This window comes from Synechococcus sp. W60.3 (assembly GCF_047502615.1).
Lineage (GTDB): Bacteria > Cyanobacteriota > Cyanobacteriia > Thermostichales > Thermostichaceae > Thermostichus.
In genome coordinates, this window is record NZ_JANSHJ010000002.1 from 6,781 (window position 1) to 119,450 (window position 112,670).

Here is a 112,670-nt window from a genome sequence, read left to right on the forward strand (position 1 = left end):
GAAAAGTATACGGTTATTGGAGCTATTTCCTTGAGAGGTGTAGTTGGCTGTCGTGTCATCAAGGGTGGGATGAAGAAAGAGGACTTTTTGGAGTTTTTGAGAAGCGAGTTATGTCCGAAGCTAGATGCGAGGAAGGTTGTGATTATGGACAATTTGAATATCCACAAGAGTCGGGAAGTTGAGGAATTGATTAGGGGGACAGGAGCACGAATCCTATACCTGCCTGTGTATGCGCCGGAGTTGAATCCCATTGAGATGATGTGGTCAGTGTTGAAGCATTTTACTCGGCAGCTTTGCAGAATTGGGAAATATAGCATGGAGCAGATAGTGAAGACTTCTTTACTACTGATCAATCCATCCTCCTTCCGAAGTTGGTTTGCTAAGTGCTGCTATTGTACCCCTTGAGCCCTTAACAGGCTGTACCACCCATCAACCTTGCGGGTAACGGTAGCAGTCTTGATCGTAAAACCGTCGGGCAAAGGACGGTGCTGGATCAGCTTAACCGGCCCAATTTTGGGCAGATGGATAAACTTCCCTCGAATGCAGTCCTGCTTCATTTGGGGGAAGGTAAAGGAGCGGTACCGCCCAACACCCTTAAATCTCGGCCTTCCTGCCCGCTTGCCGTTGGAGTCACCTTTGATCCATCTATCAAAGGCCCTTTGTACCCGCCGTATGCAGTCTTGGAGCACCTGGGAATAAATCTCTCGGTATTCAGGAAACAAAGCCTTGGTATTGGGCAAGTCCCGCTGCTGCGAGTACAAGTCGGGCTGCTCCTTCAACTCAGGCAGATGACAGACCGTTAAGGAGCAAGCATGGATACCGCAGCGATTTTGCTCCCACCAGCGGAAGCGCTCCGCCAAGCGATAGTTGTACTGTTTACGCAACAACTCCAGCCACTCACCCATTAGGGCGACTTGGCTAGAAGTAGGGCGCAAGCGGTACTGGTAGGCAATTCGCACATGAGATTACGATATCTGTTCATGAGTGTCTTCGCCATTCATCCCGACCCTGACCGGCCCCCCAGTCCCCCCGTGTACGGGGGGATATAGGGGGGTACAGGGCACGCCTTCCTGGCGAATTAGGTAAACCTTGAACGCTATGACCTCCGCTTCTGCCCCGCCAGACCTGAAAGCCCACGGCCTTTCCCCAGAGGAATACCGCCAGATCCAGCAGCAACTGGGCCGGGATCCCAACCCCACCGAGCTGGCCATGTTTGGGGTGATGTGGTCGGAGCACTGCTGCTACAAGAACTCCCGCCCTCTGCTAAAGCACTTTCCCACCACGGGCGAGCGGGTGGTGGTGGGGCCGGGGGAAAATGCCGGCGTGGTGGATCTGGGGGATGGGGACTGGCTGGCCTTTAAGATCGAGTCCCACAACCATCCTTCCGCCGTGGAACCCTTCCAGGGGGCGGCCACCGGGGTGGGGGGCATCCTGCGGGATATCTTTACCCTGGGCGCCCGCCCCATTGCGCTGTTGAACTCTTTGCGCTTTGGGCCGCTCACGGATCCCCGCAACCGCCGCCTCATGGCCAGGGTGGTGGAGGGGATCGCCCACTACGGCAACTGCGTGGGGGTGCCCACGGTGGGGGGGGAAGTGGCGGTGGATCCCTGCTACAGCGGCAACCCCCTGGTCAACGTCATGGCCCTGGGCCTGCTGGAGACGCCGGCGGTGGTAAAGTCGGCAGCGCGGGGAGTGGGCAACCCGATCTTGTACGTCGGCGCCACCACCGGCCGGGACGGGATCCGCGGGGCCAGCTTTGCCAGCGCCGAGCTCAAGGAGGACGCGCAGCAGGATCGGCCGGCGGTGCAGGTGGGGGATCCCTTTCTGGGCAAATGTCTCATCGAGGCCTGCCTGGAGGCCTTTGCCACGGGAGCGGTGGTGGCGGCCCAGGACATGGGGGCAGCCGGGATCACCTGCTCCACCGCAGAGATGGCCGCCAAAGGAGGGGTGGGGATCCGCTTTGACCTCGACCGCGTGCCGGCGCGGGAAAGCGGCATGGCGGCTTGGGAATACTTGCTCTCGGAGTCCCAGGAGCGGATGCTGCTGGTGGTGCAAAAAGGCCGCGAGGCGGAGGTAATGGAGATCTTCCATCGCTGGGGCCTGCAGGCCAGCGTGGCCGGAGAAGTCATTGCCGAGCCGCTGGTGGAGATCTGGCACCAGGGATCCTGCGTGGTGAGGGTGCCGGCGCGGGCCTTGGCGGAGGATACTCCTGTTTACGTCCGCCCCCTGTTGCCAGAGCCGCCGGAGTATGTGCAAGCGGCATGGCAATGGGATCCCGCCACTCTACCCCCCTGCGATCGCGAAGGGATTCACCTAGGTCAGGCAACGCTGGCCTGGCAAGAGGTGCTGCTGCAGCTTTTGGCCCGCCCCACCCTGGCCAGCAAAGCCTGGATCTACCGCCAGTATGACCACCAGGTGCAAAACAACACCGTCCTTTGGCCGGGACAGGGAGATGCGGCGGTTATCCGCATCCGCTCCCAAAAATTTGGCGTGGGCGAGGTGCCCCCTCTGCAGGCTGCCCGCAAAGCCATTGCCGCCACCCTAGATGGCAATGGCCGCTGGGTGTATTTGGATCCCTACGAGGGGGCCAAGGCCGCCGTGGCCGAAGCCGCCCGCAACCTCTCCTGCGTGGGGGCGGATCCCCTAGCCATAACCGACAACCTCAACTTCGGCAGCCCGGAAAACCCAGTGGTGTACTGGCAGTTGGCCCTGGCCTGTCGGGGGATTGCCGAGGCCTGCCGCGCCCTGGGCACGCCGGTTACGGGGGGGAACGTCTCCCTCTACAACGAGAAGGGATCCCAGGCCATCTACCCCACCCCCGTCATCGGCATGGTGGGCCTCATTCCGGACTTGAAATTCATCTGTGGCCAGGGGTGGCAGCAAGAAGGGGATCTCGTCTACCTCTTGGGATCCCAGGCCGTCACCAGCCTGGGCGGCAGCGAGTATTTGGCGGCAATCTACAACAAGGTCACGGGTCGTCCTGCCCCCGTGGATCTGGAGCTGGAAAAGCGCGTGCAAGGGGCCTGCCGCCACGGCATCCGCCAGGGGTGGGTGCGCTCCGCCCACGACTGCAGCGAGGGAGGGCTGGCGGTGGCCTTGGCAGAAGCCTGCCTGAGTGGGGGCCGCGGCGCCAGCGTCTCCCTAGCTCCTGGATCCCTGCGCTGGGATCAGGCCCTCTTTGGCGAGGGATCCAGCCGCATCCTCGTTTCTGTGGACCCGGCCCAGCGCTCTCCTTGGGAAGCCTACTTAGAGTCGCAGCTCCCCGGCCAGTGGCAGCTTCTAGGACAGGTGGGCGGGCCTGCGGATCCGTTGGTGTTGACAACGGCAGAAGGGGATCCCCTGTTGTCAGTCTCTTTGGCCGCCCTGCAGGGTGCCTACTACAGCGCCTTTGCCGACTAGCCGCCTAGCTCCCCTCTCCCTCAGGGAGAGGGGCTGGGAGAGGGGCCGGGGGTGAGGGGGACTACCTCAAGCTGATTTTGCCTCAGACAAATTGGCCTGGATCACCTCCCGGTAGTGGGACTTGGGCTTGACACCCACCACCTGAGCCACCAGCTCCTTGTTTTTGAAAAACTGCACCGTCGGCGTGCAGGTGACCCCCCCTGCCTCGGCGATCTCCGGGTCTTTCTCGATGTCGATCTCCACCACATGCAGCTTGTCGGCAAACTCTTCGATGACCTTGTTCAAGATCAGCTTGAGGGCATGACAAGGGGCACAGGTGGGGGCGGTGTACTTGACCATCAGCAGGCGATCGCTTTCGTGGTAGAGCCGCCGCAGGGCATAGCTCCCCTCGTGGCAGGTCTGGCTGAAGTCGAGGTCATCTTGCACCTCCTGCTCAAAACTGGCCTCCTCAACAGCCGAGTCTCCCTCCGGCTCTACCTCGACAGCAGAGGCAGAAGCGGGCTCAAGATGGCTTTGAGGGACGACGTGATACTCCTGTGCCAGGCCGTGTTCGGAGAGCCAGCGCTCCGCCAGCATGGCCGCCATACAGCCGGTGCCGGCAGCGGTGATGGCCTGGCGAAACTCGTGATCCTGCACATCCCCGGCGGCAAACACGCCCTCTACACTGGTGGCTACAGATCCTGGGCGGGTGACAATGTAGCCCACTTCATCCAGTTCCAGTTGCCCTTTGAACAAGTCGGTGTTGGGCTTGTGGCCGATGGCGTAGAACAGGCCGCCCACTGCCATCTCCCGGATCTCGCCCGTCTGGTTGTTGCGCACCCTCACGCCCGTCAGGCGCAGGCCGTCGCCCAGAACCTCCACCGCCTCCGTGTGCCAGTGGACGGTAATCTTGGGGTGGTTGAGCACCCGGTCTTGCATGGCCTTGCTGGCCCGCATCTTGCCACTGCGCACCAGCATGTGGATATGGGATCCAAACTTGGTCAGGTAGGTGGCCTCCTCACAGGCGGTATCGCCGCCGCCAATGACCACCAGCTCCACCCCCCTAAACATGGGCATGGCCCCATCGCAGACGGCGCAGGCCGACATGCCCCGGTTCCAGTAGATCTCCTCTCCGGGCAAGTGCAGGCGCTTGGCCGTGGCCCCGGTGGCAATAATCAGGCTGTGGGTGCGCACTTCCCGTTCGTCAGAGCGAACCACAAAAGGCCGCTGGCTCAGATCCACAAAGGTGACGTCCTCGGGGTAAAGCTCTGCCCCCCACCGCTGCGCCTGGGCACGCATGTTTTTCATCAGTTGGGGGCCACTGATGCCCTCGGGAAAACCCGGAAAGTTCTCCACCTCGGTGGTGGTCATCAACTGCCCGCCCGGGATCCCGCCCACCTGAAACCCCTCAAACACAACCGGCTTCAGGTTGGCACGCCCGGCATAAATGGCCGCCGTAAACCCAGCAGGGCCAGAACCAATAATCACCACGTTCTCAACCCGACTTTGCTCTGTCATCCGATGTCGCTCCTTGCTGTTGCTGAAAACTAAACCAAACTCATAACGACTACGTTTTAGCCTAACACGAGCTGGTACCCTCGGCGAGGCTGGAGCTTGTTAGTCCCATTTTCGCTTTCCTCTAGCTAGGGGGACAGGGTTTTGTCTCTGTCTGGGGGACAACAGGGCAGAAACGCCTGGCTGAGAGGCGCGATGGCCAACCTCTGGAGCAGAAGGCCAAAGCCAGGGCAATTTCGTATCAGAAACTACAAAATGCTGAGATCGGCTTTTCTAGGATGGGTGAGCGCTTTTGGCCCATTCAAGTCGAAGCGTGGGGATCCCGTCTACCTTTGATTACCCCAGTCTCAACCGCAACCCAATCAGGAGAGAGTAATGGCATCCACGCCCCAAGATGTGCTTCAGATGATCCAGGACAACGATGTCCAGATGGTGGATCTCAAGTTTGTGGACATCTTCGGCACCTGGCAGCATGTCTCCTTCCACCCCTCGATGATCACTGAAGAAACCTTCCGCGAGGGAATCCCTTTCGACGGATCCAGCATTCGGGGTTGGAAAGCGATCAACGAGTCGGACATGTACATGGTGCCGGATCCCAAGACGGCCTGGATCGACCCATTTTTTCAAGTGCCCACCCTCAGCCTCATCTGCAACATCATCGAGCCGCGCACTGGCCAGCCCTACAGCCGTTGTCCGCGGAGCCTGGCGGCGCGGGCGGTTGCCTATCTGCAGTCTACCGGCATTGCCGACACGGCTTACTTTGGCCCAGAGGCAGAGTTTTTCATTTTTGAAGATGTGCGGTTTGACCAAACCCAAAATGCCGGCTACTACTTCGTAGATTCGATTGAGGGCCGCTGGAACTCAGGCCGGGAGGAAAAAGGCGGCAACCTCGGTTACAAGCCGCGCTACAAAGAAGGCTATTTCCCCGTCCCGCCTACCGATGCTCATCAAGACCTCCGCACCGAGATGCTGCTGACGATGGCCAAGTTGGGGGTGCCTATCGAGAAGCACCACCACGAGGTGGCTACCGGCGGGCAAGGGGAGCTGGGCTACCGCTTTGCCGATCTGATCACGGCTGCCGACTACATGATGATTTACAAGTACGTGATCCGGAACGTGGCCCGCAAGCACGGCAAGACGGTGACGTTCATGCCCAAGCCCCTCTTCAATGACAACGGCAGCGGCATGCACACGCACCAGTCCCTCTGGAAAGACGGTCAGCCCCTGTTCTACCAAGAGGGCAACTATGCCGATCTCAGCGAAACGGCTCTCTACTACATCGGCGGCCTGCTCAAGCACGCCCCGGCCATCCTGGCCTTCACCAATCCCACCACCAACTCCTACAAGCGCTTGGTGCCCGGGTTTGAGGCGCCGGTAAACCTGGCCTACTCGCAGGGCAACCGCTCGGCTTCCATTCGCATTCCGGTCACGGGCAAAAATCCCAAGGCCAAGCGGCTGGAGTTTCGCTGCCCCGATGCCACCTGCAACCCCTACATCGCCTTCTCGGCCATGTTGATGGCCGGCTTGGACGGGATCAAGAACAAGATCCACCCCGGCGAGCCCCTGGACAAAGACATCTACGATCTAGAGCCAGACGAGCTGGCCAAGATCCCCTCCACGCCCGGATCCCTGCTGGATGCTCTGGAAAACCTGCAGAAGGATCACGCTTTCTTGTTGGAGGGAGGTGTCTTTACCGAAGATCTCATCGAGGCCTACATCGAGTACAAAATTGACAACGAGATCAACCCCATCAACCTGCGGCCTCACCCCTACGAGTTCGCGCTCTATTTCGACGCCTGATTCTCATCTAAACCATTAGTTCTCGGCCAAGGCTTTTGAACGGGATCCCTTCTTGCTGGAGGGATCCCTTTTTTTGGTATTCTGGGCGTGAGCGCCGAAGTCTAGAGGTTGGAGGGAGGGTTTGCAATGGAATGGCTTTATTTTTGTTCTGTTCTCGTTCTTATCGGCCTTCTGGCGCTTGTTGTCTATCTAGCTGACTATCTAGAGAAGAAGCGTCGGGAAGCTTTGGAGCGGGTGGCCAGGAGCCTGGGCATGTCGTTTTCAGCAGAGCTACCCCAAGGGATCCGCTCCCGCTTGCTTCAGGCAGGCTTTAAACTATTTGAACAAGGCTACGATCGACGTTTCTACAACTCAATGTCCAAGCGGCTAATCGATGGAACTGAGATCGGTGCCTTTGACTATCAGTATAGGTACCCCAGCGGCAGGGGCAAGAGTCGCAGGATTGTCTGGGGCAAGAGTCGCGGCACTCATTGCCAGTCTGTTTTCTGGGCCTATTGCGAAGATCTACGGCTACCTCATTTTCGGCTACATCCGAATATTCCCCTGTTTCATGACATTGCCAAAGCCTTTGGCATGCAGGATATCAATTTCGAGAACCATCCCAAGTTTTCTCGCCGCTACCTTTTGCGCGGAGAAGATGAGGCCAAGATTCGCCTGCGCTTCCATCCCAGTTTTCTCAACTTCTTGGAGCAGCATCCTCCTTGCTGTGCGGAGGGATTCGGGCCGCAGCTCGTCATTTGGCAGGATGACCAAATGGTGCTTCCAGAAAAAATGGCAGAATGGCTGCGCTTTGGGGAAGAATGGGTGCAGCGACTGCGGTTGCGTCGCGTTTAACTCTCTGGATCGTCCCTCAAGGCCACTCCCTGGGTATGATGAGAGGAAGAGTTTAAAAAACGTAACGTGTCTTCCTCATTGTCCCAGGCGGTTGTTCTCATTACAGGGGCCACAGGGGGCATTGGCAGCGCCCTTGTGCCTCTCCTGGCCCAGGCCGGAGCCCATCTGGTGCTGGCGGCGCGGCGAGAGGATCCCTTGCGCACGCTGGCGGAGAAAGCGATGTCCCTGGGGGCTGCCTCCGGGCTGGGGATCCCTGCCGATGTGACAGATTACGCTCAGGCGGAGGCCCTGGTCAACCAGACCCTCCAAAGGCACGGGCGGATCGACGTGGTGATCAACTTGGCCGGAGCCGGGATCCTCAAGCCTGCCCAGCACATTACCCCTGTTGAGCTGGAGCGGATGCTGGCGGTCAACCTCAAGGGCAGCTTCTACACCAGCCAACTGGCGGCCAACGCCATGCGGGAGCAAAAATCCGGCCACATCCTCAACTTCCCCGGCATTCTGGGCCGCCACCCCATGGCCATGGCCTCTGCCTACTGTGCTGCCAAGTTTGGCGTGGTCGGTTTTACCAAGTGCATGGCTGACGAGCTGAAGCGCTTTGGGGTACGCTTTACTCTGTTTTACTTTGGCGGCATCGACTCCCCCTTCTGGGATCCCATCAGCCTCAAGGTGCAGCGGGACAAAATGCTCAGCCCTGCCACGGCTGCCGAGGCGATTCGCTTTGTCCTGACGATGCCTGCCAATGCCGTGCCCAACGAGGTGGTGTTGCAGCCGGAAAGCCACCAGTTTCTCTAAGGCTTGCCGAGTTCTGGAAGAAATCCCTGCTGCAGGATCCAGAGCTGGCACAAGTCGGTATTGCCAGCGGGAACTTCCCCAGGCAAGAGAGGGTGGGTTGGGGCTGGCCAGATCTCCTTGCGGCCCTTTGGGCAGATTGCCTCCATAATCAGGAAGACGTCCAGCCGGGGGCCTAGCCGATGGAGGCCATACGCTCACTTGTGCAAGAGGAGCCCATCCTCTCCTTTGCTCTGTTGCTGGGGGTGATCCTGGTGGTGCCGCCGCTATTTGAGCGGCTGCGCCTGCCGGGGTTGGTGGGCCTTTTGGTGGCGGGGATCGCCCTGGGTCCTCAGGGACTGAACCTGTTGACTTCAGAGCTGCCGACGGTGCAGTTGCTCTCGGAGATCGGCGTGGTCTATTTGCTGTTTGTGGCCGGGCTGGAGATCGACCTGGAGCAATTTCGGCAGACCCGCAACCGCTCTGCCACCTTTGGCTTGTTGACCTTTGCCATTCCCCTAACCGTGGGCACCGCCATTGGGCGGCTGTTTGGCTTTGGCTGGAACGCGGCCATCCTGCTGGGATCCCTGTTTGCCTCCCACACCCCCCTGGGCTACCCCATCGTCAGCCGCTACGGTCTGGTGAAAAACGAGGCGGTGCTGGTCACCATCGGCGGCACCATCTTCACCGACATTGCCGCGCTGCTGGTCTTGGCGGTCTGTGTCGGCATCCACGGCGGCGAGTTTTCCCTCTGGAGCTTGGTGCGGCTGCTGGGATCCCTGCTGCTGTATGCGGCTGCTGTGCTGTTTGGGGTGGACTGGCTGGGGCAGCGGTTTTTTCGGGTCACCGGCAGCGAAGAGGGCAACCAATTTTTGTTTGTGCTGCTGGCTCTGTTTGTGGCAGCTCTGGGGGCGCAGTGGATTGGGGTAGAGAAGATCATCGGCGCCTTTCTGGCGGGGCTGGCCGTGAACGATGTGCTGCGGGAGGGCTCTGTCAAAGAAAAGATCGTCTTTGTCGGCAGCATCTTGTTCATCCCCGTCTTCTTTGTGGATATAGGGCTGTTGCTTGATCTACGCGCTTTTTTGCAGACCCTTAGCTCCCTTTGGCTGCTGTTGAGTATCCTGCTGGGGCTGGGCCTCAGCAAGTACGCTGCTGCCCAACTCTGTCAGTGGCTCTACCGCTACACCCCGACCCAAAAGCTGATGATGTGGTCGCTCTCCTTGCCCCAGGTGGCGGCTACCTTGGCGGCAACCCTGGTGGGGTACCGCGTGGGGTTGCTCAATGCAGACGTGCTCAACAGCGTGGTGGTGTTGATGTTGGTAACGGCCACCCTGGGCCCAATTTTGACCAGTCGGGCGGCCACGCAAATGGCTATGGAGGAGGAACAGAGTCGGTTCCCATCTCCACCAGGAGTCGCTCCCGCCTCCGCAGCGCCGCCTCCCCAGCCCTACGTGGTCGTGGTGCCGCTGGCCAATCCCGAAACCGAGGAAAACCTGCTGGAGATGGCCTGCCTCCTGGCCAAGCAGGAGGGCGGGCGGGTGGTTCCCCTCTCGGTGGCGACCGGCCACCTGCACATGGACTCTCCCTTGCTGCAAACTTCCCTGGAGCACGGAGACCACCTCCTCAAGCGGGCGACGGAGTTTTGTCGGCCCTTTGGGGTGGAGGTCACCCCTCTCTGCCGCATCGACAGCCACGTGGCCCAGGGGATCAGCCACGCCAGCCGTGAGCAGAACGCCAGCCTCATCGTCATGGGCTGGAGCGATCCCACCCGCTTACAGGCCCGCCTCTTTGGCAGCGTCATCAACAGCGTCCTCTGGGCTGCCCATTGCCCAGTTGCCGTAGCACGCCTGCTCCATCCCCCCCACAAGCTGCGGCGGATCCTGGTGGTGCTGGAAAACTTTCGCTCGCAGACGGCTCGGGCGGTGCGCCTAGCCCAGATCTTGGCCGCCGCCAGCCAGGGAGAAGTTACCTTGCTTCACATCTGCTTCGCCAGCACCCCCGAAAGCGATCGCCAGTGGCTGGAGGCGCAGCTTTTATCCCTAGCCCAACAGCCAGACTTGGGCTACCCCGTCCAGGTCAAGGTCTTGGCCAGTGACGAGGTCGTCAAAACCCTCTTGCAGGAGGCCCAAGGATTTGACCTGGTGGTGCTGCCCTCTTTTCGTCGGCGCAACCCCAGCGGGAGCCTATCCTTCAGCGACACGACCACTCGCCTCCTAGAACGCCTCACCTGCTCTCTGATCATGCTCGGAGAGCCACTGTAAACTGCTCTTCCAAGGGTAGGCCCTGAGGTGGGACTCGATGTATTTGCCTAGTTTCGGCAACAGGGATGTGGTAGCGATAGCTGCTAGCGGGCTTAGAAATGCTGATGGGTGTGGGGGTGCTGCTTGATGTTGTCGGCATCCCTCACTTCCATTGCCGCATTGAGAATCCGCCGCGGCTCAGCGCTGAAATGGAGCTTGAACACCCCCCTCTCTGGCGTGCAGACCTGGTGCAGAGGGATGTGACGAAATTGGGGCTTGCTGCGGTACGTACGGGCCGCCGCTTGTAGCCGCTCCACAAAATCTTCTCCCAGCACCACCCCTGGCGGGAAAACATCGGCGGGCAAAGTCGGGATCCCGTTGTCGACAACTTCTGCGTAAGTAGTGGCGTAGAGAAGGCAGTAGGAAGTGCTGCGGCGCTCTTGGGCCAGGCAATCCAGGGCGGCGGCGGGAACCGGCTCGGCCACCAACACCTCCCTGAGGCGACCGTCCTCATCCCGTTGGAAGCAAGAGGCCACTCCCAGAACTACATAGTCCAGCCCCTGGACGGTGCCTGAGCTGAGGTGAGTTTGTGCCGTATCCGCCATCGCTGCCCTCTCCGCGTTGCTGGTTGAACTTTCTTGACCTCAGGTAAGTGCCGGGATCCCATGACAAGACCCGTGGTCCTCACCTTAGCAACAACTTCAGGGTTGGACACCTTGCTCTGGGCAAGCCCAGCCCGCAGTTACCTGGGCCTAAAACTCCTGCCGCGCTTCTAGGGCACGGGCCAGGGTAACCTCGTCGGCATACTCCAACTCGGATCCCATGGGCAGGCCAAAGGCCAGACGGGTCATGCGCAGGCCGGGGGCAACCGGCTTCAGGTAATCTTTAACCACGTGCATAGTGACCTCCCCCTCCACGCTAGGGCTGAGGGCGAAGATCAGCTCTTGGGGCTTCTCCCGCGCCACCCGGGCCACCAGCTCGCGGATGCGCAACTGCTCGGCCCCGATCCCGTTCATGGGCGAGATCAGACCCCCCAAAACGTGGTAAAGGCCCTTGAACTCGCGGGTGCGCTCCATGGCGATGAGATCCTTGACATCGGCCACTACGCACCAGGTCGACGGATCCCTCTGCGGCGAGCGACAGATCTCGCAGGGATCCTCCGCCGACCAGTTAAAACAGATGGAGCAATGCTTAACGGTTTGCTTAGCCTCCAGCAGGGCTTTGGCCAGGGCCTCGACCTCGCCAGCAGGCCGGTTGAGCAAGTGCAAGGCCAGGCGTTGAGCTGTTTTGGAGCCAATGCCGGGCAGGCGCTGCAGCTCCTCGATCAGGCGAGCCAAAGGGCGAGTGTACATAGGAAGCCAGGCTGGCCGGGATCAGCCCAACCCCAACCCCGGCAGGCTGATGTTTCCGGTCAGCTCCTCCATGCGCTTGCGCATCGTCTCGGCGGACTGAGTGTAGGCGTTCACCATCGCCGTCAGGAGCAAGTCCTCCACCACATCCACCGGCTCCTGGAGCACTTGGGGATCCAGAGAGACCTTGAGGGGCTCCTGGTTGCCGTTCACTGTCACCTTCACTAGCCCATTGCCGGCCTCGCCGACGATCTCCATTTCTTCTAGCTCTTTTTGCAGCCTTTGAGCGCCGTCGCGCACCTCTTGGGCCTTCTTGAGGGCTTCTTGGATTTTGCCGAAGGGACCAAAGCCTCGGGTCATGGGATCCTCTTCTAGACACTGCTGTTCTACTCTACCCCTTTCCTCTTGTCGGTAAAAGTACCCGCCAAGCTGGAAACCCAGGTCAGATCGGCCTTTTTAGCCTGGGGTTAACCCTGACGAATTATCCTCAACAGAGAGGGCAAAAGCGTCCCCTGCCTGGAGGTGTCATGGCTCAACTGTTGCAGGATCCGCAGTCGCTAGCCGCCCAGCCCAGCCCCGTGCGCCAAAAGGCTTCTCCCTTGTCCTGGCGGCGCTGGATCCCGGAGCGCTGGTATGTTCACCTAGGCCTGTGGCTGGCCTGTTTGGCGCTGGGGTTTCCGGTGCTGTATGCGCTGATCGTGAGCACCCAAAACAATGCCGAGGTATTTCGCTATCAATTGACCTTTGGCTCCTCGTTGGCCTTTAACTGGCAGCAGGTGATGGTGGCGCGTCACCTAGGCCATTACATGGTCAACAGCGCCATCGTGGCCACGGCCATCACGGTGGGCAAAACGGTTTTGTCACTATTGGCGGGGCTGGCCTTTGTCTACTTTCGCTTTCCGGGCAAGGGGCTGGCCTTCGGCTTTGTGCTCATTACCCTGATGATGCCCACAGAAATTCTGATCATCGCTCTGCTGCGGCTGGTCACCAACCTGGGCTGGGGATCCACCTACTACGCCCTGATCGTGCCCTTTCTGGCCAGCGCCACCTCGACGTTTTTGTTTCGCCAACATTTTTCCAACATCCCCCGCGAGCTGGCGGAGGCGGCTCAACTGGACGGGGCCAACCCGCTGCAGTTTCTCACCCAGGTGCTGATCCCCCTGAGCTGGAACGCCATTGGAGCCCAGGCGGTGATTCACTTCGTCTACGCTTGGAATATGTACCTGTGGCCCCGCTTGATCGTGCAAGGCCGGGAGCGGCAGGTGGTGCAGGTGGGGCTGCAATCCCTGCTCAACCTGGATAGTTCCGCCTCCTATGGCCCCATGATGCTGGGGGCGATCATCGCCAGTATTCCGCCGCTGGTGGTGTTCATTGCCCTGCAAAAGCCTTTCATGAGCGGCCTGGCCCTCAGCCGCGACAAGTAAGTTAGCGAGATCCTCATCCCCGCGAGTGCTCCCTTCATGCCCAGAGATCTGCGCCGTTTCATCGCCCTGCTGGAGTCCCGTGGCCAGCTTCGCCGCATTTCAGCAGAAGTAGATCCCGACCTGGAAATTGCCGAGATCGCCGATCGCCTCTTGGCCTGCGGGGGGCCGGCGCTGCTGTTTGAGCGGGTGAAGGGATCCTCGATGCCCCTGCTGATCAACGTTTTGGGCACGGTGGAGCGCATCTGCTGGGCGCTGGGGATGGAGCAGCCGCGGGAGCTGGAGGAGCTGGGGAAAAAACTGGCCTTGCTCTACCAGCCGCGCCCGCCCAAAAATTTTGCCCAGGCCCTGGAGCTGGGGCAGGCGCTGTTCCGAGTCTTCCAAGCTCGACCCAGCCGGGATCTCTTCCCCCCCTGTCAGCAGGTGGTGCTGCTGGGTGAGGCGGTGGATCTCACCCAACTGCCCCTGCTGCGGGTCTATCCCGGCGATGCCGGGCGGGTGCTGACCTTGGGGCTGATGGTTACCAAAGACCCGGAAAATGGCATTCCCAATGTGGGGGTGTACCGCCTGCAGCTCCAGAGCCGCAACACGATGACGGTGCAGTGGCTGTCGGTGCGGGGGGCCACCCGGCATTTGCGCAAGGCGGCGGCCCTGGGCCGGAAGCTGGAAGTGGCAGTGGCCATCGGGGTGGATCCCGCCGTGATCCTGGCGGCGGCTACGCCCCTGCCGGTGGATCTGTCGGAGTGGCTGTTTGCCGGCCTCTACGCCGGCGAAGGGTTACACCTGGCCCGCTGCAAGACGGTGGATCTGGAGGTGCCGGCCCACGCCGAGATTGTTCTGGAGGGCACCATCACGCCAGGGGAGGTGGCCCCCGACGGCCCTGCCGGGGATCACATCGGCTACTACGGCCCTCGCAACGAGCAAGCTCCGCTCATCCGCTTCCACTGCCTCACCCACCGCCGCGATCCCATCTACCTCACCACCTTCAGCGGCAAGCCTCCCAAAGAAAACGACATGATGGCGCTGGCCCTGAACCGCATTTACACCCCCATTCTGCGGCAGCAGGTGCCGGAGATCGTGGATTTCTTTTTGCCCATGGAGGGCTTGGGCTACAAGGTGGCGATTCTGTCCATCGACAAGGCCTATCCCGGCCAGGCGCGGCGGGCGGCCCTGGCTTTTTGGAGCGCCTTGCCCCAGTTTAGCTACACCAAGTTCGTCATCGTGGTGGACAAGGACATCAATGTGCGGGATCCGCGGCAGGTGCTCTGGTGCCTGTGTTCGCGGGTGGATCCGCAGCGGGATGTGTTTATTCTGCCGGACAACCCCTTTGACGCCCTGGACTTTGCCACCGAAAAACGGGGTCTGGGGGGCAAGATGGGGATCGATGCCACCACCAAGATCCCCCCGGAAACCGACACCCCCTGGCGGCAACCGCTTGCCCCGGATCCGCAAGTGGCCCGTCTGGTGGATCGCCGCTGGGCGGAATACGGCCTGGCGGATCTGGACTTGCAGCCGGCGGATCCGCGCCTATTTGGCTACGAGTTCTAGGGGTGGCTAAGAGGCTGGCAGGTGCAACAAGCGCTGTCTTGGCTGGTGCTGCTCCTGAGCTATGTCGGGCTGGGGCTGGGATCCCTGCCCAGGCTGCGCATGAACCGGGCCACGATTGCCCTGGCGGGATCCGCTTTGCTGATTGCCCTAGGAACAGTGCCGCTGCTGGAGGCTTGGGCAGCCATCGACGCGACCACGATTGTCTTTCTCCTCAGCATGATGGTGGTGAACGCCAGCTTGTCCCAGGGCGGCGCCTTCCAGCTAGCTTTGCTGGGCCTGATTCGGGTTAGCCGCAGTCCCTTTGGCCTTTTGCTCATGCTGGTGTTCGGCAGCGGGCTGCTCTCGGCCTTTCTCCTCAACGATACCCTGGCACTGGTGTTTACCCCCCTCACGTTGCAGGTGACAGCCGTGCTGGGGCTGAACCCTATTCCTTACCTCTTGGGCTTGGCGGCGGCCACCAACCTAGGGTCTGTAGCCACCCTGAGCGGCAACCCGCAGAACATCCTCATCGGCTCCTTCTCCGGGATCGGCTACCTGGAGTTTGCCGCCCAGATGACCCCGATTGCCGTGGTGGGGCTGCTGTTGGAGGTGGGGCTGCTGTGGCTCTACTACCCCGAGGTGCGCTCGCTGCAGCCCTTCGCCCAGGTGCCTTGGACGCCGCTGCGCCTCTATCCCCCCCTGTTGCGCAAGAGCGTGGCCATTACAGCGGGCCTGTTTGGGGCCTTTGTGGCCGGCCTGCCCCTAGCGGAGTCGGCCCTGGTGGCGGCGGCCTTGCTGCTGATTACCCGCCGGCTGAAGCCGGAGCGGTTTTTGGGGCAGGTGGACTGGAACTTGCTGGTGATGTTCTCCGGGCTGTTTATCCTGACACGGGCAACCCGAGAGCTGCTGGCCGGCTGGGGAACGAGTCTGGGGCCCTGGGCGGAGCAGGTGGCGGGATCCCCGTTGGCGCTGCTGGCCGCTGTCGCCCTCTTGTCCAACCTCATCTCCAACGTGCCGGCGGTGCTGCTGCTGCAGTCGCTGCTCCCGCTGCAGGGAAAGACGGCCTGGCTGTTGCTGTCTGCCGGCTCTACGCTGGCCGGTAACTTGACTCTGTTTGGGGCAGTGGCCAATTTAATTACCGTCGAAGCGGCAGCTAGAAAGGGGTATGTGTTAACGTTCGGGGAACATCTCCGCTTTGGCCTGCCCCTGACGCTGCTTACCCTTGGGTTTAGCGGTCTGTGGCTGGGTCAGCCCTGAGCCTTGCCGGGAGCCCTCACTGGGCACTAAGGGCGGCCAAAAGCTCATCTGCCAACAACACTGCCGTGTAGACCAAAGCCTGTCGCTGCTCAGGCGAGAGATTGCCAATGGCAGTTTGGGGATTGCTGAGCATGCCCTGCAACACCCTGCTGGCCACGTATTCCCGTTTGGAAACGCCGGGGCTAGAGATGGTGGGGTTATCCAGGGAAAACTTCTGGTGGTGCTCGAAGGGAAAGGCATATTCAGAAACTACCGGCATGGCTCCACTCCAAACCTGGACTCTACGCTGCGCTTGGCCTATTTTCGCATTGTCCCTTGCGGGGAAGCTCCAAAAACAGATGCGCCGTACGCCTATTTGCTTCACCTGAACCGCGTGCGGCATCCCGGCTCCAAAGAGCTTGCCCGTCGCCTGGAGCAGGCGGCCAGGGAGCCCTCCAGTTGTTACCCTGGGGCTCCGGCAGGGGCAGCAGCGTTAGCGACAGGATTGGGCATTCCCAAAAAGATGCAGGAAAATCAGGAGAAGTTGAGCCGGGATCCCAGACCCACCGGCTCTCCATCTCGTTTGCTGAGGAAACCCGATGCACGACCTGGACAGTTTGCCAGAACCGGTAGCCGATGCCCTAATCAAAAGCCTGCTTACAGATGTGGAGCGGCTGATCAACCAGCACGGTTTGTCGGAGGTTTTGGTGGGGTTGGCCATGTATTGCAATGTGCAGTTCAAGGCCAAGTTCAATAAACCCAACCGCACCGAAAAGGATGAGGAGCTGGGATTTTACTTCCGCGACGCCGCCAAAGCTCTGGAGGTAGCGGCCAGCCTCACCTATCGCACCATCGATCGCTCTCGGCCCACCTCGCCTGGCACCTAGACTTTAGGGATCCCTTTTCAACCCTCACCCCCGGCCCCTCTCCCAGCCCTCACCCCCGACCCCTCTCCCAAAGGGAGAGGGGAGTTGGCGAGCGCTCCGGGGTGGCAAGGGATCCCCCTGAGTTTTTATGCTGGTGGGCGAAAGTTGCAGTGAGGCCGCGCGTGAGAGTTGTCTGGGAACGCAGCATTTACGGGGGCAATGTCCGGGTGCCCTGCATCGTCTGCGGTGGATGGGCCGCCCCTATCCCAAAAAAGGGGCAGCAGGTGTTGCTGGCGGTGGTCTATAACGACCGCGGCCAAATCTACGGCGAGATCTGCCGCAGTTGCCTCAGCCTGGGGCCCAAGGGCATCAAAGAGTATCTACGAGAGCGGATTGCCCGCCTGCGCAGGCAACTGCAAGACCTAGAGGAGCTGGAACGAGGAGAGGTGCAGTTGCCCACCCTGGAGCAGGAGCTGAGCGCCTACTTGGATTAACCGCTATACCTTCTTCTCGACCGAAACCTGCAGCCAGCAGCCCAGCTCGGCGGCCAGCCATTGCAACTCCGGATCGTGCAAGTTCTTCAGCTTGTACTTGCAAACGCCCGCCCAGATGTTCAACTGTGGGCCCACCTCTACCCGATCCCCATCGCAATCGCGTCGGGTATGGCGCGGCATCAGCTCCAGCCGGTGAGGAGATCCCGCGCCAGGCGGGTGGGTCTGCCGCTGCACCTGCTCAGCCGCCGCTCCGGTCGATGCCGCTGCTGCCAGGGTGGGCGCTCTGAGACCATATCCCCTCGCTTCTGGGGCTTCTAAACAGGGATCCCTTGAGAAAGTTGTTCTGGATCCCAGAATCATCCCTGGAAAGCCTGTCCGCAAGCCCCCACGCATGGGCCAGCAGCTTTCCCGAAACGGGGAGGATATGCTGGGCGACAGAGAGGGATCCCCACTTGCCGAGGCGATGGTTTTCTAGCTGAGTCTTCCATGTCTACTCCGTCTGTTTTCCCCACCTACTACCAACAGTTGGGGCTTTCTCCCCAAGCCAGCCTGGAGGAGATCAAAGCCGTCTACCGCCGGCGGGTGCGCGAGATTCATCCGGATCGTCTGCCTGCCGATCTCCCCGAGGGGTTGCGGCAATTGGCCCAGCGAGAGTTTCTTCAGCTCCAACAGGCCTACCGCGTCCTCAGCGACAGCCGGCAGCGCCGGGCCTACGATCTCAGCCTCCAGCCTTCTCCTTTGCCGGTGCCGCAGCCGACCGTGGCCCCTGCCGGTTGGCTGGCCCTCTTGAGCGCTGTCTTGAGCGGAGCTGCTCTCTGTTTGGCAAGCTTGGCCCTTTGGAATGCTCGCATCCCGGCCCAAGGTTTGGATGTGGCCGGCAAAACGGCTGTTGTTGGCGCCCCTCAGTTGTCCGGCAACGCGGATCCCTCCCTGGCCACCGTCCCCCAGACATCCGAGACGGGCAACGCCTCGGAAAGGAGGATCTCGGCCCCAGCCGCCCCTTCTGAAGACTTCTTGAAGCCTTCCCCAGAGCAGGTCGACCGCTTCGCCCGCGCTCTGCTGGCGGTGCAGCCCCTTCTGGCGGCCACCCAAACTCGCCTGCAGCAGGCCAAGGGCAGCGAGGAACGTCGGCAAATTGAACAACAGTTTGAAACCGCAGCCGCCAAGATCATCGCTGCCCATCAACTGACCCCAGAGGACTATCACCGCATCTCTGCCAGCGCCCAGTCGGATCCGGGTGTGGCAGCCGCAGTCACCGCAGCCGTGCGCCGCTGGATGTCGCCCTAGCCCGACAAGACCCTGGCCTGTAGGCGGGAAGAAAAAACTTCGTAAATAACAGTCAAAGGCTGGCCTCGGTGCAGCAAAAGATAATGCCTAGCCCAAAAAGGGCCGCGACAGTTGAGCAGCCGGGCAACTGGCTCGGCTTCGCCATAGTAGAGGCGACGCACTTCGCGAAAGGTCTCCAGTTTTTCTTGGATCAGATTTTGGCCAATGGGCAAATCGGGATGGGGCAAGTATTGGGCCAGATGGTCGGAGTTCCACCAAGAGGTGGCATAGAGCAAGGGCTGCTGAGAGGTTGCTCCACACAGCCAAACCCGCCGCCGCAGCAAGGGGGATCCCAGCCGCGCCAGATCCTTGGTCAGCCGTTGCATGGACTGGGGGGCGGCGCTCTGCTCTGCCAGCAGCTCGACCCGGCCCGTGTCGAGCAGATGGGCCTGAATCGGCTCTTGGGTCAAGGCAGCCAGAGTGCGGGTGGTCAAGCCATCCCCCAAAAGCAGCAAGCGCAACACAGGATCCACCTGCACCAACTCAGGCTGTAGCGGATCTGCCTCCCCCTGCCAATACAGTTGCAGGGGCCACCAATCGCCTTGGCTAGAGGAGACGTTAGAACAGAGGGCAGCGCTCCAAGGGGATCCCGCAGCGTCGCCATGGCAGGTGAGTGAAGAAGGGAAAAGTTCCAAGGCGGAGGTTGAGTTGTTAAGTTCTGTATCGCTCCTTAGTCTAGCCCACCCCATGTCTCTGCTCTAGGGATGTTCCTAGCTGGTGCCCGGCTGGATCAGCAGCCGTACCAGCCAGGGGACGACCACGATGACGCTGATCAGGCGGGCCAGGTGCATGACCACCACCGTGCTGGCTTGCGCCCCCATGTCCAGGGCTATCAGGCTCATGTCCGAAATGCCTCCCGGAGCGGTGCCCAAGATGGCGGTCAGGCGCTCGATCCCCAGCCAACGGGAGATCAAGTACCCCGACAAAACTCCCGTGCCCACCGCAATCACCGTACAGAGCAGGGCCGGTCGCCACAGATCTTTCAAGGCCAACAGCGTATCGGCGGTGAGCTTGCTGCCCAAAAGAATGCCCAGCACCACCTGCATGACAAAGCGGATCCCGGCTGGGGGAGTGGGGATCGGGATCGCTCCCCAAACATTGACCAAACCCACTGCTACCATCGAACCCACCAAAGCTCCTGCCGGCAGCCTCAGCTTGACTGCAATCAGGGCGCCCGCCAATCCGATTAACAGCGTCCAGAGATAGTTCATCATTGCGGTTTGGCCTCAAGGCAAGAGGATCGCTGTGAGCCAGGGTTGGAGCTGCTCTCCCCACGGCATTCGGCGCAGATCCCGTAGAAGTCAAGCACATGGTACTCGATGACAAATTGGTAGCGGCTGGCAAGCTGCTCCTCCAGGTCTCCCACTGGGCAATCCGGCAGAGGCACCACCCGCCGACATTCGGTGCAAATGAGGTGATGGCGGTTGTGGCCGTTGCTGGGCAAAACCTGATAGTAGGTCTGCTGATCTCCCAAGTTGACCGCTTGCAGCTTGCCCTCGTTGCGCAGAGCCTCCAAAGCCCGGTAGACCGTGGCCAAGCCAACGCTATGGTTGGCATTGCGCAACTCCAGGAAGATCTCTTGGGCCGAGAGGGGCCGCAAGCTCTGCTTCAAGACTTCCAGGATCAGTTTTTGGCTGCGGGTCTGGCGGGAGGAGGACATGATCCCTTTTCGTTCTGAGGGGTCACCAGCAAGGTTAGCGCTCGGCGTCGGCCTCGGCTTTCATGCGCTCTAGGGTTTGGTGCATTTGGTCGAACATTTGGCTGAGGGTGAGCCCAAACCCCCCAAGCTGGGTTTGCAGTTGTTTGATGGTCATCTGAGCCATAAAGTCGTCGGAGAGCTCCAGCCGCTTCATGAAAATGCGCTGCCGCTCCAGCAATTCTTCCATTCGCTCGATGAAGATTTTTTTGCCTTCCCGGTCGAATTGGCCGTAGCGCTCGCCAAGTCGCATCAGGTTTTGGAAGTCCTGAAACAGCTGCTTGGCTTCTTCTTGAACGATCTCCGAGTCGAAGAAGCTCATGGCCTTTCGTCTGCCCTAAATAAACTGCATTGGGTATACCCATCCTATCCGATCGGGTTGGGGGGTCGCAGTCCCTGCCGTTTTCCGGCCAGTACGGGATCCCGTCCTTCGCTTGGGTGGAGAATGGAGTTTTGACCTGTCTGCCCCGCTTATGTTCCCCTTTCCTGGTGTGAAGGCTTATACGCAGCCGTCTTTGGCCCAGCAGTGGTGCCAACGGGTGCAGGGATCCCGACCGCTGTTTTTGGCCTGCCTGGGGTTTACGGAAACGGCCCTTATTCCCGGCATCTCGGCTGCCGGCGCCACGCCCTCCTTGCGGCGCTACACGGCCCTTGCCGATGGAGAGGTGTTGCTGGGGGACTATTCTCACCGCCTGCCCACCTCTCCCGATGGCTATCCTTCACCGGTGGTGATCAGCCGCGCCGTCCTGAGGGAGTTGGGGATCCCCTGTCGCGTGTTCGACTGTGGTTTGCCGGAGCCTCTGCCGGGGGCAGAAACGGTCAGCGCCAGGGGAATAGCCCGCTGCTTGAGCACAGGGCAGGCTCTGTCTTTGGAGCAGGTGGGATCCCTGTGGCAGGAGGGGTATGAGCGGGGATCCCGGCTGGAGTCGAGCTACTGCGTCATCGGAGAATGTGTGGCGGGAGGCACCACCACGGCGCTGGCAGTGTTGTTGGGGCTGGGCTGGCAAGCAGAGGGCATGGTCAACAGCAGCCACCCGGTCTGTAACCACGCCCAAAAGCTGGCCTTGGCCCGGCAGGGATTGGCCAGACTTCCCGCCAGGGCTACCGCCCCAGAGGTGGTGGCCGCTGTGGGGGATCCGATGCAGCCTTTTGTAGCCGGGCTGGCGATGGCGGCAGCCCAGCGGGGGCCGGTGCTGCTGGCGGGCGGCACCCAAATGCTGGCGGTGCTGGCCCTGATGCGGCGCTGGGGGGAAGAGCAAGGGATCCCCTGGCCCCCGGAGAATGTAGCCATAGGTACCACCCGCTGGGTGGCCGAGGATCCCTCGGGCAATACGGTGGGTTTGGCGGAGCTGCTGGGCGAGGTTCCCCTTTTGGCCACCCAACTCAGCTTTGCCCAAAGCCGCTATGCCCCCCTCCGGGCCTACGAGCGGGGCTATGTCAAGGAAGGGGTGGGGGCGGGTGGGCTGGCCATTGTCAGCAGCCTCTATGCCGGCTGGGGCCAGGCAGAGCTACTGGCCGCCGTTGAGCGCAGCTACGAGCAGCTCGTGCTTCAGGCCGGCTCCAGGGGGGCCATCGTCAGGCCCTCCCGCAGCAACTGTTGATGGTAGAGCTCTGCTTGCTCTTGCGGGCCGACCCAAACCACCGCCTGCCCTTCGGCATCCACCTGCACGGTCAGTTGCCGTGCCAGGGGCAGGGTCATGCCGGGGATGTACTTGAGCAAGCATTCGGTAACATGCTGAAAGGTGTTGAAATCGTCATCCAAGACGATCACCTTGAAGTGGGGGTAGGGCTGGCGAACCCGGGTTCTCGACGGAGACGACTGCTGAGCAGGTCGAGTGGGAGCTTCCGTGGTCATAGCAGCAGAACTCAGGACAACATCTGGATACCTAGGTCACATTCAACTTTCTCAACAGCCAAAAATCGGTCGCTGTTGATTCTGAGTCCATTCTAGTTCCTAGTCTCCAGTGGACGCATGGGGTCTGCCGGCAGCCCGTATTTGCCTTTGGATCCCTTGCCGGTGCAAGAGATGGGAAAGAGGTGCGGATCCCCGATCCGCTCTCACAACATCAGCTCTTGCCGCAGGGAGCGACGGGGCTTTTTGCCACCGAAGTGGCGCTCAAAATAGAGGGCGGTGGCTTGCGACAGGATCCCGGCTTCGACAAGCGCCTGGCAGAGGGATCCCCCAGGGGGTAGGTGCTCTTGGATCTGCTGGATTTGCGCGGCGCTGACCAGCCCCGAAGCCTTAAGGTAGTCGGCCACGTGCCGTCCGCCTGCCAGGTAGACAGAGTAGCCGTCTTCGCTGAAAAACTTGACTGTCTCCGGCTTGAGGCCGCTGTGGTGGGTCAGCACGTCTGTGAAAGTGCCGCCCTCTGTTTCCCAGGCGTGGAGGACTGTTTCGATGCCGGCGTTGTCGAGGAGACCGGCTGCGCGCAACTGGGTCAAGATCCGCCGCACCCAAGGGTTGGCCCGCTGCAGCGCTTCCAGATCTTCTTCTCCCAAATACTCCTGAGGCGGCAGCTCGGCATCTGCGGTCGATTCGGCCACGCTCGCAGTTTGGGTAGCCGGGGCAGGCGACGGCGTCCGGTTGGCCTGCACTTGGGCCTGGAGCTGGCGCACCTGCTCTCGGGCCTGTTGGAGCTGGGCTTCGGTGGACTGCAGATGGCTTTGGGTGGCTTGCAGTTGGGCTTGGACTTCCTGCAGGCGTTCTTGAGTTACCTGGAGTTGGGTCTGGGCTTCCTGAAGTTCCCCCCGCAGCCGGTGGATGGTCTGGCTGGCTTCTTGGCGGGCGTGGGCCAGGTCGGCAATGAGGCGGGCCTTCGTCGATTGGGCCACTTGAAGCTGGTGCTGCTGCTCCTGCAGCGATTGGCTGAGAGCGGCCAATTCGGCTTCCTTGTGCTCAAGAGCCTGGCGCAGTTGAGCCTCAGCTTGCTGATGCTGCTGCAGCCGGGATCCCAACTCTTGCAGCTTGAGCTTGGCCTGAGATTGCCATTCCGTCAGCTCGTGGCAGTGGCGCCGCAGGGTCTCCAGCTCGGCCTGGGCAGCTTGCAACTGCTCGGCCAGTGCCTGGACTTGCGCGGATCCCCGATCTTGCTGCGCTCGGAGCTGCTCCTCCAACTCCTGAATGCGCTGCTGGGCAGCCCTGTGTTGCTCGGATCCCTGCTGGATTTGAGCCGCCAGTTGGGCTTCCAACTCGGCAATGCGCTGTTGCTGCTGGCGGGATTGAGACTCAACGAGCTGCTGTCGCTCCCGCTCCAGTTGCGCTTCTAGGGCGGCAACCTGCTCTTGGTAGCGCTCCAGTTGGGCTTGGTATTGCGCGGTAGCTTTGTGAACTTGCTGCGCCACCTGCAGCGGCGAAGCGTAGAGGGGGGGCTGATCCGGAATGGTGGACCACTGCTCCAGCATCACTTCCCAACTGTTGGCAGCTCCTCGCCGTCGCCGGAGCTGCTGCTGCTTGTCGAGGGCCCACTCCAACCAGTGGGGCTGCACCCAGCCCTGCTGCACCAGGATCTGCCCCAACTTGCGCTCAGGGTGGTGCTTTTGCTGAAGCAAAGCTTGATACACGTGCTCCAGTTCCAGATACCCATGCAGCACCAGGATCTCGCCGATGCGCACCAACTCGACCGGGATAAAGGGATAGAGATCTTGCGGGGCAACCCAGCCGTGCTGCATGCACAGCTCCCCCAACATCAAGGGGTTATCCGCCTTTTCCCACATGGCCTGAGCCAACTGGGCGGGGGTGAGCAACCCCGCTTTGTTGAGGGCTTCCCCCAAACGGATCTCAAACTTTTCCTGGTCGGCTGCAGCTAGGGGAGGGTTCATCGGGCTCCTTCGCTGTGACTAGTAAATCTAGTACATCTCTCGTAGCAGAAAACCCTTGAGGAAGGGAGATTTAAACCTACAAGTTAGCTCGATAAACCGCGGATCCACGGATTTTATTGCAGCGCCCGCTTTGGTTAATTCCTGCTCAGGAGGGCTGTTGTTCTTGGCGTCGGGCAAACTGTTGCAACTGCCTCAGGAGCAGCAACTGCCCCAGTCCAAGGGGCAGGAGGGAGACGGCCTCAACCCGGAGCTGTACCCAGCCGTTGCCCCACATCCAGTCGCAGTAGCCATCGGCTCCGCCCCACATTAGTAGGCGTAGCCGTTTCGGCAGCAGGGTTTCCACCTGGTGCGTGATCGAGACGGGGCCCCACTGGACGGCAAAGGTGCTGCCCAGCTCCAGCCTAGCGGGCAGGGATCCCTGCAACTGCTGCGGCCAGAGCCACTGCTGCAACAGCCCCACCTCGGTCAAGCAGCGCTGCAAGGTCGAGGAACTGGCCTCGACCTCGATGCGGATGGTGGAAGATTGGAATGTCCCGAGCATACTTATCCGGCTGAGGCGACCCCAGAACCGAAGCGGCAGCCGGGGCGACAACTTCTAACTCCATTCTGGCCAATTGTTCGAGAGTTGCCTTTGAAAACAGCTCGTCCTCACGTGGTTGCCATCCTGGCCCAGAGTCTGGACGGCAGGATCGCCACCCACCGCGGGCAAAGGCCCCACTTCGCCAGCGCCGAAGACCACCAGCACCTGGAAACCCAAGCTGCCCGGCAACAGGCTTTGATCATGGGGGCGGCCACGCTGCGGGCCTACGGCACCAGCCTGCGCATCCGGGATCCCGAGCTCATCCAACGCCGACTCCAGCAGGGCCTCTCCCCTCAGCCCCTGACGATCATCTGCTCCGGCAGCGGGGAGATTCCTGAGGATTTGCCGTTTTTTCGCCAGCCCCTCACCCGCTGGCTGTGGACAACTCCCCAGGGATCCCGGCTTTGGCAGAACCGAACCGGCTTTGAAGAGATCTGGGTGGCTGCCGATTGGGATCTGCCGGCACGGCTGGCGCGCCTGCGCAGTTTGGGCATCGAACGGGTGGGGTTGCTGGGCGGGGGCCGGCTTTTGGGGGCGTTTTTGCAGGCAGGGGCCTTGGATGAGCTGTGGGTGACCCTGGCGCCGGTGCTGCTGAGTGGGTATGCCGATGCGCCCGCCAGCATCGAGGGCTGGCAGCTGCAGGGATCCCCGCCCCAACTGGAGCTGCTGGAGTGCCACCGTGGCTCTAAGGAGCTGTTTTTGCGCTACCGGGTCGAGTGGCCCTGAGGGGGCTCGCGAGAAAAATTTTTGGACAAATTTAGATTTCTCAGAAATCCACAGGTTTTCCCCAGACTTTCCACAGAGAGGAGGCCTGTTTTCCACAGGCCTGTGACCTCAGGAAACGGCAGCGAGGGTTTTTGTGGAAAAGTCCAAACTGGAAAGTTCAGACGGATACACCTTGAGAAACGCAACGGGATCGCGCCGTTTTTGCCGATGGCATCAAAGCCGGCGGCGGGCTTGAACAAACTTGGAGCCGCTGCCCAGGATTGACACCCCCCATGGGGCAGAGGGCAGAATAGCCGCACCTGAGGTGAGGGGGAGATTTTCCTGGCAGCTCTCCTCAGAGGCAAAGAACCCTTTGCCCAAAAACTCTATCCCTTCTCCTGCCTGAGACAAGGCCAAGGGGCAGTTTGGTATCCTCTGGCCGCTGCCGGACGGGCTAGGGGCAAACTTCTACACACTGTCTTGCTTTTGGCGGGGCCGATGCGGCCCCCGGCGTACCCAAGTTAGAGAGCTGGGTTGGCTTGTTTTTTCCCTTCTGGGCAGGCCCGGTTTTGGCCGGCTCCTTAGGTTTTCTTGGTTTCCCTGTTAACCCCGAGTAGGTGGTTGGGCTATGGATTCTCCCACCGTCAGCATTTTGAGCGAAATTCCCGAGGAGCTACACGACACCCTCAAAAACTACCTCTCTCGTCACCCCGATTGGGATCAAGATCGGGTCGTAACGGCAGCGCTCTCGTTATTCCTGCTCCAGAGCGGAGACACGGATCGGCGCGCTGCCCGTATTTACTTAGACAGCCTGTTTCGCCGCAACTGAGCCCTCGCAAGGCAAGCGCCGAGGATGGCCCGATTCAGGAGCGGGGGGGTAGGAACGCTCTGTCAAGAACGTCCTATTCACCTGAACTGTTAACCTGAGTAGGGAGATGTCCCGCTGTTGCTGAATACCGGCGGGAAGGGCAAAAAAGGGATCCACCAAGGGAAAAACCGTGCCACAGGGCTTTGGGCGAGGAAAGGGCGACCGGCAGACGGCTGGGCCAAAAGGCCTAGGAAGAGGCTCCGGTCTATCCCCCTTCCCTTCCCCAGAGGCGACCCTGGCGCTGGCCGAGCGCCACCGACAAGCAGGGGATCTGGAGACAGCACTGCACCTCTGCCGGCAGCTTACCCGGGCCCATCCCCACCTGTTCGCCGCCCAGGCGTTGCTGGGATCCCTCTATCTGCAGATGGGGGATCCCCGCCAAGCTTTGACCCCTTTGCAACTGGCGCTGCACCTACGGAGAGATTGGGTGCCGGCCTGGCAGGAGCTGGGCGATGCCTGGATGCTGCTGGGCAACCCGGAGGAGGCGGCGCGCGCCTACAAGCAGGGGCTGGCCTTTGCCCCTAACGACGGGCAACTGCTCTTCCGGTTGGGCAGTTGTTGGCTGGCTTTGGGGAAACGGGAGCAGGCGATTGCAGTGCTGCGACAGGCGGCAGCGGCCCAACCTCCTCAGGCTTATGCGCTGGCAGCTCTGGGCAATGCCCTCCTATTCGACAACCAGCTTGCAGAAGCCGAAGCCTGGTTTCGCCGCGCTCTTGTCCTGGCGCCGCAGGAGGGGCGGATCCTCGTCAACCTCGGCCACTGCCTACACCTGCAAGATCGCCTGGAGGAGGCCGCCGACTGTCTGCTACGGGCCATCCCGCTGCTGCCAGGGGAGGCGCAGCCCCACAACAACCTGGGCACCGTCCTGCAAGAGCAAAACCGACTCGAGGCCGCTATCGAGGCCTATCGGCGCGGCCTGCAGTTGGCCCCCGACTGGCCGGAGATCCACTACAACCTGGGCACGGCCCTGCTCACCCTGGGCCGCTACGAGGAGGGGTGGCAGGAGTACGAGTGGCGGCTGCAGCGCCAGGGAGCGGCCTACCCCTGCTTCCCTTTGCCCCTGTGGACGGGATCCCCCTTGGGCCGGCAGACGCTGCTTGTCTACGCCGAACAAGGGCTGGGAGACACAATTCAGTTCGCGCGCTACCTGCCCCTTTTGGCCGCCGCCCATCCGCAGGCCTCCCTCTATTTCCGCTGCCCTCACTCCCTAGTCGAGTTGCTGCGAGCCTCCTTTCCTCAAGTCCAGGTCATTTCCGATACGGATCCCCTGCCCCCCTTCGACTGGCACCTGCCCTTGCTTAGCCTGCCCCATCGCCTGGGCACCACGCTGGAGACAATTCCCGACCGCATCCCCTATCTGGTTTGTCCCGATGGGAGCTCCGCCTGGCCGGAAGATTGGCCAGAGCTTCCCCAGAGGGGGATAAAGGTGGGGCTGGTGTGGGCCAGTGGCCGCCGCGACGACCTCGCCCTCAGCCGGGTGCAGAGGTTAAAAAGCTGTTCTCTTAACCTCTTCCTCGAGTACCTTAATCTGCCCCAGGTGCAGTGGGTTAGCCTGCAGGTGGGTGAAGATCTAAGCCAGGTAGAACCCCTTCTCAAGCAGCACCAGGTGGTGGAGCTGGGATCCCGTTTCCGGAATTTTGTTGATACTGCTAGGGCAGTTGCCCAGTTGGATCTGGTAATTAGCGTCGATACTGCCGTTGCCCACCTGGCTGGGGCGCTGGGCAAGCCGGTGTGGGTGCTGCTGCCCTTTGCCGCTGATTGGCGCTGGCTACTGCAGCGGCAAGACAGCCCCTGGTACCCCAGGGTGATGCGCCTATTCCGCCAAGAAGCCCGCGGCAACTGGGTTGGTGTGCTGCAACAGGTGCGGGCAGCCCTGGAAGAGCTACTAAGGGGGATCCCGTCCTACTCCTCGCCTTTTGGAACGATGCGCTGAAACAGATAGCCGGTACCGCGGGCTGTCAGGATAAGCTCAGGGTTGCTCGGGTCATCCTCCAACTTGGCCCGCAGCCGCGAGATGTGGACATCCACCACCCGCGTATCCACGTGGCGCTCCGGCGTGTAGCCCCACACCTCTTGCAAAATCTCGGCGCGGGAAAACGGCTCCCCCGACCGGCTGACCAGCAGCTCCAGCAAACTAAACTCCATCCCCGTCAGGCGGATGCGCTCGTCCCGCTTGTAAACCTGCCGCTTGTTGGTATCGATGCGAAGATCCCCCACCTGAATTACCCCTGAGCTGGGGATCCCTTCATGGGACGACCGCGCCACCCGCCTCAGCACCGAACGAATGCGGGCCTCCAGTTCTTTGGGCGAAAACGGCTTAACCACGTAGTCGTCTGCCCCCAGTTCCAAGCCAGTAATGCGGTCGGCCACGTCCCCCAACGCCGTGAGCATGATGATCGGGATGTCGGATTCTTTGCGCAACTCCTGGCAGACCCCGTAGCCATCCAGCTTCGGCATCATCACATCCAGCACCACCAGGTCAGGATCCTGCTTGCGAAAAACCTCCAGCGCCTCCTCTCCGTCGGCAGCAGTAACCACGTCGTACCCGATCATCGAGAGGCGGGTCTCCAAAATGCGGCGGATGCTGGCCTCATCATCGACCACGAGAATCCGTTCTTTGCGCTGGGCTTCCACGGTGCTGCAACTCCTAAACTTCTAAATGAAAAGGATTGGAAAAAATTGAGGTGAGCGCGAACTCGAGGTGGTCAGATGCAGCCTCCTCAGGGGCTCCTCCTGGAGGGGTGGACTCACCCCGGGAGCTGCAACGCTGCCAAACCCTTGTTTGTCGGCAACGGAAACCGCAACCCAAGGATGGAGCTTCAGAAAACAAACACCGAAGGCTCGCCCGGCAGTCGATTCAATCTTGTTAAAAGCGCCAACTTCAACTTCACTTGCTCCTGCTCGGTAGCACAGGTGTGGCACTCCTCCCCAAACGCTACCCCGGTCGACCGCCGCCAAACCTGAGAGGCCTTCGTAAGAAGTTACTAAGAGGTTACTTTCTACCACCCAATTTATCATCCAGAAGCGGCTGCTAACCCGCCTTAACCCTTTATTGTGCAGCTATTTTGCTCGACTTGATACATACCTTCACAACTTCTTCAGGTTGCTGCCAAGCGTTTCGGAATCCTCCTCAGAAAAAGCTGCTGCCGCCACTGGGGATCCCTGGCCACTGGGGGTAGGAGGGAGGGTTTCGGCAACAGGGACAGAGTAGCAACTGGCCAGCAGGCCAGCGGAACGGATTGCGCGGTCGGCATGCAGCTCCAAAACCCGCCGCAACAGACGTTCTGCCGCCAGCCAACTTGCCAGAGGCAGCGCACGCTCGGCCAGCGAGGGCAAGGTCGGGTTGGGCAGGGATCCTAAGGCCTGCAGGACAGAACTGGAGACCCAGGCAACTGGGCTGAGCCGCTGCGCCAGCCGACAAGGATCGCAGACCAGGCCACCCGCGTGGGGAGAGAAGAAAGCCTCACCTGCTAACTCCTCCCCACAGGAGTAGCAGGCTTGTACTGAGGGGGCAACCCCCCCCACCACTAAAAGGTGGTAGAGCCCATGGACAAGGAGCGGCAAAACGGCCTCTGTCGCAGGGGCCTGCTCGATGCGCTCCAGATGCTCCACCAGCAGCACAAACAGCTCTTCCTGGGGCTGGTTGGGCAGGGCCAAAAGCAGGGCCACCTCTGCCAAGTACTGCGCCGCCGTCAGATGGGCCAGGCTGCGGCCAAGACGGGGAAAACTCTGCAGGGTTTCTGCCTGGGCGATGCGCTGGAGACACTGCGAGGGATCCGTTTGGGCCGACCAACGCCCCCGCGCCACCAGCAGATCGTTGACAACAAAGGGCTCCATCCGCCCTCCCCACTTGGAAAGCTGCTTACGGGATCCCTTGGCCACCGCCCGAATCAAGCCCTGCTCGCGGGTCAAAATAGTAATGATCCGATCCGCCTCCCCCAGCGGCATCGCTTTGAGGTTAATACCCGTCACCCGGTAGGTGACCCCGCTCATGGGCCGCCGGCTCCTCTAGCCTCCAGCTCTCGCATCAGCTCCAGCCCCCAGGAGGTGCCGATGCGGCTCGCCCCCGCGGCGATCATCGCCTCCGCCTGCGCCACGGTGCGGATGCCGCCGGAAGCTTTGACTCCCACCCTGCCGCGGCTAAGCTGCCACAGCAGTTGCACATCGGCCGGTGTCGCCCCTCCCATCCAGCCGGTGGAGGTCATCAAGAAGGCAACTCCCGCGTCCATGCAGATCTCGGCGGCCAGCTTTTTTTCCTCGTCAGTGAGCTGGGCAGTTTCCAAAATGGCCTTGACGCAAACCCCCGTTTCTTCCACCAGTTGGGCAATCTCGGCATGGAGGCGATCCAGCTCCCCCGCCTTGAGCCAGGCCAAGTTGATGCGGACATCCAGCTCCCGGCACCCCTGCTCCACCGCCAGTTGAGCTTCGTAGAGCTTGACCTCCGCCGTGTTGGTGCCCAGGGGAAACCCCACCACTGTGCTCACCCGTACTGGCGACCCGTGCAGCCGCTCAACCACCCGCGGCACGTAGCAGGGAGGCACACAAAAGGTGGGGAAGCCATAGCGCAGAGCAATTTCACACCCCTGGTCGATCTCCTCTGGGGTCACCATCGGCAGCAGCAGGGTATGGTCGATGTACTCCGCCAAGTTGATCGGGACGTCTGCCAGGCCCTTGGGCTCCAGAGAGAGCATCAGTTGCCAGATCCCACAGCACTACCTCTACTTTAGCCCCAAGGATCCCGGAGAGCAGCCGCAGCAGCCAATCCCCCCTACCCCTGAGATTTCAGCCAATTCGACGCCTCCACGGCAAAGCACAGCATCATTTGATAGTCTGGTTTGGGGGCCACCTGTATCCCCCCTCAACCCTGGCAAGGCATGGCGGAAAACCGGACTGGCGCGTTTGTCGGCGGGCTGCTGTTGGGAACGGCGGTGGGCACGGTCATCGGTCTGCTTTTGGCTCCCCGCAGCGGACGGGAGACGCGGCGACTGCTGAAAAAATCGGCAGAGGCCCTGCCGGAAGTGGCAGAAGACGTGACCACCAGCCTGCAATACCAATCGGAAAAGCTGCTCGACTCCGCCCAAAAAAGTCTGGATGAGGCCCTGCTGCGGCTCCAGCAGGCAGTGGCGGTGGGCAGGGAAGCCATGTTGCAGAAACGGCAAGAGCTGATGCAAGCCCAAAACCTGCGTCCCCTCGCCCGGGAGGAAGCCGACTCAGAAGCCCAAGGTCGGGAGGAGGCAGCGCGATGACCGAGCCGGTATTTTGGTTGGGCCTCTCGGTAGGTCTGGTGGCAGTGGCCATTTTGGCGGTGATCCTGACCCTGTTGCCCGCCGTCATTCAATTGGGTCGAGCCGCCCAGAGCGTGGAACGCTTTTTCGACACGCTGCTGCGGGAGTTACCGCCCACGCTGGAGGCTCTGCGTCTGACCAGCTTGGAAGTGAGCGAGATCGCGGACAGCCTCGACGAAGGGGTCAAGGGGGCCGGACAGGTGGTGAAGCAGGTGAACCGCTCCCTGGAAGGGGCCCGCAAGCAAGCCCGCGGCGCTCAGGTCAATGTCCGCAGCTTTTGGGCAGGGGTACGGGCGGCCTGGCAGGCGCTGTCCAGCGAGACTCCCCCCACCGCCATGGGTAACTCTCAGCTGCGCTCGGGCCAGGCTGGCCGTTCTTTCTCTGCTGCTGTGCCAAGCATTTCCTTGGGAGATATGGGTCTTTCCGCCGGCAAGGCAACACCAGAGGGATCCCAGCCTTCCCAACCCGATGCCGCCAATTCTTAGGAGCTACTTGAGTATTCTCTGGAAGACGGGCACAGGAGGTTGGGGCTCTTGCCCAGGCGGAAGCCGGCCCCAACGGGCATCGGGATCCCAGCGCAGTTGTGCGACATCCTGCAAAGGAAACCCCATCTGCTGCAGGATCTTGAGGCTGAGGTTGGGAATGATGGGCGAAAGGGCCACGGCCACCCAGCGCACGCTTTCCAAAACGGCGTAGAGGATCTGGGCCACCTGCTCGCTTTGCCCTTGTTTGTGCAACGTCCAGGGGGCCTGCTCGTCGAGGTATTTGTTGCTGGCCTGGGCCAAGCTGAGAGCTTTGCGGGCGGCAGAGCTGGGATCCAGCCGCTCGTAGGCGTCGACCACTGTCGGGGCCAGGCGCTCGGCCAGGGTTTTGAGGGGGTGATCCGCAGGGATCTCGACGGCGGGGATGCGGTAGTCGGGCTGGTATTTTTTGAGCATATTGAGGGTGCGGTTGAGCAGGTTCCCCAGGTCGTTGGCTAGGTCAGCGTTGAGAACCTCGATGAAGCGGCCCTCACTAAAGTCTCCATCCTTGCCCAGCTCAATTTCAGTCAAGAAATAGTAGCGCACGGCATCGGCACCGTAGCGCTGCACCAGCTCAAAGGGATCCAGCGTGTTGCCCAGGCTTTTGCCCATCTTGAGGCCATCTTTGGTGAGAAAGCCGTGGCCAAAGATCTGTCTGGGCAGCGGCAGCCCTGCCGACATGAGCATGGCCGGCCAGTAGATGGCGTGGAAGCGGACAATGTCTTTGCCCACTAGGTGCACATCGGCGGGCCAGTAGCGGCGCAAGGCGTTTTCCAGCGTCGGCTCGTCCTCGGGATCCACGGCGGCGCTGAGGTAGTTGATGAGGGCATCAAACCAGACGTAAAGGGTTTGGCTGGGATCCGCCGGGAAGGGGATCCCCCAGGAGACGCTGGGGCGAGAGATGGAGAAGTCCCGCAGGCCCTGCTTGACAAAGTTGATCACCTCATTGCGGCGGCTTTCTGGTTGAATGAACTCCGGGTGCTCCGCATAGAGGGCTTCCAGTTTTTCCTGGTAGCGAGAGAGGCGAAAAAAGTAGTTTTCTTCGTCTTTCCACTCCACTTTTTTGTTGGGGTGAAGCGGGCAAAATCCGCCTTCTAAGAGCTCTGACTCGTCCTTGAACTCCTCGCAGGCAACACAGTACCAGCCCTGCTGCCGGCCAACGAAAATATCCCCCCGATCCCACACTCGCTGGAAAAACTCCCGCACAATGGCTTTGTGGCGAGGGTCGGTGGTGCGGATAAAGCGGTCGTAGCGGATGTCCAGCAACTGCCAAAGCTGGGCAAACTGGGCCGCGATCTCGTCGCAGTGCTGCTGCGGGGGAAGGCCGCGCTCTTCGGCGGTGCGCTGGATCTTCTGGCCGTGCTCGTCGGTTCCCGTTACCATCAGCACATCCTTGCCCCGCAGGCGATGGTAACGGGCGATGGCATCCGCCGCCAGGGTGGTGTAGGCGCTGCCGATGTGGGGGGCAGCGTTGACGTAGTAGATCGGCGTGGTGATGACGAAGGTGGAATTCGGCATGAGCACTCGCAGCGCTTTCCCCCATGATAAAAGTTGCCGGAAAGTCCGACAGGCCCAGTTACGGGGCGGAGGTGGGATGAAACTTCTGTTCAACCTCAAGGGATGGGGCGGCGGCCTTGTGGGGGCCGGGATCCTGGGCGCCGGGGCGGCTCTGGCCCAGCCCTTGTCGGAAACCCGCATCCCCTGTGAGATCTTCATCGCCGGGGGCGGGCTGGGGGGGGTGGCAGCGGCCTACGAGGCTCTGCAACTGGGCCGACAGGTGTGCATGACCGAGATCACCGACTGGATTGGCGGCCAGGTGAGCGCCCAGGGGGTCTCGGCTTTGGATGAGCGGCCCTTGCAGCGGGAAAACGAGATCTTTCCCCAGGGCTATAGAGAGTTTCGCCGCCGGGTGCGGGAAAAGTACGGCGGTGATCCCAATCCCGGCAAGTGCTGGGTGAGTGTGCTCTGCTTCTCGCCCCAGGTGGGCCACCAGGTCCTGCGGGAGATGGTGGATCCCTATCTGCAGTCGGGGCAGTTGCGGCTGTTTACCGAGACGGTGGTCAAGGACTTGCAGATCGAGGATTACCAAATCCGCAGCGTGCAGGCCATCCGCAACATCCCCAAACACGCCGGCGTCCAGCCGGAGAATCGGGGGGATCTCTCCAGCTACTTTCTGGATTTTTACCGCCTAGAGCCCACCGAGGATTGGGACAAAGAGATCCTGCGCTTTGAGCCGCCGCCAGAACGCCAAGGCAAAACCCTGCCCTGGGTGGTTATCGATGCTACCGAAACCGGCGAGCTGCTGCCCCTGGCGCGAGTGCCCTACCGTCTCGGCACGGATGGGGAAAGCCGCTGGGAGCCCAGCTCCAAGCCCTACAGGGATCCCTATTGCACCCAGGGGTTTACCTACACCTTTGTCATAGAGCGCTCCGCTGTGCCGCAGGTGCCCATCAAGCCAGAGTTCTACGACGATCCCCTGCACGGCCCCTACTACAGCTTTGAACACCCGCGCTTTAACTTCGGGAGGGTCTTTACCTATCGCCGCATTCGCGGACAGGTGTTTGGCTTTGGGGAAGAGGCCATCCGCGTGGGGGATCAATCCATGCAGAACTGGACCTGGGGCAACGACTGGCGCATCACCGGGCCAGAGATGAACCTCATCCTCACTCACGAGCAACTGCAAGCCTCAGGCCAACTGGATCCCGGCGGCTGGATGGGGGGCTTGCGGGTGGAGGCGCTGCGGCGGGCCGAGCAGCATGCCAAGGGCTTTTTCTACTGGCTGGTGGCGGGGCGGACGGATTTTCTGTTGCAGCAGGCGGATCCCGACTTTCAAAAAGACTTTTACCTGCGCTATGCCTACCTGCGGGGGCCCGATAGCCCCATGGGAACTGCCAGCGGCCTTTCCAAGTACCCCTACATTCGCGAGTCGCGGCGCATCATCGGTCGGCCCAGCCCTGCCTACCCGCAGGGATTTACCATCTACGAGTCGGATATCACCACGCGAGAATCGGAGCTCAATCGCGGGCGGCCCTTTATTTTCTACGACTCGGTGGGGGTGGGCCAGTACCCCATCGACTTTCACGATTGTCTATTGCCGGATTTTTCCCTGCCCCCCAGCCACAACCAGGATGCCCAGGCCCCCAGCTACCCCTACCAGATCCCACTGCGGGCTTTGATCCCCCAGCGCATCGACAACCTCTTGGCCGGCAACAAGAACATTGCCACCAGCCGCATTGCCAGCGCCTCCTATCGGGTGCACCCGGTGGAATGGGCCATCGGCACAGCCGCCGGCCACACGGCCCACTTTGCCCTGGAGCGGGATCTGATCCCGGCGGAGATCCTGCGCGAGCCGCTGCTGGACTTGCGGCTGTTGCCGGCTCTCCAGGCCCAGATCCAGAGCCTGGACAATCCCATCCAATTTCCCGGCACCACCATCACCGCCACTGAGTGGGCCCAATCTCGCTAGCCTAGAAAGGCAAGGTTGGGAGCTGGCCGATGGATGCTATGGGGGTTGAACTGGGGGGACTGGAGGCGATCCGCCCTTCGTTGTGGGCGGCCACAGCCCTGTGGAGTCTGGGGCTGATGTGGGGCTTGTCGCCGCTGCACCGCCGCCTGCAGGAGGGTTGGGAAAAACAGTTGGCCTGGGATCCCAGCGGAGCTCTGGCCTCTTTGCTCAGCGTCCTTCCTTTCTTGCTGGCAGCAGCGGTGGTGGTGGCCCTCACCGAACTCTCTTTGGGCAACAGCTGGGCCGTCTCCTGGGGTCTGATTGCCTGCGTTGGCGGTGGCCTCTACGAGCTGGGCCGGCGGGACAATGCCCGCTAAGCGCTCTGCGCCGGCCCTCACCCCCAGCCCCTTTGACAACGCCAAGTTAGAGCGACTTGAAGCGATGACCCCCCTCGAAGAAGCGGCGGAAGCGGCGGCTAAGCTGCTGGTGTTTCGGGAAATCTGCGCCCACCCCTTGGCCCTGACCTGGCAGGAGCTCACCCAGGAGTTGATGAGCGGGGATCCCTTGCCCTGCTGGAGAGCCTACGGACGCTGGTTTGAGCTTTTGGCCCAGGAGGGCTTGAGCTGGCGGGAGTGGCTAATCCGAGAGATCCGCTGGGCCGATAACCCTTTCTCGCGGGCGGCGCTTCGACCCCAAGGGATCCCAGACCCCCTTGTGCAAGCGGCCCGCCACGATCTCCGCTGCCTGCAGATCCTGTCCGATAGCCAGGAGACCATTGCCGAGCAGATGCGGGCGCTGGGCCTGGGGATCCCTTGGCCGGATGGGGAAGGGGAGAGCCCTGGCTGGGATCCGCGCTCTTTTGCCGACTGGGGCCTGAGCCTGGAGGCGCTGATCGCCCACTACCGCCGAGCGGGGGTGGGGCTCTGTGGCCGCTATTGGGCCTTTCGCTGGGGGCCGGCAGGGCTAGAGGGGATCCCCACTCCCGACTTGCCCGACTGGGAAGAGATCTACGGCTATGAACGGCAGAAACGGCAGTTGGCTGCCAACACCGAAGCCCTGCTGCGGGGGGATCCGGCGTTGCATGTGCTGCTCTATGGGGCGCGGGGCACCGGCAAGTCTTCGCTGGTGAAGGCGTTGCTGCGCCGCTACGGTTCCCAGGGGCTGCGCCTTTTGGAGCTGAGACGGGGAGATTTGGGTCAATTGCCTCAGATCTTGGCAGATCTGGGAGGGTGGGGGCTGCCCTTTGTCCTGTTTGTGGACGATCTCTCCTTTGAGGCCGACGAAACTGAGTTTAAGCAGCTCAAGGTGCTCCTGGAAGGAGATCTTGTTCCACCACCGCCCAACGTCCGTCTCTACGCCACCAGCAACCGCCGCCACCTTATCCGCGAGTTTTTTGGCGATCGTCCCAGTCCCCAAGATCAAGAGGTCCACGCCTGGGATACGGTGCAGGAAAAGCTGTCGCTGCGGGATCGCTTCGGCCTTACCCTTACCTTCACCCCTTTTAGCCAAGCTGACTACCTGGCCACGGTAGAACACCTGGCGCAACGGCTGGGCCTCCCGCACCCTTTAGATACCTTGCGCCGCCAAGCCCTCCTCTGGGCGCAACAGCAGAACGGCTTTTCCGGTCGCACCGCCCGCCAGTTCCTGCATGCCTTGCAGGCCGGCCTGGTGGAAGTTGGATAGCCGCAGGCCGGCTGAGGTCTGGAGTTTTCGTCATAGGGACGAACCTGTCGGTTGCTGCAATTGCAAACTCCCCTTCAGGGAAGAGCCGGGGGCGAGGAAGACTACAGCAGCCACTCGGAGGCGCGCTCTCCCACCCCTTGCAAATTCAAAGGAATGGCCACCGCCTTGCCTATGCGGGGTTTCTGACGGGTAGCCTCAATTTCTCGCTGCACCGCTTCCCACACGCCCCACGCCTGCAAATGGGCCATGACAGACTCCAGGCGAGCCAGATACTCGGCCTCGCTCAAGGGGAAAGAGGGCTGCTCCAGGTAGCGCCACATCACCAACAGAACCACCCTGCCCCCCATGCGGCGCAGTTGCACGTCGTAGGAATAGCCCCACTTCTCCCGCAGCAAAGCTTGAAAGTCGGATCCCGTCATGGTCTGGCTCGGATTGGGTTGGGACTGAGCTGGGCCGCAGCAGAAAAACCGCCGCCTCTTCCCTTGCACTTCCTTTAGCTTTGCATTTCTTAATGATATTAGCCAAGGAGCTCGGTTAGGATGATGTCGTTTGTCAACGAACATTAAAACTTCTCAGGTTTGTACTGGCCATTATGACGGAAGCGGTTAGCAACTTCGAGGCACCCCCCATGAGCCGGCGGGTTTTTCTGAATGCCCTCCTCAGCAGCTCGGTGGGGGTGGTGGTGGTGGGCACCCTCTACCCGGTGGTGAAGTATTTTATTCCGCCCTCTTCCGGTGGGGCAGGAGAAGGTGTGATAGCTCAAGATGCTCTCGGCAAGCCCATCAGCGTCAGTGAGCTGTTGGCCACTCACGCCGCCACGGATCGCGTGCTGGCCCAAGGCTTGAAGGGGGATCCCACCTACATTGTGATCGACAACGGGGCGGTGGCCAACTACGGCCTCAACGCGGTTTGCACCCACCTCGGCTGTGTGGTGCCCTGGAACGCGGGGGAAAACCTGTTCAAGTGCCCCTGCCACGGATCCCAGTACGCGGCCAACGGCAAGGTCATCCGGGGGCCGGCTCCCCGCTCCCTGGAGCTGGTGAGCGCCACGGTGGACGGCGACAACGTTCGCTTCAGCCCCTGGCAAGGCCCCGATTTCCGCGAGGCCTGAGGCGTTACGATAGGCTCCAGAGAGACCCCTGTAAGGGGCCACAGCCGGGTCAGAAGTGGGGGAAAAGGCCAGAGAGGTTGCTGCGCTAGTCCTGGCTAGAGCATGAGTTGTGAGCTTTGAGGAGATTGCCCCAAAGGGCTTGCGAGAATTTTGATTGAGATTCTGAGCTAACTTATGAAGCGAATTTACTTGGCCTTGTGTGCGCTGCTGCTGTTGCTGGGGACGGGATCCCGTCCGGCAGCAGCCTATCCGTACTACGCCCAGATGGCCTACGACAACCCGCGCGAGGCCACCGGGAAAATCGTCTGTGCCAACTGCCACCTGAACGCCATGCCTGCCCGTGCCGAAGTGCCGCAGGCAGTTACCCCGGGCCAGGTGTTCACCATCAAGGTCGGGATCCCCTATGACTTGAGCAAGCAACAGGTGTTGGCGGATGGCAGCAAGGGCGGCTTGAACGTTGGCGCTGTGGTGGTGTTGCCAGAAGGCTTCCGCCTGGCCACCGAGGAGGAGATGACGGAGGAGCAGCGCCAGGAAACCGCTGAGACCTACATCACTCCCTACAGCGACGAGAAGCCCAACATTCTCCTGGTGGGTCCCCTGCCCGGCGAGCAGCACCAGGAAATCGTCTTCCCGGTGGTCGCCCCTGACCCGAAGGAGGATCCCTCCGTGGCCTTCATGAAATATCGGGTTTACATTGGCGCCAACCGCGGTCGTGGCCAGATCAACCCCGATGGCAGCCTCAGCAACAACAACGTCTTCCGCGCTCCTGCCACGGGTCGTCTGACAAGCATCGCCACCATCGAATCTGACCTCAGCGATCTGCCGCCTGAGCTGGCCGCCCTGGTGCCGCCCGAATACGAGTTGCCGGGCACGCGGGTGCTCAGCTTCGAGACTGAAGGCGGACTGAAGCACTTGGTGGTGCCGCCGGGGCCGGAGTTGGTGGTTAACATTGGCGACAGCGTCCAAGAAGGGGATCCGGTTACCAACAACCCCAACGTGGGCGGCTTTGGCCAAGTGGAGCGGGATCTGGTGCTGCAGAACCCGGAACGGGTGAAGTGGTTGGTGGCCTTCCTGGCAGCGGTGGCCATCACCCAGCTTCTGCTAGTGCTCAAGAAAAAGCAAGTGGAGCTCATCCAGGCGGCAGAACTTTTGGGCTAGCTTGCGCACTTATTCTTCGCGAGAGTCTTCCCAGCACCTCGGAGCCAGCCGGGGTGTTTTTTTAGGGAATCCTCAGCTCTCCCGCTATCACCAGCACCGCCTGCCCGGCAATCTCCACCCGAGTGCCGAGATCGCGACACCACAGCTCGCCTCCCCGCGCCGAGAGCTGGCGGGCTTTGAGCTCAGTCCGGCCCAGGCGCTGCGACCAATAGGGTGTCAACAGGCACTGGGCAGACCCGGTCACCGGATCCTCCGGGATCCCCAACTGGGGGGCAAAAACACGACAGACAAAATCTGGCTGGTCTTCTAGATCCCCTCCCGAGGCAGTGACGATCAACCCAGAAACAGGCAGTGCCTGAACCCGCTCCCAATCCGGCTGCAGCTGCTGCACCTGCTGGGCCGAAGTCAGCACCGCTACCCCCATGCTGCCGCGGTACAACTCCAGAGGAGGGATCCCCAATGCCGCAGCCACCTGCTCTTGGCCTTCCGGCCAGGGTTGCGGGAACTGGGCGGGAAAATCCATCGCCAGCCGCTCCCCCTGCCGCCGCACCTGCAGCCGGCCACTGCGGGTGGAAAAGGCCACCCCCTGAGCTTCCGGGTGAATCTCGGTCAAGAGCACATAGGCGCTGCCCAACGTGGCATGGCCACAGAGTTCTACCTCCGTGGTGGGAGTAAACCAGCGCAGCCCATAGTGGGGAACCTCGCCTTCGGATCCCTGGGGCAGCAAAAAAGCCGTTTCCGACAGATTGTTCTCCGCCGCAATTGCTCGCATCAAAGCTGCCGGCAGCTCCTGAGGCAGCAAACACACCGCTGCCGGATTGCCCTTAAAAGGCACTGCCGTAAACGCATCCACTTGAAACAACGGGATCCGCACCTGCTTGCCCAACCTACCTCAGGCCATGATCCCACAACAGGCCCAGAAGTAGGGGGATCCGCACCCAACCGTACCCGACAAAAAGGGAGATCCCGCCAAAAGGGGCTATTGTCAGGCTGGAAAGCCGGCTGATAGACTAGCACTCGTAAGCTGAGAGTGCTAAAACCTCGACTACGCAAGCTTAGGTTTGCGCTCGATACAACCCTTCAGCCTCGCGTTTTAGGCATCACGGAGGATATTTGTCATGGCTGCAGTAACTCTCAACGTCTCTACGCTGAAGCCGCTAGGCGACCGCGTGCTGGTCAAGATTGCCCAGCAGGACGAGAAGACGGCGGGTGGCATCTTTTTGCCCGATACCGCCAAAGAAAAACCCCAAGTGGGGGAGGTGGTCGCAGTTGGGCCTGGCAAGCGCAATGACGAGGGCAAGCTGATCCCGATGGAACTGAAAGCCGGCGACAGAGTGCTCTACTCCAAGTACGCCGGCACGGAAGTGAAGCTGGGCAGCGATGAGTACGTGCTGCTGGCCGAGCGGGATATTCTCGCTATCGTTCAGTAATTTTCAGTCCTTCAGCGATCGATCCTCTACATCGCCCTTAGTTCATTCACGTCTGAGAGGTTGAGTATGGCCAAGTCGATCATTTTTAGCGAAGAAGCCCGTCGTGCCCTTGAACACGGCATGGACATTTTGGCGGAAGCTGTAGCCGTTACTCTCGGCCCCAAAGGGCGCAACGTCGTCCTGGAGAAGAAGTTTGGCGCACCCCAAATTGTTAACGATGGGGTAACCATCGCCAAAGAGATCGAGCTGGAAGACCACATTGAAAACACTGGCGTCTCCTTGATCCGTCAGGCGGCTTCCAAGACCAATGACACGGCTGGGGACGGCACCACCACCGCCACCGTCCTGGCCCACGCCATGGTTAAAGAAGGGCTGAAAAACGTGGCCGCCGGCGCCAACCCGATTGCCCTCAAGCGCGGCATCGACAAAGCCGTGAAGTTCCTGGTGGACAAGATCGCCGAACATGCCCGCCCGGTGGAAGACTCCAAAGCCATTGCCCAGGTGGCGGCCATTTCCGCCGGCAACGATGAGGAAGTGGGCCGCATGATCGCCGAGGCCATGGACAAAGTGGGCCGCGAAGGGGTGATCTCCCTGGAAGAAGGCAAGTCCATGACCACTGAGCTGGAAGTGACGGAGGGGATGCGCTTTGACAAAGGCTACATCTCCCCCTACTTCGTCACCGACACGGAGCGGATGGAGGCGGTTCTGGAAAACCCCTACATCCTGATTACCGATAAGAAAATCACCCTGGTACAAGACCTGGTGCCGGTGCTGGAGCAAGTGGCCCGCGCCGGTCGTCCGCTGCTGATCATCGCCGAAGACATCGAGAAAGAAGCCCTGGCCACTCTGGTGGTGAACAAGCTGCGGGGCGTGCTGAGCGTGGTGGCGGTGAAAGCGCCTGGCTTTGGGGATCGCCGTAAGGCCATGCTGGAAGACATCGCCATCCTCACTGGCGGTGAGGTCATCAGCGAAGAGCGCGGCCTGAAGCTGGAGAACGCCCGTCTCGACTCCTTCGGCTCGGCCCGTCGCGTCACGGTAACCAAAGACCACACCACCATCGTGGCGGAAGGCAACGAAGCGGCTGTCAAAGCCCGCTGTGAGCAAATCCGTCGCCAAATTGAAGAAACCGACTCCACCTACGACAAAGAAAAACTGCAAGAGCGCCTGGCCAAGCTCTCCGGCGGTGTGGCGGTGATCAAAGTGGGCGCGGCCACCGAAACGGAAATGAAGGATCGCAAGCTGCGCCTGGAGGACGCCATCAACGCCACCAAGGCGGCGGTGGAAGAGGGGATCGTCCCCGGCGGCGGCACTACCCTGGCGCACCTGATGCCGGCGGTAACGGAGTGGGCGCAGGCCAACTTGTCCGGCGATGAGCTGGTAGGGGCCATGCTGGTTGCCCGCGCGCTGGGCGCTCCGCTGCGCCGCATTGCCGAGAATGCCGGCCAGAACGGCTCGATCGTGCTGGAGCGGGTGAAAGAGAAACCCTTCACGGTGGGTTACGACGCCCAGAACGACGCCTATGTGGATATGTTTGAGGCGGGCATCGTTGACCCGGCCAAAGTCACTCGCTCTGCCCTGCAAAACGCCGCCTCGATTGCCAGCATGGTGCTCACCACCGAGGCCATCGTGGTAGACAAGCCGGAGCCCAAGAGCAACAAGCCCGCTGGCGGTGGCGGCGGCGTGGATGACTACGACTACTAATCTTCGGGCAGGAAGAGGCAGAGGCTTCGCCAGCTAGCGGAAAGTCTGCTGCCTTGTCAGAGCAACCATCTTCCGGGATCCCGGCTGGGATCCCTTTATTCTTGGGCATTTCCCTCTCCCAGGCGTCCGGGGGGTGAGGGCGAGCCATCCTACTAACGGAAGGAGAAGGCGGCGTGGCACGGTTAATCTGCATTGGCCTAGACCTGGCCTGGTCGGCCCGCAACCCCTCTGGCGTGGCAACGCTGGAGGTTGAGAGCGGGGATCCCCAAGCCCCGAACCTGACGGGCCACCTGCGGGACAACCGCCTCTTGCAAACCGACCAGGAGATTGTGGACTACATCCAAGCCCAAGCGGGAGGGGATCCCTGCCTGGTGGCGGTGGATGCCCCCCTGCGCGTCCCCAACCCCAGCGGCCAGCGGCGGGCGGAAGCCGAGCTGAACCGGGTGTTTCGCGCCTATGCCGCTGGCGCCCACCCGGCCAACCGCCGCCTCTTGGCCAAAAACGGCCAGGTGCGAGGGGAGGCCCTGGTGCAAGCTCTCTCCCGTTATGGCTTTCGCGAGCAGGCCAGCATCGAGCAGGGATCCCTGGCCCGGCAGATCACCGAAGTCTTCCCCCACAGCGCCATGGTGAGCCTGTTTGGCCTCAGCCGCAGCCTCCCCTACAAAGCGCGTCCCCGCCGCACCTGGCTGCAACGAGAACAGGCGTGGCGGCTGTACCAGCAACATCTGCGCGCCTTGGCCAGCGCCGATCCGTCTCTGCAAGGCCACGAGCCCCTGCTCCAAGTGGAGGTGGGATCCCTTAGGGGCCGCCAACTCAAAAACTACGAAGACCAAGTCGATGCCTTAATGTGCGCCTACATCGCCCTCTACGGCTTCCGCTGGGGATCCGAGCGCTGCCACAGCTTCGGCAACCTGCAAGAAGGCCACATTTTCACTCCCCTGCCCCCCTCATTGCAAGGGAAGAGCCCTGTTTCCTCGCCGGAAACTCCACAAGGGCTTTAACTCGGGCGAGGGTATGGCTTCTGCCAGACCGGCCAGACTTCCGTTGAGGCAGAGACAAGCGAAGCTAAACCGGAGGGAAAACCCGGCTCTTGCTAGTCTCAAATCACACGTTGGCGGCATGATAGGAAGAAGGGATCCTGTCAGAGGGGAGGGAAATGAACGCACAACTGGGGCGCAATCGGCAGGCAAGACGCGCTTACGGGCTGGATGAGATCGCGCTGGTGCCGGGCAGGCGAACCCTGGATCCCAGCTTGGTGGACACCCACTTCACCCTGGGAGGGATCCAACGGCCCATCCCCATCATCGCCAGCGCCATGGACGGCGTGGTGGACGTCAAGATGGCCATCTTGCTCTCCAAGCTGGGGGCAATGGGCGTGCTCAACCTGGACGGGATCCAAACCCGCTACGCCGATCCCGACGAGGTGCTGGATCAGATTGCCGCGGTCGGCAAAGACGAGTTCGTTCCCCTGATGCAGCGCCTCTACAGCGAGCCGGTCAAGCCGGAGCTGATCCAAGAGCGCATCCGCCAAATCAAAGCGGCCGGCGCCATCGCGGCCGCTAGCTGTGTGCCCGCCCACGCAGCTGAATATGGCCCCCTGGTGGCGGAAGCAGGCGGGGATCTGTTCTTCGTCCAGGCCACGGTGGTTTCCGTTCACCACAAGGTTCCCGAGGGCATGGAACTGCTGGATCTGGCCCAATTTTGCCGGTCGATGCCCATTCCTGTTGTGGTGGGCAACTGCGTTACCTACGATGTCGCCTTGGAGCTGATGCAGGCCGGAGCTGCCGGCGTCTTGGTGGGGATCGGCCCTGGCGCTGCCTGTACTTCCCGAGGCGTGTTGGGGGTGGGAGTGCCGCAGGCTACGGCCATCGCCGACTGTGCCGCTGCACGGGAGCAGTTTTTGGCGGAAACCGGCGCCTACGTTCCCATCATTGCCGATGGCGGATTGGTGACCGGCGGCGATATTTGCAAGGCCATCGCCTGTGGAGCCGATGCAGTGATGATCGGATCCCCCTTGGCCCGCGCCTATGAGGCCCCCGGTCGCGGCTTTCACTGGGGCATGGCCACCCCCAGCCCCATCTTGCCCCGCGGCACCCGCATCCGCGTGGGATCCACCGGCACCCTGGAAGAGATCTTGTGCGGCCCCGCCCGCCTCGATGACGGCACCCACAACCTCTGGGGCGCCCTGCGCACCAGCATGGCCACCCTGGGGGCTGCCAATCTCCGAGAAATGCAGCAGGTGGAGATCTGCATCGCCCCCTCCCTCCTGACCGAGGGGAAGGTGTACCAGAAGGCGCAAAGCCTGGGCATGGGGAAATAGTTCTTTGGGAATGCTAAACTCGGTGGACTGGGATCCCCCAGGGCGGTTAGCTCAGCGGTAGAGCGCCTGCCTTACAAGCAGGATGTCACTGGTTCGAGTCCGGTACCGCCCATCCCCGCCTCAGCCCGCGACTTAGGAGCTCTGTCTCGGCTTTGGCGTGCACCCGCTAGTCAGGGTCGGATCCCTGAGGTAAAGTAATGGGTATGGGGCCTGGAGCGTCTGCCGCCGTTGAGCCTCACGTTGAGTCTCATTCAAAAAGTGTGTAAAGTGGTAGACGATGTGAAACAGGGCTGTACCATGTTCTTCGAGGGTCCGCAGTTGTCAGACTCGTGCTTGAGTTAGACAGTTGACTACCTCTAGAAGACATCGCCACAGCCGAGACAGGTGTGAGGACACAGAACAAGGAGAGAAACATGCCCGCGAAACACGCGAACTACTGGAAAACGTTGCTGGCCGGCACCCTGGGTGCAGCAGCAGTCTTGACCCCTGGAGTGGCCTATGCCCAAGCTACTGGGCCCGTCACCTCCATCTCTGAACTTTCTGATGTGCAGCCTACTGACTGGGCTTTCCAAGCACTGCAATCTCTGGTCGAGCGTTACGGCTGTATTGCCGGCTACCCCGACCGCACCTTCCGCGGCAACCGGGCCATGACCCGCTATGAGTTTGCCGCCGGTATGAACGCCTGCTTGGATCGCATCAATGAGTTGATTGCAGCCGGTTTGGCCGACAAAGTCTCCAAGGAAGACTTGGCCACTCTGCAGCGCTTGCAAGAGGAATTTGCTGCTGAGCTGGCAGCCCTGCGCGGGCGGGTGGATGCCCTGGAAGCCGATGTTACTGATTTGAAAGGGAAGGTCTTCAACCCGGTTACCAAGTTGAATGCCCAAGTCATCGCCGCTGTTGTAGGCAGCGCTCTCACGGAAGACAGAGTTGTTAATGGGAGGGTAGTAGCAGAGCAAAACCAAGCCAACATGACTCTTCCCTATCGGGTACGCTTGAACTTCGATGCTTCTTTTGTGGGTCGCGATCGCCTGCGCATTCGTCTCCAAGCTCGCAACGCTGTGACTGAGTTCTTTGATGGGGATCCCGGCCTTGAGTTTGGCGGTGGTGGCGGTGGCACTTTCACCCTGGCCCAGCTGGTTTATCAATTCCCTGCTTTCGACCGCGCTGCTACTATCTACACGGGCATTACGGGTACGGGAGTGTCGAGCGTTCTGCAGTACAGCACGCCCTTTGATGCCCTGTCGGACTTTGCCGATGCTCCCAACTCTACGGCAGATGTGCCCAGCGGAACCCTATTTGGTTTTCGCTACCGTTTGAGCGACCAGTTTCGTTTAGCCTACGCCTACAGCACCAGGAACGCTCAAGCCTTGGGCAACGGCTTCGGCGACAGCGGTATAACCGGTAGCGACAGTGCCCACGCGGTGGAGCTGGGCTTCTTGCCGACAGAGGGTCTGGAGCTCTACCTCCAATTTGCTTCCACCTACCTGCAGCAGGCGAACGACGGCCCCACCTTCCTGGCCACGGGTAAAAGTCTCTTCCGCGGGCCGGTAAGAGGAACGCAGGTCGATGTCTCTGCGCGGGTAAACGCCTTTACAGTCGCAGCCAACTGGGAGCTTAGCCCTCGCATTACCTTGTCTGGCTGGTTTACGGCTGGCAATGTGGATTACAACCTGCCCAATGTGGTACCGGCTGGCACTGTGGATCCGGGTGAGGAAAACTTTAATGGTTTCCTCCTTGGCTTTGTTTTCCCTGACCTCTTTGTGGAGGGTGCCACAGGCGGGATTGTATTTGGGCAGCCAATCGTGACCACAGACAACGACGGAGTGTGGGATACTCGCCCCTTCGTTGTGGACGTCTACTACAGCTTCCCGGTCAACGAGTACATTACTCTAACGCCTGCTGCCTACTTTGTGAGCAACCCCAATGGCGGCAGACCCGGAGACAACGACCCAACCATTGGCGTGGGGGCTTTGCGAGCTGTGTTTACTTTCTAGTTCTTAAAATCCCTGCGCTGACATCCAAGTTGCTAAGTAGGGATCCACTGGGTTGGATCCCTATTTTCTTACATCAGCCCCTCTGGGGGGATGAAAGCCTGGGCTTGACGTCAAGCTTGGGACAAAGCTAGGGATTACAAAAGGCACACTGAGCGGGATCTGCCCAGGGCTCTGCCACAGGCTCGGTGTGGGTGTGGGAACAGCGGGAACAGCCATATACCCAAGCCTTGGCCACGGGGGTGGGAGCGCCACATTGACCGCAGGGCAGTCCAGAGACCGAGCGGATCTGCCAGTAGCCAGGAGTGCCGCAGGCCGGGCACAGGCTTTGGGCTTTGGCGATTAGGTTTTGGGTGGCGGCTGCGATGACTTGGAGCCGGGTTGGGTTGTACATGGCCCGCATGTCGGTTTCCAGATGCAGGCCACCCTGCCGAGCCAGCAGCTCCCCCACCACCTGCTTCAGGGTTGCTTCGTCTTGGATTCCTTTGTGGATAACCTGGGGCTTTTCTGGCTGGTCGAGGGCGATCAGGGCGTGCTGGGGAAAACCCGCCCTTTGGGCAAAGTCCAGCGCTTCTGCCCAGCTCTGCACCCAGCGATGGCTGAAATTGGTTTGGGTGCTCTCTGCATAGCCGACCAGCTCCAAGGGCTCCGCGCCGGGTTCAAAAACCCTGAGCATGACCCACTCCTGATTCCAAGGGATCCAAGGGATCTGGGGGTGGGGGCCAAAGGATCCCTCGCTGGCCAAAACCAAAGAGGCGGGATGAGCTTGGCGGGCTCTCTCAATTTTCAGGCGTAGGGTGTGGATGGGATCCCCTGGCCGAGGCCGCTCCCGCGAGAAGGTGCCCAGTTGGTCGGTGTCCAGAGGTATCACTTGCACCTGGATCCCCAGGTGGTGGGCCAAGAGAGGGCCGATCACCTGCTCTTTGCGATGCAGGGTTGCCAAGTAGGCAACCCGACCTTTCCAGTGCATAGATCCAGAACTGACCCCGATCCGGCAAACGAAGTCTGCAGCTTTCTTGTTGGGCTCATCGGAGGGCTCAAACCAGGGGGCTGGGTTCTAGCGGCAAGCCCAACTGGGCGACGGCCTCGGCCAAAGCGGCCTCCCGGCTCTCCACAAATCGCTCTGCCGGCAAGGGCAGATGCAGGCTTTCCAAGCGCTGCCGGATCCGACCCTTGGCCCCGACGATCCACACCTGTTTGCGTTGATCTAGAGCTTCGCGGATGGCATTTTCCAAGGACAGCGTCGCCGAAACGCCTAGCATCGGCACATCGGACAAATCCAAGACCAAAGCCTGGCAGGAGGCCACCGCCTGGTGTTGGCGGGAAATGGCCTGGGAAACCCCGAAGATCATGGGCCCGCTCAGGTAAAATAGCAACACCTGACCGCGGCCCTGGCGCAGCAATTCCTTTTCCCGCGGGGTGAGATCTACGGCATCGTCCGCATCGGTAATGGCTTTCACCTCTTCCGCTTGCAGCTCGCTCAGACGCTGAATGGTGAGCAAATTGGCCACAAATACCCCTACCCCCACGGCGGCGATGAGATCCACGAACACCGTCATGAACATCACCCCGTACATAATGGCTGCCCCTTTGAGGGAGAGGCGGTGGGCCCGCTTCAGGAAGCTCCAGTCGAGGATATCCACCCCCACCTTAAAGGCGATCCCCGCCAGCACCGCCATCGGGATCCCTTGGGTGAGGGGAGCGGCAAACAGCACCACCATCAAGAGGATGAGGGCGCGGGTGATGCCCGCCAAGGGCGTACGTCCCCCTGACTGGATATTCACCACCGTGCCCATGGTCGCCCCCGCCCCCGGCAAGCCCCCCAGGAAGCCGGAGACCAGGTTGGCGATCCCCTGCCCGATCAGCTCTTGGTCGGAGTCGTGGCGGGTGCGGGTGAGGTTGTCGGCAATCACCGCCGTCAAGAGGGTGTCGATACAGCCCAGCATGCCCAGCACCACCCCGTCCAACACCAAGCTGGCCAGGGAAGCAAAGGGCAACTGCGGCCATTGCACCTGGGGCAAGCCGGTGGGGATGGGCCCGATGCGCCGCAAATCCCAGTCAGCCATGAACAAGTTGGCCACCAGCGTTCCCAGCACCAGGGCCACCAACTGGGGCGGCACCACTCTTCGCCAAGGCTTGGGATAGCCAAAGAGGATCGCAAGGGTCAGCAGCCCCAACCCCAGTTCCGGGAACTTGAGATTGAGCAGGTAGGTCGGCAGGTTCTGCACCGCCCCGATCACTCCCCCCTGGCTGGCGTGGCCCAAAAGGGGCGGGATCTGCAGCAAAATCATGATCCAGCCGATCCCCGACATAAAGCCGGAGATGACGCTGTAGGGCATAAGGGTGATGTATTTGCCCAGCTTCAGGGATCCAAACAGCACCTGAAACAGGCCCCCCACCATCACCACCGTGAAGGCCGGCCCCAGTCCCTGGTTCGGATAGCTGGCGGTAACCTTGGCAATGACTGCCGTCATCATCACCGTCATCGGCCCGGTGGGCTCGGAGATGAGGGTGGGAGTGCCGCCGAACAGGGCAGCAAAAAAGCCCACACACACCGCCCCATACAAGCCCGCCACCGGCCCGGCACCAGAAGCCACCCCAAAGGCCAGGGCCATCGGCAGCGAGACAATAGCCGTCGTCAGGCCACCGAAGAGATCCCCACGCCAGTTTTCTAGGCTCAGACGCCGACGCCAAGCCAGCACTCCCCCACCTTGCCCCGTCACTTGGCCCAACATGCCCCACTGCCCTCAATGCTATAGGCAGCCTATCATTGAGCGTTACCATAACGCCCCGATTAGAGGATAGATTTTTATCTATAAATATCTTCAGGGATCCCCTTGGGACAGGGGGCGGCTCCGGGCAACTCCCTCTGCCCCGGCAAAAGGCAATGGTAGACTAGACGCAGGCGCACTTTATTTTAGTTTCCTGGGTTGCCGACCGTTGGCCGGCAATGGCGATTGCTGCTGCGACAGCTTTGTAACCTCGAACCGTGCCCGCGCCCAAGCCGACCGGGATCCCTCACCTCTACCCCCACCCATGAGCGACAACGAATTGACCGCGCGCATCATCTCCACCGACCTGCAGCGGGAGATGGCGCAGTCCTACCTGGAATACGCCATGAGCGTGATTGCCGGGAGGGCTCTGCCGGATGCCCGCGACGGCCTCAAGCCGGTGCATCGCCGCATCCTCTACGCCATGCACGAGCTGGGCCTGACGGCGGATCGCCCTTTTCGCAAGTGCGCCCGCGTCGTGGGGGATGTGATCGGGAAATACCATCCCCACGGGGATCAGGCGGTTTACGAAGCCCTGGTGCGCATGGCCCAGGACTTCTCCATGCGGGAGCGCCTGGTGGACGGGCACGGCAACTTCGGCTCCATCGACAACGACCCGCCGGCGGCCATGCGCTACACCGAGTGCCGCCTCACCGCTTTTGCCCAGGAAGCCCTGCTGCAGGATATCGACGCCAACACCGTCGACTTCATCGACAACTACGACGGATCCCAGCAGGAGCCGCTGGTGCTGCCGGCGCGGATCCCGCAGTTGCTGTTGAACGGTTCTTCTGGCATTGCCGTGGGCATGGCCACCAACATCCCGCCCCACAACCTGGGAGAGCTGGTGGACGGCCTGATCGCCCTCATCCACAACCCCAACCTGACCAGCCTGGAGCTGATGCAGTGGATCCCGGCCCCCGATTTCCCCACCGGCGGGCTGATCATGGGCCAGGAAGGCATCCGCGAAGCCTATACTACCGGGCGCGGCTCCATCACCTTGCGGGGGGTGGCCACGGTGGAGACCATCGAGCAGCGGGGCCGACCGACGCGGGAGGCCATCATCATCACCGAGCTGCCCTACCAAACCAACAAGGCAGCCATGATTGAAAAAATTGCCGAGCTGGTCAACGAGAAAAAACTGGAGGGCATTGCCGACATCCGCGACGAAAGCGACCGCGAGGGCATGCGGGTGGTGATCGAGCTGAAGCGGGATGCTCAGCCTCAGGTGGTGCTCAACAACCTCTACAAGCAAACCCCCCTGCAGAGCAACTTCGGGGTCAACATGCTGGCCATCCTCAACGGCGAGCCGCGCACTCTGACGCTGCGGGACGCACTGCAGGCTTTCTTGGATTTTCGGGCAGAGGTGATCGAGCGGCGCACCCGCTACGAGCTGCAGAAAGCCGAAGAGCGGGATCACCTGTTGCAGGGCTACCTTTTGGCTTTGGGGCAGTTGGATCGGGTGATCGCCCTCATCCGCGGAGCCGCCGATGCCGCCACAGCCCGAGCTGAGTTGCAGGCAACGTTGGGCCTGAGCGAAGCGCAAGCCGATGGCATTTTACAGATGCAACTGCGCCGCCTCACCGCCCTAGAAGCGGAGAAAATCCAGGCCGAACACGAAGACTTGGTGAGGCAAATTGCCGATTTGCGGGATATTTTGGCCCGCCGGGAGCGGGTGATGCAGATCATCAGCGAAGAGCTGCAGCAGCTCAAGAGCCGCTTTGCCAGCCCGCGCCGCTCCCGCCTCTGCCTGGAAGACTGTGAGCTCAAGGTTGCCGATCTGATCGAGAACCGCGAGACGGTCATCTTCCTCACCGAGCAGGGCTATATCAAGCGCATGGACCTTGAAGAGTTCCAGGTGCAGGGGCGGGCCACCCGCGGCAAGGCCGGCGCCCGCATCAAAGACGACGATGCCATCGAGCAGTTTTTTGCCTGTCGCAGCCACGACACTATCCTCTTTTTCACGGATCGGGGGATGGTCTATACCCTGCCCGCCTACGAGATCCCGCAGGGGAGCCGCACCGCCCGCGGCAGCGCCATCGTCCAGTTGCTGCCCATCACTCGGGAAGAGCGGGTTACCTCGATGGTGCCCGTGAGCGAGTTCAGCGACGACGAATACTTGGTGATGCTCACCCGAGCGGGCTACATCAAAAAAACGGCCCTCAGCGCCTTTGCCAATGTGCGTTCCAACGGCCTGATTGCCATCTCTCTGGAGGAAAACGATGAGCTGCGCTGGGTGCGCCGCGCCCGCTCCAGCGACGATGTGGTTATGGCGACCCGCCAGGGCATGTGCATCCGCTTCCGGGCAGATGACGAGCAACTGCGCCCCCTGGGGCGAGCCACCCGCGGCGTGCGGGCCATCACCCTCAACCCCGGCGACGACATCGTCAGCATGGACATCATCTTTGCCGAGTCGGTGATGGCCGCTGAGCGAGAGGGGGAGAGGCTGGCCAACCCCTGGGTGCTGGTGATTACCAAAGAAGGGCGGGGCAAGCGCTCGGCCATCGACCACTTCCGCCGGCAAAACCGGGGCGGCAAGGGGGTGATCGCCACTAAGTTCCGCCAGGAGTCGGATGAGCTGGCTGCCCTGCGCATCGTCAATGCCGAGGACGAGATCCTGTTGGTAACTGCCAGAGGCATTGTCATGCGCCAGTTGGCCAAGGCCATCCCCACTCAGTCTCGCGAGGCGACAGGGGTGCTGGTGCAGCGCTTGGATCCGGAGGACAGCATTGTAGGAGTGACGGTGGTGCCCGCTTCGTTTATCAGGGATCCGGCGGAAGCTGAAGAGGAGCCGGCAGAGGGGATCCCCGAGGCCGACGGTTGATCTCCGAGGCGGCGCCTCCCGAGGTACGGCATTTGCCGCCTCAAAGGGGTGGGATCCCGTACCGAAGGCGGCGAGGCTCGGGTGTTAGGTTTGACATAGCCCAATTGGCGGAGCTGCGAAGGCCTAAGGAATGGGGCCAACAGCTCCGAGTTGGGCTAGATTTGCTGTGTTTGGGGAGCTTGGTGACTCCATGTCGAGCCCGATCAATTTCATTCCTGGTTTTGAGGCCGCGCAAACGCCCAGCCCCAACAACCGGCTCTGGCAATATCTGCAGTCTCAGGATCCCAGCGTTTTTCAAGACATCGCCCGCAACTCGTCGCCGGAGGTGCTGGAGATCTTGGGCCACAACATTCGCAGCTTGGTGGGCAGTTTGCCGCCAGACCAATTTGGCGTTCAAATCATCACCAACCGCGAGAGCTTGGCAAAAATGCTCTCCGGGGCGATGATGGGTGGCTACTTTCTGCGGGTGATGGAGCAGCGTCTGGCCCTGGAGCAGTCTTTGGGCAACTCATCCGCCGCCGTCCCCTCTCCCCAACCTTCAACACCGGATCAACCTCCAACAGCGGAGGGGGGCAGTGCCCAATAGCTCCGGGCTCAGCCTTGCGGGCCCGCAGCCAAGTTCAATCCATCCTCTCTGTTGCCGCCGAGGACGTTTTAGGGCTGATGCTGGGTATGGGTTCACCAGACCAGGGATCTGAGTTCAGCCGCCCACCTCGGCGGGTTTTGATCTGCCCGGATAGCTTCAAAGGATCCCTGACAGCCAAGGCAGCAGCGGAGAGCATCTCCCGGGGCATCCGCCAGGTCTTGCCGAAGGCCAAGGTGGAGCTACTCCCCCTGGCCGATGGGGGCGAGGGCACGCTGGAGACCTTGTTGCCGGCGCTGGGGGGAGAGAAACGAGGGCTGTGGGTCACTGGCCCGCTGGGGGATCCCGTCTGGGCCGAGTACGGGGTGGCAGGCGAGCGGGCGCTGCTGGAAGTAGCCCAGGTGGCCGGCCTGACCTTGGTGCCCCCTGAGCAGCGGGATCCCACCCGCACCACCACCTATGGCCTGGGGGAGCTGTTGCGGGCCGTCTGCCGGGATCCCATCGCCGAGATTTGGATAGCGCTGGGCGGATCCGCCACCGTCGATGCGGGTGCGGGGATGGCGCAGGCCTTGGGCTATCGCCTCTTGGATGGGGCCGGGGATCCCATCGGCTGGGGGGGAGGGGAGCTGGCCCGCCTGGCGCGCATCGAGCCACCTAAACAGCGCATTTGGCAAGGCAAGCGCATCCGCGGCCTCTGCGATGTGCAGAACGCCCTCACTGGCCCGTTGGGGGCGGCTGCCGTCTTTGCCCCCCAGAAGGGCGCCACTCCCCAGCAAGTGCGGCAATTGGAGCAGGCACTGCAGCAGTGGGCCAGGGTGGTGAAGCGGGATCTGGGCCGGGCCGTGGAGGGGATCCCAGGGGCCGGCGCCGCCGGCGGGCTGGGGGCAGGATTGGTGGCTTTTTTGGGCGCCACCCTGGAGTCCGGGATCCAGCTCTTGGCCCAGCACTTGGCCCTGCCGGAGCGTCTCCGCCGCTGCGATCTGGTGGTAACTGGCGAGGGCCGCCTTGACGAACAGAGCAGCATGGGCAAGGTAGTGGGGGCGGTGCTGGAGCAGGCCATGGTGGCCCAGAAGCCCCTGCTGATTCTCTGTGGCCAGGCCACCCCGGCAGCCCGGGCCGACTTGGCCGCCCGACCCCTTCCCATTAGAGTTGCTGCCCTCTGTGACCGGATCCCGGATGTGGCCGAGGCGCAGCGCCAGGCCGGTTACCACCTGGAGCAGATGGCCGCTTGGGAGTTGAAAAAGTTTCTGGCCGGGGATCCGATCCCCACCTAGCAAATGGCTGGGAAACAGCTTATCCATCGATCTCCAGCTCCCCTCTCCCCTTGGGAGAGGGGCTGGGGGTGAGGGCCGCTAGGGGCGGGGATCGCTTGGGTCAGCGACAAAGTGTCTTAATCATCGTGTTTGGAACAACTATAATGACCTGAATGAGTTTTTTTAAAAATTATGGCCACTATTGAGTTTTCTCCCGGTATTCCAGAAGTGCCAACGCAGGTGCGGTTGCTGAAATCCAAAACCGGCAAGCGGGGATCCGCCATTTTTCGCTTTGAGGAGCTGAAGTCCGACACGCAAAGCATCCTTGGCATGCGGATGATCGACGAGGAAGGGGAGCTGACCACCCGCAACATCAAAGCCAAGTTCTTGAACGGGGAATTCAAGGCCTTGGAAGTGATCTACGACATGGAAACAGAAGCAGAATGGGAGCGCTTCCTGCGCTTCATGGAGCGCTTCTCGGCAGCCAACCAGATGGGCATGGCCTAGTGGGCTCAGCTTTTGGATTTTTTGCTCCCCTTGGTGGACTTGCTCTTGGCTTTGGGCTGTTGAGCGGTTCCCTGGGCCTGCTCAAGGGGGGGCTGTCCCAGGGGAGGTCGCCGCTTGTGCCAGTCGGTGCTCTGCTCATAGGCATAGGCCACCCGCAGCACCTTGCTCTCCTGCAAGACGTTGCCTATGATCTGCAGGCCAATGGGCAGACCGTTGGCAAAGCCACAGGGCAGGCTCAGCCCCGGCAGGCCCGCCAAATTGACCGGGATCGTCATCAGGTCGCACAGGTACATACTCAAGGGATCCTCCCGCTCCCCCGCCTTGAAGGCCGGCGTGGGGGTGGTGGGGCTGACCAGCACATCCACCTTCTCGAAGGCCCTGAGGAAATCCTGCTTGATCAGGGTGCGCACCTTCTGGGCTTTGAGGTAGTAGGCGTCGTAGTAGCCGGCAGAGAGGGCATAGGTGCCGATCATGATGCGCCGCTTCACCTCCGGCCCAAAGCCGCGGGCGCGCGTTTTGCCGTACATAGCCAAGAGCGAGTCGGCGGGTTCCCGCAGGCCGTACTTGACGCCGTCGTAGCGGGCCAGATTGGAAGAAGCTTCCGAAGGGGCGATGATGTAGTAGGTGGCCAGGCCGTAGCGAAAGCTGGGGCAGTCGATCTCCAGGATCTCCGCCCCCAGCTCCTGTAGGTGTTGGATGGCGGCTTCCACAGCAGCACGGGTTTCCTCGCTGCAGCCTTCCCCCAGCAGGTTGCGGATGACGCCGATCTTGAACCCCTTGATATCCGGGATCAAAGCCTGGCTGTAGTCCGGGATCTCCACCTTGAGGCTGGTGGAATCCAGGGGGTCATGGCCGGCAATCCCCTGCAGCAGCAGGGCCACGTCCTCCACCGTGCGCCCAAAGGGCCCCACTTGATCCAAAGAGGAGGCAAAAGCCACCAGCCCATAGCGGGAGACCAGCCCATAGGTGGGCTTGAGGCCGACCACGCCACAGAAGGCCGCCGGCTGGCGGATCGATCCCCCCGTATCCGATCCCAGGGCCACCACCGCCTGGTCTGCCGCCACCGCCGCCGCCGACCCGCCTGAGGATCCCCCCGGCACCCGCGTCAGGTCCCAGGGGTTGGCGGTGCGCTGAAAGGCCGAGTTTTCCGTAGAACTGCCCATGGCAAACTCGTCCAGGTTGGTCTTGCCCACCGTCACCATGCCGGCAGCCGCCAGCCGCGCCGTCACCGTCGACTCGTAGGGTGGAATGAACCCCTCCAGGATCCTGGAAGCGCAGGTGGTGCGGATCCCTTGGGTACAGAGGTTGTCCTTGACAGCCAAGGGGATCCCGGCCAAAGGGCCGATCTCCTCCCCGGCGCGAATGCGGGCGTCCACCGCTCTAGCCTGCTGCAGGGCCAGCTCTTCGGTCACGGTAATAAAGCTCCTCAGCTGCGGCTCCAGTTGCTGCAGGCGCTCCAGGTATTCGCGCGCGATCTCCTCAGCAGAGCGCTCCTTGTTCACCAACTGGGTATGCAGGGCACGGATAACAGACATAGACAAACTCGCAAGGAAGGGAAAAGGCTGATCCAGCTCAGTGAAAGTTCCCTCTAGAGTAATCCAGCGCGGTTCCCTACTAACTCCCCTCTCCCTGAGGGAGAGGGGCCGGGGGTGAGGGGCTACCGTCGTTCTAAAAAATCGCGAAAATCGCGGCGCAGATCCCGGATCTCCTGCCGCATTTCCCTCATCTCTTGAGCCATCTCGTCGGTGCGCCGTTCCAGCGCTTCGGTGCGGCGCTCCAGCGCCTCGGTGCGGCGCTCAATAGCCCGGGTGCGCGCATCAAACCGATCCAGCGCCTCACGGAAAAACTGGGCCAGCATCGCCTGCCCTTCCCGCAGCTCTTGAATGAGAAGCTGTTGATTTTGCTGAGCCGCTTGCAGCTCTTGAACGGCGCGGATCAGCCACTCTTCTTGTTCCGGAGTCATCATCAGCCAGAGCGAGAGAATGCAAAAATCCTACCACCGACCCCCCTCTCCCTTTGGGAGAGGATCCGAGCTGAGGGCGATGGAGAGTAGGGAACTCGAATCCCTGACCTCTGCGGTGCGATCGCAGCGCTCTACCAACTGAGCTAACTCCCCGTAGCTCTACCAGGATAACCTGAATCGGCAGCCAAGATCTCCCCCACCTGCAACTCTAGCCCCACAAAAACCTGCGAAGGTACCCCCTCGGATCCCTTCAGCTCCAGCAGGTCGTACCAGCCCTCGTGCAACAGCAGCAGGCTCACCTTCTCTTCCAAAGGATCCACAATCCAATACTCGCCGATGCCCAAAACGCAGTATTCCGCCCGTTTGGCCCGGTAGTCCGCCGCCCGCCTGGATTCGCTCACCACCTCCACCACCAATAGCGGCGGCGGATCCTCCAAGCGAATCAAAGCCTCTCGGGATCCCATCTCCTGCCACTGCTCCAAAGGCAGCACCACCACATCCGGGATCCGCACCGTTTCCCAGCGGTTGCCCCGCGGCGACTGGATCCCCAGGCCGCCCTGGATTGTTGTCCAAGGCAACTGCCGTCTGGCGATCTCCGCCTCAAAAACCTGGCTGAGAAACTTTTGGATCTGGACATGCCGTCCGGTTGGAAGGGCCATGGGCACCAACTCCCCCGCCACCAACTCATAGCGGGTATCGCCGCCATCGGAATACTTGAGGTACTCTGCCAAACTCAGGCGAGCCGTTGTCGATCCAGAAGCAGAAACGGATCCGATCGTCAAAGCCACAGCCACCTCCAAAGGCTGCTCTGCTGCCATCCTAACCCCCCTCTCCCTCAGGGAGAGGGGCTGGGGGTGAGGGCCGGCGCGGAGCACTTGAGGCTGCTACCGCCGTTCCAAAAAATCGCGGCGCAGATCCCTCATCTCCGCTGCCATCTCATCAGTGCGGCGCTCTAGGGCTTCCGTGCGCCGTTCCAAGGCTTCTGTGCGCCGTTCCAGGGCTTCGGTGCGGCGTTCAATAGCGCGGGTGCGCTCGTCAAAGCGATCTAGCGCCTCGCGGAAAAACTGCGCCAGCATCGCCTGCCCCTCGCGCACTTCCTGAATCAGAACCTGTTGATTTTGCTGGCCCGCTTGCAGCTCTCGAATCAAAACCTCCTGGTTTTGCTGGACAAGGCGCAGCTCCTGCTGGGCAGCTTGCAGCTCTTTTTGGGCAGCCTGCAGCTCCTGGACAGCTCGGATTAACCACTCTTCTTGTTCTGGGGTCATCGTCAAAAAGTTCTACAGAGGATAAAAAAATCCTACTCCCCTCTCCCTCAGGGAGAGGGGCTGGGGGTGGTCGCGTTAGCGGCGCGGAGCGCTTGGGCTGGGAGAGGGGCTGGGGGTGAGGGCCGCCGGCGGCGCACAGCGCTTGAGGCTGCCGGAAAGAACCACCCAAAACAAAAACCCCTCTCCCTATGGGAGAGGGGCCAGGGGTGAGGGATCGGAGGTGAGGGCTCAGTACAGCGCTTCTTCTTGGTGGGTGATGATGGTGCAGTCGGAGGTGGGGTAGGCCACGCAAGTCAGCACATAGCCCTGCTCGATCTGATCGTCATCCAGGAAGGATTGATCGCTTTGATCCACCGTGCCGCTCACCAGCTTGCCGGCACAGGTCGAACAGGCCCCGGCACGGCAGGAATAGGGCAGCTCGATCCCTTGCTCCTCCGCCACATCCAAAATGTACTCGTCGTCCGGCACATCGATGGTGACGTCCAAGCCCCGCTCTTCGTTGATCAACCGAACTTTGTAGACAGCCATCCTGGTTGGATCTCCAGAAAAAACATCCACTCCTCATCCTGCCACCCTTCTGCCCCGGATCAAGCCCTCTTGGGCCAGGAAATAGGCAAATCTTCGAGTTTTGGGCACTTGGATCCGGGAAAGCCTTGCCATACAAAGATCCCGGCCATGTCCCACCTCGCCTGCCCTGCTGCAATCCAGCACCCTTGAACCAGGGCTCTCCGAAGCAGCAGCCACCGGATCGTGAGCCACGAGCAAGCTCGTGTTCTCCGTCTGTGACCCAGATCACTCTCATTTCAGCCTGCGAAAAGGAGAAAACCCTTGCCAAAACCGACAAATCTACCTGTATGATTGACGGAGAAACAGACCAACCGCCAAGCGGCGTGTCTGCGTCTCCCCTCGATTGGCCACTCCCCAAAGGGCATAGGTTGCCCTGGGTAAGCCGATCGAGTAAGTTAAGGGAAGTGTTCAGCCAAACCCTGCTTTTTGGTTAAGAGGAGAAACATGAACGGAACAATGCACAAGTGGCTGCTCAAGTCACTCGGGTCTCTGTCTCTGGCTTCGACGATGGTGCTGCTGCCCATGCTGCTCACCGGCTGCGGCGAAGAAAGCAGCACCAGCACCGTCACACCCGTGCCGCCCCCACCACCCCCACCGGCTCCCCCAGCTCCGCCGCCACCACCTCCAACCCCTGTTCCTGCTCCCACTCCCACCACTGCTGGCCCCATCAGCGTTCTGCCCACTCAACTGGCCGCTCTCACCCCAACAGGGCAAGTCTTCTCTAACCCCACCGTTATTCCTGTCGGCTTTGGCATTCGTCGCGCTAACGCAGCCGAGAACATCCCAGTGGGGGTTTACACTGACTACCGCGCTGTGCTTTCCTTCCCCATTCCCGACGACATTCCCAGCAACGCCATCGTGCAGGGGGCGCAGTTGACGCTGGTGCAGTTGCCCTCCAACGACTCGGCCACCATTCCTGGTTTTGGCGACCGGGGGCTGGGCTTCTTCTTCCTGGATCCGACACCGCACAACCTGCCGTCCAACAACGTGGTGTTCCAGGAAGTGACCTTGGGTGCGCCCGACAACGTGGTGTCCAGCGACTTCTTTGCGCCGGCTTCCAGCCCCACCTTTGTGGCTCTGAGCATTAACGGCAACGTGTTGGGTGAGGATGTGTCGGCGGGGCCGCGCACGGCGGATGTGGGGCCTGGGGTGCAGCGGGCGGTGTCAGGCTCCCGCTTCTACCAGGTGCGGCTGCAGTGCGCCAAGGAGGTGTGGAACAACCAGGCTACCGCTGCGTTCCCGTCGGTTTCCATCTCCGTCTCCAGCTCGGACAGTGGCACGGCCAGTGGCGCTCCTGCCTTCCAGGCGGTGGCTCCCATTGCGTTTGTGGTTACAGGAGTCGCAGCAGCCGCCGGCAACTCTACCTACCGAGTTGACTCTAGCAACTCAGCCACTGCTACGATTACGCTGCTGGCCACCAACCCCATCACGGTGAGCTTCAGTGCGGCGGGCAGCACCTTCTCAGCCTTCTTGCCCACCAATGCCACGACGATCACCCAAAGCTTTACCTGGCTGATTAACCTGGGTATCTTCGGATCCTTTTCATTCACAGGCACAGTAGTTACTGCTGCCAACAACAACACTGCCAGCGCCACTTTCCTGACAGGCCCAGTCGACCAGACCCTGGTTATCCCCAACCAGACCTTCTCCTACACGGCCAGCTTCTCGGTCAGCTTCAGCACCAGCACCAGCGTGGCGGGGACGCCAGCTAATGCGGCTGGTTTTGAGATCAGCCAGGGGGCTACGGGCACCTGCCGCGCGGAGTTCGACAAAGAGCCGGCTACAGGCACGGGTACTGCCCCCATCACCACGGCTCGCGGGCCACGGCTGGACATCACCTTCACTGTCCCGCGCTAGTCGGCAGGCTGTTTAACCCCTCGGCGGGCCTGAACTTTCAGGCCCGTTTTTTTCTCGCGGAACTCAGCTAGAAATCGCAGGAGCCCCGCACTGTACCCGTAGGGTCAGTGTCGGGAGGAATGCGGAAGTTATGATAGAACCATGACCCAAGTCCTGACCGTCTCCTGCAAGCTCAAGGTGTCCCAGTCGCAAGCCGCCAAATTGGACGCGACAATGGATGCCTTTGTGCAGGCGTTGAACTGGGTCAACCAAAACACACCAGAAAAAGTAGTCAACGCAGTCAAACTCCAATCCCTTTGCTACTACGAGATTCGAGCCCGGTTTGGCTTGTCCAGTAACTTGGCTCAACAGGTGTGCAGACGGGTGGCAGGCGCTCGCAAAGTGGCGAGACAGCGCAACCGTCCAGTTCAAGAGTTCAAGCGTAGGTTCGTTACCTACGATGCACGTATCTTCTCGTTTCGCGAGAAAGACTGGACGGTGTCGCTTGCCACGGTTGATGGAAGAGAACGCTTTGAGCTAGCTATTGGCAACTACCAGAGGGGAATGCTGGCTGGCTCTAACCCCAAATCGGCCACCCTAGTCCAGCGGAAGGACGGCTCCTACTCCATCCAGATTTGTGTCGAGGCAGAGCCCCCCAAGCAACAGAACACCGACAAGGTGATTGGTGTTGACCTGGGACGGCGAGACATTGCACATACCTCCGAAGGAGACAACTGGAATGGACAGCAGCTGAACAAAGTCCGAGATCACTACTGTCGGTTAAGAGCGTCTCTTCAGCGCAAGGCCAGTAAGGGCACCCGCAGTTGCAGGCGGCGATGCCGTCAACTGCTGCAACGGCTGTCTGGCAAAGAGAGACGCTTTCAAGCTTGGGTGAACCACAGTATCGCTAAGCGCATCGTTAAAGCAGCTCAATCTCTTTCTGCCTGCATTGCAATTGAGGACTTAAGCGGCATTCGAGAACGCACCAATCAACACCCCCGCAGTCGTGAGGAGCGGCGGCGTAGCAATAGCTGGGCGTTCTACCAGCTGCGGCGGTTTATCGAATACAAGGCTGTGAGGGCGGGTGTCAAAGTGGTAGCTGTCCCTGCGGCCTATACCTCGCAGATCTGCCACAAGTGCCTGCATATTCATCCCGACTCCGCTCAATCCTATCGCAAGGGTAAGCAGTTCAAATGCGGGCACTGCGGTTGGGAAGGGGATGCGGATTTTAACGGTGCGAAGGTGATTGCGCTTTTGGGGGCTGCCGTAAACCAGCCTAGAGGTTCGTGGTTGGCTTGCCAACTGCAGGGCTACCGAAAGCCCGCCCTGTACTGCGAAGCAGTCAGGGTCGGGTAGTTTACATGGGTGTAGGATTAGAGGTTATGAAATCTAGGGATCCAGGCCAAGTGACACCCGATGCGCTGATAGCCACCTTGGAAGCGGCAACCCGCCACCATCAGGCGGGGGATCTGCAGCAGGCGGAGGCGGCCTACCGCCAGGTGCTGGCTCTCCAGCCCGACCAACCGGAGGCTCTGCATTTTCTGGGCATCCTCTGCTACCAGACGGGCCGCCTTGAGGAAGCCGCGGCCCACATGACCAAGGCCACGCAGCTGCGGCCAGAGCAGGCAGCTTTTCACAGCAACTTGGGCGCTGTATATCAAGCGCTGGGCAAGCTGGAAGCAGCCATCGGATGCTACAGCCAAGCGGTGGCCCTCCAGCCGGATCACCTGCAGGCCCTCTTCAACCTGGGCCTCTGCCACTTTCAACTGGGCCAGTATGACCAAGCCGAGGAGTATTACCGGCGAGCCCTGGCCCTGCAGCCCCAGGATGCCCAGATCCTGACGGAGCTAGCCCAGATCTACCGACAGAAGGGGTGGCCGGCAACGGCCATCGACCATCTAGAGCAGGCGCTGGCGCTAGAGTTTACCCCAGAGCGGGCGCAAGAACTGGCCGAGCTCTGCCGCGAGGCGGGGCAGTTGGAGCGTTCTGTTGAGCTCTATCGCCAGCTCCTGGAGCAAGACCCACAGCGGCCAGAGCTACACAACGGCCTGGGCTTGACCTTGGCAGAGCAAGGGAACTGGGAGGAAGCTATTGCTGCTTTCCGCCAGGCGCTGGAGCTGGATGGGCACTTGGTGGAAGCTCACATCAACCTGGGCACCGCCCTGCTGGAGCAGGGACAGCCGGAGGCGGCCATCGAAGCCTATCGGGCGGCTTTGGCGCTGCAGCCGGATCGCCCGCGGGTTTACTTCAACCTGGCCACGGCTTTTCGCAAGCTACAGCAGCCGGAACGCGCTTTGGACTACTACCACGTGGCCTTTGGCCTGCAGCCAGACTACGCCGAGGCCCATCGCGGCTTGGCCAACCTTCTGTCAGATCGCAAGCTGCGCAAGGTGTTCTCCAATGGACTGCTAGACAGCATGGCCCACCTCAGCCGCGCTTTGGGCGTGCGGCCCAACCTGGCCGAGGCCTACTTTGAGGCCGGCTGCCTGCTGCTGGATCAACTAAGGTTTAAGGAGGCCATCCCCCTGCTGGAGAAGGCGCTGGAGTACAAGCCCGATTTTGCCCTGGCCTACAACAACCTGGGCCTGGCCTATCGGCACTTGAACGAGCCGGAAAAAGAAGAGATCCAATATCGGCAGGCGCTGGTGCACGACCCAGAACTGGGAGAAGCCTACTGCAACTTGGGGCTGTTGTTGCAAAGCCAGCACCGCAATGAGGAAGCCCTGCCGGTTTTGCAGGAGGCCGCCCGCCTCAAGCCGGACTTCCTGGATGTTCACCGGGCCCTGGGATCCGTTTACAAAGAGTTGAACCGCCTAACCGAGGCACTGGAATCTTTTCAGCGCGCCCTGGAAATCAACCCCGAGGATCCTTCCACCTATGCGGGGTTGGCGGGCACCTTCCTCCAGCAATGCCGCCACGAGGAGGCCATCAAAGCCTATCGCAAGTCGGCCAAGCTGGCTCCGGGGGTGATCGCCTTCCACGGCAACATCCTCATGGGTCTGCACTACGCGCCCGATTTCGACCCCGAAGAAACCCTGCGGGAGCACAAAAAGTGGGGGGATGCCACCCAAGCCTCGGTGGCCCATCTGCGGCGGCCCTACCACCGGGATCGGGATCTGAAGCGGCCTCTGCGCATCGGCTACATCTCCGGAGATTTTAAGCTGCACTCCGTGAGCATGTTTTTTGAGCATGTCTACAACCACCACGACCACGAGCGCTTCCAGATCTACTGCTATTCCAACGGGCCGTATTCGGACATCGTGACGGAGCGGATGAAGGAAAAGGCTGACGGCTGGCGAGATATCCACAAGATCCGCTCCGATGTGGAGGTGGCCGACCTCATCCACGAGGACAAGATCGACATTTTGGTGGATCTGGCCGGCCATACGGCCTACAACCGCCTGGGGGTGCTGGCGCTCAAACCTGCCCCCATCCAGGCCACCTATCTGGGCTACCCCAACACCACCGGCCTGACCTTGGTGGACTACCGCATCACCGATGCCTACGCCGACCCGCCGGGCTTGACGGAGAAGTATCACACGGAAAAGCTGATGCGCCTGCCTAAAAGCTTTCTCTGCTACAACCCTATAGATATCTTTCCGCCGGTTTCCGAGCTACCGGCTCTGTCTGCCGGCTACATTACCTTTGGCTGCTGCAACAACCCCACCAAAATTACCCCCAACGTGGTGGCAGTGTGGGTGGAGATCCTCAAGCGGCTGCCCAATGCCCGCATCCTGCTCAAAAACATGCGCTACACCGACCGCAGCGTCTGCGAGATCTTCTGGGGGCACTTTGAGCGGCACGGGGTGGAGCGGCAGCGGGTGCATCTGGTGGGAGATCGCCGCAGCATTCCAGAGCATCTCCAGATCTACAGTGAGATTGATATCGGCCTGGATCCTTTCCCCTACAACGGCACCACCACCACCTGTGAAACCCTCTGGGGCGGCGCGCCGGTGGTGGTCTTGGCGGGCAACGCTCATGTCTGCCGCGTGGGAGTCTCCATTCTCACTAACGTGGGGCTGCCGGAGCTGGTGGCCCAAACGCCGGAAGAATACGTGGAAATTGCCGTGAACTTGGCCAGTGATCTGGAGCGGCTGCGCCATTTGCGCCACAGCCTGCGAGGCATGATGGAGAAATCGCCCCTGCGGGATCCACAAAGCCATGCCCGCGCCCTGGAGCGGGCCTATTGGCAGATGTGGAAAAACTTGGTGGTCAGCGGTCAGTAGGTTCCTCGGATTCCGAAGGAGCCACCTGCTCGAAAATGTCCCACAGCTTGGCGGCCACTGTTGCCCAGCTCAGCTCCTTGGCCTGTTCCAACCCCTTGGCAATGAGGGGAGAGCGTACCGGGTAGCTCTGGATGCGCTGCAGGGCTTCTGCCAGTTCCCGCACCGAGCCTTGGCAGAGCAGGGCTGTCGGGTTTTGCAAGGGATCCTTATCTTTTTTCTCTCCAGAGGCAGTTGCCGACTCCGAGCCGGAGGCATTTGGCTGCTCATCCCGGTAATGCACCACAGGACAGCCGCAGGCCATCGCCTCAAGGGGGCTGCTGGGCCGAAAGGTGGAGTGGAAAACCAGCGCCAGAGCCGAGGAATAGGCGCAGGCCAACTCTGGATTGTTCAGGCTGAGGTAGCGAATGCCTTGTTTTTGGGGCAGTTGCGCTTTGACGGGATCCACCTCCAGAGGACTGGGAAAGGCAAAGACCAGCTCGGTGCGGGAGAGCTTTTGGCCCTGCAGGATCTCCCAAGCTTGGCTGACAGCCTGGATGCCACGGTAGTCAGCCAGCTGTTCGGGCAAGACGGCCAAGAAAAAAGGGCGAGTCAACTGAAACTTGCGGCGAAACTCGGCCATGGCATCGGGAGCAGCCGGCTTGGCCCAGCCCTCGATGGCCGGATAGACCAGCGACATTTGCTCAGGTGGGATGCCGGGGTAGTGGGTTCGGAAGCCAGCAAGCACTTCATCGGAGAAGAAAACGTAGTGGGCAGCAGCCAGGATGGCATTTTTCTTCTCGATGTATTCTGGATGAAACTGGCTGCCGGCCTCTGCTTCTAGGTCGTAGATGAAGGCGATGGAAGGGGTGGAAATGGGGGTGGTGTAGCCGGTAGAAAGAAACAGCCTGGCCTTGAGCTGGTCGCAGGCGCTCTGCAGGCCGGTGCGATCCTCATCTGCCTCTGCAAAAGCAAAGCGGGGGATCTCGGAAAAAAAAGTTCCCGGCGGCAGCCAAGTTTGCCCGCGGGTGAGCACCACAAACTCCGTTGCCTTCTTGGCCTTGACCCATTCTTCAATGAGGCTCAGCCACAGGTAGGACTGATCCAAAAGTGGAGAGCGAGAAAACCCTTCCGACTGCCAGATAACCCCGTCGATGACGATCATCCCCCACCTCGTCTGAGCAATTTAAGAGACATTGAGAGCGGCAAACATCCTGGCCAGGTAGAAGTCTTTGTAACGGGTTTGGGCAATTTGGTCATGAACACCCAGGACAAAAGCCACCAGATCATAGGACAGGTAAATCTCATGCAAAACTACCGCCATAGCCAGCCGCTGGCGCGAGGAAAGCCGACCCAAGTGCATAAAGTTTTTGACGTAAACATAGTCGCACCACAACACTTGGGTGTAAGGGCGATAGGTTCTGGAGGAGAAAGGCTTGAGGCAGGCGCCAAAGTTGCTGGTCATGCCGTGGAGGAGAAAGCCTTCTTCCCTAAGGGCAATATCCACATCGCTAAAAAGAGGCTGGTTTTTGTAGAGGGGTATGTACTCGACTTCTGTTTGGATAACAGTAACACTCTGTAGAGTTTTTCTAGCGCCCCGGATAACATCCAGCTCGGCTCCCTGAACATCCATCTTGAGAAAGTCCACTTCGCCCAGCTCTGGAATATCATCCAGGCGGGTAGTCTGGACTTCCTCGACCCGAGTTACCCGACAAACTTCCGCCAAGTTCTCAAAATGCTGGGCCAGCTCCTGATCGGGCTCGTAAAGAGAGGAGGTGTAGCCGACGTTGGTGAAATAGAACTTGCGGCGGGATCCATCCCCAATGAAATAGGGAAAGTATTGCCGCTTCACTTTGTCGGCGCGGGGAGCCTCAGCCAGAGCCCTAGCATTCAGCTTTTCGCATTCTTCTTTTTGGGGCTCAAATCCTATCACTTGAGCATGCCCTTGCTGAACCAGCTTGTCGAAGTTATCGCCGCCCAGGAGCATTGCCCCTACGTCCACAATCCTAATCAGGGGCATGTCATCGCCGAGGATCTCACTAATCGGGAAAGGCATCTTTTTACTCCAAAGAATGAAAACGGCTAGATTAGACCGGCTTCGCTCACCCAAGAAAACCGACGGGGGTGCACAGCAACCAGGTTGAGCGCAGTTGGCATTTGCACAGAAGCCTGAACAGTGCTCAGATCTTGGATTACCGGGTTATAGACATAAATAAGATAACCCCACTCAGCAAGAAGCTTTGCCGATTCCAAACCGGAAAACTGACCGGTACTTTGATTCTCAAACAAGATCACCGGAGCGCAAGTCTCAATGAGCTTTCTACCGCCCTTCAAAACAGGAACCTCTGCCCCTTCCGCATCGATTTTGACGAGATCAATGTTGGGGCTGCCCTCTGAAATCCATAGCTCATCTAGGGTAACCTGCTGCACCGGCTTGGTTTCTTCTACAACCGACATGGGATCCGTGACGATGCGGTTGAAAACGCTGGCCCCTTCGCAAACTAGATAAACCTCGCGAGACTCTTCGCCTACGGCTGCTTCCACAACTTGCACGGATTGGTCGAGCTTGTTTTGAGCGACCGTTGCCCGCAAGCACTGCACACATCCCGGCGTAGGTTCAATGGCATAGACTTTCCCAGTTTTGCCCACACAGCGGGCAAACAGAAAAGTGTAGACGCCAACATTGGCCCCAACGTCAATGGCCTTCATGCCCGGCTTGAGGATTTGCCGACACAGCTCGATTTCACTCTCAAACCAGCGATCTTGAGCCAGGAGGACAAAGGTTGCAATGCTCTTAAGGTCTGGCTCCAGCCTCAGCTTGTACCCCTCATACTGAGCCCAGGTTTCTATCTCGGCCACAGCATCGGAGGTTGGTTTTTTTTCAGGAGGTGTTTCTGCTTCCGGCTCTGAATCCGACTCCGCCTTGGAGGGATCCTGCCGCGGAATGTAGCGATCTAGAGCCAGTTGCAGCACTTGCAGGGCCCTGTCCTTCTGCCCAGGGAAATGGTCGGCTATTTTCTGCAGCAAGAAGGCCCCTTCCGGCTGCGCTTGGGCCGCCGCATTCATGGCAACCACCATTTGCGCCTCTAGATCCTCTGGGTCAATGGCTGCAGCCAGCCGCCAGTAGGGCAATGGCTCCGGTCGGTAAACGACTCCGCTGTTGTGGGCTAGCCAACGGGCTAGAGTGTGGAGGTAGCGCTCGCGGGGGCCAAGGCGGGAAGCAGAAGCGGCCTTAGAAGAGCGGCGGGCCTTTTTGCTAGCAGAAGCCAGACGAGGGGGATCCCAAGCGAGCTTGGGTTGGGATCCAGTTAGGCCCAAGCTGGGATCTTCTAGGTAACGCTGGGTCAACAGCCGGGAGAGCAGCTCTTTTCCCTCTTGGAGGGCCGTGTAGTAGCTTCCCAAGGCCAAAAGGGCATGGAGGCGATTAAACTGACAGGGGAGATGATTGGGATCGAGATCCAAACCCTGCCGCCAAGCTGCCAAAGCCAGGGCCCAGGCTGCACGTCGCTCCCGCGAGGTTTTGGCTTGCTGGGCCTTCAAGCAGTGAGAGATTCCCAGCTCGTTACATTCATCGGCAGTGGTGGGGATCCCCATGGCTTCGCTAACTAAGCTGCTGAATTATCCTACCACCTTGCCGGAGCTGCACTGGGTCTTCCCTGAACAGGCAGAAGAGAAGGCGGAAAAAGTTTGGTAACCTAGGAGAGCGATGCCGCTTGTGGTTGAGGGATGTTCATGGTACGCCGTTTCCCCGTCTGGATTGCTGCTGCCGCCTTGGCAGGGGGGATTGCCTGTACGCAGGCAGCTCCTGTGCAGACTCCTGACCAAGTGGTGAGAACCTTTATTGCAGCCGCTGAGAAGGGGGACTGGGGCACGGCAGACAGCTACCTGACGGAGCGCTTCAGCAACGCCCTCAGGCCGGGATCCCTGCCTTCGATTTGGGGCACGGTGGGGGAGAACGTGCAGGTGCGCAACCAAGAGGTGACCGGGAAGACGGCCTATGTCTGGGTGGAGGGCACCGACTCGCTGGAGGATGCGGCCCAGCACCTGGGGTTGGATCCCTTGACGTTGCGCAAGTATTTGACCCAGCCGGATCTGGCGGATCCCACCTATCAGCAGTTGGCCCCTCAGTTGGTGGGCCTACGCCTGGAAGGAGACACAGTGATCTCCCGCGTCAAGATCACCCTCTACCAGCAAGACCGCGGCTGGCGAATTGAAGTGTGGCAGCCAGACAAGCCCCCTGCAGAGGGATCCCAGCCGGAAAAGGCAGAAGAGTCGGCGGATCCCAAGCCCTCTCCCTCTCCGACAGAGGCTGGGCAACCTGCCAAAAATCAGCAGTGAAGTGGCGAGGGAAAGGTGCTGAAAAAACCCTGGTTCTTGCTGGCCCTGCTCTTGCTGAGTGGCTGCGGGCAACCCCAAACCGCCAAAGAGACGCTGCAGGTGTTTGTGCAGGCGGCCAACAAGCGGGACTTTGCCACAGCAGAATCCCTGCTGACGCCGCGGCTGTTGAGAGGGATCCCGCCAGGGGCTTTGGATCAATCCTGGCCATCCGCCGAGGAGTTTAATCTCACTTCTATCGAAGAGGTGGGCAATACCGCCATCTTTCGGGTGGACTCCATCCTAAAGCCAGAAGCGGTGGTGCCAACGCTTCGCTTCCAGTTCACCGCCGAGGAGCTGCAACGATTTTTAACAGAGCCGGATCGGGAGGATCCCCGGTTTCGTCCTTTTCGCTCCCAGTTGGGCTTTTACGAGCCCCTGCCGGATGGGCGCCTGCGCTCGGTGATGGAAGTTACCCTCTATCGCCAAGCCCAAGGGTGGCGAGTGGAGTTGGCTCGGCTGCAGCCTTTAAATACAGAGGTTCTCTACGAGCCAATCAAGTTAGCGGAAGAAGCACAGCCTTTCCAACTAACTGGGACGGTGCGGCTGCTCAACCGCAAGGAGGGCTGGATTGGGGTCAACTTGGAAAAAGTCAGCCCCAGCTTGGAGCGCTACGCGGGCACGTGGGTCTCGGTGGTTCCCGCTGAGGAGGTGCAAGTGACTCGCCTTGGCCGCTCTGCCAGCTGGCTGGAGCTGCTCCCGGGAGATGTGGTGGAAATGGAAGGCACCGTTCGGTTCGCCGTCAACGTCGATGCGGAAGGACGGATCCCAGCGGCCATCTGGGCTGAGCGCATCCGGGTGGTGCAGGCCGCCAGCTCTTCTCCCTGAACCTAGCGCAAAGGCGAGTGCAACAACACCACCAGCCGCTCTTCCAGGAACTTGAGATTGGCCACCACTTGGTTAAAGGCCTCTTCGGGGGTCCAGTCCATGAGATCTAGGGCCTTGGCCGCCAGGGCCTGCACGGGCACAGGCTCTTCCCCAAAGACGTCGATTAGCCAGCGCACCGAGAAGGGATCGATGACGATGTTGCCTTCGGATCCCGGCCAGCCATTGATGTTGACCGGGCCGTTGTCGCGGATGGCGTTTTCAAAGGCCAGCTTGGCATTGAGACGGATCAACAGGGGATGGGCCTGCACGGAGCCGTTTCGCCATTCTTCCAGGGTAAAAGGGGCTGGTGGGGTGGGGCGAGGATGGCCGCACCAAAAATCGATCAGCCGGGTTAGGTTGGGAAAGATCAGCTCGATAAAGTGCAGCAGCTCCTCTTGGCTGAGCTTTTTAAGGTGGCGTAGGGTATAGGGAACTGGCTTGGTGAGGACTCGCTCCAGCTTCCACTGCTGCCAGTTGACCATGCTGATGAACTCCAGCCCGGCCTGGCGCAGCATCTCAAACACCTGGGGCACCGTAAAGCCTTTGTCGCTGCGCAGCAGGAAGTTGGCCAGGATCCCGTTGGTGGTTTTGATGGCGTCCCCCTTCCAGTGGCTTTTGACGAAGCTGCCTTCGTGGAGAGCATCCATCAGCTCCCTGAGGATGGGAACAGCCTTGGCAGCGGGCTCGTCCATCACCCCCAGCAGCTCCATGGCATTTTGCATGTTGAAAATAAACTGCCGCTGATAGAGGCTGTGGACGTTGGTGCGGATAATGCCCTCCGGTTTGAGCACCTGGCGCATGCCTTTGAGGCCGGCCACCGGGTCTTCCAGCAGGTAGAGCACGTCGTTGCAGGCGATAAAATCAAACTGCTCCCCCAGCGCTCTCAGGTCGGTGATATCTGCCACCTCGAAGCGCACATCCGCGATCTGGTGGAACTCGAAGCGCTGCCGGGCCATCTCCAGCGATTTCGGCGAGATATCCACCCCAACAAAAGAAGCGCCTGGGTTGGCCGTGGCCAGGACCAGGGTTTCCCAGCCGGAGCCGCAGCCGGCGTTGAGCATCACTTTGCCCTCAGGTTTGACCACCTTGCGCTCTCGTACATAGCAGGCGGTGGTGTAGCTGTTGGCAAACAGGGCAAAGGTATCCGTAACCGTCTGCTCAATGGGGACGTTGGGATAGGGAAATTCGTCAAACTGCGCCTGCACCAACTTCGAGGCAGATTGCTCCGGCATAGGGATCCCTTTTTCTCTGGAGCTTATGGTAGCCAATCCTTAACTGAACAGGGCCTGTGTTGATCCCAGCCGCTCTTCGGTCTGGGGATCAAAAAGGTGGAAGCGATCCATGTCGAAGACCACTTCGGCCCATTGGTTGACGCGCAGCTCGGTGCGGGGATCCACGCGGGCCACAAACTCCTGCTCGGGGAGGATCCCTTCGGGGTCAGCGGCGCTGAGGTGGAGGATGACCTCGCTGCCCATCTGCTCGGCGACCGAGACTTTGGCCCGCACGCGGGCGGGCTGGATCCCTGGGGGTTGGTACTGGGGATCGTGGATGTTTTCCGGGCGGATGCCGAAGATGACCGGCTGGCCGGCGTGGGGCCGATAGGGATCCGCCTGGTGAGGGGGGATGGGCAGGCGGAAGGCGCCGGTATCGACCCAGAGGGTGCCCTCTTGTTCCCGCAGCTTGGCCTGGAAGAAGTTCATGGCAGGGCTGCCGATGAAGCCGGCCACAAACAGGTTGGCGGGGCGGCTGTAGAGGGCCTGGGGAGTATCCACCTGCTGCAGGCGGCCATCTTTCATGACGGCGATGCGGTTGCCCATGGTCATGGCTTCCACCTGGTCGTGGGTGACGTAGATGAAGGTGGTGCCCAGTTGCATGTGCAACTTGCTGATCTCGGCCCGCGCCTGCACCCGCAGCTTGGCGTCGAGGTTGGAGAGGGGCTCATCCATCAAAAACACCGCCGGGTTGCGCACAATGGCCCGCCCGACGGCCACCCGCTGCCGTTGCCCACCGGAAAGTTCCTTGGGCTTGCGGTGGAGCAGGTGTTCGATCCCCAGCCGCTTGGCCACCCCCCGGACGCGGCTTTCGATCTCTGCTTTGGGCAGGCCGCGCAGCTTGAGGCCAAAGGCCATGTTCTCGGCCACGGTCATGTGGGGGTAGAGGGCGTAGGACTGGAAGACCATGGCGATATCCCGATCCTTGGGGGGGATATCATTGACCACTCGGTCGCCGATGTAGATGGAGCCGGCGCTCACCTCTTCCAGTCCGGCCAGCATGCGCAAAGAGGTGGTTTTGCCGCAGCCGGAGGGACCGACGAAGACGAGAAATTCCCCGTCTTCGATGGCGATGTTCAGGTCGTGGACGGCAGTGGTGTCGCCGTAGCGCTTGGTAACGTGTTCGTAGGTCACGCTGGCCATGCTCTCGCTCCCCAGCCACTTCGCCCTCAAACTTATCCAACCCTAGGGGCAGAGGTCAAATCGGATCCCTGGGCTGGAGTAAGCTGGGGTCGCCCTCACCCCCAGCCCCTCTCCCAGAGGGAGAGGGGAGTTGAGGATCGAAAAGCCAAAAAACCCAAAAAGGTAGGCCACGAGCCTACCTCTGGGATCTGGATCTTGTTAAGCCAAAAGTGGCGCTCGCCTCCCCCCCTTAGGAGACAACGTTCACTTTGACCACTTGGGCTTTTTCGGAGTCCGCCTTGGGCAGAGTCAGGGTGAGGATCCCATCTTTGTATTCCGCTTTCACCTGATCGTGCTTGATCCGGTTGGGCAGCGGGATCACCCGTTGGAAGCGCCCGTAGCGGAACTCGGTGCGGGTTACGCCCTTGTCTTCGGAGCGTTTTTCAAAGCGCCGCTCGCCGCTGATGGAGACCGCTTCGGCTGTCGCTTGGATATCCAAGTCGTTGGGGTTCAAGCCGGGCAGCTCCAGCTTCAGGGTAATAGTTTCGGGATCATCGTGCATCTCCACTGCCGGCATGAAGGCAAAGCCGTCGGCCTCGGTGGTGCGAGGGATCAACCGGTCGAACATCCGGTTCATTTCCCGTTGAATTTCGTCAATTTCCCGAAAGGGATCCCAGCGAACCAGAGCCATATCTATCCACCTCCTGAGCAGATTTTGGTTAACTTTTGGTTAGCTTCTCTTTAAGTTAAGATTTACTCACCAGGCTTTAGCCTAGCCTCTGTACATTAGGATAAGTGATCTAGCTGGCTCAAGAGGGCGAGTTTTCTGGAAATCGATGGGGGTATTTTCTCGCCCAAGGAATAGGAGAAAGCTGTCAGGAATCGGTGCGCTTGGGGGGGCGGTGGGATCTCGTCTGCAGCCACAAACTCAGGCCGGTAGCCACCATCAGCAACAGCCCCAAGCCGTTTAAGAACGGGTAGACGGCCTGCAGATCCAGAGGCCCCCATTGCCCTTTGTGGATTTGGATCAGCCAGTAGTAGTCGAAGTTGTCGTTGAGGCGGGCAATTTGGTAAAGGGATCCCGTTACCACCGTTACCACCAAGGGCAGAGCCAGGATGGGGGCCAGGGCGCGGTGGATCTGGCGGGCGAGTTTTCGAGGCGGGGCCATCAGGGTTTCTCCAAGGCTAAGGCCACCACCTTGCCATGGTAGCAGGGCAGCCCAAGCTGCCAAGCCCCCCTGGGTCTAGGGACGGATCCCGAGGGCTTCCTCCAGCTTGGGCATTTGCTCGCGGGGGATAACCCGCCCTTCGTCCTCAAAGCCGGGGATCTCGTGGAAGTTGAGGTAGCGGTACAGCTCGCCGGCAAAGGGCTGGATCTTGGTGGCGACGATCTCCCGGTATTCCTCAGGGGTAGGGATCCGGCCCAAGAGGGCGCAGGCGGCAGCCAGCTCGGCGGATCCCAGATAGACCCGCGCGTCTTTGCCCATGCGGTTGTTGAAGTTGCGGGTGGAGGTGGACATAACCGTGGCCCCGTCTGCCACCCGCGCCTGGTTGCCCATGCACAGGCTGCAGCCAGGCATCTCCGTCCTCGCCCCGGCAGCGGCAAAGGTGCCGTACACCCCTTCGGCGCGCAGTTGCGCCTCGTCCATGCGGGTGGGAGGACAGATCCAAAATTGGCGCACCTTGGCCCGCCCCTGGCCTTCCAAAATCTTGGCGGCGGCGCGGTAGTGGCCAATGTTGGTCATGCAGGAGCCAATGAACACCTCGTCGATGTGGATGGGTGTGTCGGGGTTGCCGGCCGCGTGCTGGGCGTGGACTTCGCTCAGGGTCATCACCTTGTCGGGATCGTTGGGGGCACAGACGATCGGCTCGCTGATGGCGCTGAGGTCGATCTCGAGCACGGCAGCGTATTCGGCATCGGGATCCGCCTCCATCAGGGTGGGGTTGGCCAGCCAGGCCTCCATCTTGGCGATGCGCCGCAGCAGGGTTCTCGCATCCTGATAGCCGCGGGCGATCAGGTTTTTCAGCAGCACCACGTTGGAGCGCAGGTACTCGGCAACCGTCTCGACGCTCAGCTGGATGGTGCAAGCGGCGCAGTTGCGTTCCGCCGAGGCGTCGGTGAACTCGAAGGCTTGCTCCACCTTCAAGTTGGGCAGGCCCTCGATCTCCATAATTCGCCCGGCAAAGACGTTTTTCTTGCCCTGTTTCTCGACGGTGAGCAGCCCCCGCTGGATGGCCACGTAGGGGATGGCGTGGACAATGTCCCGCAGGGTGATCCCGGGCTGCAGTTCCCCCTTAAAGCGCACCAGCACCGACTCCGGCATATTCAGGGGCATCACCCCCATGGCGGCGGCAAAGGCCACCAGCCCAGAGCCAGCCGGGAAGGAAATGCCCAAAGGGAAGCGGGTGTGGGAGTCGCCCCCGGTGCCAACAGTATCCGGCAGCAGCATGCGGTTGAGCCAGGAGTGGATGATGCCATCGCCCGGCCGCAGGACGACACCTCCCCGCGAGGCAAAAAAGTCGGGCAGCTCTTTGTGAACCTGGATATCCACCGGCTTGGGATAGGCGGCGGTGTGGCAGAAGCTCTGCAGCACCAGGTCGGCGCTGAAGCCCAGACAGGCCAATTCCTTGAGCTCGTCGCGGGTCATGGGGCCGGTGGTGTCCTGGGATCCCACGGTGGTGATCAACGGCTCGCAACTGGTGCCGGGGCGCACTCCGGGCAGCCCGCAGGCTTTGCCGACGATTTTCTGGGCCAGGGTATAGCCCTTGCCCGTGTCGGCGGGCGGGGTGGGGCGAATGAACAGGGGGGAGGGATCCAGCCCCAGGGCCTGGCGGGTTTTGTCGGTAAGGGCCCGACCAATCAAGAGAGGGATGCGGCCCCCGGCCCGCACCTCGTCGGGCAGCGTCACAGGCTGCAGGGAAAAGGTGGTGAGGACTTGGCCATCCTCAGAGCGGATAACGCCCTCGTAGGGGTAGATCGTCACTACCATGTCCGTCTCCAGGCAGGAGACATCGCACTGGATGGGCAGGGCGCCGGCATCTTCGGCGGTGGTGAAGAAAATGGGCGCGATCGTGCCCCCCAGAATCACCCCGCCGGCCCGCTTGTTGGGCACATAGGGAATGTCGTGGCCGATGTGCCAGAGCAGGGAATTAAGGGCGGACTTGCGGGAAGATCCCGTGCCCACCACATCCCCCACAAAGGCCACCGGATGGCCGCGGCGCTTCAGCTCGGCAATGGCTGCTATCGCTCCCGGCGCCCGCGATTCCAGCATGCTCTGGGCATGAAGGGGAATATCGGGGCGGGTGGTGGCGTGGGCGGCCGGGGAGAGGTCGTCGGTGTTGATCTCGCCGGCAATTTTGAACACCGTCGCCGTGATCGCCTCGGCCAGGGGCGGCCTGGCGGTGAACCACTCCCCTTCCGCCCAAGAGTGGAGCACCTGTCGGGCATAGGCGTTGCCCGCTTGGCTCAGCTCCAGCACGTCGTGGAAGGCGTCGAAAACCAGCAGCGTGTGGCTGAGGGCGCGGGCCGCTGCGGCGGCAATTTCCGGTCGCTCATCCTGCAGCAGCTCCAGCAACACCTGGACGTTGTAGCCCCCCAGCATCGTGCCCAAGAGCTCTACCGCCCGCAGGGGGGTAATGAGGGGCGAGTGCACTTCTTCCTTAGCCACAGCGGCCAAAAAGCCCGCCTTCACATAGGCCGCTTCGTCCACCCCCGGCGGCACCCGCTCTGTAAGCAGATGCAACAAAAAGGCCTCTTCGCCGGCGGGGGGATCCTTGAGCAGCTCGCACACCTGGCTGGTCTGGGCGGCGTTCAAGGGCAGCGGCGGGATCCCTTGGGCCGCGCGGGCAGCAGCATGTTGGCGGTACTCGGCCAGCATGGGGAGGATTCCTTAGGTCACTCGATGTGGGTATTCATTCTACCGCCAGCTCGGCAGCAGCCAGCTCTGCCCCCTCAGGATAGCTCCGCCAACAGCTCTTTTTGGTATAGGCCAATACAAGCCTGGATCAACTCGTCCAGCTCCCCTTCCAAAATTGGCTCGAGCAGGAAGTTCTGGTTGAGGCGGTGATCGGTAACCCGGTTGTCTTTGTAGTTGTAGGTGCGAATTTTTTCCGAGCGCGATCCCGTTCCCACCTGCATGCGACGGGCGGAGCTGATGGAGGCCTGTTGCTCCTGAAGCTTCATCTCGTAGAGCTTGGCCCGCAAAATCTGCATCGCCCGCTGCCGGTTCTGCAGCTGGGAGCGCTCCTCGGTACAAAACACGCGGATGCCGGTGGGTTTGTGGAGGAGGTCCACCGCCGTTTCCACCTTGTTCACGTTTTGGCCGCCCGCCCCGCCGGAGCGCGCCGTCTTGATCTCGATGTCCTTCGGGTCGATCACCACCTCCACTTCATCCACTTCCGGCATCACCGCCACCGTGGCCGTCGAGGTGTGGACACGGCCTTGCGCTTCGGTGACGGGCACCCGCTGCACCCGATGCACGCCGGCCTCGAACTTCAGCTTGCTGTAGACCTGATCCCCGCGAATTTCCAGGATGGCCTCTTTGTAGCCTCCCATCTCTCCTTCCGAGAGGCTGGCCAGGCGCACCGACCAGCCCATCTTCTCGGCGTAGCGGGTGTACATGCGGGCCAAATCCGCCGCCCACAGGGCCGCCTCCTCGCCGCCGGTGCCGGCGCGGATTTCCAACATAATGTTTTTCTCGTCGTTGGGATCCCGGGGCAGCAGCAGCAGGGTCAGCTTTTCCTCCAGTTGTTCTTGGCGGACGCGCAGTTGCTCCAGTTCTGCCCTGGCCATCGCCTCCAGCTCTGGGTCGTCGGAAGCCACCTCCCGCAGCAGCTCTTCCGTCTGCTTCAGCTCGCGAGTGAGCTTTTGCCACTCGTGAAAGGTCTGGACGGTGGCTTCTAGGGAGGAGCGGGCCTTGGCAATCCGCTGCAGCTCAGCCGGATCGGTCGCCACATCGGGATCGGCCAGACGTACCGTCAGCTCCTGAAAGGTGGCTTCAACGTTTTTAAGCTGCTCGATGAGTTGAGCAGAGGCCATAGATCCAGTGTCAGCGAAGACTCACAGCAATGCCCAGCAAGGCAGAAAAGAAACTCAGATTGAAGCTCGGCTACTTAGCTTTCTTGCCGCCCATGCCGTACTTGCGCATGAACTTGTCCACGCGGCCTTCGCTGTCAATGATCTTCTGGCTGCCGGTGAAAAAGGGATGGTTGCCCGACCAAACATCGACCTTCAGCTCCGGCTTGGTGGATCCCACTGTCATCACCACTTCGCCGTTGCAGATGACTTTGGCTTCGGGATACCACTGGGGGTGTATTCCTTTTTTGGGCATGGCAATCTCCTCCTCTGGGCCTGTTCCTATACCCTTGTCTATCAACATCTAACTTGAAAAAGCAATGGCAGGGATCCCTAGCGCTTCGAGTACTGGGGAGCCTTGCGGGCCTTGCGTAGGCCATATTTCTTCCGTTCCACGGCGCGCGGATCCCGTTTTAGGTAGCCCTCTGTCTTGAGGGGGCCGCGGTTAGCCGGATCCACCTCGCAGAGGGCGCGCGCCACGCCCAACTTGATGGCATCGGCCTGACCGTGGACGCCGCCGCCATGAGCCCGCACCAAGATGTCGTAGGAGTTCTCTAGGCCGAGGAGCTCCAACGGCGCTTTCACACTGGCCAGTAGCGCCTCCTGGTATTGCAGGTATTGGTCGCCGGGCCTGTCGTTGATGATCAGCTTGCCGGTGCCGGGCACCAGGCGCACGCGGGCGACAGCCGTTTTGCGGCGTCCGGTTCCCCAGTAGACGGCTCGTTGGCTGCTGGCTGCTTGGGTCATACTTTGGCTCCTGGGATCGTGTGGATGGGGTAAACCTGAGGTTGCTGGGCCTCGTGGGGGTGGTGGGGCCCGGCGTACACTTTTAGCTTGGTGAATTGCCGCCGGCCCAGGCGGGTGTGGGGCAACATCCCCTTCACTGCTTTCTCAATCACCCGCTCCGGCAGGCGAGCTTGCAGTTGGGCAAAAGTCTCGACTTTCATGCCGCCGGGACGGCCAGAGTGGCGGCGGTAGAGCTTTTGGGTGCGCTTTTTGCCGGTGACCACCACTTTCTCGGCGTTGATCACGATCACGTAGTCCCCCGTATCCAGGTGAGGGGTGAAGTTGGGTTTGTGCTTGCCCCGCAGGAGCTTGGCCACAACCACGGCCAAGCGGCCGAGGCGCTGGTTGGCAGCGTCCACCAGATACCAGCGAGGGGTTAGAGTTTCGGGGGGAGGAACGGGAGTTGTGTTCATGGCAGCCAAGGATGACATCAACCGCAGAATGGAATGGACAAGAAAACGCCTAGGCCAGGGAAGAAACACACAAAGCCGCCGACCAATCGGGGGTTTTGGGCAACCCCTGCAGGGGCAAGGCCCAAAAGGGCGGCGAGTGAGCGAAGCGGCGGCCAAAGGGATCCCCAGCATAGCCCACATCCACCAGGCACAGCCCTTGCGGAGGGGCGCTGTAGCGGGTGCGCATCCGGCTCCAGTCGTTGTGTTGCCAGAGGTGGACAAATTGTTGTGGGCTGATCTCGCCACGGCCCACCACCTCCAGGGATCCCACCAGCAGCCGCATCATGCGGTAGAGAAAGCCGCTGGCCTGCACCTCGATGCTGATGAGATCCCCCAGCCGCTGGCAGAGCACCTCCTGCACCTGCACCCGCGAGTGGGGCCGGTCGGATCCCCGGCGGCGAAAGGCTTCTAGGCTGTGCTCGCCCAGAAGAGAGTTGAGGGCCTCCGCCATCGGCTCCACCTGCAAAGGCCAGCGCACCTGCCAGCTAAAGAGGCGCCAGAACACATCCGGCAGCTCCCGGTTCAGGATCAAGTAGCGATAGCGGCGCCAGCGAGCCGAAAAGCGGGCATGCCAGAAATCGGGCACCTGAGCGGAAGCCAATACCACCACATCTTCCGGCAGACAGTCGTTGAGCACCCGCGCCCACTCCGTCGGCGGGATGCCAGAGGTGGTGTCGAAGTGGGCCACCTGGCCCGAGGCATGAACCCCCGTATCGGTGCGACCTGCCCCGTAGAGGGCCACCGGGTGCCCGGCCCGCAACGCAATCGCCTCCTCCAGTACCCCTTGCACGGTGCGGTGGCCCGCTTGCCGCTGCCAGCCGCGAAAGCCGCTGCCGAGGTACTGAATTTTCAGGGCAATGCGACGGCTCTGCATGGGGCCTACACCAACTCGATGACCGCCATTTCTGCCCCGTCGCCCCGTCGACGCACCGTGCGCAGGATGCGGGTGTAGCCCCCAGGCCGATCGCGGTAGCGCTCCGGCGCTTGCTCAAACAGGGAGCGCACCAGCTCCTTGTCATAGATGTAGGCCAGGGCCTGCCGCCGCGCTGCCAGAGAGCCGTCCTTGGCCAGGGTGATCATTTTCTCAGTGGTGGCGCGAATGGCTTTGGCGCGGGCTTTGGTGGTCGTGATCCGCCCTTCCCGCAGCAGGGCCGTGGTCAGCGCCCGCATCAGGGCCTTGCGCTGGTCGGCGGGCTTGTTGAGGTGAGGGGTACGACGGCGGTGACGCATAGTAGCCTCTGCCTTTTATCTTGTGTCCTGTGGAGATGTTGACCGGTTTTGCCGCAGCGAGCCGGCAAGGCTCTACGTCTTGCTCCTTTCGCGGGGCAAGGTTAGGCCTAGGCGGTTCTTCAAAGCTTGCACCACCTCTTCCGCGGATTTTTGGCCGAAGTTTTTGATCTCCAGCAAATCCTCTTCGGTATAAACCAATAGATCCGCCACCGTATTGATTTGAGCGCGCTTCAGGCAGTTGTAAGCCCGTACCGAGAGCTGCAGCTCTTCGATGGGGATCTGGTTCTTCTGGTTATCCTCAGCTTGCCGGGGCTCTGGCGGGGTGTCGAAGCTGACCTCCTGCAGCGGCGAGAACAGGCCCACCAAAATGCGAGCCGCCTGGCTGAGGGCCTCCTGGGGGGTGAGGCTGCCGTTGGTCCAAATCTCCAAAATTAGGCGATCTTTTTCCAGAGATTGTCCCACCCGCGCCGCCTCAACGGTGTAGTTGACTTTGCGCACCGGCATGAAGACGGAGTCGATCTGGAGAAAGTCGATGGCCATCGATTTGCTGTCGGAGTAATCGACGGCACGGTAGCCACGTCCGCGGCCAATCATGAACTCCATTTCCAGGATCGCCCCTTCCGCCAAGGTGGCAATGTGATGGCGGGGGTTGATCACTTCCACCTCGCTGGGCAATTGCAGCTTCTCGGCGGTCACCTCTCCCGGCCCTTGTGCCACCAAACGGCCCACCTGCGTGTCGGGAGCGTTGGAGCGCAGCACCAGCTCCTTCATGTTGAGTAGGATCTCCATCACGTCTTCCCGCACCCCCGGCACCGTGGAAAACTCGTGGGTCACCCCGGCAATGCGTACAGCGGTTACTGCCGTCCCTTCTAGGTTGGAGAGCAACACCCGCCGCAGGGCGTTGCCCACCGTGATCCCTTGACCCCGCTCCAGTGGCCCCAGGGCAAATTTGCCGTAGTGAACGCCATTGGCTTCCTGATGGGATTCGACGCACTCGGTCTGGTAGGGAGCAGCACTAGAAGCGGCTTTGCTGCCCAGATTGTGGAGGGTTCGGCTGGTCTGCATCATAGAGTAGCCCCGTCCGTCTGGCTCAACATCTGTTTGGAGAACTTAGAAGACTGGAGGCCATGCCTCACATCCTGCAGGAGGGCAAGCCTGTCGCCAGCGCTTGGCCCGCCCTGGGGATCCCTTTAGACGCGCCGCCGCTTGGGGGGACGGCAGCCGTTGTGGGGAATGGGAGTGATATCTCGAATCAGGGTGATTTCTAGACCAGTGGCCTGCAGAGCGCGAATGGCGGTTTCCCGACCGGCGCCAGGGCCACTCACCATTACCTCAATCTGGCGCATGCCGTTCTCCATGGCCTGACGCGCTGCGCTCTCTGCCGCCATTTGGGCTGCAAAGGGGGTGCCTTTCTTGGCGCCCTTGAACCCCGTAGAACCTGCGGAGGCCCAAGACACCACGTCGCCATTGGGATCCGTGATGGTGACGATGGTGTTGTTGAAGGTGGACTGAATGTAGGCCACACCGTTGGGGACATTCTTCTTGACCTTGCGTCCGCGCCGTTGCTGCCGAGCCATGACCTGTGCGTCCTTTGAACAACTTTTACATCCCGTTTTGCAGTTTGGAGAGGGTGGGAAACTCTGACCGCCGCCCCAGCCGCGCCACTACTTCTTGGCGGGAGCTTTCTTCTTGCCGGCCACCGTCTTCCTGACCCCCTTGCGGGTGCGGGCGTTGGTGCGGGTGCGCTGGCCACGCACAGGCAGGTTCAGACGATGGCGGCGGCCCCGATAGGTGCCGATGTCGATCAGCCGCTTAATGTTCATCGCCTCCTGCCGGCGCAGATCTCCCTCCACCTGGTACTCGCCTTCTACCACTGCCCTCAAGGCGGCCACCTCGGCGTCGGTAAGGTCGCGGGTGCGGGTATCGGGGTTGATGCCGGTCTTCGCCAAAATTTGGCGGGAGCGGGTCAGCCCAATGCCGTAGATGTAGGTGAGGGCGATCTCGACTCGCTTGTCGCGTGGGATGTCAACTCCCGCAATCCGTGCCATGGTCGGTGGTACCTTTCAAACAAACTTAGATAAACTTGCTCCATAGGCCAGGCCGAGGTTGGCGGCGTGGAGCTTTGGCCGGAAGACGTCGCTGTTGAGGTGAGGAACCCAGAGTCTCCTCTCGCCAAGAGAGGGGTTGCTTGATCTTCCGCGGCGGCAGCAGGGCCGTTTGGATCTGTTCCCCACCGTCGGGCGCACTCCTCCATCCGCCCCTCTACCCCTGCCGCTGCTTGTGCTTGGGGTTGGCAGGGCAAATCACCATCACCCGGCCATGGCGGCGGATGACTCGGCACTTTTCGCAGATTCGACGGACGGAGGGCCGCACCTTCATGGTTTATCCTGACGAAACCAGCGAATATCCATTCTAAGGTCGCCGCGGCAGACTGTCAAAAATTGTTTGGGTTTTCTGACGTGAATCCAATAGGGAAGGGCGAGCAGGTTGGCTATGCTGGTTGGGCGCAGAAGCAGAGCAGGCGCGGTTGAGGAGCGAAGAAGGCGATGCGCTGGCAATGGCTGGTTGTGCTGATGAGCGGCGTGCTGGGCTTGGGATCCCCCGTGTTGGGGCAAGGGATCCCTTCGCCGGAAACAGGCTCTCCCGCTTCTGGGGGGAACCTCTCGGCGGACGGGAATGAACTGAGGACAGAGGGGGATTGGCTGTTGCCCTTGCCCAGCTCTGCCGATTGCCTCGATGCGGTGCCGGAGCGGGGCTGGCTGGCGGTGGGACTGTTGGAAGCGCAGGCAGTGGCGCTGCTGGATGGGGCGAGCGGGGATCCCTTGTGGCAGGTGGCGGTGGGGTTTGCCCCCGGCGTGGTGCGGGTGGATGCGGCACGGCAGGTGGTCTATGCCGCCGGCCCCCATGCTCCTGGGGTGGTGGCCCTCGATCTGCTCACCGGAGAGCTGCTGCAGGCCTACGGGCTGCCGGCGGGGGTTCTGGACATGGCTGTGGATGCGGCCAGGGGGCGGGTTTTCGCCTCCCTGCCCGCCGCCCAAAGCTTGGCGGTGATTCCCGCTCCGAACCGCCAACGGCATGGATCGGAGCCGCCGCAGGCCCGCAACTTGCCGCTGCCGGGGCCACCTTTGGCTTTGGCCTATGCCCCAGAGCGGGGATCCCTGTTTGTCGGCCTGGCTGGGGAGGATCCCCTCAGCCTGCTGGTGGTCAACCCCGACAATGGAGAGCTGCTGGCCCGCTGGCGCGGCGGCAACACGCCGGAAGCCATGGTCCTAGATGCGCAACGGCAGCGCCTGGTGGTGCTCAACTCGGGCAGCCAAGATCTGACGGTGCTGGATCTGGATCGCAGCGGCGAGGCTCTGCAGCGGATTGGCTTGGATTGGCGACCGACGCGGCTGGCCCTTTCTCCCGATGGCCGCTGGGCCTACGTGACCTCCCGCAACAGCGACCGCCTGCAAATCGTGGATCTGGAGGTGGGGCGATTGGCCGCCTCGCTGCGGCTGGAGGGGCAGCCAACGGGTTTGGTGAGGCTGGGCGATCGGGATCTGTGGGTGGTGGCGGCAGGGATCCCGGCTTTGCGGCGTCTGGTGGATATTGAGGCTCAAGTTGGCGAGCGCGAGACCGAGGCCCAGATCCCCTCTTCAGGCAACCGCGGGGTGGTGACGGGGCGGGTGCTGGACATTGCCGGCCAACCCGTCCAGACGGGGGTTTTGCGCCTGGCCGCCACCTCTACCCAACCCCAGCAGACGGTTCGCATCGCCGCCGACGGCACCTATGTCCTGCCGGAACTGCCGGCGGGGCTGTACCTGGTGGATGTGGAGGTGCCGGGGTTTCCGCCCACCAGCACCCAGGTGGAGGTGCGGGCCGGTTTTGTATCCAGCCAAGATATTCGCCTGCCGCCGGGGCAGCCGGCCCGCCAGCCGGAGGGCATTGGCCTGTTGCCGGATGAGCCGGTTTACTCGGATGAGCTGGCCCGCCACCTCAGCCTGGCCCTGAAGGAGTTACAGCCGCAGCGACCCGTGATCCTCCTCAAGGGGCCACTGGGGCCGGATCCCCGCTTTGAGCCGCTTTTGCCCCTCGTCCAGGATCTGACACTCTTGGATCGGGATGAGCGCTACACCGCCGACTTGGCCAAGCTGAAGGCCGTTGGCGATGCCCTGGGCTTGCGCTACATCCTCTTGACTCACCTGCAGATCTCGCGGGATTACAACCGCCAGGGCAGCCCGCTGCTGAATACGGCCTTGCGCTTTCTGGCGCCGACGGTGCCGGTGGAAATTCCCAATTTCACCCCCAACCAGTTGCGCAGCCGCGGGGTGGTGGTGGTGGTGGACTTGCAGCGGGATCGACCGGGGGATCGGGCTCGCTACTACGAGGCCTATGGCCGGGACGACGTGGGCGGGGATCCGCTGTTTGAAGATGCGGCGGCGGGCCTGTTTCGGCTGCAGGTGCGCAACATGGTGCCCGTCTTTATCCAACAATGGCAGGCCAACAATCCCTTTGCGGGGTGAGGATCCCTGCAGCAGGATTTTGTCTCTCCAGAACCCACTGCGATTAGGGGATGTCGCCATGCCTTTCTTCTTCCTCACTTCGCTGCGGCGCAGGGTCCGCTTGGGCAGTCTGGCTCTCTGGTGCTGGCTGGCACTGACTCCAGGAGCGCTGGCCCAGGCGCCGGCCACCCCCCTTCCCCGTTTCACGCCGCTGTTTCCTTCTCATAACAGAGATCAAGCGGGATCCCAGGCGCGGCTGGTGGGCCAGGTGAGCAACAGCCTGGGTCAGCCGGTGGCCGGGGCGCAGGTGCAGTTGGAGGGCTTGGAGAACCTCGATCAGCCGATCCAAACGGACGAGCAGGGGGCGTTTGAGCTCAACCAGGCTCCTGCCGGACGTTGGATGTTGACCGTATGGCACCCCGACTACGAAATAGTGCAACAGGAGATCCTGCTGAAGGCGGGCCTGACCACCCCTGTAGATGTGGTTTTGCAGGTGCCCATCCGGCCCCAACCCCGGCGTCGCCTCGGCGTTTTGGGAGTGGGAGGACTGGAGCACACCCAGCTTTTAGGCCAGCGCCTGGCCATGGAGGCAGTGCGCCTGGGCCTGATCCCCAATAGCGAGAAGGTGGTGCCCCTGGACAACCGCCGCCTGCAGCCGATTCTGCGCCAGGTGGGCTGGCCGATCTACGAGCTGTTTGAGTGGGATCGCCGCAAGCCGGAAGCGGTAGGCCAGTTTTTCGATTACCTAGGCCTGGAGGCCATCGTCATCGCCCGCGTCGATGTCCTCACCCGCCCGGCCTCGCCCACGGAGGTGAGCCTGCGCTCCCGCAGCCGCCTAGAGCTGTGGCGGTTTGACGAGCAGGGCAACCTCGTGGCGGAGGTATTGGCGGAGGCCAGCCGCGACCAGGTGGAGCGGGGCAACCTCAACGCCGCTGAGCTGGCGCAGCTCTACCAAATCCAGGTCACCCAAATCGCCGCCGAAATCGGATCCCGCTGGCAAGCCAATCACCCCCTGGCCTCCTACCTAGAACTGGCCCCAGGCGAGGCCCCACCCCCGCCCTCGCGCCTGGATACAGCGGTGGAGCTGGTCATCCCCACCCCTACACCCACTCCCTAGAGCTCGCCCCCTCCCGTAGCCCCAGAAGTGGGGGTTCCAAGCAGCCGCTGTCAGCCCTATGCCCCGCAAAGTCGGAGCAAATGGCTGTTCTCGAGATCCTCCAGCTCTTCTAGGGAAGTCCAAAGAAGGGGAGCAGGGGCTAAAGTAACACTGGGGATCCTCGCCGTTTGTTGTTGGCTGCTGCCCATGAGTTCCGAACCCAACCCTCTTGCCGAAGATCGAGATCTAGGCCCGGAAGGAGATGAGCTGTCGCCAGCGTCTTCCGAGGGCGTTGGTGGAGTGGGATCCGGCGATCCTCCCGCTGCAGCAGAGCTCGCCACTTCCTCGTCCGCTTCTGCCTTGGTCGGGATTTGGCCGGAGGGATCCCGCCGCTGGCTGCTGGGGGGAGCGCTCGCCATCTTTCTGGTGGGCCTGGGGCTGCGCCTGTGGCGACTGGCCGAGTTGCCGGCGCCGGTGTTCGACGAGGTGTACTTTCCCAAGTTCGCCCAGAACTATCTCGACGGCGAGCCCCTCTACGACGTGCATCCGCCGCTGGGGAAGTACTTCATCGCCCTCAGTATCCAGCTTTTTGGCCGCAACGAGTGGGGCTTTCGCCTGGCCACCGCCTTGTGCGGATCCCTGATCCCGCTCTTGCTGACCGGCTTGGCCTACCGCCTCACCTATCACGTGGGCTTTGCCCTGTTGAGTGGGGCCCTGCTGCTCACGGACGGGGTGTTTCTGGTGGAGTCCCGCTTTGGCCTGATTAACGTGTACCTGGTGGCTTTTGGCCTGGCGGCCACCATTCTGCTGCTAAGCGGGCTGGAACGCCGCGGTTGGCAACGGGCCGTTCACCTGACCGGCTCGGGGATCCTCCTGGGGGCGGCGGCTTCCGTGAAGTGGAACGGCCTCTGGTTTGCCTTCATGTTTGCCCTGTTGGGGATCCTTGTTTGGGCGGTGGTCTGGCTGCGCCCGCAGTGGATCCCGCGTCTGGGCATTTTGATCCAAATCCGCCACCTGCGCTGGTGGCACTATGCCTTTTGCTTTGTCCTTGCGCCGCTGGCTTTCTACGCCATCCAGTGGATCCCCCACCTGCAGCTCAACCCGCAGCAGGGGCTAGCCCTGGGTTGGAGCTGGACTGGGATCCAGAATTACTTTCGCTCTCTAGTGCTCATCAATCAGGCGGTTTACAGCGGGCACCTGCATGCCGATCTCGTGGTGGACGAAAACACCCCCGTTCACCCCTACTGCTCCACCAGTTTGCGATCCCTGGTGGCCTGGTTCCCGGCGCTGCGCCCTTGGCTGACCACCCCCTTGGCCTCGGCAGGAGCCTGGTCTTGGCCGATTATGGGCCGCCCGGTGGGCTACTACTTCGCCGCGCAGGGCGACCTGTGGCGAGTGGTCCACGGCCTGGGCAATCCCTGGCTGTGGTGGCTGGGGACGGGATCCATCCTGGTGCTGGTCTGGCGGGGGATCCGCCGCTTCCATGGCGTGGAAGCCTTTATCTTAATTGGCTATGCGGCCAACTACCTGCCCTGGTTTATCGTCAGCCGCTGCGTTTTCATCTACCACTACATGAGCGCTCTGGCATTTAGCACCCTGGCCCTGGCCTGGCTGGTGCTGCTGGGCTGGCAGAGCTATCGCCGCTTCTGGCGCGGGGCGAGCATCACGGCAGTAGCCTTGGTTTTGGCGTCTTTTCTCTTCTTTTTCCCTGTTTGGTTTGGCCTTCCCCTCAGCCCCGGCGGATTTTATGCCCGCATGTGGTTCCGACCCACCCCTGTGCCCCTATTCTGCTTCAGTCCCCAAGCCTGCGAGCGGGCCCCCCTGCGCCTGCCGCCCATTCCCGGCTTGAACTGGATTTGAGGAGGGCATGGTAAGCTTTGTGCAGTTTGTTTCAGGAGTAGCTGCGCTTCGTTGCCCAAAGGCGGGGTGCGGTTTGTCAAGCGCTTGTGGTGGAGGTAGTGGAAACCTATGGCTCGATCCTGCCCGCGTCCTGCCAACTCTCCCCGCCGTTACCCCGGGCAGCCGGTGCCTGTGGGCGTCATTGGAGTCGGCAACATGGGCCAGCACCACGCCCGCGTCTTCAGCTTGATGAAGGATGTGCAGGTCGTAGGGGTAGCCGATATCAATGTGGAGCGGGGTTTGGATGTGGCCAGCCGCCACCGCGTTCACTTCTACGAGGATTACCGCGACCTGCTGCCCCACGTAGCGGCAGTAGCCATCGCCGTGCCGACGGTTTTGCACCACGAGGTGGGCATCGCCTGCCTGGAGGCGGGGGTCCATGTGCTGATCGAAAAGCCCATTGCCGCCAGCATCGCTGAGGCAGAATCCCTGGTGAACCGCGCTGCCGATTGCAATTGCATTTTGCAGGTGGGGCACATCGAGCGTTTCAGCCCCGTTTTTCAAAAGCTGGGCCAAGTTTTGCAAAGCGAAGAGCCGCTGGCCTTCGAGGCCCACCGCCTCAGCCCTTACTCTGACCGGGCCAGCGACGTGTCGGTGGTGTTCGACCTGATGATCCACGACATCGACCTGTTGCTGGAGCTGATCCCCTCCCCAGTAACCCAAATTACCGCCAGCGGCAACCGCGCCTCCAAGCTGGGCTACCTGGACTACGTCACTGCCACCCTCACCTTTGCCAACGGTGCCATCGCCACCCTCACGGCCAGCAAGGTTACCCATCGCAAGGTGCGCAAAATTGCCGTCCACTGCAAAAATGCCCTGGTGGAAGCCGATTTTTTGCACAACGAGATCTCCATCTATCGCCAGGGATCCAGCAGCAGCGACTACGGCCAGGTGTCCTACCAGCGGGACTGCCTCATCGAGAAGGTTCACATCGAACCCATTGACAAGCTCCACGCCGAGCTGGAGCACTTTATCAACTGTGTGCGGGGGGGCAGCCAGCCGTCGGTGGGCGGGGAGCAGGCCCTGAAGGCCTTGAAGTTGGCTTCCGAGGTGGAGCGGATCGCCTTAGATGGATGCGCCTGGAGGGAGGCCAAACCCTGCCGCAGCTTTTTGTCTTAGCTTTGCCGCCGGCCTCCAGGCGGGGGCAGGTGGTATCTTCTGCCAGCCGGTCATGGGTGGGGAGGGCGAGGAGGGCAGAGGCTTTGTGGAGAGGCAAGGTCGGGCAATCGTGGTAGAAGAGGGGTTAGCCTTAGCAATCGGCGGCCTGGCGGCAGGGATCCTGGCCGGTTTTTTGGGCATTGGCGGCGGGACGATCTTGGTGCCCTTGCAGGTGAGCTTGGGGATCCCGCCGCTGCAGGCGGTGGCCACCAGCAACTTTTCCATTCTCCTCACCTCCTTGGCCGGCAGCATCCAAAACTGGCGCATGGGGATGCTGGATCCCAAACGGGTAATTTTGCTGGGGATCCCGGCTCTGTTTACGGCGCAGGTTGGGGCGATCCTCGCCAGTCGCCTGCCCGGCTATCTGCTACTAGCGGCCTTTGGGGTGCTGTTGCTGGCGAACATTTACCTGGTGGAGCTGCGCAAAACCGTGGTCGCCCACGCCCAAGCGTTGGAGAGGCCAGGGGTTGTTGCCGGGGGGACGGACGACGCTGGAGAACTCCGCGACCGCCCTGCTGCCGAGGGGCAGATGCCGCGGTGGCTGGCCCGCACCCTCACCGGTGGCGCTGCCGGCTTGTTGGCGGGGCTTTTCGGCATCGGCGGTGGCGTCATCCTGGTGCCCCTGCAGATCCTGCTGTTGCGAGAAACCCTCAAGGTGGCCATCCAAACCAGCTTGGGGGCAATTGTTCTCACGGCAACTGCTGCTACCCTCAGCCATGCGGGCCTGGGCAACTGGATGGCGAACGCGCTCGGCTTTGGAGATGGCACCATCCGCCAGAATGTGCTCTGGATCCCGGGCCTGATCCTGGGTGCAGGTGGGTTGGTCGGCGTCCAGATCAGCACCCGCACCCTGCCCAAGCTGCCGGATGAGATCGTCGGCCTGCTTTTTCGAACCTTTCTCGCCGGGCTTTCCCTCTACGTTTTTTGGCAAGCCTGGCAGGACTACCAAGCCCTGGACAACCAGTAGCAATTCCCAACTTCGACGCCTCACCCTCCCCTATTCTTTTAGCGTATCTGGGTCTAGGAGGGGAGGGAAAGGCTTCGGGATCCCCGCAGATAGCAAGTCGGGCCTGGCCGGCCTGTCCTATTCTGAGTTGCAAGGACGACGCTCGCTCGGCTTGCTGAGGTCGTGGACGGGGTAGCTGCCGAAAAGCTTCAGGGTTTCTGCGATCGCTTCCAGGGCAGCGATTACCTCTGCATCCAGATAGGGTTGGCCGACCGGATTCTCCAGATCGACAAAAAAGACATAGGTCCCCGCCGATTTCTTGGTGGGGCGCGACTCAATGCGCGACATATTGAGGCCCCGCTCTGCAAAGACTTGCAGCGGCTTTAGCAGCGCCCCTGGCACATTGTGGGGCAGGCTGAAGGCCAGGGAAGTGTGGGATCCCCCCGGTGAAGATCCGCAGCGGCCCACCACCCAAAAGCGAGTGGAATTGTCCGGGTGGTCGTTGATTGGGCAGGCCAAGACCGGCAGTTGGTAAAGCTCTGCAGCCCGCTCTGAGGCAATGACAGCAGCTTTGGGCTGGCTTTGCAGCCGCTCCAGTTCTTCGGTGGTGGAGCGGGTTGGGATCAAGGTGGCCTGCGGCAGGTGGGATCCCAGCCAAGCCTGACATTGGGCCAAGGCTTGCGGATGGGAATAGACCTGCTCGATCTGCTCCAGCCGGGAGGCGCAGCCGATGAGGGCATGGCGGATGGGCAGGATCAGCGCCTGGCGAATGCTCAGCCCCTCCAGTTGCCAGAGGGCATCCAAGGTCATCGAGACCCCGCCCTCAACGGAGTTCTCCACCGGCACCACCGCCCATTCTTGCTCGCCCGCAGCCACGGCTGCCAAGCAGGCGCTAATGGTGGGGTAGGGCACCAGAGGATGGGACCCCTGGCTATGGAGATGGGGCTGCTCGGGACAGGCGAGCAGAGCGGCCAACTCCGTGTAGGTTCCAACAGGGCCGAGGAAGGCTACCGGCGCAGAGGAGACGATTAAAGCCATTCTTTAGTTTTGTTTGCGAGTGTCGCTAGGAGCCAGCTCTAACTCTACTGCCTCGACGTTGCGCTGCAGCGGGCAATCAGGCTCTGGGCAACGGGGATTTGCCGCCACTATCTCCATAGCCTTCCCCACCTCCCGCCGAATCAGGCTCTGCAACTCTTGATCTGCTTGGATGGCTTCCAGGGTGTATATGGAGCCTTCAAAACTGGTGGTGTAGCGGGGCTGGAGGTTGTTGAGGGCCAAGGCGGCGGCATCGTGACAGAATCTCTCACAGGAGCAGTAGCGCTGCTGGCTTTCCAGGAGCAGCAGCTCGTTCACCATCTCCAGAACAGCCCGCTCCATCTGATTTTCCAACCTCTTCAGAGGTTTGCGTGCCTCCATGGCTGCCTCCCGATGTCACTGATCCCGCCGCCAGTCCTCATTTTCCAAAAACAGGACGGTTCTCGGCTTACTTCTGAGGCTGCTATATCCTTCACTACTTGACAAGTCAGGAAAAGCTACCCTACGTAAACTACCCGACTCCGACCGCCCCCCAACCCCCTGTATACGGGGGGCAGGGGGGCGGGGGGATATAGGGGGCTCCTGCGGTTTCTAGCTCAACAGGAAGAGAAGTGACCGCAAACCCCCAGGCGCCGACGCGGCCAGCTACAATTTCACCCCAACTCCTCTGCTGGCGGGAGTCAGTTCTCACTTGCTAGCCCCTCTACCAGAATTGAGGGGGGAGGTAGGGATCCGAACCCACGCTTAAAACCTCGCCTGCATTTGCTGCTACCATAAACCGCCCAACAAAAACGTGCCATAGCGTCAACGTCAGCTAGCTTCCCCGAGCACGTTGACCAGCACTCTCGGCAGGCGGGCAGAAAGTCCGCACAGCAGTTCATAGGAAATGGTGCCCAACTGATCCGCCCAATCCTGGATTGAGAAACCCGCACTCGCCAGATGGGGGCCCAGCAGCTCCACCACATCACCCACCTGAATATCCGGCCTCTCGGTGACATCCCACATGCACTGATCCATCGTGATCGTGCCCACCTGCTGGATCAGGCTGCCGCGCACCCACCCCCGCAGCCAGCCGGAAAGCCGCCGTGGGATCCCGTCGGCATAGCCGATGGCCAGTGTGGCAATGCGACTGGGGCGAGAAGTGACGTAGCGATGGCCATAGCTGACGCCGGTGTGGGCGGGTACGGTTTGGATGTGGGTCAACCGCGCTTTGAGGCGCAGGATCGGCCGCAACCCCGGCACCTGCAGGTGCGGGGCAGGAGACAAGCCGTAGAGGGCCAGCCCCAACCGCACGCGGGGATAGTGGAGATGGGTTAGGGCGCCGGCGGAGTTATCCAGATGCAGGGGGGGCAGGGGATCCCCGGCCTGGCGGATCTGCTCCACCACCTGGGCGAAGCGGGCCTCTTGCTGGGCCATCACCGGAGAATCGGGCTCATCTGCCGTTGCGAAGTGGGAAAACAGGCTACAGCCTTCCAGCTCGGGGATCCGGCAGATCTGCCCCCACACGGCGGCGGCCTCTTGCCAGGGAATCCCCAGGCGGGTCATGCCCGTATCGACGTTGACGTGGACAGGAACAGGCCGCCCGGCCCAACGGGCCACCTGGCGCATCACGGGGATCTGCTCGGCCCGGGTGAGGCTGACCTCCAGCCGCGCAGCCATGGCCTGCTGCAGCTCGGCCCAGGTATTCAAAGCCCCCAACACCAAAATCGGGGCCTGGAGGCCGGCCTGCCGCAGCTCGATCCCTTCTGCCAGGGTGGCCACACACAACCCCTTGGCACCGGCAGCGAGGGCTATGGGAGCCACCAAGCGAGCTCCATGGCCGTAGGCATTGGCCTTGACCACTGCCCAGATCTCAGTGTCTGGCGACAGGCGCGCCTGCAACAGACGCAGATTTTCTCGCAATTGGGCTGCGTCAATTTCCACCCATGCCCGGCTGGTCAGCAGCTCCAGCTCTGGGTTGAAATCCGGCCAGAACCCCGTCTCGCCGACGGGATCCGCTCCCTGGGATCCCTGGCTCTGGGTCCACGAGGCGGACGCCGTGGCCAGGGGGCTATGCCCTGCCGTCGCCAGCGCAGAAGCGTCGTCCGGCGTGTGATCCACAGCTTCACCCCTCACACCAAGCCTATGATCACTGTCAGGTTTAGCGCAAAGTCCACCCGGGCGCCATCCACAGCAGCGGCACTTCCGGGATCCCGGCCACCTCGTGGCTCCCCAACAGTCGAGCGGGCCAGAGATTTTGCCCTTGCGGAGGCAGTCCTTGGCTCAATAGTCGCTGCAGGGCGCGTTGGAAGGGATCTCTCGCCGTTGCTGGCGACAAAGAGGGATCCCCGGTCATGCGCCGCAGATCTTCCACGGCTTCGGCATATCCTCCCAGGGCATCTACCAGGCCCAACTCCACAGCCTGCGCCCCGGTGAAGATGCGCCCATCGGCCAACTGGCGCACCCGCGCCTCATCCAAGCTTTGCCGTCGGGCGATCATCTCCGCATCCAGCACCTTTTCTGCCCCTTTGTCCGGCAAGCGCTGGCGTCCGCGGGCCACATCGCGAACGAACTGGTCGAGGGTATCCTCCACCAACTCTTGCAGCAGACGTTGCTCTTGGGGGGTGGCAGCCCGGAAAGGGGAAAGAATGTCTTTGTACTCGCCGGTTTTGAAGGTCTGCGGCTCTATGCCGTAGTTGTCGAGCAGTTTGCCAAAGTTGAGGCCGCTGATGATCACCCCTATGCTGCCGGTCAGGGTGCCCGGGTTGGCGTAGATCTTGTCGGCAGCACTGGCTACATAGTAGCCGCCGCTGGCGGCAACGTCTTCCATGACGGCAATCACCGGCTTGCCGGCTTCCCGCAGAGCCGTGACGGCGCGGTAGAGCTCCTGGCTGGATCCCACAGCCCCGCCCGGGCTGTTGATGCGCAGCAATACAGCCTTGACGGCGCGATCCTCGACAGCTTCCCGCAACTGATCTAAGGGAGAGGTGGGCAAACCTACCAAAGTCGAGCCCCGTGGCCCTCCTATCGTTCCCTCGATGGTAACCACCTCAATGCGATTCGCCCCTCGAGGGGCCTCTAGCCCGACGCCACCCCGAACCGACTCTGCGGCAGGTCGTGTGCCGCCAATAACAGCCGCAATCAGGCAGACCACCAGCAAGGAAGCGGCCAAAAGGCGGTTAAGCTGAGATCCCTGTGTCACAAGCCCCCCAATGTCGCTGACTCCGTTCTATCACCCGGCAAGCTCCTGCAACAGAGGGCAGGAGCCAGGTGGATCCAATCTCCACTTTTGCAAGTGGACGCTCCAACCCAACTCTTGACAAGGATCTCCCGTCTATTTAGGATAGATTCCCGTACTTTTCACCGCCAAAGCAGCTTCTACAGGCTAAAATTGTAGTCTGGAGCGGGCATAAATCAATTCCCCAGGCTCTTGCCGGAAGGCTGCATCTTGGGGCTTTAGCTCAGTTGGTAGAGCACTTCAATGGCATTGAAGGGGTCAGCGGTTCGAGTCCGCTAAGCTCCATTGGCCTGATAGCATCCGAGGCCCAGCAAATGGTCACTCCTTCCCTCCGACCGGAGGAGACGGCTTCGGCCATGGGATCCCCGCCTTGCGGGAGGTATCTGAGCCGCCGTGAGGCAACCCGGCCATGGTCGCCCCCCTTTCCCCGTATACGGGGGGAAGGGGGTACGGAGCGGGGCTCCTGCGGCTTCTAGCTGACGCTGCCTCAATCCCTTGCAGATCTGCGCCGATCCCTGGGCGAAGGGCCCCTGCCATTGGACAAAGATGCTCTAAAACGCCGCCGAATTATAGGGTGCAACTAAATAAAAAATGGTGCAAACTATTGGTGGTGGCAGGCTGGAGGGATCCCGGCCAGCGATAGTGTGTACTGCGGGTGAAGCAAGGGGGGCAATCGTAGCAAGCTCTCAAGGCAACCCCAGGCCGCAGCTGACCTCTGGGGGGAAGGGAGACGTCTTCTGGCGAAAAAACGGCCAAACAGAGGTTCCGCTGCCAGCTCAACTCCCTGATGAGGAGCCCCCAAGACAAGAAGGGCGGCCAACAGGCCTCGGAATCGGAAAGAAACCTTACAAGATCCCTCCCCTGGCTTGAACCCACCGGAAAACTTCTCTATACTGCAGGGAACTTTATCCTGTACCTCCCCTTCTTCATCTTCGCTTTAACCTATGCGTGCTCCCTCCTCAGGCGACTCGGATCCCACCTTTCCCGAAGCTCAAGCCGGCCAGTCGGCCAAGGACTCCGTCCCGCTTACGCGAACGGAATCGGATCCCAATCCAGAGCGGCATTCGGCCCTGAGGCAGCGGCAGCAGTTGGAGGCTCGGCTACTCGAAGCCGAAGCGGAGCTGCAGGAGCGGCGTGCCCTTCAGGAAAAGCTACAAGCTGAAGTAGAGGCGCTGCACAGTCAACTGGCCGAGAGGGAACTGCAGTCTCGCAAGCAGCAACAGCAGATAGAGCTCTTGCAATTGAAAGCCCAAACGCCTGCAGACGCTGCTTGGGAAGCCGAATGCCGAGCCCTGCGCCAGAAGGTGGCCGAGCAAGAAAAGGCGCTGCAGGAGCGGGAACATGCCCTGCGCCAGTTGCAACAGACTTTGGCAGAGCAAAAAGTTCAGCTCTCGGAGCAGGAAGCTCAGCTGGCGGCGCGGCAACGCCTCAACGAGCGGCAGCGCCAAGATATCGAAGCCCTACAGGAGCAGATCGAGCAGCTACGGCTGGCCCATGCTCAGGAGCGCCGTCAGTGGGAACACCGTCAGCAGGAGCTACAGGCTTCTCTGGTGGAAGCTCAAGACCTGGCGGAAAAACGGGTGGAGATGTTGCAGCGTTTCAAGGCAGAGCTTTCGTTGGCCCGCACCCAAATTGCAGAAACTCAGGCGGAGCTGAACAGCCTGCGGGCTCTGTACAACGACCAACGGGCAGCCTGGCAAGAACAGCGGGAACATCTCGAGGCGCGTCTGGCGGGCTATGCCGAGACAGAGGCGGAAGCGGAGCAGCGCTGGCAGGAACAACGGCAGGAATTGGAAGCGGCGCTGGCCGATGCCCAGGCGCAACTGGCCGCTTTGCAAGCTCAGCAAGAGCAATGGCGTCAGGACTCCCGGGAGCAGCAACAGCAGTGGCAAGCCCAGGTCGAAGCGCTGCAAGCTGCCCTCGCCCAAGCGCAGGCGGAAATTGCCCATTGGCAGCAGGAGCACCGCCGTCTGGAGGAACGGTACGCCCAGGCCCAGCAGCGCCTCGGCGATCTGGAGCAGCGGCTCCAAGCAGCTCTGGCCCAGCTTGCCGACCAACCCACCTGGCAATCGCAATTGCGCTCTGCCCAGATCGCCGTCACCCATCTGCAGGAGCAAACAGAGGCCTTGGAGGGGCAGGTGAGGGCCCTGCAGGCGGAACGCGCCGCCCTCGCCGAAGAAAACCGCTCCCTGAGAGAGAAGTACGAGCAGCAGCAGATGCACCTGCTCAGCCTGAAGACGGCTTTGGAGCGCAAGGGAATAGACATCCCGCCTCGCGCTGGTGCAGCGGCTCCCAATGCTGCCGACACGCCAACACGGTCTGAGTCTCTCGCTTCGCTCCAGGCCGCCAAGCCCAAGTCTGCCCTATGGACTCCGTCCCGCTTACGCGAACAGTCCCGGCCTTTGCTGGCTCGCCCTGATAAGCGGGCAGTGGATCTGCCGCGGTTCTTGCCCCGACCGTGAGGGATCCGGTGGCGCAGCCTGCTCCTCCCCGCTGGCTGGAGGTGTGGGTGGATCATCCCCACTTGGGGGGCTGCTTCACCTACCGCGTGCCAGAGGGATGGGAGCCAGAAGCGGGCGATCTCCTCAGCGTTCCCTTTGGCCAACAGGTGGCGGGGGCGGTGGCTCTGGGCTGGCGCTCGGAGTTGCCGACAGGAGTAGATCCCCAGTCGGTGCGAGAGATTGAAGCGGTGGTGGCCAAAGGGATCCTGCCCAAGGATTTCTGGCCTCTGCTGCAGCGGGTAGCCAACTACTACCTCACCCCCCTAGCCCAGGTGGTGCGCACCGTTTTGCCGCCGGGCTTGCTGAGCCGCTCCCAGCGGCGGATCCGCCTGGTTGGATCCCCGCCAGGGGAATGTTCGCCGGCTGCCCAGGCTTTGCTGCGGCTGCTGCGGGAGAAGGGAGGGGAGCTGTCTTGGCGTTACCTCCAGCAGCAGGTGCCTGGCGCCGAGGTCGCTCTGCGGGAGCTGCAGCGGCGGGGTTGGGTGGAAAGCTTCTGGCAGGAGCAGCAGGGGGGCAGGGTGAAAACCCAACAGGCGGCCACCTTGGTGGAGGACTTGCTGGAGGGGCTGAGCTTGCCCCAGCAGAAAGCGCTGCAGATCCTCAAGCAAAAGGGGGGGGAGCTGCTGCTGGTCGAGTGGGAGCGCCTGGCGGGGGTGAGCCGGTCAGTGCTGCAGAGCCTAGCCCGCAAAGGCCGGGTGCACCTCTACGAGCGACCCTTGCTGCGGCTGGGAGAGGCCGAGCGGCCTGTGGAGAAAGATTTGCCCAAGCCTCTGACGCCAGCCCAGGCCGAGGCAGTGGCGGCCATCCAGCAAGCCCTGGGGCGAAACCAACGCTTTCTGCTGCATGGGGTCACCGGCTCCGGCAAGACAGAGGTGTACCTGCAAGTCATTGCCCAGGTGCTGCAGCAGGGGCGGTCAGCCTTGGTGCTGGTGCCGGAGATCGGCCTTACCCCGCAACTGACGGATCGCTTTCGGGCGCGGCTGGGATCCCGCGTGTGGACCTACCACAGCGGCCTCTCAGCCGGCGAGCGCTACGACCTCTGGCGGCAGATGTTGGTTGCTGTCCCCCAGGTGGTGATCGGCACCCGCTCGGCGGTGTTTGCCCCCTTGGCCAACCTGGGTCTCATCGTTCTGGACGAGGAGCACGACGACAGCTTCAAGCAGGATCAGCCCCAGCCCTGCTACCACGCCCGTCAGGTGGCGGAGTGGCGGGCTGAGCTAGCCAACTGTCCCCTAGTTCTGGGCAGCGCCACACCGGCAGTGGAAACCTATGCGGTCCACCTGCAGGATCCGCAGCGCTGGGTTCGTCTCCCTTTGCCGCAGCGCATCCCCCAGGCGGGGATCCCGGCCACCCTGCCCCGGCTGGAGCTGGTGGACATGCGCCAGGAGCTGCAGGCGGGCAACCGCAGCATTCTCAGCCGCCGCCTGCATCAAGCTTTGCACGAGACTTTGAAGAGGGGGGAACAGGCCATCCTCTTTGTCCCCCGGCGGGGGCACAGTACCTTTGTCTTGTGCCGCAGTTGCGGCTTTGTCCTCACCTGCGCCCACTGCGACGTCTCCCTTACCTTTCACCTGGAGGGCGGGCAGGAGCTGCGCTGCCACTACTGCGGCGCCCGCCAACCCCACCCCCAGCACTGTCCTGCCTGCGGCTCGCCCTACCTCAAGCACTTCGGCACCGGCACCCAGAAGGTGGTGGAGGTGCTGCAGCAGCACTGGCCGCAGGTGGCGATTTTGCGCTACGACAGCGACGCCACCCGCCGTAAGGGATCCCACCGGGATTTGCTGGAGCAGTTTCGCAGCGGCAAGGCCCAGGTGCTGGTGGGCACCCAGATGCTCACCAAAGGGCTGGACATCCCCCAGGTGACGCTGGTGGGGGTGGTAGCCGCCGACGGGCTGCTGCACCAGCCTGACTACCGCGCTGGCGAGCGCACCTTTCAACTGCTGACCCAGGTGGCGGGCCGGGCAGGCCGCGGATCCTTGCCAGGCCAGGCCATTATCCAGACCTATTTGCCAGAGCACCCCATCTTGCAAGCGGTGCTGGCCCACAACTACGAGGGCTTTGTCCAGGCCGAGCTGCGCCAACGCCAAGAGGGGGGCTACCCTCCCTACCGGGCGTTGATTTTAATTCGCCTGAGCAGCAGCCGCCTGGAGGCGTTAGAGCGCTACTGCAGCCGCCTAGCTGAGGGCCTGCAAGGGATCCCGGCGGAGGTGTTGGGGCCAGGACCGGCCCGAGTGGAGCGGGTTGCCGGCCGCTACCGCTGGCAGATCCTCCTCAAACAGCTTCCCGATCAGCCCTGGGATCGCGCCCAGATCGATACCCACCTGCGCCGCGCCCTTGGACATATTCCCCAGGGGATTCGCGTCAGCCTCGATGTGGATCCGCTGCGGATCCTCTAGGGGCGGCAGTTTTGCCGCAGCTTGGCGTTGGATGGCCCCAACCTGTTTTATAGTCGTTTAAGCTTCGTTTAAGCTCAGGGATCCCCCACGGGCTCAAAGGCCGGCGCTAGGCGGGATCCCGTCAAGCTGCCAGCGTCAATCCTGGGAGGAGAAGGATTTGTGGCCTATCGTGTAACGTTGATCCCCGGCGATGGCATTGGCCCGGAAGTAACCAGGGCAATGACCACAGTCCTGGAGGCCACCGGGGTGGACTTGGAGTGGATCCGAGTAGAAGCAGGGGTAGAGGTGATTGAGAAATACGGCACGCCTTTGCCACCGCAGGTGTTGGAGTCCATCCGGGAAACCAGAGTGGCCATCAAAGGGCCCATCGGCACCCCTGTAGGCACGGGCTTTCGCTCAGTCAATGTAGCCATCCGCAAAGAGCTGGATCTCTACGCCAACCTGCGCCCGGCCAAGTCCCTCCCCGGCATCAAAAGCCCCTTTCAAGACATTGACCTGGTGGTGGTGCGGGAAAACACCGAGGATCTCTACGCCGGGATCGAGTTCGAGCGAAGCACCCCCGAAGCAGCCCACGCTCGCGAAGAGATGATGCGTCTTTCTGGCAAGTTCATCCGCGAGGGATCTGCCATTGGCATCAAACCCATTTCGGAGTTTGGCAGCCGTCGCATTGTCAAGTTTGCCTTCGAATACGCCCGCCAGAATGGCCGCAAAAAGGTAACGGCCGTTCACAAAGCCAACATCATGAAGTTTACCGACGGCCTGTTTTTGCAGGTGGCACGGGAGGTGGCCCAGGAGTACCCCGACATCGAGTTTGAAGATCTCATTGTCGACAACATGTGCCTGCAACTGATGCAAAAGCCCCAGCTCTACGATGTGCTGGTGCTCACCAATCTTTATGGGGATATTATCTCCGACCTGTGCGCCGGGATGATCGGCGGGCTGGGGGTGGCGCCAGGGGCCAACATCGGCGATGGCATTGCGGTTTTTGAGGCTATCCACGGCTCAGCGCCCAAGTATGCCGGCCAAAATAAGGTCAACCCCTCTGCCCTCATCCTCTCCGGGGCCATGATGTTGCGCTACCTGGGCGAGCGGGAAGCTGCCGCGAGGGTAGAAGCGGCAGTGCAGTCGGTCATTGCCGAAGGCAAATACGTCACCTATGACCTGGGGCAAGGGGAGCCTGTGGGCACCCAGGAGATGGCCGAGGCCATCGCCGCCCGCGTCCAGGAGATGGCTCCTCCCCAGGATCCTATTCCCATCGAGTCCTAGATCCCTGCTTCCCTCGGGAGAGGGTGAGGGCTCAGTAACCTAGAACCGGATCCACCACCCCCAGCAAGGGTTCTCCCAGCCGAAAGCGGCTCACATTTTCCCGCACCCGCTCGGAGAGGGCAGGGACAATCATGGCGTCGGTGATGGCCGTGTGGGGGGTAATTAGGCAATTGGGCAAGCGCCAGAGGGGATGTCCATCGGGCAGCGGTTCTGGATCCGTAACATCCAGGGCGGCACCCCGGATGATCCCCTCCTGCAAGGCGGCCACCAGGTCAGGGGTGACGATATGTTTGCCGCGCGCCACATTGACCAACCAACAGCCGGATCCCATCTGCTCCAGCTCTGGCCAGGCGATGATCCCCTCTGTCTCGGGGGTGAGGGCCAAGGCCAGGATCACCACATCCGCTCCTGCCAGCACTGCCTGCCGCTCCGCCAACGTCACCACCCGGCTGGCTCCCGGCAAGGGATCCGCCCTGCGCCGCACCACCTCAACGGAACACTGGAAGGGCTGCAACAAGCGGATCAGGGCCTGGGCAATGCCCCCCGCCCCGAAGATGACCACGCGGCTGCCCCAGAGGCTGGTGCCGGATCCCGGCTGCCAAGTCTGGGCCAGAGCGCGGTGCTTGAGATCCCGCAGGCCGGCCAAGGTGAGGGCCAGGGCATGCTCGGCCACCGCTTGGGCATAGACCCCCTTGCCGCAGGTCCACACATAGGCGGGATCCAGGATCCCTGCCTGGGCAAAAGGCTCCACGCCCGCCCAGGGCAACTGCACCCAGCGGATCCCCTTTCCTTCGGCAAGACACTGCTTGAGCTTGGGCACGTCAAAGGCATCGGCCCACACCAGAGCCTCCGCTTCCGCCAGCGGCACCAGTTCGCCACCCCCCGCCAGGACTGCCTCTTTTAACCAGGGTCGGAGGTGGTCGGGTTCGACGGCTATGCGTCTGCCTTGGATGCCCATCAGAGCTCTCGAAGATGACTTCCCCTTTGCCAGGATATCGCTGGCAGAAGGGGGTGGGAAAAGCCTCAGAACTGTTAAGGGATCCCAAAGGGAGGATGGGAAGGGATGCCGGAATCGCTAGGTTAGGAGCTGTAGCCTCTGCCTCTTCTTCTCGTCTTCAGCCCATGACCCTTTCTGAGTTTTTGACCTTGGTGCTGCTGCTTTTTCCGGGCATTCTGCTGTCTTTGATTTTGATGGCCACTTTTGCCGCCGGCGGATAGGAGCTGCCAAGCTTGCTCAAAGCCAAAAACTTGCCCTCTTCCTGCCAGATGCAGTTTCCCAACTTGGCGCCTTGGGTGGTGCCGGCAAGGTGGGTCTCTTGGTCCAAAGCTGTGGCCTGGGCGGGGGCAGCTCTCCTCTTGCTCAGCAACCTACCTGTCCCTGCCCAGACGCTCCTCAACGGGCAGCCTGTGCGGGTAGTAGAGGGGATCCCTTTGTACCAAAGGATGGTTTGGCTGGAGGATCGACGGATCCTGGTTTCCGTCGTGGCAGTTTCCCTAGCCGCCGGCCAGTTGCGCCCCATTTGGGCCGACCCTGCCAGTCTAGTGGGCCTGGGGGAGCTGCCCGCTTTTAGCCGCGAACGGGGAGCGGTGGCTGCTATCAACGGCGGCTTCTTTAACCGCAATACTCGCCAGCCGCTGGGGGCCATTCGCCTGGAAGGCCGCTGGATCTCCAGCCCCATCTTGGGCCGAGGGGCGATTGCCTGGTTTGACGCCGCCAATTCTCCCCCTGGCTTGGAGCCGGTGCGCTTTGCCCGCCTGCGGATGCAAATAGAGCTGCGCAACGACTTGGGGGATCGGATCCCCTTGGTCGGCATCAACAGCGGCTACATCCTGCCCGGGATCGCCCAGTACACCCCTGATTGGGGATCCACCTACACCACCCAGACGGACGACGAAGTTCTCCTCATTGTGCAAGAAGACCGGCTGCAGCAGATCCTGTCGGCAGGCGTGGCCGGCAAAGTGACGGTGCCGATCCCTCCCAAAGGCTACATACTGGCAGCACGAGGGCTAGAGGGCGCTCTAGAAGCCGGCAAGCTGATCCCAGGAGATCGCCTCCGGCTGGACTGGACGGTGGATCCGCTGGAGCTGGAAGCCTACTCCCACATTCTGGGGGCAGGGCCGCTCTTGCTCTTGGACGGCCAGGTGGTCCTGGATGCCGAATTGGAGGGGTTTCAGCCTCTCTTCCGCCGGCAACAGGCTGCCCGCAGCGCCATCTGTCTGCGGCAGGGGCAACCGGACAACAGGGATCTGCTCCTGGTGGCCGCCGGCAATGCCCAGGAAAACCAAGGGCTCACCCTGTTGGAGATGGCGCAGTTGTTGCGGCAGTTGGGCTGTCGCCACGCTTTGAACCTAGATGGAGGCCGCTCTTCCACACTGGTGCTGGGGGAAGAAGCCGTCAATCTGGAGCCAGAGATCGGACTAGCCGACGGCGAGACTGATCCCAATACAACGAGATCTCGGCGGCGCCTACCCCGGGTTCACAATGGCTTGGGTTTTTTCTCCAACCTAAGTCGCTAGCGGCAAACCAAGACAACTCTTCCGGCAGCAGGATACGGTTCTTTTGATGTACGGCTCGAGCGTCGGATCCCCATCTGCTTTCTGGCTACTTTTTAATCAGCTTGACACTCCCTCTGCCTGAAGGCGCAGTCCACAAACGAACTCGTAGAGGCGTTGTCAAGCCACCCCTAGACAGCCCCTTGAGGCAGAGCCCCAAGGTTCTACTTACTTTTCTGAGACTAAAGGAGGCTTCTCAGAGAAGAAAGAGCCTTGCCCCCCTTGCGCCATAGGATCCCGGCAACATCGGTACCCAAGGATCTGGAGCGCGGAGTGACCGGCTTCAAATGGGATCCAACCCCAGCTTTTTCCGGCAACCCTGACGGGAGCCGCTACGGATCCGTTCCTTGTCTGCAGCGATCCTGCTTGCCTACAGAACCCTCATAAAGTTGGCAAAAACCCAATAGAAATTCCCATTCATTTGATCAGGAAACAGCGACGCAATCTATATAGAAATACTGAAGTTTAATTCAACAGAAAAACTATCAAACAACCAACTGTACGAAAAATTGGTCTTGCAATAAGTTTTACATTATTTTCCAATTAACCGCCGATCCTGATAGACCTTATCAAAAGACCATCTTTATGACGGCAGTAAACAATCTGCGTTTATCGACCTAAGAAAGTAGACCTTCTGGCTCTGTGGTCGCAACCTTTCTCAAATGAACTACTTTGGAATGCACACAAGTTCTTCGACTTCCAATCAAGCGGATTAGTCTATAGTCTATGCCGAGCAAGGCTCCTGGGACGCCTCAAGTCTCTTTTCTATTGAGTTGAGCAAGCCGCCGTCATTGGCCTTCTCATGTATTGAGAGTTAATCTTATCTAGAAAAAGTGATCTTTTGCTTGCATCTTTTTGGGGCACATTTTCGTGATTAAGCAAGATGGCTAGACGCTTAAGCTTTTACACCTCGGCGGAAGTTTTATTAAGATCTCATCCAAAAGCTTTTCTTCTCGCCCATCGCCTCCGCCTGGCAAAAAGCTGGGATGGGCAAGGATTATACTTTCTAACACCGTATTCGGGGCGATTTGTGTGTCGACGGGAAACAGAACTGACTCGTTGACGAATAGGCACAGGTGGTGTTTCATGGAATCCGTAGTCAATGTTTTCCACCACTTGTAAGCCTTGCGTCCCATCAGTTGCCGTTTGCCTTGGCAGGCGGTAGTTGCTTGTGGCTCTCCTTCGCGTCTCCGCAACGGTGACGGATAGGGCTTTTGTTCCTCGGCAAAGCCGCCCAGACCAAGGGCCTTGTCCCCTAGCCCCCTCACGAGATAAAACCGTGGTTCGCACTGCCTCACCCAATCCTATGCCCTCCCCCAAGGATGCCGTTCCTGTTGCCCGCATCAAACAGCCTGCAGCCCAGGCCAACCCTGCTGCCGGCGACCGCTTTTTCCAGCGGGACGGAGCCTTTTCTGCCCAGCTGATCCCCCAGGGATCCCTGCAGCTCTACACCCATCCCAGCCGGGGCATGTTCACTCCTGTGATGGCTCAGGCACTGCGCTTGGCCGGCCAGGGGACGCGGGTGTTGATCGTGCAATTTCTCAAGGGCGGGATCAACCAGGGGCCGGAAAATCGTCTTTTGCTGGGCAGCTCGCTGGAGTGGGCCCGCTGTCGTCTGCACCGCTGCATCGATACGCCTCACCTGGAGCCGGAGGAGCGGGTGGCTCTGGACGAGCTGTGGCAATTTACTCAGGAGGCGGTCAGGAGTGGCCGTTATGGCTTGGTGGTGCTAGACGAGTTGGGCCTGGCCATCAAGCTGGGCCTGATCCCGGAGGCGCAGGTGCTGGATTTGATCGATCAGCGCCCAGTCTGGATGGACATGGTGATCACCGGGCCGGAGATGCCGGATTCTCTCCTGGAGCGCGCCGATCTGATCACCCAGCTACGTCCACGGCGGGATCCAGTCCTCGTTCCTCCTTCCCCAGAGGGCGGCCCCCCGCCGAGAATGGATCCCTAGCGGGTCAGCAGCTCGTAGCCTTGCCAGCAGCGACTGCGCTCTCTTCTCCAAACTCTCTGGCCTGTCGGGCAGCCTGTTGCAGCCATGTTAAAAAACGACCGCTGGATCTACGAGCAAGCGCAACGGGGGATGATCGAGCCGTTTTGTCCTGAGCTGGTGCGCCGCGTGGAGTGGAACGGCCAGATGCGGCCCGTCTTGAGCTACGGGCTCTCGTCCTACGGCTACGACATTCGCCTGTCACCGGTGGAGTTCAAGATCTTCCGCCACGTGCCCGGCACGGTGGTGGATCCCAAGCGGTTTAACCCCAAAAACCTGGAACCTGTGGAGCTGCACCACGACGAGATGGGGGACTACTTCATCATCCCCGCCCACTCCTACGGCCTGGGCGTCTCCCTAGAACGGCTGCAAGTCCCGGATAACATCACCGTCATCTGCATTGGCAAGTCCTCCTACGCGCGGGTAGGGCTGATCGCCAACCTCACCCCAGCCGAGGCGGGGTGGCGGGGCTATCTCACCTTGGAGTTCTCCAACGCTTCCAGCGCCGACTGCCGCGTGTATGCCAATGAAGGGGTGGTGCAGCTCCTCTTCTTGGAAGGGGATCCCTGCCAGACCACCTACGCCGACCGCCAGGGCAAGTACCAGGATCAACCCCAGCGGGTGGTGGTGGCCAAGGTCTAGGTGGCACACCCTCCCCCCAATCCCTCCCGGACAAAGCCTCTGGCAACCGGCATCCGTCGGCTATGCTGGAGGCGTGCTGCTGTGTTTGTCCATGAGCCATTCTTTCCTACTGGCTGCTTCTGCTGGCCAAGCCGAACCCGGCCAGCTTCTTCCAGGGAGCGTTGGAGAGCTCAACCCGGATCTCCTAACGGCTAGCTACGACTACTCCCTGCCCCCTGAGCGGATCGCGCAAGCCCCTGTGGAGCCACGGGATCAGGCGCGAATGCTGGTGGTGTACCCAGATAGGCACGAGCACCGCCGCTTCTGCGACCTCCCCGACTACCTGCAGGCCGGGGATCTGCTGGTTCTCAACGACACCAAGGTAATCCCAGCCCGGCTATGGGGGGCTAAGGTTTTGCCGGGAAAGGACGCTTCCGGGGCACGGGTGGAGGTTTTGCTGCTGGAGCCCATCCCGGCCAACACCTCCAAGCAGGAGCAAATCTGGCGGGTCTTGGTTAGGCCAGGCAAACGGGTCAAGGTGGGGGATCAAATCCGGTTTTGGGATCGCCAGGGATCCCCGGCTGAACTGGGGGCCACAGTGCTGGCCGTGGACGCGGAGACGGGTGGCCGGGTGGTGCAGTTGACCTGGGAAGGGGCGGATACCTTTGAGCAGATCCTGGGGCGGGGGGGGCGGATCCCGCTCCCTCCCTATCTGAAAGCTGCCCACGCCCTTGATCCGACAAGCGCGGGAGTCCGACCTGAAGACTATCAAACGGTCTGGGCCAGACACCCGGGCTCGGTGGCCGCCCCCACCGCCGGGCTGCATTTTACCCCCCAGCTCTTGGAGCGGCTGGCCCAAAAGGGGATCCAAACTGCCTACATCACCCTCAACATCGGCCTGGGCACCTTCCGCCCGGTGGAGGCGGAGCGAGTAACCGACCACCGCTTGCACAGCGAGTGGCTCAAGGTGCCAGCGGAAACGGTGGCCACTATTCGCGAAACCCAGGCCCAGGGAAGGCGGGTGATTGCCGTGGGGACAACGGTGGTGCGGGCACTGGAAACGGCAGCCCTCTGCGGCACCCTGCAACCCTGGCAGGGAAAAAGCGACCTCTTTATCTACCCCGGCTACTCCTGGCGGGTGGTGCAGGGGCTGATCACCAACTTTCATCTGCCCCGCTCCAGCCTGATGATGCTGGTGGCAGCCTTGATCGGGCGAGAGCGTTTGCTGGATCTCTACCAAGAGGCCATCCGGGAGGGTTATCGGTTCTACTCCTTTGGGGACGGCATGCTGATCCTGCCCTAGGGAGAACCCTGCCCTTTGGCTAAGGGTTTGCCAGGAGGGTCGGCAGGACGGTCTTGGCCAGTGGCAAACCAAGTTTGGAGGCGCTCCCATTCCACTTGGGGGTAACCATCCACCGCCCAGTTGGCCCGCCGCTGCAACATGTGCAGCGGGAAGAAGGTGGCTAGGGCCAAGACCGGGATCCCTTGCGAGCGAGCTGCTTGAATGCCGGCGTAGGTGGCTTCAAAACTCAAGCACTCCTGAGGGGAAAGCCCCATCCGCTCTAAAAGCAGACGGTGCAACTGCCCCGGTGATAGGGCGGGATCCCCTGCCTCGCCGGTTACGCGGTAGCGAAAGTCATGAGTCAGCCGCGCCAGAGCTGGACAGGGGAAGCGCTCCAAAAAAGCCTCCACCTCAGCAGCGGCGTGGCCGCTCACTAGGCCCACCTTGAGCTGCAGCCGCTCCAGCTTCTCTAGGGCCTCTGCCAAACCGGGGACAAGAAGGGATCCCTTCTGCTCCTGCAGAGCCTGTTGATAGTAAAGGGCCTTGCGGCGCAACAACTCTTCTCGTTGCTTGGGGCTGAGCACCCGTCCCTGGGCTTGCCAAAGCGCCGGCAGGCGCTCCCAATCCGGTCGGCCCAGATAGTGCAGCCGGTAGAGCTCCTTTTGCTCCCGGGATCCCAGATCCCAGGGACGCAGGTTCTCCTCCAGCAGCACTTGGTTGATGGCGTGGAGGTAGGTGCAGCCCCTCGTCGGCGGCCACCACACGGCTCCAGCTTTGGTTCACCCCTTGCTGCGCCATTGGCCCGCCTTACCCCCCACTCCTTGCTCTAGGCAGCACGGGCAGGGGGGGCCATGAAGCTGGGGGGGATGGGTTCGGGGACATGCCTTTGCAGGATCGCGTCGATGGCCTGCATTGCCTCCGCCTCCAGCGACCAGCCCCACACGCCGGCTAGGTCCTCCAACTGCTGGCGCTTGCGCGCTCCCCATAGGATTGCACTCACCCCTGGCTGATCCAAGAGCCAGCGCACCGCCAACTGGGGCAGGGTTTTGCCGTAGCGCTCTCGCGCCAGCCGGCTCAGCTCTTCCGCTGCTTGCAAGTAGTGGGAGTAGCGAGGCTCCGCAAACTTGGGATCGATGCCGCCGCGCAGATCTCCAGGCGGAAACTGGGTTTGCGGCGTCAGCCGTCCCCCCAACAGCCCTCGACAGAGGGGGCTGTAGATCAGCGTGGCAATACCGTTGGCACGACAGTAGGGCAGGACATCCGCCTCGATCTGGCGCTCAAACAGGTTATAGGGCGGCTGGACGGTATGCAGGGGAGCCACCTGACGGAAACGCTCCATCTGCGGAGGAGAAAAGTTGCTCACCCCAATGGCGCGGATCTTGCCCTGCTGCAGCAAGCGGCCGAAAAAGGCAGCCGTCTCCTCCAGGGGCTCCAAGGGATCCGGCCAATGCACCTGGTAGATGTCGATCACGTCGGTTTGCAGGCGGCGAAGGGAGTTTTCCAGATCCTGAGCTAGCCAACTTAGGCTGCAGTTGCGCACCACCTTGCCGTTTATCCACTGCAGGCCGGCCTTGGTGGCGATCGCCACTCGATCCCGGCAGCCGGCATCCCGGATGGCCCGTCCCAAAAGCTCTTCCGAAAGGCCGCGGCCGTAGGCCGGAGCCGTGTCAAAGAGGGTAATCCCTAGGTCAATGGCCTTGCGGAGGGTGGCATAGGCCTCCTGGGGATCCGCCGGCCCCCACCAATCCCCGGTCATGCTCCAGGTGCCCAACCCCACGCGGCTCAGCCGGAGCCCCGTCTTGGCAAGTGTAACAAACTCCATGGCAACTTCTGCAAAGGATCCCGTTTCAGGATGCTAACAGGCGCCAGGGGAGGACAAAGCCGGTTGCGCAGACAACCCACGTGCCTAGCTGCTGGTGGAAAAAGAGTCCGGGCCTTTGCCTCTACTTTCCTAACTAGAGGCTCAGTAGAGTGGGGATTGAAAAATTCACATCGGCATGGCTCTATGAAGTCCATTTTCCGTCTCTGCCTGGGCGGCGTTGTAATCTGGGGATTCCTGCCTTCTGCCCAGGCGCAGGTGGTCACCCCCCTTTTTCCAGAACCTGCCAGAACCCTGATTCCAGTCGAGCCGCTGCCCCCTAGCCAGGATATTCCCACTCTGCCGATTGTGCCAGATCCGCGGCCTGTGCCGCCCACACCCCCCCGGCCAAGGCCGCTGCCGACGGGGACTTTTGAGGAAATCAGCCGCTACTTCCGCGATCTCAACCGGGCCAAGAACTTGGCCCGCCAAGCGGCTGAAATTGCCAACGGGGGCTTGCAGCGCTACCGCGCCGAAGCTGCCATGCACGGGGCGGCCATCGACGCGCCCTTTGAAGAGTTGGAAGATGCCTGGATCTTCACCTTCCGCGGCGGCGAGCCCGGCTTCGTCCAGCCCAGCATCGAAACCCAGGTGCGGGTGGATCGGCGCACCTTCCAGACCACCATCCTCTACAACGGCCCCATCCGCTCTCGGCCCTAAGGAAGCCCTGGGATCCCTGGCATAATCAGAAGAGGGCAAGGGATCGGGGGTATGGCCAAGTTTGTCTTCATCACCGGCGGAGTCGTCTCCAGCATTGGCAAGGGGATCGTGGCAGCCAGCTTGGGGCGTCTGCTCAAGTCCCGCAACTACACCGTGTCGATTTTGAAGCTGGATCCCTACATCAATGTGGATCCCGGCACCATGAGCCCCTACCAGCATGGGGAAGTGTTCGTCACCGACGATGGCGCCGAGACAGACTTGGACTTGGGCCACTACGAGCGCTTCACCGACACCAACATGTCCAAGCTCAACAACGTCACCACCGGCGCCATCTACCAGGCGGTGATCTACAAAGAGCGGCGGGGGGATTACCAAGGCAGCACGGTGCAGGTGATCCCCCATGTTACCCAGGAGATCAAAGAGCGCATCCGGCGGGTGGCCCGCGAGACCAACCCCGACGTGGTGCTGGTGGAGGTGGGGGGCACGGTGGGGGATATCGAGTCTCTGCCCTTTTTGGAGGCCATCCGCCAATTTCGCAAAGATGTGGGCCGGGCCAATGTGGCCTATGTGCATGTTACCCTGGTGCCTCTCATCAAGGCGGCGGGGGAAATGAAAACCAAGCCCACTCAGCACTCAGTCAAGGAGCTGCGCTCGATTGGGATTCAGCCAGATGTGTTGGTGTGCCGCTGCGAGCAGCCCTTGCCCCGCAGCATCAAGGAGAAGATCTCCGAGTTTTGCGACGTGCCGGTGGAATGTGTTATCCAGGCCCAGGATGCCCCCAGCATCTACGATGTGCCCTTGGTGCTGGAGCAGGAAGGGTTGGCGCAGCGAGTTTTGCAGATCCTCAACCTGGAGCCGCAGCAGCCGGATCTGCGCGAGTGGGAGCTCCTGGTGCAGCGGCTGCACCACCCTCAAGAGCAAGTGGAGATCGCCATTGTCGGCAAATACGTGCGCCTTACCGACGCCTACCTCTCGGTAGCGGAAGCCCTGCGCCATGCGGGCCTGGCTCTCAATGCCGGCGTTACTTTGCGCTGGATCTCTTCTGAGGAAGTCGAGGAGCGGGGGCCAGAAGCCCTGCTGGCCGATGTAGACGGCGTGGTGGTGCCGGGTGGGTTTGGCAGCCGCGGCATCGAGGGCAAGGTGGCCACCATTCGCTACGTGCGCGAGCGGGGCATTCCCTTTCTGGGGCTGTGCCTGGGCATGCAGTGTGCGGTGATCGACTGGGGATGCAACATTGCCGGCCTGGAGCGGGCCAACAGCTATGAGTTCGATCCCGACACCCCCCACCCCGTCATCAGCCTGTTGCCAGAGCAAAAAGATGTGGAACATTTGGGGGGAACCCTACGCCTGGGCCTCTACCCCTGCCGCATTCTGCCCGACACCCTGGCAGCCAAGCTCTATGGTGAGACAATTGTTTATGAGCGCCACCGCCATCGCTATGAGTTCAACAACGCCTACCGCAGCCTATTCCTCGAGTCCGGCTACGTGATTAGTGGTGTCTCGCCCGATAACCGCCTGGTGGAAATTATCGAGCTGCCCAGCCACCCCTTTTTCATCGCCACCCAATTCCATCCCGAGTTTCGCTCCCGCCCCAACCGTCCCCATCCCCTCTTTTTGGGGCTGATCGAGGCTGCTTTGCGCAGCCGTTCCCGGCCGCAAGCCCTGCAGTTGCAGAACACAGGCTAGGGCATTGGGGTTAATTCAAGAGTTGTCGTTTCTAGCGCGCTATGCCCCGCCACCGAAAAAAGTCGGATTTGCCCAGCAAAATCTGTCTCACCTGCGGCAGGCCCTTCACCTGGCGCAAGAAGTGGGCCGACTGTTGGTCAGAGGTGAAATACTGTTCTGAGCGGTGTCGCAACCGTCGCCCCAAGGGATCTCTTCCAGCTAACGGTTAGGGCAGATAATGGGATCCCGGACGCAGGGGGGAAGGGTTGTCGATGCGGTTTCTCAAGTGGCTGTTGCACAATCCTCACGAAACCGAAGAGGAGGATCCCTTTTTGCGGGCCATCACCCGCATCGAAAGCCTGATCTCGAAGCTGCTTTCCATCTTGATGATCGGCCTGATTGTGGTGGCCGTGGTGGATTTGGCCCGCTTCCTGGTGGCCGATCTGCTGCGGGAGCCAACCGGGTTTTTCTCCACTACTTTGATCGAGATTTTCGGCCTTTTTTTGAATATCCTGATCGCGCTGGAGATTCTGGAGAACATTACCGCCTACTTGCAAAAGCAGGTGGTGCAGGTGGAGCTGGTGATTGTTACCTCTTTGATCGCGGTGGCGCGCAAGATCATTATTTTTGATTTTGAGAAGCTGGGGGGTCTAGATCTCATTGGGCTGGCAGCGGCAACGCTAGCCCTCTCCGTTAGCTACTGGCTGGTGCGGCGGGCCAAACCCCCATTCCGGTCGGGGGATGAGTAAGGCCGGACGGATCCTGGTAGGATAGGGGCGGAGCTTTCTGGCAAGAAACGTGCGCGTGCCCTCTGGCATCACCCACCTGTTCAAGCTGGCTTTGCTGGCAGTGCTGCTTTGGGTGGGATCCGGCGTTGTTTCGGCTCTGGCCCGCCCGCATTCTTCTTACGATTTGCTCCTGGCACAACAGTTGGGCAAAACCGTGAAAACCTACAACAGTCCTCCCCCCATGGTGATCGACCCGGCCAAGTCCTACACGGCCACGCTGGAGACCACCGCCGGCACGATGGTTTTGGAGCTGTTCCCGCAGGAAGCTCCCCTTGCCGTCAACAATTTTGTCTTTTTGGCACGGGATCACTTCTACGATGGCGTCATCTTTCACCGTGTCATTCGGGGCTTCATGATTCAGGGCGGGGATCCCACCGGCACGGGGCGAGGCGGGCCGGGGTACCGCTTTCCCGATGAGCCGGTGCAGCGCCCCTACACGCGAGGAACCTTGGCCATGGCCAATGCCGGCCCCAACACCAACGGCAGCCAGTTTTTTATCATGCATGCCGACTATCCCCTGCCGCCCAACTACACCATCTTTGGGCAACTAATCGAGGGGGAGGACGTGTTGGATAAAATTGCTACTGCACCCACCGGCCCGCAGGATCGTCCCCTCAAGCCGGTGGAGATCAAGTCTGTTCGCATCTCGGAATCGAACTAGGTTGGGCCAATCCGGCAAAACAGTTTGGTTAAATTAACTTGGCCTCTGGCCCCATTTTTGCAACTTGCTCTATGGGGGACTCAGGTATGGAGTTCGCTAGGCCCCGGCGAATGTCCCCCCGCATTTTGGCTCTGGATTTTGATGGTGTGCTCTGCGACGGGCGGGCAGAGTACTTTGCCTCCTCCTGTCGTGTCTGTGCCCAGGTGTGGAGCCTGGCTCCTGCGCAATTGCAGCCGTTGCAGCCAGCCTTTAACCAGTTGCGCCCGCTAATCGAGACAGGTTGGGAGATGCCCCTGTTGCTCTGGGGGCTGCAGCAAGGGATCCCCGAAGACGCTTTGCGCCAAGACTGGCCCGGCTGGCGGCAGCGGTTGTTGCAGGGAGCGGGGATCTCCGAGCAGGCTTTAGCCCAAAGGCTGGATGAGGTGCGGGATCGCTGGATCGAAGAAGATCTGCAGGGCTGGCTGGGGCTGCACCGCTTTTATCCGGGAGTGGCGGCTTGGATGCGCCAGATCCAGGCTGCTGGCGAGCCCCGCCTGGCCATTCTCAGTACCAAAGAGGGGCGCTTTATCCAGCAGCT

Annotated in this window: 106 protein-coding genes, 3 tRNA genes and 1 pseudogene (1 of these 110 running past the window's edge); 57 read left to right on the forward strand and 53 right to left on the reverse strand. The window is 61.4% G+C overall.

Going from position 1 to position 112,670, the window contains the following annotated elements:
- Positions 1–405, forward strand: a pseudogene (locus NW846_RS00860) (IS630-like element ISSoc15 family transposase); the annotation flags it as partial.
- Here NW846_RS00860 and NW846_RS00865 read toward each other — a convergent pair.
- Complete coding sequence (locus NW846_RS00865; protein ID WP_011430209.1) at positions 390–959, reverse strand: RNA-guided endonuclease InsQ/TnpB family protein; 570 nt, start codon at positions 957–959, stop codon at positions 390–392. The pseudogene NW846_RS00860 and the gene NW846_RS00865 sit on opposite strands and share 16 nt — an antisense overlap.
- Before the next feature lie 139 nt (positions 960–1,098).
- On the opposite strand from NW846_RS00865, the gene purL reads away from it, so the two are divergent.
- Complete coding sequence (gene purL, locus NW846_RS00870) at positions 1,099–3,399, forward strand: phosphoribosylformylglycinamidine synthase subunit PurL (protein WP_414401520.1); 2,301 nt, start codon at positions 1,099–1,101, stop codon at positions 3,397–3,399.
- A 66-nt stretch (positions 3,400–3,465) separates the two neighbouring features.
- On the opposite strand, the gene trxB is transcribed toward purL, so the two are convergent.
- On the reverse strand, positions 3,466–4,896 hold the full coding sequence (gene trxB, locus NW846_RS00875; RefSeq protein ID WP_414346000.1) for a thioredoxin-disulfide reductase: 1,431 nt from the start codon (positions 4,894–4,896) through the stop codon (positions 3,466–3,468).
- A gap of 372 nt (positions 4,897–5,268) precedes the next feature.
- Between trxB and glnA the strand changes: the two genes are divergently transcribed.
- From glnA to NW846_RS00895, 4 genes are all read left to right on the forward strand, one after another.
- Positions 5,269–6,693, forward strand: a complete 1,425-nt coding sequence (glnA, locus tag NW846_RS00880) for a type I glutamate--ammonia ligase (protein WP_414346002.1) — start codon at positions 5,269–5,271, stop codon at positions 6,691–6,693.
- 126 nt (positions 6,694–6,819) lie between these two features.
- A complete protein-coding gene (locus NW846_RS00885) occupies positions 6,820–7,527 on the forward strand; it encodes a hypothetical protein (RefSeq protein WP_414346005.1) in 708 nt (235 codons plus the stop codon).
- Between the two features lie 66 nt (positions 7,528–7,593).
- Positions 7,594–8,322 (forward strand): SDR family oxidoreductase, encoded by a 729-nt coding sequence (locus NW846_RS00890; RefSeq protein ID WP_099834908.1) that lies wholly within the window; start codon positions 7,594–7,596, stop codon positions 8,320–8,322.
- Between the two features lie 200 nt (positions 8,323–8,522).
- On the forward strand, positions 8,523–10,559 hold the full coding sequence (locus NW846_RS00895; protein WP_240527670.1) for a cation:proton antiporter: 2,037 nt from the start codon (positions 8,523–8,525) through the stop codon (positions 10,557–10,559).
- A 92-nt stretch (positions 10,560–10,651) separates the two neighbouring features.
- Here the strand turns inward: NW846_RS00895 and NW846_RS00900 are convergent, their stop codons facing one another.
- The 3 genes from NW846_RS00900 to NW846_RS00910 all read right to left on the reverse strand — a co-directional run bounded on the left by NW846_RS00900 (position 10,652) and on the right by NW846_RS00910 (position 12,247).
- Entirely contained in the window at positions 10,652–11,143 is a 492-nt protein-coding gene (locus NW846_RS00900; protein ID WP_011430216.1) for a hypothetical protein, read from the reverse strand.
- A 147-nt stretch (positions 11,144–11,290) separates the two neighbouring features.
- Positions 11,291–11,890: a recombination mediator RecR gene (gene recR / locus NW846_RS00905; RefSeq protein WP_011430217.1), complete on the reverse strand. Its 600-nt coding sequence runs from the start codon at positions 11,888–11,890 to the stop codon at positions 11,291–11,293.
- A gap of 21 nt (positions 11,891–11,911) precedes the next feature.
- Positions 11,912–12,247 carry a YbaB/EbfC family nucleoid-associated protein gene (locus NW846_RS00910; protein ID WP_011430218.1) on the reverse strand — a complete coding sequence of 112 codons (336 nt, stop codon included), beginning with the start codon at positions 12,245–12,247 and terminating at the stop codon, positions 11,912–11,914.
- Positions 12,248–12,414: 167 nt separating this feature from the next.
- Between NW846_RS00910 and NW846_RS00915 the strand changes: the two genes are divergently transcribed.
- From NW846_RS00915 to NW846_RS00925, 3 genes are read left to right on the forward strand one after another with little or no spacing between them, the layout of a single operon-like run.
- Positions 12,415–13,311, forward strand: coding sequence for a carbohydrate ABC transporter permease (locus NW846_RS00915; RefSeq protein ID WP_099812146.1), 897 nt, complete (start codon positions 12,415–12,417; stop codon positions 13,309–13,311).
- A 36-nt stretch (positions 13,312–13,347) separates the two neighbouring features.
- The gene (locus tag NW846_RS00920; RefSeq protein ID WP_099812145.1) at positions 13,348–14,856 is read left to right on the forward strand and encodes a UbiD family decarboxylase; all 1,509 of its coding nucleotides are present in this window, start codon (positions 13,348–13,350) and stop codon (positions 14,854–14,856) included.
- Positions 14,857–14,877: 21 nt separating this feature from the next.
- Positions 14,878–16,092 carry an SLC13 family permease gene (locus NW846_RS00925; protein ID WP_011430221.1) on the forward strand — a complete coding sequence of 405 codons (1,215 nt, stop codon included), beginning with the start codon at positions 14,878–14,880 and terminating at the stop codon, positions 16,090–16,092.
- Between the two features lie 16 nt (positions 16,093–16,108).
- Here the strand turns inward: NW846_RS00925 and NW846_RS00930 are convergent, their stop codons facing one another.
- Complete coding sequence (locus NW846_RS00930; RefSeq protein ID WP_414346011.1) at positions 16,109–16,351, reverse strand: hypothetical protein; 243 nt, start codon at positions 16,349–16,351, stop codon at positions 16,109–16,111.
- Between the two features lie 319 nt (positions 16,352–16,670).
- Here NW846_RS00930 and NW846_RS00935 point away from each other — a divergent pair, with 319 nt between their 5' ends.
- Both NW846_RS00935 and NW846_RS00940 read left to right on the forward strand, forming a co-directional pair.
- A complete protein-coding gene (locus NW846_RS00935) occupies positions 16,671–16,958 on the forward strand; it encodes a hypothetical protein (protein ID WP_011430225.1) in 288 nt (95 codons plus the stop codon).
- A 161-nt stretch (positions 16,959–17,119) separates the two neighbouring features.
- The gene (locus tag NW846_RS00940; RefSeq protein WP_414346013.1) at positions 17,120–17,431 is read left to right on the forward strand and encodes a hypothetical protein; all 312 of its coding nucleotides are present in this window, start codon (positions 17,120–17,122) and stop codon (positions 17,429–17,431) included.
- 3 nt (positions 17,432–17,434) lie between these two features.
- On the opposite strand, the gene NW846_RS00945 is transcribed toward NW846_RS00940, so the two are convergent.
- The gene (locus NW846_RS00945; protein WP_414346015.1) at positions 17,435–17,611 is read right to left on the reverse strand and encodes a hypothetical protein; all 177 of its coding nucleotides are present in this window, start codon (positions 17,609–17,611) and stop codon (positions 17,435–17,437) included.
- Positions 17,612–17,917: 306 nt separating this feature from the next.
- On the opposite strand from NW846_RS00945, the gene NW846_RS00950 reads away from it, so the two are divergent.
- Positions 17,918–18,718 (forward strand): DnaJ domain-containing protein, encoded by an 801-nt coding sequence (locus NW846_RS00950; RefSeq protein WP_099812143.1) that lies wholly within the window; start codon positions 17,918–17,920, stop codon positions 18,716–18,718.
- Here NW846_RS00950 and NW846_RS00955 read toward each other — a convergent pair.
- From NW846_RS00955 to NW846_RS00970, 4 genes are read right to left on the reverse strand one after another with little or no spacing between them, the layout of a single operon-like run.
- Positions 18,715–19,446 (reverse strand): chorismate pyruvate-lyase family protein, encoded by a 732-nt coding sequence (locus NW846_RS00955; protein ID WP_414515126.1) that lies wholly within the window; start codon positions 19,444–19,446, stop codon positions 18,715–18,717. The two genes, NW846_RS00950 and NW846_RS00955, sit on opposite strands and share 4 nt — an antisense overlap.
- A gap of 21 nt (positions 19,447–19,467) precedes the next feature.
- Complete coding sequence (locus tag NW846_RS00960; RefSeq protein ID WP_228375487.1) at positions 19,468–19,971, reverse strand: AbrB family transcriptional regulator; 504 nt, start codon at positions 19,969–19,971, stop codon at positions 19,468–19,470.
- Entirely contained in the window at positions 19,968–20,417 is a 450-nt protein-coding gene (locus NW846_RS00965; protein ID WP_011430231.1) for a Fur family transcriptional regulator, read from the reverse strand. Before NW846_RS00965 ends, NW846_RS00960 begins: the two co-directional genes overlap by 4 nt.
- Before the next feature lie 34 nt (positions 20,418–20,451).
- Complete coding sequence (locus NW846_RS00970) at positions 20,452–20,775, reverse strand: DUF1825 family protein (RefSeq protein WP_011430232.1); 324 nt, start codon at positions 20,773–20,775, stop codon at positions 20,452–20,454.
- Between the two features lie 151 nt (positions 20,776–20,926).
- Between NW846_RS00970 and cobT the strand changes: the two genes are divergently transcribed.
- Positions 20,927–22,054, forward strand: coding sequence for a nicotinate mononucleotide-dependent phosphoribosyltransferase CobT (gene cobT / locus NW846_RS00975; RefSeq protein WP_011430233.1), 1,128 nt, complete (start codon positions 20,927–20,929; stop codon positions 22,052–22,054).
- On the opposite strand, the gene clpS is transcribed toward cobT, so the two are convergent.
- From clpS to NW846_RS00990, 3 genes are all read right to left on the reverse strand, one after another.
- Positions 22,003–22,308 carry an ATP-dependent Clp protease adapter ClpS gene (clpS, locus tag NW846_RS00980; protein WP_011430234.1) on the reverse strand — a complete coding sequence of 102 codons (306 nt, stop codon included), beginning with the start codon at positions 22,306–22,308 and terminating at the stop codon, positions 22,003–22,005. The two genes, cobT and clpS, sit on opposite strands and share 52 nt — an antisense overlap.
- 203 nt (positions 22,309–22,511) lie before the next feature.
- Entirely contained in the window at positions 22,512–24,272 is a 1,761-nt protein-coding gene (locus NW846_RS00985) for a hypothetical protein (RefSeq protein WP_414346022.1), read from the reverse strand.
- A gap of 145 nt (positions 24,273–24,417) precedes the next feature.
- Entirely contained in the window at positions 24,418–24,813 is a 396-nt protein-coding gene (locus tag NW846_RS00990; protein WP_099812140.1) for a hypothetical protein, read from the reverse strand.
- A gap of 90 nt (positions 24,814–24,903) precedes the next feature.
- Between NW846_RS00990 and NW846_RS00995 the strand changes: the two genes are divergently transcribed.
- The 3 genes from NW846_RS00995 (at position 24,904) to NW846_RS01005 (ending at position 28,358) form a co-directional block, all read left to right on the forward strand.
- On the forward strand, positions 24,904–25,578 hold the full coding sequence (locus tag NW846_RS00995; protein ID WP_011430237.1) for a RibD family protein: 675 nt from the start codon (positions 24,904–24,906) through the stop codon (positions 25,576–25,578).
- 607 nt (positions 25,579–26,185) lie between these two features.
- Positions 26,186–26,386, forward strand: a complete 201-nt coding sequence (locus tag NW846_RS01000; RefSeq protein ID WP_011430239.1) for a DUF2811 domain-containing protein — start codon at positions 26,186–26,188, stop codon at positions 26,384–26,386.
- Positions 26,387–26,555: 169 nt separating this feature from the next.
- Positions 26,556–28,358 (forward strand): tetratricopeptide repeat protein, encoded by a 1,803-nt coding sequence (locus NW846_RS01005; RefSeq protein WP_011430240.1) that lies wholly within the window; start codon positions 26,556–26,558, stop codon positions 28,356–28,358.
- On the opposite strand, the gene rpaB is transcribed toward NW846_RS01005, so the two are convergent.
- The 3 genes from rpaB to deoC all read right to left on the reverse strand — a co-directional run bounded on the left by rpaB (position 28,328) and on the right by deoC (position 31,116).
- Positions 28,328–29,059, reverse strand: coding sequence for a response regulator transcription factor RpaB (gene rpaB / locus NW846_RS01010; RefSeq protein WP_011430241.1), 732 nt, complete (start codon positions 29,057–29,059; stop codon positions 28,328–28,330). The genes NW846_RS01005 and rpaB overlap by 31 nt on opposite strands.
- 453 nt (positions 29,060–29,512) lie before the next feature.
- Complete coding sequence (gene recO / locus NW846_RS01015; protein WP_011430242.1) at positions 29,513–30,418, reverse strand: DNA repair protein RecO; 906 nt, start codon at positions 30,416–30,418, stop codon at positions 29,513–29,515.
- Positions 30,415–31,116, reverse strand: coding sequence for a deoxyribose-phosphate aldolase (gene deoC / locus NW846_RS01020; protein WP_414346027.1), 702 nt, complete (start codon positions 31,114–31,116; stop codon positions 30,415–30,417). The genes recO and deoC overlap by 4 nt, the downstream gene beginning before the upstream one ends.
- Positions 31,117–31,299: 183 nt before the next feature.
- On the opposite strand from deoC, the gene NW846_RS01025 reads away from it, so the two are divergent.
- Both NW846_RS01025 and NW846_RS01030 read left to right on the forward strand, forming a co-directional pair.
- Positions 31,300–31,671 (forward strand): YtxH domain-containing protein, encoded by a 372-nt coding sequence (locus NW846_RS01025; RefSeq protein WP_011430244.1) that lies wholly within the window; start codon positions 31,300–31,302, stop codon positions 31,669–31,671.
- Positions 31,668–32,195, forward strand: coding sequence for a hypothetical protein (locus NW846_RS01030; RefSeq protein ID WP_011430245.1), 528 nt, complete (start codon positions 31,668–31,670; stop codon positions 32,193–32,195). The genes NW846_RS01025 and NW846_RS01030 overlap by 4 nt, the downstream gene beginning before the upstream one ends.
- Before the next feature lie 3 nt (positions 32,196–32,198).
- Here NW846_RS01030 and metG read toward each other — a convergent pair whose 3' ends face one another.
- A complete protein-coding gene (gene metG / locus NW846_RS01035) occupies positions 32,199–33,749 on the reverse strand; it encodes a methionine--tRNA ligase (RefSeq protein WP_414346030.1) in 1,551 nt (516 codons plus the stop codon).
- A gap of 76 nt (positions 33,750–33,825) precedes the next feature.
- Between metG and NW846_RS01040 the strand changes: the two genes are divergently transcribed.
- The 3 genes from NW846_RS01040 to NW846_RS01050 are packed head-to-tail and all read left to right on the forward strand — an operon-like array spanning position 33,826 to position 37,359.
- The gene (locus NW846_RS01040; RefSeq protein ID WP_414346032.1) at positions 33,826–35,697 is read left to right on the forward strand and encodes an FAD-dependent oxidoreductase; all 1,872 of its coding nucleotides are present in this window, start codon (positions 33,826–33,828) and stop codon (positions 35,695–35,697) included.
- Positions 35,698–35,726: 29 nt separating this feature from the next.
- Positions 35,727–36,053 carry a hypothetical protein gene (locus NW846_RS01045; RefSeq protein WP_011430248.1) on the forward strand — a complete coding sequence of 109 codons (327 nt, stop codon included), beginning with the start codon at positions 35,727–35,729 and terminating at the stop codon, positions 36,051–36,053.
- Positions 36,043–37,359: an ATP-binding protein gene (locus tag NW846_RS01050; RefSeq protein WP_414515129.1), complete on the forward strand. Its 1,317-nt coding sequence runs from the start codon at positions 36,043–36,045 to the stop codon at positions 37,357–37,359. Before NW846_RS01045 ends, NW846_RS01050 begins: the two co-directional genes overlap by 11 nt.
- A 101-nt stretch (positions 37,360–37,460) precedes the next feature.
- On the opposite strand, the gene NW846_RS01055 is transcribed toward NW846_RS01050, so the two are convergent.
- Entirely contained in the window at positions 37,461–37,778 is a 318-nt protein-coding gene (locus NW846_RS01055; protein WP_041439037.1) for a DUF3067 family protein, read from the reverse strand.
- Positions 37,779–37,951: 173 nt separating this feature from the next.
- On the opposite strand from NW846_RS01055, the gene NW846_RS01060 reads away from it, so the two are divergent.
- Both NW846_RS01060 and NW846_RS01065 read left to right on the forward strand, forming a co-directional pair.
- Complete coding sequence (locus NW846_RS01060; RefSeq protein WP_011430251.1) at positions 37,952–38,470, forward strand: cytochrome b6-f complex iron-sulfur subunit; 519 nt, start codon at positions 37,952–37,954, stop codon at positions 38,468–38,470.
- Positions 38,471–38,644: 174 nt separating this feature from the next.
- On the forward strand, positions 38,645–39,628 hold the full coding sequence (locus tag NW846_RS01065; RefSeq protein ID WP_011430252.1) for an apocytochrome f: 984 nt from the start codon (positions 38,645–38,647) through the stop codon (positions 39,626–39,628).
- A 61-nt stretch (positions 39,629–39,689) separates the two neighbouring features.
- Here NW846_RS01065 and NW846_RS01070 read toward each other — a convergent pair whose 3' ends face one another.
- Complete coding sequence (locus NW846_RS01070) at positions 39,690–40,502, reverse strand: PhzF family phenazine biosynthesis protein (RefSeq protein WP_011430253.1); 813 nt, start codon at positions 40,500–40,502, stop codon at positions 39,690–39,692.
- 244 nt (positions 40,503–40,746) lie between these two features.
- On the opposite strand from NW846_RS01070, the gene groES reads away from it, so the two are divergent.
- The 6 genes from groES (at position 40,747) to NW846_RS01100 (ending at position 47,073) form a co-directional block, all read left to right on the forward strand.
- A complete protein-coding gene (gene groES / locus NW846_RS01075; RefSeq protein WP_011430254.1) occupies positions 40,747–41,058 on the forward strand; it encodes a co-chaperone GroES in 312 nt (103 codons plus the stop codon).
- A gap of 66 nt (positions 41,059–41,124) precedes the next feature.
- The gene (gene groL / locus NW846_RS01080; RefSeq protein ID WP_011430255.1) at positions 41,125–42,759 is read left to right on the forward strand and encodes a chaperonin GroEL; all 1,635 of its coding nucleotides are present in this window, start codon (positions 41,125–41,127) and stop codon (positions 42,757–42,759) included.
- Positions 42,760–42,932: 173 nt separating this feature from the next.
- Positions 42,933–43,760 (forward strand): DUF429 domain-containing protein, encoded by an 828-nt coding sequence (locus tag NW846_RS01085; RefSeq protein ID WP_011430256.1) that lies wholly within the window; start codon positions 42,933–42,935, stop codon positions 43,758–43,760.
- Positions 43,761–43,915: 155 nt separating this feature from the next.
- The gene (locus NW846_RS01090; protein WP_414388665.1) at positions 43,916–45,079 is read left to right on the forward strand and encodes a GuaB3 family IMP dehydrogenase-related protein; all 1,164 of its coding nucleotides are present in this window, start codon (positions 43,916–43,918) and stop codon (positions 45,077–45,079) included.
- 40 nt (positions 45,080–45,119) lie between these two features.
- Positions 45,120–45,191, forward strand: a tRNA-Val gene (locus NW846_RS01095).
- Positions 45,192–45,492: 301 nt separating this feature from the next.
- Positions 45,493–47,073 (forward strand): iron uptake porin, encoded by a 1,581-nt coding sequence (locus NW846_RS01100; RefSeq protein ID WP_414348627.1) that lies wholly within the window; start codon positions 45,493–45,495, stop codon positions 47,071–47,073.
- A gap of 127 nt (positions 47,074–47,200) precedes the next feature.
- On the opposite strand, the gene NW846_RS01105 is transcribed toward NW846_RS01100, so the two are convergent.
- On the reverse strand, positions 47,201–48,040 hold the full coding sequence (locus tag NW846_RS01105) for a DUF6671 family protein (RefSeq protein WP_414515133.1): 840 nt from the start codon (positions 48,038–48,040) through the stop codon (positions 47,201–47,203).
- A 67-nt stretch (positions 48,041–48,107) separates the two neighbouring features.
- Entirely contained in the window at positions 48,108–49,805 is a 1,698-nt protein-coding gene (locus tag NW846_RS01110; protein ID WP_011430261.1) for a SulP family inorganic anion transporter, read from the reverse strand.
- Positions 49,806–50,106: 301 nt separating this feature from the next.
- On the opposite strand from NW846_RS01110, the gene gyrA reads away from it, so the two are divergent.
- The 4 genes from gyrA (at position 50,107) to psb28 (ending at position 55,005) form a co-directional block, all read left to right on the forward strand.
- Complete coding sequence (gene gyrA, locus NW846_RS01115; protein ID WP_414347352.1) at positions 50,107–52,662, forward strand: DNA gyrase subunit A; 2,556 nt, start codon at positions 50,107–50,109, stop codon at positions 52,660–52,662.
- A gap of 190 nt (positions 52,663–52,852) precedes the next feature.
- Positions 52,853–53,248 carry a DUF760 domain-containing protein gene (locus NW846_RS01120; RefSeq protein ID WP_011430263.1) on the forward strand — a complete coding sequence of 132 codons (396 nt, stop codon included), beginning with the start codon at positions 52,853–52,855 and terminating at the stop codon, positions 53,246–53,248.
- An 86-nt stretch (positions 53,249–53,334) separates the two neighbouring features.
- Positions 53,335–54,519 (forward strand): glycerate kinase, encoded by a 1,185-nt coding sequence (locus NW846_RS01125; protein ID WP_414515136.1) that lies wholly within the window; start codon positions 53,335–53,337, stop codon positions 54,517–54,519.
- Between the two features lie 171 nt (positions 54,520–54,690).
- Complete coding sequence (psb28, locus tag NW846_RS01130; RefSeq protein WP_011430265.1) at positions 54,691–55,005, forward strand: photosystem II reaction center protein Psb28; 315 nt, start codon at positions 54,691–54,693, stop codon at positions 55,003–55,005.
- Between the two features lie 5 nt (positions 55,006–55,010).
- Here psb28 and gatA read toward each other — a convergent pair whose 3' ends face one another.
- The 6 genes from gatA to NW846_RS01160 form a co-directional block, all read right to left on the reverse strand.
- The gene (gene gatA, locus NW846_RS01135) at positions 55,011–56,540 is read right to left on the reverse strand and encodes an Asp-tRNA(Asn)/Glu-tRNA(Gln) amidotransferase subunit GatA (RefSeq protein WP_414347340.1); all 1,530 of its coding nucleotides are present in this window, start codon (positions 56,538–56,540) and stop codon (positions 55,011–55,013) included.
- Between the two features lie 122 nt (positions 56,541–56,662).
- Entirely contained in the window at positions 56,663–56,968 is a 306-nt protein-coding gene (locus NW846_RS01140; protein ID WP_414347349.1) for a hypothetical protein, read from the reverse strand.
- Between the two features lie 80 nt (positions 56,969–57,048).
- Positions 57,049–57,121 (reverse strand) — tRNA-Ala (locus NW846_RS01145).
- Entirely contained in the window at positions 57,112–57,786 is a 675-nt protein-coding gene (locus NW846_RS01150) for a Uma2 family endonuclease (protein ID WP_414347337.1), read from the reverse strand. Before NW846_RS01150 ends, NW846_RS01145 begins: the two co-directional genes overlap by 10 nt.
- A 66-nt stretch (positions 57,787–57,852) precedes the next feature.
- The gene (locus NW846_RS01155) at positions 57,853–58,233 is read right to left on the reverse strand and encodes a hypothetical protein (RefSeq protein ID WP_011430270.1); all 381 of its coding nucleotides are present in this window, start codon (positions 58,231–58,233) and stop codon (positions 57,853–57,855) included.
- Between the two features lie 228 nt (positions 58,234–58,461).
- A complete protein-coding gene (locus tag NW846_RS01160; RefSeq protein WP_099813185.1) occupies positions 58,462–58,761 on the reverse strand; it encodes a ferredoxin in 300 nt (99 codons plus the stop codon).
- Between the two features lie 483 nt (positions 58,762–59,244).
- On the opposite strand from NW846_RS01160, the gene NW846_RS01165 reads away from it, so the two are divergent.
- From NW846_RS01165 to NW846_RS01175, 3 genes are all read left to right on the forward strand, one after another.
- Positions 59,245–60,657 carry a hypothetical protein gene (locus NW846_RS01165; protein ID WP_414515139.1) on the forward strand — a complete coding sequence of 471 codons (1,413 nt, stop codon included), beginning with the start codon at positions 59,245–59,247 and terminating at the stop codon, positions 60,655–60,657.
- Between the two features lie 141 nt (positions 60,658–60,798).
- Complete coding sequence (locus NW846_RS01170; protein ID WP_414515141.1) at positions 60,799–61,992, forward strand: RNA-guided endonuclease InsQ/TnpB family protein; 1,194 nt, start codon at positions 60,799–60,801, stop codon at positions 61,990–61,992.
- A 26-nt stretch (positions 61,993–62,018) separates the two neighbouring features.
- Positions 62,019–64,862, forward strand: coding sequence for a tetratricopeptide repeat protein (locus NW846_RS01175; RefSeq protein ID WP_414347866.1), 2,844 nt, complete (start codon positions 62,019–62,021; stop codon positions 64,860–64,862).
- Here the strand turns inward: NW846_RS01175 and NW846_RS01180 are convergent.
- The 3 genes from NW846_RS01180 to NW846_RS01190 are packed head-to-tail and all read right to left on the reverse strand — an operon-like array spanning position 64,849 to position 68,432.
- The gene (locus tag NW846_RS01180; protein ID WP_414347864.1) at positions 64,849–66,003 is read right to left on the reverse strand and encodes a hypothetical protein; all 1,155 of its coding nucleotides are present in this window, start codon (positions 66,001–66,003) and stop codon (positions 64,849–64,851) included. The genes NW846_RS01175 and NW846_RS01180 overlap by 14 nt on opposite strands.
- Positions 66,004–66,024: 21 nt before the next feature.
- Positions 66,025–66,894, reverse strand: coding sequence for an FkbM family methyltransferase (locus NW846_RS01185; protein ID WP_414347862.1), 870 nt, complete (start codon positions 66,892–66,894; stop codon positions 66,025–66,027).
- A 26-nt stretch (positions 66,895–66,920) separates the two neighbouring features.
- On the reverse strand, positions 66,921–68,432 hold the full coding sequence (locus NW846_RS01190) for an FkbM family methyltransferase (RefSeq protein WP_414347860.1): 1,512 nt from the start codon (positions 68,430–68,432) through the stop codon (positions 66,921–66,923).
- A 138-nt stretch (positions 68,433–68,570) separates the two neighbouring features.
- On the opposite strand from NW846_RS01190, the gene NW846_RS01195 reads away from it, so the two are divergent.
- Together NW846_RS01195 and NW846_RS01200 are read left to right on the forward strand one after the other, a co-directional pair.
- Positions 68,571–69,176 carry a hypothetical protein gene (locus tag NW846_RS01195; protein ID WP_414347858.1) on the forward strand — a complete coding sequence of 202 codons (606 nt, stop codon included), beginning with the start codon at positions 68,571–68,573 and terminating at the stop codon, positions 69,174–69,176.
- A 15-nt stretch (positions 69,177–69,191) separates the two neighbouring features.
- Positions 69,192–70,040, forward strand: a complete 849-nt coding sequence (locus NW846_RS01200) for a hypothetical protein (RefSeq protein WP_414515143.1) — start codon at positions 69,192–69,194, stop codon at positions 70,038–70,040.
- Between the two features lie 2 nt (positions 70,041–70,042).
- Here the strand turns inward: NW846_RS01200 and NW846_RS01205 are convergent, their stop codons facing one another.
- The 15 genes from NW846_RS01205 to rpmJ all read right to left on the reverse strand — a co-directional run bounded on the left by NW846_RS01205 (position 70,043) and on the right by rpmJ (position 82,393).
- Entirely contained in the window at positions 70,043–71,311 is a 1,269-nt protein-coding gene (locus tag NW846_RS01205) for a class I SAM-dependent methyltransferase (RefSeq protein ID WP_414347028.1), read from the reverse strand.
- Positions 71,312–71,350: 39 nt separating this feature from the next.
- Complete coding sequence (locus NW846_RS01210) at positions 71,351–72,493, reverse strand: ABC transporter ATP-binding protein (protein WP_414347029.1); 1,143 nt, start codon at positions 72,491–72,493, stop codon at positions 71,351–71,353.
- Positions 72,494–72,722: 229 nt separating this feature from the next.
- Complete coding sequence (locus tag NW846_RS01215) at positions 72,723–73,163, reverse strand: Hsp20/alpha crystallin family protein (RefSeq protein WP_414347030.1); 441 nt, start codon at positions 73,161–73,163, stop codon at positions 72,723–72,725.
- A 184-nt stretch (positions 73,164–73,347) separates the two neighbouring features.
- Positions 73,348–73,641: a PepSY domain-containing protein gene (locus NW846_RS01220; RefSeq protein WP_099812119.1), complete on the reverse strand. Its 294-nt coding sequence runs from the start codon at positions 73,639–73,641 to the stop codon at positions 73,348–73,350.
- Positions 73,642–73,716: 75 nt separating this feature from the next.
- Positions 73,717–76,350 carry a bifunctional aconitate hydratase 2/2-methylisocitrate dehydratase gene (acnB, locus tag NW846_RS01225; protein ID WP_414347031.1) on the reverse strand — a complete coding sequence of 878 codons (2,634 nt, stop codon included), beginning with the start codon at positions 76,348–76,350 and terminating at the stop codon, positions 73,717–73,719.
- A gap of 74 nt (positions 76,351–76,424) precedes the next feature.
- A complete protein-coding gene (prfA, locus tag NW846_RS01230; RefSeq protein WP_011430291.1) occupies positions 76,425–77,510 on the reverse strand; it encodes a peptide chain release factor 1 in 1,086 nt (361 codons plus the stop codon).
- A gap of 70 nt (positions 77,511–77,580) precedes the next feature.
- Positions 77,581–77,802 carry a 50S ribosomal protein L31 gene (gene rpmE, locus NW846_RS01235; protein WP_099812117.1) on the reverse strand — a complete coding sequence of 74 codons (222 nt, stop codon included), beginning with the start codon at positions 77,800–77,802 and terminating at the stop codon, positions 77,581–77,583.
- A 77-nt stretch (positions 77,803–77,879) separates the two neighbouring features.
- Positions 77,880–78,293 carry a 30S ribosomal protein S9 gene (gene rpsI, locus NW846_RS01240; RefSeq protein ID WP_011430293.1) on the reverse strand — a complete coding sequence of 138 codons (414 nt, stop codon included), beginning with the start codon at positions 78,291–78,293 and terminating at the stop codon, positions 77,880–77,882.
- Positions 78,290–78,745, reverse strand: a complete 456-nt coding sequence (rplM, locus tag NW846_RS01245) for a 50S ribosomal protein L13 (RefSeq protein WP_011430294.1) — start codon at positions 78,743–78,745, stop codon at positions 78,290–78,292. The genes rpsI and rplM overlap by 4 nt, the downstream gene beginning before the upstream one ends.
- Before the next feature lie 49 nt (positions 78,746–78,794).
- Positions 78,795–79,658, reverse strand: a complete 864-nt coding sequence (truA, locus tag NW846_RS01250) for a tRNA pseudouridine(38-40) synthase TruA (protein WP_011430295.1) — start codon at positions 79,656–79,658, stop codon at positions 78,795–78,797.
- A 5-nt stretch (positions 79,659–79,663) separates the two neighbouring features.
- Positions 79,664–80,014, reverse strand: a complete 351-nt coding sequence (gene rplQ, locus NW846_RS01255) for a 50S ribosomal protein L17 (RefSeq protein WP_011430296.1) — start codon at positions 80,012–80,014, stop codon at positions 79,664–79,666.
- A gap of 72 nt (positions 80,015–80,086) precedes the next feature.
- On the reverse strand, positions 80,087–81,082 hold the full coding sequence (locus NW846_RS01260; RefSeq protein WP_011430297.1) for a DNA-directed RNA polymerase subunit alpha: 996 nt from the start codon (positions 81,080–81,082) through the stop codon (positions 80,087–80,089).
- Between the two features lie 122 nt (positions 81,083–81,204).
- A complete protein-coding gene (gene rpsK, locus NW846_RS01265) occupies positions 81,205–81,591 on the reverse strand; it encodes a 30S ribosomal protein S11 (RefSeq protein ID WP_011430298.1) in 387 nt (128 codons plus the stop codon).
- Positions 81,592–81,678: 87 nt separating this feature from the next.
- A complete protein-coding gene (gene rpsM, locus NW846_RS01270) occupies positions 81,679–82,062 on the reverse strand; it encodes a 30S ribosomal protein S13 (RefSeq protein WP_011430299.1) in 384 nt (127 codons plus the stop codon).
- A gap of 214 nt (positions 82,063–82,276) precedes the next feature.
- A complete protein-coding gene (gene rpmJ / locus NW846_RS01275) occupies positions 82,277–82,393 on the reverse strand; it encodes a 50S ribosomal protein L36 (protein ID WP_011430300.1) in 117 nt (38 codons plus the stop codon).
- A gap of 167 nt (positions 82,394–82,560) precedes the next feature.
- On the opposite strand from rpmJ, the gene NW846_RS01280 reads away from it, so the two are divergent.
- From NW846_RS01280 to NW846_RS01300, 5 genes are all read left to right on the forward strand, one after another.
- Entirely contained in the window at positions 82,561–84,519 is a 1,959-nt protein-coding gene (locus NW846_RS01280; protein WP_414515146.1) for a carboxypeptidase regulatory-like domain-containing protein, read from the forward strand.
- Between the two features lie 58 nt (positions 84,520–84,577).
- A complete protein-coding gene (locus NW846_RS01285; protein ID WP_414347172.1) occupies positions 84,578–85,615 on the forward strand; it encodes a carboxypeptidase-like regulatory domain-containing protein in 1,038 nt (345 codons plus the stop codon).
- Positions 85,616–85,801: 186 nt separating this feature from the next.
- Positions 85,802–87,454: a phospholipid carrier-dependent glycosyltransferase gene (locus NW846_RS01290; RefSeq protein WP_099812116.1), complete on the forward strand. Its 1,653-nt coding sequence runs from the start codon at positions 85,802–85,804 to the stop codon at positions 87,452–87,454.
- A gap of 108 nt (positions 87,455–87,562) precedes the next feature.
- Positions 87,563–88,612 carry a Gfo/Idh/MocA family protein gene (locus NW846_RS01295; RefSeq protein WP_011430304.1) on the forward strand — a complete coding sequence of 350 codons (1,050 nt, stop codon included), beginning with the start codon at positions 87,563–87,565 and terminating at the stop codon, positions 88,610–88,612.
- A 52-nt stretch (positions 88,613–88,664) separates the two neighbouring features.
- The gene (locus NW846_RS01300; protein WP_414347174.1) at positions 88,665–89,618 is read left to right on the forward strand and encodes a sulfite exporter TauE/SafE family protein; all 954 of its coding nucleotides are present in this window, start codon (positions 88,665–88,667) and stop codon (positions 89,616–89,618) included.
- A gap of 117 nt (positions 89,619–89,735) precedes the next feature.
- Here NW846_RS01300 and pheA read toward each other — a convergent pair whose 3' ends face one another.
- From pheA to sppA, 4 genes are all read right to left on the reverse strand, one after another.
- Positions 89,736–90,635, reverse strand: a complete 900-nt coding sequence (gene pheA, locus NW846_RS01305) for a prephenate dehydratase (RefSeq protein ID WP_414347169.1) — start codon at positions 90,633–90,635, stop codon at positions 89,736–89,738.
- A gap of 3 nt (positions 90,636–90,638) precedes the next feature.
- Positions 90,639–91,013 carry a late competence development ComFB family protein gene (locus NW846_RS01310; RefSeq protein WP_041438331.1) on the reverse strand — a complete coding sequence of 125 codons (375 nt, stop codon included), beginning with the start codon at positions 91,011–91,013 and terminating at the stop codon, positions 90,639–90,641.
- A gap of 429 nt (positions 91,014–91,442) precedes the next feature.
- Complete coding sequence (gene alr, locus NW846_RS01315) at positions 91,443–92,747, reverse strand: alanine racemase (RefSeq protein ID WP_240527663.1); 1,305 nt, start codon at positions 92,745–92,747, stop codon at positions 91,443–91,445.
- Positions 92,748–92,772: 25 nt separating this feature from the next.
- Positions 92,773–93,813: a signal peptide peptidase SppA gene (sppA, locus tag NW846_RS01320; protein ID WP_011430309.1), complete on the reverse strand. Its 1,041-nt coding sequence runs from the start codon at positions 93,811–93,813 to the stop codon at positions 92,773–92,775.
- A 248-nt stretch (positions 93,814–94,061) separates the two neighbouring features.
- Between sppA and NW846_RS01325 the strand changes: the two genes are divergently transcribed.
- The 4 genes from NW846_RS01325 to NW846_RS01340 all read left to right on the forward strand — a co-directional run bounded on the left by NW846_RS01325 (position 94,062) and on the right by NW846_RS01340 (position 100,012).
- Positions 94,062–94,134 (forward strand) — tRNA-Ala (locus tag NW846_RS01325).
- Positions 94,135–94,793: 659 nt separating this feature from the next.
- Positions 94,794–96,311: a hypothetical protein gene (locus NW846_RS01330; protein ID WP_011430310.1), complete on the forward strand. Its 1,518-nt coding sequence runs from the start codon at positions 94,794–94,796 to the stop codon at positions 96,309–96,311.
- Between the two features lie 41 nt (positions 96,312–96,352).
- Positions 96,353–98,746 carry a primosomal protein N' gene (priA, locus tag NW846_RS01335; protein WP_414515162.1) on the forward strand — a complete coding sequence of 798 codons (2,394 nt, stop codon included), beginning with the start codon at positions 96,353–96,355 and terminating at the stop codon, positions 98,744–98,746.
- A 159-nt stretch (positions 98,747–98,905) separates the two neighbouring features.
- Positions 98,906–100,012: an isocitrate/isopropylmalate dehydrogenase family protein gene (locus NW846_RS01340; RefSeq protein ID WP_414347328.1), complete on the forward strand. Its 1,107-nt coding sequence runs from the start codon at positions 98,906–98,908 to the stop codon at positions 100,010–100,012.
- Between the two features lie 31 nt (positions 100,013–100,043).
- On the opposite strand, the gene NW846_RS01345 is transcribed toward NW846_RS01340, so the two are convergent.
- Complete coding sequence (locus NW846_RS01345) at positions 100,044–100,970, reverse strand: D-isomer specific 2-hydroxyacid dehydrogenase family protein (RefSeq protein ID WP_011430313.1); 927 nt, start codon at positions 100,968–100,970, stop codon at positions 100,044–100,046.
- A 272-nt stretch (positions 100,971–101,242) separates the two neighbouring features.
- Between NW846_RS01345 and NW846_RS01350 the strand changes: the two genes are divergently transcribed.
- From NW846_RS01350 to queA, 4 genes are all read left to right on the forward strand, one after another.
- On the forward strand, positions 101,243–102,529 hold the full coding sequence (locus NW846_RS01350; protein WP_414347325.1) for a phosphodiester glycosidase family protein: 1,287 nt from the start codon (positions 101,243–101,245) through the stop codon (positions 102,527–102,529).
- Positions 102,530–103,871: 1,342 nt separating this feature from the next.
- Entirely contained in the window at positions 103,872–104,522 is a 651-nt protein-coding gene (locus NW846_RS01355; RefSeq protein ID WP_099812110.1) for a cob(I)yrinic acid a,c-diamide adenosyltransferase, read from the forward strand.
- 84 nt (positions 104,523–104,606) lie between these two features.
- Complete coding sequence (gene dcd / locus NW846_RS01360) at positions 104,607–105,200, forward strand: dCTP deaminase (RefSeq protein WP_011430319.1); 594 nt, start codon at positions 104,607–104,609, stop codon at positions 105,198–105,200.
- Between the two features lie 91 nt (positions 105,201–105,291).
- Positions 105,292–106,482 carry a tRNA preQ1(34) S-adenosylmethionine ribosyltransferase-isomerase QueA gene (gene queA / locus NW846_RS01365; RefSeq protein ID WP_414515149.1) on the forward strand — a complete coding sequence of 397 codons (1,191 nt, stop codon included), beginning with the start codon at positions 105,292–105,294 and terminating at the stop codon, positions 106,480–106,482.
- Here queA and NW846_RS01370 read toward each other — a convergent pair.
- Positions 106,479–107,225 (reverse strand): HAD family hydrolase, encoded by a 747-nt coding sequence (locus tag NW846_RS01370; RefSeq protein ID WP_414515151.1) that lies wholly within the window; start codon positions 107,223–107,225, stop codon positions 106,479–106,481. The two genes, queA and NW846_RS01370, sit on opposite strands and share 4 nt — an antisense overlap.
- Before the next feature lie 62 nt (positions 107,226–107,287).
- Positions 107,288–108,283, reverse strand: a complete 996-nt coding sequence (locus tag NW846_RS01375) for an aldo/keto reductase (protein WP_099834886.1) — start codon at positions 108,281–108,283, stop codon at positions 107,288–107,290.
- A 183-nt stretch (positions 108,284–108,466) separates the two neighbouring features.
- Here NW846_RS01375 and NW846_RS01380 point away from each other — a divergent pair, with 183 nt between their 5' ends.
- The 6 genes from NW846_RS01380 to gvpJ form a co-directional block, all read left to right on the forward strand.
- On the forward strand, positions 108,467–108,979 hold the full coding sequence (locus NW846_RS01380) for a hypothetical protein (protein WP_414347318.1): 513 nt from the start codon (positions 108,467–108,469) through the stop codon (positions 108,977–108,979).
- Between the two features lie 51 nt (positions 108,980–109,030).
- The gene (locus NW846_RS01385; protein ID WP_414388609.1) at positions 109,031–110,665 is read left to right on the forward strand and encodes a CTP synthase; all 1,635 of its coding nucleotides are present in this window, start codon (positions 109,031–109,033) and stop codon (positions 110,663–110,665) included.
- A gap of 41 nt (positions 110,666–110,706) precedes the next feature.
- On the forward strand, positions 110,707–110,874 hold the full coding sequence (locus tag NW846_RS01390) for a DUF2256 domain-containing protein (protein WP_071813515.1): 168 nt from the start codon (positions 110,707–110,709) through the stop codon (positions 110,872–110,874).
- Positions 110,875–110,916: 42 nt separating this feature from the next.
- Entirely contained in the window at positions 110,917–111,393 is a 477-nt protein-coding gene (locus NW846_RS01395; protein ID WP_011430326.1) for a phosphate-starvation-inducible PsiE family protein, read from the forward strand.
- Between the two features lie 220 nt (positions 111,394–111,613).
- On the forward strand, positions 111,614–112,093 hold the full coding sequence (locus NW846_RS01400) for a peptidylprolyl isomerase (protein ID WP_011430327.1): 480 nt from the start codon (positions 111,614–111,616) through the stop codon (positions 112,091–112,093).
- Between the two features lie 110 nt (positions 112,094–112,203).
- On the forward strand, positions 112,204–112,670 hold the 5' end (the start) of the coding sequence (gene gvpJ, locus NW846_RS01405; protein WP_414346313.1) for a gas vesicle protein GvpJ. The gene runs 805 nt beyond the window's last position; the window shows 467 of its 1,272 coding nt (coding positions 1–467); the start codon lies at positions 112,204–112,206; its stop codon lies off the right edge, out of view.

Bases quoted from the DNA above. Each gene is read 5' to 3' on its own strand.
- NW846_RS01355 (WP_099812110.1), top strand. From the start codon at position 103,872: ATGCCCTCCCCCAAGGATGCCGTTCCTGTTGCCCGCATCAAACAGCCT.
- recO (WP_011430242.1), bottom strand. From the start codon at position 30,418: ATGAGCGGGGTCACCTACCGGGTGACGGGTATTAACCTCAAAGCGATG.
- NW846_RS00960 (WP_228375487.1), bottom strand. From the start codon at position 19,971: ATGATGAACTATCTCTGGACGCTGTTAATCGGATTGGCGGGCGCCCTG.
- NW846_RS00910 (WP_011430218.1), bottom strand. From the start codon at position 12,247: ATGACCCGAGGCTTTGGTCCCTTCGGCAAAATCCAAGAAGCCCTCAAG.
- NW846_RS00930 (WP_414346011.1), bottom strand. From the start codon at position 16,351: ATGCCGGTAGTTTCTGAATATGCCTTTCCCTTCGAGCACCACCAGAAG.
- rplQ (WP_011430296.1), bottom strand. From the start codon at position 80,014: ATGCGTCACCGCCGTCGTACCCCTCACCTCAACAAGCCCGCCGACCAG.
- NW846_RS00965 (WP_011430231.1), bottom strand. From the start codon at position 20,417: ATGTCCTCCTCCCGCCAGACCCGCAGCCAAAAACTGATCCTGGAAGTC.
- NW846_RS01185 (WP_414347862.1), bottom strand. From the start codon at position 66,894: ATGCCTTTCCCGATTAGTGAGATCCTCGGCGATGACATGCCCCTGATT.
- NW846_RS01385 (WP_414388609.1), top strand. From the start codon at position 109,031: ATGGCCAAGTTTGTCTTCATCACCGGCGGAGTCGTCTCCAGCATTGGC.
- groES (WP_011430254.1), top strand. From the start codon at position 40,747: ATGGCTGCAGTAACTCTCAACGTCTCTACGCTGAAGCCGCTAGGCGAC.
- NW846_RS01205 (WP_414347028.1), bottom strand. From the start codon at position 71,311: ATGCCGGAGCAATCTGCCTCGAAGTTGGTGCAGGCGCAGTTTGACGAA.
- NW846_RS01295 (WP_011430304.1), top strand. From the start codon at position 87,563: ATGGCTCGATCCTGCCCGCGTCCTGCCAACTCTCCCCGCCGTTACCCC.
- NW846_RS01025 (WP_011430244.1), top strand. From the start codon at position 31,300: ATGGCGGAAAACCGGACTGGCGCGTTTGTCGGCGGGCTGCTGTTGGGA.
- NW846_RS00950 (WP_099812143.1), top strand. From the start codon at position 17,918: ATGTCTACTCCGTCTGTTTTCCCCACCTACTACCAACAGTTGGGGCTT.
- groL (WP_011430255.1), top strand. From the start codon at position 41,125: ATGGCCAAGTCGATCATTTTTAGCGAAGAAGCCCGTCGTGCCCTTGAA.
- rpmE (WP_099812117.1), bottom strand. From the start codon at position 77,802: ATGCCCAAAAAAGGAATACACCCCCAGTGGTATCCCGAAGCCAAAGTC.
- gyrA (WP_414347352.1), top strand. From the start codon at position 50,107: ATGAGCGACAACGAATTGACCGCGCGCATCATCTCCACCGACCTGCAG.
- NW846_RS01060 (WP_011430251.1), top strand. From the start codon at position 37,952: ATGACGGAAGCGGTTAGCAACTTCGAGGCACCCCCCATGAGCCGGCGG.
- NW846_RS01140 (WP_414347349.1), bottom strand. From the start codon at position 56,968: ATGACTCCGGAACAAGAAGAGTGGCTGATCCGCGCCGTTCAAGAGCTG.
- NW846_RS01180 (WP_414347864.1), bottom strand. From the start codon at position 66,003: ATGATCGTCATCGACGGGGTTATCTGGCAGTCGGAAGGGTTTTCTCGC.
- NW846_RS01285 (WP_414347172.1), top strand. From the start codon at position 84,578: ATGCCTTTCTTCTTCCTCACTTCGCTGCGGCGCAGGGTCCGCTTGGGC.
- NW846_RS00990 (WP_099812140.1), bottom strand. From the start codon at position 24,813: ATGCTCGGGACATTCCAATCTTCCACCATCCGCATCGAGGTCGAGGCC.
- NW846_RS01120 (WP_011430263.1), top strand. From the start codon at position 52,853: ATGTCGAGCCCGATCAATTTCATTCCTGGTTTTGAGGCCGCGCAAACG.
- NW846_RS01065 (WP_011430252.1), top strand. From the start codon at position 38,645: ATGAAGCGAATTTACTTGGCCTTGTGTGCGCTGCTGCTGTTGCTGGGG.
- prfA (WP_011430291.1), bottom strand. From the start codon at position 77,510: ATGGCCTCTGCTCAACTCATCGAGCAGCTTAAAAACGTTGAAGCCACC.
- NW846_RS01310 (WP_041438331.1), bottom strand. From the start codon at position 91,013: ATGGAGGCACGCAAACCTCTGAAGAGGTTGGAAAATCAGATGGAGCGG.
- NW846_RS01090 (WP_414388665.1), top strand. From the start codon at position 43,916: ATGAACGCACAACTGGGGCGCAATCGGCAGGCAAGACGCGCTTACGGG.
- NW846_RS01345 (WP_011430313.1), bottom strand. From the start codon at position 100,970: ATGGGCATCCAAGGCAGACGCATAGCCGTCGAACCCGACCACCTCCGA.
- NW846_RS00935 (WP_011430225.1), top strand. From the start codon at position 16,671: ATGCACGACCTGGACAGTTTGCCAGAACCGGTAGCCGATGCCCTAATC.
- glnA (WP_414346002.1), top strand. From the start codon at position 5,269: ATGGCATCCACGCCCCAAGATGTGCTTCAGATGATCCAGGACAACGAT.
- NW846_RS01400 (WP_011430327.1), top strand. From the start codon at position 111,614: ATGGTGATCGACCCGGCCAAGTCCTACACGGCCACGCTGGAGACCACC.
- rplM (WP_011430294.1), bottom strand. From the start codon at position 78,745: ATGAACACAACTCCCGTTCCTCCCCCCGAAACTCTAACCCCTCGCTGG.
- NW846_RS01110 (WP_011430261.1), bottom strand. From the start codon at position 49,805: ATGTTGGGCCAAGTGACGGGGCAAGGTGGGGGAGTGCTGGCTTGGCGT.
- NW846_RS01030 (WP_011430245.1), top strand. From the start codon at position 31,668: ATGACCGAGCCGGTATTTTGGTTGGGCCTCTCGGTAGGTCTGGTGGCA.
- metG (WP_414346030.1), bottom strand. From the start codon at position 33,749: ATGCCGAATTCCACCTTCGTCATCACCACGCCGATCTACTACGTCAAC.
- NW846_RS01160 (WP_099813185.1), bottom strand. From the start codon at position 58,761: ATGGCTGTCTACAAAGTTCGGTTGATCAACGAAGAGCGGGGCTTGGAC.
- acnB (WP_414347031.1), bottom strand. From the start codon at position 76,350: ATGCTGGCCGAGTACCGCCAACATGCTGCTGCCCGCGCGGCCCAAGGG.
- NW846_RS01040 (WP_414346032.1), top strand. From the start codon at position 33,826: ATGAAACTTCTGTTCAACCTCAAGGGATGGGGCGGCGGCCTTGTGGGG.
- trxB (WP_414346000.1), bottom strand. From the start codon at position 4,896: ATGACAGAGCAAAGTCGGGTTGAGAACGTGGTGATTATTGGTTCTGGC.
- NW846_RS01155 (WP_011430270.1), bottom strand. From the start codon at position 58,233: ATGACCCCAGAACAAGAAGAGTGGTTAATCCGAGCTGTCCAGGAGCTG.
- NW846_RS01000 (WP_011430239.1), top strand. From the start codon at position 26,186: ATGGATTCTCCCACCGTCAGCATTTTGAGCGAAATTCCCGAGGAGCTA.
- NW846_RS01125 (WP_414515136.1), top strand. From the start codon at position 53,335: ATGGGTTCACCAGACCAGGGATCTGAGTTCAGCCGCCCACCTCGGCGG.
- NW846_RS01300 (WP_414347174.1), top strand. From the start codon at position 88,665: ATGGGTGGGGAGGGCGAGGAGGGCAGAGGCTTTGTGGAGAGGCAAGGT.
- NW846_RS00885 (WP_414346005.1), top strand. From the start codon at position 6,820: ATGGAATGGCTTTATTTTTGTTCTGTTCTCGTTCTTATCGGCCTTCTG.
- clpS (WP_011430234.1), bottom strand. From the start codon at position 22,308: ATGACCACGGAAGCTCCCACTCGACCTGCTCAGCAGTCGTCTCCGTCG.
- NW846_RS01100 (WP_414348627.1), top strand. From the start codon at position 45,493: ATGCCCGCGAAACACGCGAACTACTGGAAAACGTTGCTGGCCGGCACC.
- NW846_RS00985 (WP_414346022.1), bottom strand. From the start codon at position 24,272: ATGAACCCTCCCCTAGCTGCAGCCGACCAGGAAAAGTTTGAGATCCGT.
- NW846_RS00900 (WP_011430216.1), bottom strand. From the start codon at position 11,143: ATGGCGGATACGGCACAAACTCACCTCAGCTCAGGCACCGTCCAGGGG.
- NW846_RS00970 (WP_011430232.1), bottom strand. From the start codon at position 20,775: ATGAGCTTCTTCGACTCGGAGATCGTTCAAGAAGAAGCCAAGCAGCTG.
- psb28 (WP_011430265.1), top strand. From the start codon at position 54,691: ATGGCCACTATTGAGTTTTCTCCCGGTATTCCAGAAGTGCCAACGCAG.
- NW846_RS01330 (WP_011430310.1), top strand. From the start codon at position 94,794: ATGCGTGCTCCCTCCTCAGGCGACTCGGATCCCACCTTTCCCGAAGCT.
- NW846_RS01165 (WP_414515139.1), top strand. From the start codon at position 59,245: ATGAACGGAACAATGCACAAGTGGCTGCTCAAGTCACTCGGGTCTCTG.
- queA (WP_414515149.1), top strand. From the start codon at position 105,292: ATGAGCCATTCTTTCCTACTGGCTGCTTCTGCTGGCCAAGCCGAACCC.
- truA (WP_011430295.1), bottom strand. From the start codon at position 79,658: ATGCAGAGCCGTCGCATTGCCCTGAAAATTCAGTACCTCGGCAGCGGC.
- dcd (WP_011430319.1), top strand. From the start codon at position 104,607: ATGTTAAAAAACGACCGCTGGATCTACGAGCAAGCGCAACGGGGGATG.
- recR (WP_011430217.1), bottom strand. From the start codon at position 11,890: ATGTACACTCGCCCTTTGGCTCGCCTGATCGAGGAGCTGCAGCGCCTG.
- gatA (WP_414347340.1), bottom strand. From the start codon at position 56,540: ATGTCTGTTATCCGTGCCCTGCATACCCAGTTGGTGAACAAGGAGCGC.
- rpmJ (WP_011430300.1), bottom strand. From the start codon at position 82,393: ATGAAGGTGCGGCCCTCCGTCCGTCGAATCTGCGAAAAGTGCCGAGTC.
- NW846_RS01105 (WP_414515133.1), bottom strand. From the start codon at position 48,040: ATGCACTGGAAAGGTCGGGTTGCCTACTTGGCAACCCTGCATCGCAAA.
- NW846_RS01195 (WP_414347858.1), top strand. From the start codon at position 68,571: ATGGTACGCCGTTTCCCCGTCTGGATTGCTGCTGCCGCCTTGGCAGGG.
- NW846_RS01375 (WP_099834886.1), bottom strand. From the start codon at position 108,283: ATGGAGTTTGTTACACTTGCCAAGACGGGGCTCCGGCTGAGCCGCGTG.
- NW846_RS01260 (WP_011430297.1), bottom strand. From the start codon at position 81,082: ATGATGCAGACCAGCCGAACCCTCCACAATCTGGGCAGCAAAGCCGCT.
- NW846_RS00915 (WP_099812146.1), top strand. From the start codon at position 12,415: ATGGCTCAACTGTTGCAGGATCCGCAGTCGCTAGCCGCCCAGCCCAGC.
- NW846_RS01290 (WP_099812116.1), top strand. From the start codon at position 85,802: ATGAGTTCCGAACCCAACCCTCTTGCCGAAGATCGAGATCTAGGCCCG.
- rpsI (WP_011430293.1), bottom strand. From the start codon at position 78,293: ATGACCCAAGCAGCCAGCAGCCAACGAGCCGTCTACTGGGGAACCGGA.
- NW846_RS01055 (WP_041439037.1), bottom strand. From the start codon at position 37,778: ATGACGGGATCCGACTTTCAAGCTTTGCTGCGGGAGAAGTGGGGCTAT.
- NW846_RS01050 (WP_414515129.1), top strand. From the start codon at position 36,043: ATGCCCGCTAAGCGCTCTGCGCCGGCCCTCACCCCCAGCCCCTTTGAC.
- NW846_RS01170 (WP_414515141.1), top strand. From the start codon at position 60,799: ATGACCCAAGTCCTGACCGTCTCCTGCAAGCTCAAGGTGTCCCAGTCG.
- NW846_RS01210 (WP_414347029.1), bottom strand. From the start codon at position 72,493: ATGGCCAGCGTGACCTACGAACACGTTACCAAGCGCTACGGCGACACC.
- NW846_RS01045 (WP_011430248.1), top strand. From the start codon at position 35,727: ATGGATGCTATGGGGGTTGAACTGGGGGGACTGGAGGCGATCCGCCCT.
- cobT (WP_011430233.1), top strand. From the start codon at position 20,927: ATGTTCCCCTTTCCTGGTGTGAAGGCTTATACGCAGCCGTCTTTGGCC.
- NW846_RS01190 (WP_414347860.1), bottom strand. From the start codon at position 68,432: ATGGGGATCCCCACCACTGCCGATGAATGTAACGAGCTGGGAATCTCT.
- NW846_RS01280 (WP_414515146.1), top strand. From the start codon at position 82,561: ATGCGCTGGCAATGGCTGGTTGTGCTGATGAGCGGCGTGCTGGGCTTG.
- NW846_RS01215 (WP_414347030.1), bottom strand. From the start codon at position 73,163: ATGGCTCTGGTTCGCTGGGATCCCTTTCGGGAAATTGACGAAATTCAA.
- NW846_RS01395 (WP_011430326.1), top strand. From the start codon at position 110,917: ATGCGGTTTCTCAAGTGGCTGTTGCACAATCCTCACGAAACCGAAGAG.
- deoC (WP_414346027.1), bottom strand. From the start codon at position 31,116: ATGCTCTCTCTGGAGCCCAAGGGCCTGGCAGACGTCCCGATCAACTTG.
- pheA (WP_414347169.1), bottom strand. From the start codon at position 90,635: ATGGCTTTAATCGTCTCCTCTGCGCCGGTAGCCTTCCTCGGCCCTGTT.
- NW846_RS01175 (WP_414347866.1), top strand. From the start codon at position 62,019: ATGAAATCTAGGGATCCAGGCCAAGTGACACCCGATGCGCTGATAGCC.
- rpsK (WP_011430298.1), bottom strand. From the start codon at position 81,591: ATGGCTCGGCAGCAACGGCGCGGACGCAAGGTCAAGAAGAATGTCCCC.
- NW846_RS01220 (WP_099812119.1), bottom strand. From the start codon at position 73,641: ATGGCCCCGCCTCGAAAACTCGCCCGCCAGATCCACCGCGCCCTGGCC.
- purL (WP_414401520.1), top strand. From the start codon at position 1,099: ATGACCTCCGCTTCTGCCCCGCCAGACCTGAAAGCCCACGGCCTTTCC.
- NW846_RS00955 (WP_414515126.1), bottom strand. From the start codon at position 19,446: ATGGGGTGGGCTAGACTAAGGAGCGATACAGAACTTAACAACTCAACC.
- rpsM (WP_011430299.1), bottom strand. From the start codon at position 82,062: ATGGCACGGATTGCGGGAGTTGACATCCCACGCGACAAGCGAGTCGAG.
- NW846_RS01150 (WP_414347337.1), bottom strand. From the start codon at position 57,786: ATGGCAGCAGAGCAGCCTTTGGAGGTGGCTGTGGCTTTGACGATCGGA.
- NW846_RS00945 (WP_414346015.1), bottom strand. From the start codon at position 17,611: ATGCCGCGCCATACCCGACGCGATTGCGATGGGGATCGGGTAGAGGTG.
- NW846_RS01380 (WP_414347318.1), top strand. From the start codon at position 108,467: ATGAAGTCCATTTTCCGTCTCTGCCTGGGCGGCGTTGTAATCTGGGGA.
- NW846_RS01390 (WP_071813515.1), top strand. From the start codon at position 110,707: ATGCCCCGCCACCGAAAAAAGTCGGATTTGCCCAGCAAAATCTGTCTC.
- NW846_RS00920 (WP_099812145.1), top strand. From the start codon at position 13,348: ATGCCCAGAGATCTGCGCCGTTTCATCGCCCTGCTGGAGTCCCGTGGC.